This is a genomic window from Streptomyces sp. NPDC104814 (assembly GCF_055583185.1).
Genome location: NZ_JBVJOL010000003.1, coordinates 507,373 through 604,160 on the forward strand (window position 1 = coordinate 507,373; position 96,788 = coordinate 604,160).

The following is a 96,788-nucleotide window of genomic DNA, read 5'->3' on the forward strand; positions in this document are numbered from 1 at the left end:
AGGACCGCGTCGACTTCCGCCCCGAGCGCTACTGGCGGCCCGGCACCAAGGTCACCGTCGACCTGGCGCTGCGGGACGTGGAGGGGGCCCGCGGGGTGTACGGGCTGCAGTCCAAGTCCTTCTCCTTCACCGTCGGCCGCAGCCAGGTGTCGCTGGTGGACGCCGCCGACCACACCATGGAGGTGCGCCGCGACGGCGAGCTGCTGGCCACCGTGCCGATCACCGCGGGGTCGCCGAAGAACACCACCTACAACGGGAAGATGGTGGTGATGGAGATGCTCGAGGTCACCCGCATGAACGGGGCGACGGTCGGCTTCCGGAAAACCGACGGCAAGGGCGAGTACGACATCCCGGACGTGCCGCACGCCATGAGACTGACCGACTCCGGCACCTTCCTGCACGGCAACTACTGGGCGGACGAGGACGTCTTCGGCCAGACCAACGTGAGCCACGGCTGCGTCGGCCTGCGCGACACCAAGGGCGGCGGCTCCGACACCCCGGCGGGCTGGTTCTTCGACCGCAGCCTGATCGGGGACGTCGTCGAGGTGATCAACAGCAAGGACAAGACGGTGGCGCCCGACAACGGCCTCGGCGGCTGGAACCTGGGCTGGAGCGAGTGGAAGGCGGGTGGCGCGGTGCGCTGAGCGAGCCGGCCGGGAGTTGGGACGGAACGGTGACATTCCGAGGCCGCCGGCGCTCCTGACCGGGCAGTTAATATGCGCTTCATGCGCGCGCGGCGCGCGGGGCGTGTGGGCCTGTGACAGGCCCGGGGGAGGGAGAAACACCTTGAACATCCGGCCGATATCGGGGGCATCGGTTGAGGGGCGCGGGCGGGGCCGCGCGGGGCTCGCGCTGGTCGCGGGCGCCGTGCTGTTCGCCGTCACGGCGTGCGGCGGGGGAGGGGGCTCGGACGCGGAGCAGGGCAAGGGGGGTGACGCCTCGGCCGCCGCGAGCAAGCAGTCCGAGGCGGTCGTCACCGTCGCGCCCAAGGACGGCGCCACGGCCGTCGACACCAGCGGGGCGCTGAAGGTCAGCGCGGCCAAGGGCAAGCTGACCGAGGTCGTGGTGAAGGACACCAAGGGGACGAAGGTCGACGGGGCGATATCCGCCGACGGCTCCTCCTGGACGCCCGCCATCCATCTGGCCGCCGCCACCCGCTACCAGGTGCACGCGGTCGCCAAGGACGCCGAGGGCCGTACCGCGGCCGAGGACTCCGCGTTCACCACGCTGACCCCGAAGAACACCTTCACCGGCATCTTCACCCCGGAGGACGGCTCCACCGTGGGTGTCGGCATGCCGTTCTCGCTGCGGTTCTCGCGGGGCATCACGCACCCGCAGGACGTGGAGAAGGCCATCAAGATCAAGACCGAGCCGGCGGTCGACGTGCGGGGCCACTGGTTCGGCAACGACCGCCTCGACTTCCGTCCCGAGCAGTACTGGAAGTCCGGCACCAAGGTCACCGTCACGCTCAACCTGGACGGCGTCGAGGGCCGCCCCGGCGTCTACGGCAAGCAAAAGAAGACGGTGTCCTTCACCATCGGGCGCAACCAGGTGTCCTACGTGGACGCCAAGAAGCACACCATGCAGGTCACCCAGGACGGCAAGGTCGTCAAGACCCTGCCCGTCACCACCGGCAAGCCCGGCTACGACACCTGGAACGGCCAGATGGTCATCAGCGAGAAGCTGACCGTGACCCGGATGAACGGCGAGACGGTCGGCTACGGCGGCGAGTACGACATCAAGGACGTCCCGCACGCCCTGCGCCTGACCACCTCCGGCACCTTCCTGCACGGCAACTACTGGGGTGGCGACGCCTTCGGCAACTACAACGCCAGCCACGGCTGCGTCGGCCTGCGCGACGTGCGCGGCGGCTACGACAGCTCGGTGCCGGCGGCGTGGTTCTTCAACCACTCGCTGATCGGCGACGTGGTGGTCGTGAAGAACTCCCACGACGAGACGGTCGCCCCGGACAACGGGCTCAACGGCTGGAACATGCCGTGGGCTCAGTGGACGAAGTAGGTCCGCGGACCTGACGGGCCCGGTGCTGTGACCTACGGCACCGGGCCCGTTGCCGTTAATCGTGGTTAACCTGCTGGCATGACCGTACATCTCGAAGTCGCCGAAGGCGTCGGCACGCTGCGCCTCGACCGTCCGCCGATGAACGCGCTGGACGTCGCCACGCAGGACAGGCTCAAGGAACTCGCCGAGGAGGCCGGCCGTCGCGACGACGTGCGCGCGGTCGTCGTGTACGGCGGCGAGAAGGTGTTCGCGGCGGGCGCGGACATCAAGGAGATGCAGGCCATGGACCACACCGCGATGGTCCTGCGCGCCCGCGCCCTGCAGGACGCCTTCACCGCCGTGGCCCGCATCCCCAAGCCGGTCGTCGCCGCGGTGACGGGCTACGCGCTCGGCGGCGGCTGCGAGCTGGCCCTGTGCGCCGACTACCGCATCGCCGGCGACAACGCCAAGCTCGGCCAGCCGGAGATCCTGCTCGGCCTGATCCCCGGCGCCGGCGGCACCCAGCGCCTGTCCCGGCTGATCGGCCCGTCCAAGGCCAAGGACCTCATCTTCACCGGCCGCATGGTGAAGGCCGACGAGGCGCTGTCGCTCGGTCTGGTCGACCGGGTGGTGCCGGCCGCCGAGGTGTACACCGAGGCGCACGCCTGGGCGGCGAAGCTGGCCCAGGGCCCGGCGCTCGCGCTGCGCGCGGCGAAGGAGTCCGTCGACACCGGTCTGGAGACGGACATCGACACGGGCCTCGCGGTCGAACGCAACTGGTTCGCGGGCCTGTTCGCCACCGAGGACCGCGAGCGGGGCATGAAGAGCTTCGTGGAGGAGGGCCCGGGCAAGGCCAAGTTCCTCTGAACACAACGGCCGGCGCCCGGCGCCGGCGCAGTGCCGGTGAACACCTGCCGGGCAACGCGTAATTGACGTCGTGTCTGATGCGGGGTCCCTCGATGGGGCGGTTTATGGGAACCTTTGGGCAACCTTAAGCCTGTCTTGTCGAGGGAGCCTGTCGATTGCCTTCGGTCGAGCCGTCGCCGCAGGTCAGCGGGGCCGTCGCGGCCTCCGAAATGCCCGGCGCATATGCCGCTCGCAAGCGGTGGGACGGGAGCGTCAGGGGGGCGTATTCCAGCAGAACGGCCCCCGGCGCCCCCGCGGACGGCCATGATGGGGGCATGGCGGGGCTGGAGGGCATCGAACAGCCGCGGGGACACGGCCGTGCTGTGGCGGCGCGCTGGTCGCCTGCGGTCGAGGACGAACGAGCGCTCAAGGCACTGGAGTTGTTCGGCAACCCGGCGGAACACGATGTGCCGCTGCCCTCCCGCCCGGAGTCCGCGGCCACCGCGCGCCGGCTGACCCAGGTGGTGATCCTGCGCCACTGGGGGCTGACCCCCAAGCTCGCCGAGGACGCCGTCCTGCTCGTCTCCGAACTCGTCGGCAACGCCGTCCGTCACACCGGCGCCCGCGTCTTCGGTCTGCGCATGCGCCGGCCGCGCGGCCGTATCCGCGTCGAGGTCCGCGACCCCTCCCGCGGCCTGCCGTGTCTGATGCCCGTCCGGGAGATGGACGTCAGTGGCCGCGGCCTGTTCCTGGTCGACAAGATCGCCGACCGCTGGGGCGTGGACCTGCTGCCCCGCGGCAAGACGACCTGGTTCGAGATGCGGGTCGCGGACCGCTGACGAGGCCCCGGCCGGTCCGCGCGCTGTCGGCGGGTCGGTCCCTGTGCGGGTAACGCGTCACTCATGAGTGCGTAAAAGGGGGGTGGTCCCCGAGCGAACCCGTCCACGTCATGACATGCCGTTCCTTGCCCGGCGCTGCGGAGCGCGACTCGCGCCTCGCACACCGAGTGGGTGAATCGCCCGATTTTTTACGGTTCACACCCTTTAATGGTGAGGTGACCGCACCCGACCGCCGCACCGCTCTGCGTGCCGGTACCGGCCTTGTCGCCGGTGCCGCCCTCGCCTCCGCCTGCTCCGCGTCCGGCGGTGCGGGCGACTCCGTCGCGGCCCGCCCCGCGCCCAGCTCGCCGCAGCCCCGTTCCTCGCCGCCCGGCCCGGCGCCGGCGCCCCGCGCCTACCCCGGGCAGCCCTCCCAGATCACCCACGGCCCGCGCACCCGCCACCGCGTCGCCCTCACCTTCCACGGCCAGGGTGATCCCGCGATCGCCCGCGCCCTGCTCACCGAGGCCGAGCGGCACGGCGCCCATGTCACCGTCCTCGCCGTCGGCACCTGGCTCGACCAGCACCCCGAGATGGCCCGCCGCATCCTCGACGGCGGCCACGACCTCGGCAACCACACCCAGCGCCACCTGGGCATCAACACGATGCCGGAGGCCGAGGCCCGCGAGGAGATCACCGCCTGCGCCGACCGGCTGAAGAAGCTCACCGGCTCCATCGGCACCTGGTTCCGCCCCTCGCGCGCCCCGCAGGCCTCCCCGCTCGTCGCCCGCCTCGCCGCCGAGGCCGGCTACCCGCACGTCCTGTCCTACGACGTCGACTCCCTCGACTACACCGCGCCCGGCGCCGCCGCCGTCAGCCGCAAGGTCCTCGGCGAGATCCGCGACGGATCCGTGGTGAGCCTGCACTTCGGCTACCGGGACACGGTCGCCGCGCTCCCCGCTGTCCTCGAAGAGCTCGACCGCCGCGGTCTGCGCGCGGTCACCACCACGGAGCTGATCGGCTGATGCACCTGAAGCGAACGACCCGCACCCTGCTCGCCGGCGCCCTCCTCGCCGCCCTCGCCGCCTGCGGCAGCCCGGGTGGCGACCACGGCGGCGAGACCACCAAGGCGGCCCTGCCCGCCCCGGCGAAGAAGCAGCACACCGTGCCCGGCCTGCCCGGCATGCCGCCCGTCCTCGACCCCAAGGACGTCTACGCCGCCGACCGGCCGAACAAGCTCTCCCCGGTCGTCAAGGACTTCCCGTCCCGGGTGTACGTCCCCAACACCGAGTCCAACACGGTCACGGTCATCGACCCGAAGACGTACCAGGTGATCGAGACGATCCCGGTCGGCCGCCAGCCGCAGCACGTCGTGCCGTCCTGGGACCTGAAGACGCTGTGGGTCAACAACGACCGGGGCAACACCCTCACCCCGATCGACCCGCGCACCGGCAAGGCCGGCAAGACGGTCGACGTGCACGACCCGTACAACCTGTACTTCACGCCCGACGGGAAGTACGCGGTCGTCATGGCCTCCCTCGACCGGGAACTGGTCTTCCGAGACCCGCACACCATGAAGCGGATCAAGACGGTTCCCGTCTCCTGCTACGGCGTCAACCACGCCGACTTCTCCCTGGACGGCCGCTACTTCATCGTCTCCTGCGAGTTCAGCGGCGAACTGCTGAAGGTCGACACGGCGTCGATGAAGGTCATCGGCCAGGAGAAGCTGCCCTTCCGCGGCGCGATGCCGCAGGACGTGAAGATCTCGCCCGACGGCAAGCGGTTCTACATCGCCGACATGATGGCCGACGGCATCTGGGTCCTCGACGGCGACAAGTTCACCAAGCCCACCCTGCTGCCCACCGGCAAGGGCGCCCACGGCCTGTACGTGAGCCGCGACTCCCGCGAGATGTACATCTCCAACCGCGGCGAGGGCACCATCTCCGTCTTCGACTTCCCCCAGAACAAGCTCACCAAGAAGTGGCGGCTGCCCCAGGGCGGCAGCCCCGACATGGGCGGCGTCTCCGCCGACGGCAAGGTCCTGTGGCTCTCCGGCCGCTACAACGCCGAGGTGTACGCCATCGACACCCGCACCGGCGAACAGCTCGCCCGTATCAAGGTCGGCAGCGGCCCGCACGGCCTCGCCGTCTACCCGCAGCCCGGCCGCTACTCGCTCGGCCACACGGGCATCTTCCGCTGACCCCCACTCACCGGGCCCGCGGCAGCGCCCCTGCTCACCGGACCCGCGGCAGCGCTCCCGCTCACCGGGGCAGCAGCAGCGCCTCCGCGCCGATCTGCCGGTAGCCCGCCGCCTGGAACGCCCGCGCACTGCGGGCGTTCCCCGGCGAGACCTGCGCCCACAGCGGCTCCCCGGCCAGCTGCCGCGCCGCCGTCACCAGGGCCCGGCCCAGCCCCCGGTGCCGTACGTCCTCGTCGACCTCCACCGACACCTCCAGCCGTCCGGCCACGCCCCGGCCCAGCACCAGCACCCCGCCGTCCGCCGCCCAGGCGCGCACGTCGTCGCGGCGCCGGCGGGCGTAGGCGATGCGGGGGTGGTCGCCCGCCATCTCCTTCAGCGTGACCTCCGGCTCGCCCGGCAGCGGGGCGGCGACCAGCAGCGCGTCGACCGTGTCCATGGTCCGGGCGGTGCGGCCCAGGAACGCGGCGAGGAAGAGCGGGTTCAGGCTCGCCGCCAGCCGGTCGCAGTCCGTCGCCTCCAGCGCGGCGTACACCCAGGCCGGGTCCTCGTCGGTGAAGACCACCGAGTGCGCGGTGAAGGACAGCACCCCGGCGTCCCGCGCGCCCTCCTGCGGCACGACCGTCGTCCCGCCGTCCGGCGGCGGGAAGACCCCCCGCGCCGCCGCGTCGAGAATGCCGCGCAGGTCTCCCATCACCGCTCCTTGAGTCTCCACCCGCTGGAAGGCCCACACTCGCAGACATGATCGAAGACGGCACCGGTCTTTTCACCATCGGCGCACTGGCCCGGGCCACGGGCCTGACCGTGCGCACCATCCGCTACTGGTCCGACGAGGGCGTCCTCACCCCGGTGACCCGGTCGTCCGGCGGCTACCGGCTCTACGACGCCGAGTCCGCCGCCCGTCTGGAGCTGATCCGCACCCTGCGCGAGCTGGGCCTCGGCCTGGACGACGTGCGCACGGTGCTGGCCGGGGAGCGGACGGTCGCTCAGGTGGCGGCGGCGCACGTGGCGGCGCTGGACGCGCAGATCAAATCGCTGAAGGTGACCCGTGCGGTGCTGTCGACCGTGGCCCGGCGGGGCTCGAGCGCGAAGGAGACGACCTTGATGAACAAACTGGCCCGGCTGTCGGCGGCCGAACGCAAGCGCGTCCTCGAGGACTTCACGGCGGAGATCTTCGACGGGCTGGACGCGGCGGACCCCGACATCCGGCGGCGCCTGCGGTTCATGACCGCCGACCTGCCCGACGACCCGACGCCCGAGCAGGTGGACGCCTGGGTCGAGCTGGCCGAGCTGATCCAGGACCCGGACTTCCGGGCGCTGATGCGGCGGATGGTCCAGTTCAACGCCGCCGACCGGGGACCGGACGTCCCGGCGGGCACATCGCTGTGGTTCATGAGCCGTCTGGTGCAGCTCGCGGGCGAGGCACGGGAACGGGGCATCGATCCGCGGGCGCCGGAGGCGGCGGAGGTGCTGCGTTCGCTGCTCGGCGACGCCGACCCCGCGGCGGTGCTCGACCGGCTGACCGCGGCCTCGAACGCGCGGGTGGCGCGCTACCGCGAGCTGTCGGCGATCGTGAACGGCCTGGGACCCCAGCCGTCGCACGAGGAGGACTTCGCCTGGGTGGTCGCCGCACTGCGTGCGCGCGCGGGCCGTTAATCTGACCTGCGGCACTACGCCGGCACGAGTAAGAAACGCGACAAAAAGGGGCGGATCGGTGGCGGACATCGAGGAAGCACGCAAGCAGTTCCAGCGGATCGACGCGGACGGTGACGGTTTCATCACCGCTGCCGAGTTCAAGAGCGCCCTCGCCCAGGAGGGTGACTGGAACGTCACCGAGTCGGTCGCCGAGGCCATCATCAAGTCCCGTGACCTCAACGGCGACAAGGTGCTGTCCTTTGACGAGTTCTGGGCGCACCTCAACAAGTGACGTGCATCACCAGGGGGCGTCCGCCGGTCACCGGCGGGCGCCCCTTCGTCATGCCCGGCGCCGGATCCGCACACTCCAGCGGCCCTCGTGCCGCGCCGGCGCCAACGGCAGGTCGAAGCACTTGCCCAGCTGGTCCGCGGTGAGGACCTCGTCCGCCGGGCCCCGGGCGAGAGCGCGGCCGTCGCGCAGCAGCAGCGCATGCGTGGTGTGCCCCGGCAACTCCTCCAGATGGTGGGTGACCAGGACCGTGGCGAGCCGCGGATGCTCCCGGCGCAGGGCGTCCAGCGCCTCGATGAGCTGCTCGCGGCCCGGCAGATCCAGGCCGGTCGCGGGCTCGTCGAGCAGCAGCAGCCGCGGCTCGGGCATCAGCGCGCGGGCGATCAGGGTCCGGCCGCGCTGCCCCTGCGACAGCGTCGGCCAGCGCGCCTCGCGCAGCTCACCCAGACCGAGGGTGCCGATGAGCCGGTCCGCGCGCACCTCCTGCTCCGGGGTGGGGCGCCACCGGGGGAGCGGCGCGACGGAGTTGGTCAGCCCGGTCAGCACGACGTCCCGCACCCGCAGCGGCTCGGCGAGCGGATGACGCGGGTCGACGTGACCGACGTACGCCCTCAGCTCCCGCAGGTCCACGCGGCCCAGGCGGCGGCCCAGCACCTCGACCCACCCGCGGGTGGGATGGACGCGGGCGCCGAGCAGGCTGAGCAGCGTGGACTTGCCCGCGCCGTTGGCGCCCAGCAGCGCCCAGTGCTCGCCCGCGCGGACGGTGAGGGACACGCCCTCGAGGATCGGCCGGCCCTCACGCACCACGTGGACGTCCTCGGCGCGCAGCACCTCGCTCATCCGGTCACCGCCCGGTTCACCGCGGACAGCACCGCCCGCACCCGGGCTTCGAGGCCCGAGCCGGCCTGCCCGGCGCCCCACACTTCGGTGCCGTTCACCCGGCACTCGGCGTAGGCGGCCGTGCCCGCCCCGGCCGGGTGCTCGGCGACCTCCAGCACCTCGACGGCGTACCCGGCACCGGCCAGCGCGTCGGCGAACGCTGCCAGCGGGCCCGGGCCGGTGCCCTCGAGGTCCCAGGTGCGCTCACCGGTGTGCAGGGTGCACACGAAGCCGTCGTTTCCGAGGGCGGACCAGGCGTCCAGCCGGACCTCGCCGTCGGCGAGGTAGGTGCCGCGGAACAGCCCGTACAACTCGTCCGGCGTCGCCTCGCGGCCGCTGTCGTCCGTGGCCCGCTGCACGACCCGCGAGAAGTCCGGCCGCATGCGCGCGGGCAGGTCCAGTCCGTGGTGTTCACGCAGCAGATACGCCATGCCGCCCTTGCCGGACTGGGAGTTGACCCGGATCACCGCCTCGTAGGAGCGCCCCACGTCGGCCGGGTCGATCGGCAGGTACGGCACCTCCCAGGGGGCGTCCGTCTCCGGCACCCCCCGCTCCTTCGCCCGGCGCGCGTGATGGTCGAAGCCCTTGCTGATGGCGTCCTGATGGGTGCCGGAGAACGCGGTGTACACCAGGTCGCCGGCGTAGGGGTGACGCGGGTGCACGGGCAGCCGGTTGCAGTGCTCGACGGTCTCCCGTACGGCGTCGATGTCGCTGAAGTCGACCATGGGGTCCACGCCTTGCGCGTACAGGTTCATCGCCAGGGTCACCAGGTCGACGTTGCCCGTGCGCTCGCCGTTGCCGAACAGGCAGCCCTCCACGCGCTGCGCCCCGGCCAGCACGGCGAGTTCGGCGCAGGCGACGCCGGTGCCGCGGTCGTTGTGCGGGTGGACGGAGAGGATCACGGCGTCACGGCGGGCCAGGTTGCGGTGGGCGTACTCGATCTGGTCGGCGTAGACGTTCGGGGTGGCGATCTCGACGGTCGCGGGCAGGTTGTGCGTGACGGGGCGGTCCGGGCTCGCGTCCCACAACTCGCTCAGCCCGTCGCACAGTTCGAGGACGAAGTCGGGCTCGGTGAGGTTGTAGGTCTCGGGGGAGAACTGGAAGCGCAGGTGCGGGGCGTCGCCGGCCCGGCGGGCCATGTGCTCGGCGGCCTCCCGCAGGATCCGCCACACCTCGCCGCGGTCGCGGCGCAGGACGACGTCCCGCCACACCGGCGAGGTCGCCACGTACAGATGGACCACCGCCCGCGGCAGCCCCTCGATCGCCTCGAACGTGCGGTCGATCAGCTCCGTCCGCGCCGGGGTGAACACGACGGGCGTGACGTCGTCGGGAACGGCTCCGGCGGTCACCAGGTGCCGGACGAAGCCGAAGTCGGCGCGGCTGGCCGACGGATAGCCGACCTCGATCTCCTTGAACCCCCTGGAGACCAGCAGGTCGTACAGGCGGCGCTTGCGTTCGGTGTCCATCGGCTCGGCCAGCGCCTGGTTGCCGTCGCGCAGGTCGACCGGCACCCACAGCGGGGCCCGCTCCAGCCGGGCGGCGGGCCAGTGCCGGGCGGTGACGGGAACGGGGACGCGCTCGTGGAAGGGACGGTAGCGGTGGTACGGCATCCCGCTGGGACGCTGCGGATTCCAGCGGTACGGCGTCGCGCTGGACGGCTGCGGATCGGGTACGGCCGTGGTGGTCGTCCTCGGCTGCGGATCGGGTACGGCGGTCGTGGTCATCGTCGGCTGCCTTCGGCTCGGTCGGACGGTGACCGGCAGCACGGCGTCCCGCGGCGGGGCGCCGGTCGCGTCAAACCCCGCCGCGGCAGCCGAGAAGAAGGAGACCGCACAGCGTCATGATCGGTACGCTAGCCACTGCTCAGGTCCTCAGACAAGTGGAAACGGCAAACTCCTCAGACAAGTTGGAGACAGTGAACGGTGACCGCACACACGGGAGGGCCCCGGTGACCCCGGACGGCCCCCTGCGCCCCAGCCCCCTGGTCGAACAGGCCACCCAGCGGCTGCGCGCCCGGATCGCCGACGGCACCTGGCCCGTCGGCAGCAAGCTCCCCGGTGAGACCACCCTCGCCAAGGACCTCGGCGTGGGCCGCTCCACGGTGCGCGAGGCGCTGCGCGCGCTGGCCGGCGCCGGACTCGTCCGCCCCCGGCAGGGCGCCGGTGTCTTCGTCACCGCCACCGAACCGGCCGAGGACTGGCCCGCCCAGCTGCGCCGGGCCGCCGTCACCGACGTCTACGAGGTCCGCACCGCCGTCGAGGTGCACGCCGCCCGGCTGGCCGCCCAGCGCCGCACCGACGAGGACGTCGCCGCGATCCGCGCCGCGCTGGAGGGCCGGCGTGCCGCCGCCGGCGCCGGTGACGAGGCCTTCGTCGACGCCGACATCGCCTTCCATGCTGCGGTGGTCGCCGCCGCGCACAACATCGTCCTGTCCGGCCTGTTCGCCCAGTTCACTCCCGTTCTGCGCAAGGGCCTGACCGAACTCCTCGCACTGAGCGGCCTGCGCCGCGACGACCCGAACACCGCGGACGACGCCCACGAGGCGATCGTCCGGGCGATCGCCGAGGGGGACGCGGAGACGGCGGTGGCGGTGGTCGCCCAGGAACTGCAGAACCCCTTCCCGCCGGCCACCTGACCGCCCGCCCGGGACACCGCCCCGGCGGCGCGCCCGCCCAGGAAGCCTGCCCGCAGCGGAAGGTCCTCCGCCCCGCAGGGCGTGCAGCGCGGCGGAGACGGCCGGATCGCGACCCGCGTCACCCGTTCGGCCCGCGGACGGGAATAGCCGGACGGACCACCCGGTTCTCGCCCGGAAACCGGACCATGCGCAGCGAACCTGAAGGGCTGAGCCATGAAGATCGGCATCATCGGCGCGGGCAACATCGGCGGCAACCTGACCCGGCGGCTCACCGCCGTCGGCCATGACGTGTCCGTCGCCAACTCGCGCGGCCCGCACACGCTCACCGAGCTGGCCGAGGAGACCGGGGCGACGGCCGTACCGGTGGAGGAGGCCGCCCGCGACGCCGAGATCGTCATCGTCACGATCCCGCTGAAGGCGATCCCCGACCTGCCCAAGGGGCTCTTCGACGAGGCCGCCGACGGCGTCGTGGTCGTCGACACCGGCAACTACTACCCGCAGCAGCGCGACGGACGGATCGCCGCGATCGAGGACGAGGGCCTCGCCGAGAGCCGCTGGACCGAGCGGCAGCTCGGCCATCCGGTGATCAAGGCCTTCAACGCCACCTTCGCCCAGGACCTGCTGGAACGCCCGCGCCCCGCCGGCGACCCCGACCGCATGGCGCTGTCGGTCGCCGGCGACGACGCGGCGGCCAAGGCGAAGGTGAGGGCCCTGATCGACGAGCTGGGCTTCGACACCGTCGACACCGGCGGCCTGGACGACTCCTGGCGCCAGCAGCCCGGCACCCCGGTCTACGGCCTGCGCGGCGACGTCGAGGCCGTGACGAGCGCCCTCGAGGCGGCGACCCCGGACCGCCCGGCGGACTTCCGCGGCTGAGCCCGCACGACGACGCCGCGCGGCGCTACGGGGTGGCCCAGTCCCGCAGCGCCGCGCGGTCGGCGAAGTTCGCCACGTCCTTGTCGTGCGGGTCGTCGGTGTACTGGTGGAAGCGCCAGGCCGCCTTGATGCGGGGCTTGCCCGCGGTGACGTAGTCGGCGATCCAGAGGCCGTCGCCGGCGTAGGAGGTCGTGTCGACCGTCAACCAGAAACTCCGGTTGCAGTAGAGCACGACCCGGTTGTGCGGGCGCAGCTGCTTCAGGGTGCGCAGGAAGCGGTCCTTGTCCGCGTTGCTCGCGTGGGTGCCCTCGCCCGTCGTCTCCCAGTCGACGGCCAGGATGTCGCCGGGCTTCTCCGGGGTCTTGCTCAGGAAGTACTCCGCCTGGGCCGTGAGGTTGCCCGGCCACAGGAAGTGGTAGAAGCCGACGACCAGCCCGGCGGCACGGCCGTGCGCGGTCTGGGCGGCGAGCCGGGGGTTGACGTACGAACGCCCCTCCGTCGCCTTGATGAAGACGAAGGAGAGGCCGTCCGTGCCGTAGGCGGAGGACTGGTACGCGCTCACGTCGATGCCGCGCAGCATGGGGGCTCCCGACAAGGTGTGGGGGGACGGGAGTTGTTGATGCCCCGGATCGGCCCCCGCTCAACCGCCTGAACGGAAGCGCTCGTTCAGCACTCGATGATGTTCACCGCGAGACCGCCCCGGGCCGTCTCCTTGTACTTCACGCTCATGTCCGCGCCCGTGTCCTTCATGGTCTTGATGACCTTGTCCAGGGACACCTTGTGCGAGCCGTCGCCGCGCAGCGCCATCCGCGCCGCGGTGACCGCCTTGACCGCCGCCATGCCGTTGCGCTCGATGCACGGGATCTGCACCAGGCCGCCGACCGGGTCGCAGGTCAGGCCGAGGTTGTGCTCCATGCCGATCTCCGCGGCGTTCTCCACCTGCTCCGGAGATCCGCCCATGACCTCGGCGAGCGCGCCCGCCGCCATCGAGCAGGCCGAGCCGACCTCGCCCTGGCAGCCGACCTCGGCGCCGGAGATCGAGGCGTTCTCCTTGAAGAGCATGCCGATCGCGCCCGCGGCCAGCAGGAAGCGGACCACGCCGTCCTCGTCGGCGCCCGGTACGAAGTTGATGTAGTAGTGCAGGACCGCCGGGATGATGCCGGCCGCGCCGTTGGTCGGGGCGGTGACGACCCGGCCGCCGGCCGCGTTCTCCTCGTTCACGGCCATCGCGTAGAGCGTGATCCACTCCATGGCGAGGGCCTTCGCGTCGCCCTCGGAGCGCAGCTTGCGCGCGGTGGTCGCCGCCCGGCGGCGCACCTTCAGCCCGCCCGGCAGGATCCCCTCACGGGACATGCCGCGCTCCACGCACTCGCGCATCACCCGCCAGATCTCCAGCAGCCCGGCGCGGATCTCCTCCTCGGTGCGCCAGGCCCGCTCGTTCTCCAGCATGAGGGAGGAGATCGACAGGCCGGTCTCCTTCGCCAGGCGCAGCAGCTCGTCACCCGTGCGGAAGGGGTACTTCAGGACCGTGTCGTCCAGCTTGATCCGGTCCGCGCCGACCGCGTCCTCGTCGACGACGAATCCGCCGCCGACCGAGTAGTACGTCTTCGACAGCAGCTCGGTGCCCGCGGCGTCGTACGCCCAGATGGTCATGCCGTTGGCGTGGTACGGCAGGGCCTTGCGACGGTGCAGGACCAGGTCGTCGTCGAAGGAGAAGGCGATCTCGTGCTCGCCGAGCAGGTTCAGCCGGCCCGCCGACCTGATCGCCTCGACCCGCTCGTCGGCCGTCTCCACGTCCACCGTGCGCGGTGAGTCGCCCTCCAGGCCGAGCAGGACGGCCTTCGGGGTGCCGTGGCCGTGCCCGGTCGCGCCGAGGGAGCCGTAGAGCTCGCAGCGCACGGAGGCGACCGAGCCGAGCACGTCCTCGCCCCGCAGCCGGCGGGCGAACATGCGGGCCGCGCGCATCGGGCCCACCGTGTGGGAGCTGGACGGGCCGATGCCGATCGAGAACAGGTCGAAGACCGAGATGGCCACGGGGAGACTCCTCAAGACGGGGGTGGTGCGGGGCGCGGGCACCGCGCACACCGGTACTGCCAGTGTGCGCGGTACCCCGCGGAGCGTGACTTACTTGTTCAGACCCGGGTAGAGCGGGTGCTTCTCCACCAGGGCCCGGACCCGGCCCTTGAGCGCGTCGGCGTCGTAGGACGGCTTCAGCGCCTCGGCGATCACGTCCGCGACCTCGGCGAAGTCCTCGGCCGTGAAGCCGCGGGTCGCGAGGGCGGGCGTACCGATGCGCAGGCCCGAGGTCACCATCGGCGGGCGCGGGTCGTTCGGGACCGCGTTGCGGTTGACCGTGATGCCCACCTCGTGGAGGCGGTCCTCGGCCTGCTGGCCGTCCAGCTCGCTGTCGCGCAGGTCGACCAGGACCAGGTGCACATCCGTGCCGCCGGTCAGGACGTTCACCCCCGCCTCACGGGCGTCCGGCGAGGTCAGCCGCTCGGCGAGGATGCGGGCGCCCTCCAGGGTACGACGCTGGCGCTCCTTGAAGTCCTCGGAGGCCGCCAGCTTGAAGGAGACCGCCTTGGCCGCGATCACGTGCTCCAGGGGGCCGCCCTGGAAGCCCGGGAAGACGGAGGAGTTCAGCTTCTTCGCGAAGTCCTGCTTGGCGAGGATGATGCCGCCGCGCGGGCCGCCGAGCGTCTTGTGCGTGGTGGAGGTCACGACGTCGGCGAACGGCACCGGGTTCGGGTGCAGCCCGGCCGCGACCAGCCCGGCGAAGTGCGCCATGTCGACCCACAGGTACGCCTCGACCTCGTCGGCGATCCGGCGGAACTCCGCGAAGTCCAGCTCACGCGGGTACGCCGACCAGCCGGCGATGATCACCTTGGGGCGGTGCTCCTTGGCGAGCCGCTCGACCTCGGCCATGTCGACCAGGCCGTTGTCGTCGACGTGATAGGGGACGACGTTGAACTGCTTGCCGGAGAAGTTCAGCCGCATCCCGTGGGTGAGGTGGCCGCCGTGCGCCAGGTTCAGGCCCAGGATGGTGTCGCCGGGCTGGGCCAGCGCGAAGAGCGCGGCCTGGTTGGCGGAGGCGCCGGAGTGGGGCTGGACGTTGGCGTACTCGGCGCCGAACAGCTCCTTGACCCGGTCGATCGCGATCTGCTCGGTGACGTCGACGTGCTCGCAGCCGCCGTAGTAACGACGGCCGGGGTAGCCCTCGGCGTACTTGTTGGTCAGCACCGAGCCCTGGGCCTCGAGGACCGCCACGGGGGCGAAGTTCTCGGAGGCGATCATCTCCAGGGTGGACTGCTGGCGGTCCAGCTCGGCGTCGACCGCGGCGGCCACGTCCGGGTCGAGCTCGTGCAGGGGCGTGTTCAGAAGCGACATGGGATTCCTGCGACCTCTCAGCCGTTGGTGAAGGCGTCGTACTCGGCGGCGGAGAGCAGGTCGTCCGGCTCGCCCGTGACGCGCACCTTGAACAGCCAGCCGCCCTCGAAGGGGGCCGAGTTCACCAGCGACGGGTCGTTGACGACGTCCTCGTTGACCTCGGTGATCTCACCGTTGACGGGGGAGTACAGCTCCGAGACGGACTTGGTCGACTCCAGCTCGCCGCAGGACTCGCCCGCGGTGACCGTGTCGCCGACCTCCGGGAGCTGGACGAACACGACGTCACCGAGCGCGTTGGCCGCGTGCTCCGTGATGCCGACCGTCGAGACGCCGTCCTCGGCGCCCGACAGCCACTCGTGCTCCTTGCTGTAGCGCAGCTGCTGGGGGTTGCTCATGGCCTGAATTCTCCTGTACGCGGGTCTGTGCTGATGAATGGGGGACTGCGAAGACGCGCGTGACCAGGGGCGATGTGCCCCATGTCACGTCGGAGGGCTTACGCCAGTGTCACTTCTGCCGCTTGTAGAACGGCAGCGCCACGACCGTGTACGGCTCATGCGTACCGCGGATGTCGACGCCGACACCCGGCGTGCCCGGCGCCGCGTGCGCCGCGTCCACGTAGGCCATGGCGATCGGCTTGCCCAGCGTGGGAGAGGGGGCGCCCGAGGTCACCTCGCCGATGACCTTGCCGTCCGCGACGACCTGGAACCCGGCGCGCGGGACGCGGCGGCCCTCGGCGACCAGGCCGACCAGGACGCGCGGCGGGCTGGACTCGGCGCGCTCGGCGGCCGCGGCGAGCGCCTCGCGCCCGACGAAGTCGCCCTCCTTGTCGAACTTGACCACCCGGCCGAGCCCGGCGTCGAAGGGGGTCAGCTCGGCGGTCAGCTCGTGCCCGTACAGCGGCATGCCCGCCTCCAGGCGCAGCGTGTCCCGGCAGGACAGACCGCACGGGACCAGGCCCAGGCCCTCGCCGGCCTTGGTCAGCGCCTGCCACAGCTCGACGGCGTGCTCCGGCTTCACGAACAGCTCGAAGCCGTCCTCGCCGGTGTAGCCGGTGCGGGCGATGAGCGCCGGGACGCCGGCGACGGTGCCGGGCAGGCCGGCGTAGTACTTCAGGCCGTCGAGGTCGGCGTCGGTCAGGCTTGCGAGGATGCCGGGGGACTCGGGGCCCTGCACCGCGAGCAGCGCGTACGCGTCGCGGTCGTCGCGCACCTCGGCGTCGAAGCCGGCGGCGCGCTCGGTGAGGGCGTCGAGCACGACCTGGGCGTTGGAGGCGTTGGCGACGACCATGTACTCGGTCTCGGCGAGCCGGTAGACGATCAGGTCGTCCAGGATGCCGCCGTCGGCCTGGCAGATCATGGTGTAGCGGGCGCGGCCGGTCTTGACCGCGCCGATGTTGCCGACCAGGGCGTGGTCGAGGAGGGCGGCGGCCTGCGGGCCGGTGACGGTGATCTCGCCCATGTGGGAGAGGTCGAAGAGCCCGGCCTTCGTGCGTACGGCGTTGTGCTCGTCGCGCTCGGAGCCGTAGCGCAGCGGCATGTCCCAGCCGGCGAAGTCGGTCATGGTTGCGCCGAGCGAGCGATGCACGGCATCGAGCGCGGTGAGACGGAGTTCGGTACTGCTCATCGGTCGGTCGTCTCCCAGGGGAAGGACAGGGCGAGGAAGTTCCTCCCCATCTGTCATCGGAACCTGAGAGGTTCGCCATGACCGCTCACGGTCCTGGCTTGCACCTTGGGTGGGGCCGCCGACGTGGACGGCCCGCTTTTCAGATGTGCCTCGCCCGCGCGGTAACGGGGCCTGAGAGATTCAAGGGAGGGACTTGCTCCTTCGGCGCCCCAGCCTTGGGCTGGGAACTCTCCCGCGCGGATTCAAACGGCCGGTATGCAGTTGGCGGGCTCATCATTGCACGCCTCGCCCGAAGACGGCAGGCCGCATCTGTAACCGGGTTGTGGCGGTACGTACACGAAACCGGGAGGCGATCCGCATTACCTTCTCTTTACCTGCGTTGGGCAGGTCATCACCTGAACGCCAGGGGAGGACGATGACGGTGGACAGGATCACGGCGTACGCGACGACCCCGGGCCTCACGCTGCCCTCGCAGCCGGCGGCGCCCGCCCTGGAGACACGGACCGGCCCGGTGGTGCGGGACCTGCGCGAGCGGGCCGGCCGCAGCCCGCACGCCCTGCTCTTCGGCCCGTGCGACCTGGTCGTCGTCACCGGACTGCCCGGCAGCGGCAAGTCCACCCTGATGCGCCGCGCGGTACCGGGCCTGCGCGTCGACTCCCAGGACACCCGCGACCGCTACGACGCCCGCCTGTCCCGCCTGCTGCCCTACGCGCTCTACCGCCCGCTGGTCCGCCTCGCCCACTACGCCGCCCTGCGCCGCGCCCTGGCGAGCGGCGAGGGCGTCGTCGTGCACGACTGCGGCACACAGTCCTGGGTGCGCGGCTGGCTGGCGCGCACGGCCCGCCGCCGCGGCGGCACCCTGCACCTGCTGCTGCTCGACACCGACCCGGACACCGCCCTGACCGGCCAGCGCGCACGCGGCCGCGGCGTCTCCCGGTACGCCTTCCACCGCCATCGCCGCGCCACGGCCCGTCTGCTGTCCGCCGTCGAGCGCGGCGACCTGCCGGCCGGCTGCGACGCGGCGGTCCTCCTCGACCGGGACGCGGCGAACGCCCTGCGGCGGATCGCCTTCACCGGCTGAACCGCCGTGCGGTTAGCCTTTCAGCCACAGCAGCGGTTCGAAGCAGATGGTGGAGAGATGGACTTCCCTGCCGACCTTCCGGCGGACTTCCCGGCGCAGACGCACCCCCATCCCCACGGCGGATGGCCCGGCAACGAGCTGGAGGAGGTGCTGTCGGCCTCCCTCGGCGTCCCGGGAGCCGGCGGCCGGATCGTGGAGGTGCTCGGCCGCAGCTTCCTGTGGATCCCCCTTCCCCACGGCGGCGGCCCGCACAGCGGCCCCCTCGACCTGCCCACCACCGAGATCGCCGGCCAGGCCTACGTCCCCGTCTTCAGCTCCGAGGAGCAGTTCCGCCAGGTCGCCGGCGCCCACATGTCGTACACCGTCGCGCCCGCAGTGGAGTTCGCGCGCGGGCTGCCGGCGCAGGTCGGCATCGCGGTGAACCCGGGCGGCCTGGTCGGCATACCGCTGCCGCCCCAGGCGGTGGCCGAGGTGTGCCGGGCCGGCCGCACCCCGCTGGACGGCCCCGCGAGCGGCGGCCGGGTCCGCCTGTACGAGCCGGACTGGCAGGACGACCCCGTCGGCTTCCTCGCCACCGCCTCCGCCGAGTTCGAGGCGACCGGCACCGTCCTGACGGCCCGCCGCTGCCTCGCCGTGATCGAGACGGCCGACCCGGTCATGTTCGTCGGCGTCGAACTCTCCCAATGGGAAGGCGACCTGCGCAACGCCCCCCTCGACGCCCTGGGCCGGGCCCTCGGCACCACCCCGGCCCCGTGGCCGGTGAACCTCATCCTGCTGGACCTCGCGGGCGACGACCCGGTGGCGATCTGGCTCAGGGACAAGGTGCGGCCCTTCTACACGAGGGGCGGCTGACCCGCCCGGGGCCACGCACCGTTCTCCCCGGTCCTCCCCAGGCGCCACTTAACCTGGTTTCATAGCTCGGTCGAGGGTGTTGTACGAAAGGGCGATTCGAAGTGAGCGCGAGCGGCACGGCCGCGACCGGCCAGGTCGAGCACATGCTGCGCCAGGTGACGCCCGGGCGGTACGACGCCTACGAGGCGCTGCTGCGCGCACTCGCCACCCCCGCCACCGGCCAGGTCTGGATGCTGCTGTGGCACGGCCAGGCCGGTTCCCCGGACGCCCAGTACGGCACGATGGAGGTCGACGGCCACGGCTACGCGCCCTGCGTCACCTCCGCCCAGGAGCTGAGCGCCAGCGGCTGGAACCGCTCGTACGAGGTGGCCGACGGCCTCGAGGTGGCCCGCGCGCTCTACCCCGACCACCACGGCCTGTGGCTCAATCCGCACGCCCCCGGCGGCGGCCTCGGCATCCCCTGGCTCGACCTGCGCCGCATCGCCACCGGCCTGGACCGCCAGCCGGCCGGCCCGCTGCGGCTGACGGAACCGGCCATCGAGATCCCGCAGTTCTACGCCCTGCTCGCGCAGAACGCGCACCGCACCCCGCCGCTGCGCGCCCTGCGCCGCGCGTGGGTGCAGCCCGCGCTCGGCGCGCCGTACCTCGCCATCGGCCTGGACGTCTACGACACCTCGCCGGCCGCGGTCGACGCCGTACGCGCGATGATGCAGCAGTCCCTCGGCGCGGTGCCGGACGGGCTGCCGGTGTCGACCGTCGCGATGAGCGACGACCACGACCCGGTCGTGCTCTGGATGCGCGCCAACGCGCGCCCGTTCTACGACCGTGAGGCGCACGCGGCCGCCGCGCCCCAGGCGCCGGCGTCCGGTTACGGCTACCCGCCCGCCCCCGGCCGGTACTGATCCCCCGCGCGGTTCACCGCGCCCCGGCACCCTTCTGCGCGCGTAGATCGCGGCAGATGATCCCGGCCTGCCCGAATCGCCCCCACTGGTCCCCGTCCGGCCCGCGCCACCCGCTGTCCGGATAACGGAAGTCCCCAGACCGCATCACGTTTACGCATCCTTTCCTCACCAAGTCTGGCAACTGCTCGCCAATGCGTTGAAGACTCCCGCTCCAAGGGGCCCAGTCGCCCCTGTGTACGACTTCGTACGACGGACTGACCATGCCGCCACAGCGGCAAGTGCGGGCCGGCTACCGCCGGTTGAGAGGGGTCCCTGCCAGATGACGGCACCATTGCACGAGCCGACCGCGGAAGCGGCCCCGAGCGCGGCCGAGGAAGCGGCGGTTGCGACCACCGGCGCCAAGGCCGTCCAGGGCCGGTCCCTGGGACGGATCGCCTGGGAGCGCCTGAAGCGGGACAAGCTCGCCCTCACGGGCGGCGTCGTCGTGCTGCTCCTTATCGTCGTCGCCCTGCTCGCCCCGGTGATCACCGGCGCGGTGGGACAGGACCCGAACGACTATCACGAGAACCTGATCGACCCGCTGTTCGGCACCCCCAGGGGGTCGCTCGGCGGCATGAGCGGGGAGCACTGGCTGGGCGTCGAGCCGGTCAACGGCCGCGACATCTTCGCCCGCATCCTCTACGGCGCGCAGATCTCCCTGCTGGTCGGCTTCCTGTCCGCGGTCGTCGCCGTCGTCCTCGGCACGGTCCTCGGCATCCTGGCCGGCTTCTTCGGCGGCTGGGTCGACTCCCTGGTCAGCCGGGTGATGGACGGCCTGCTCGCCTTCCCGCAGCTGCTGTTCACCATCGCGCTGGTCTCGGTCATGCCGAACAACATGCTGGGCCTGTCCGGCACCGGCGTGCGCGTGTTCATGATGGTCGTGGTCATCGGCTTCTTCGGCTGGCCCTACATCGGACGCGTGGTGCGCGGCCAGACACTCTCGATGCGTGAGCGCGAGTACGTGGAGGCCGCCCGGTCCCTGGGCGCCGGCCGGCTGTACATCCTCTTCAAGGAACTGCTGCCCAATCTCGTGGCGCCGATCATCGTCTACACGACGATGATGATCCCCACCAACATCCTCACCGAGGCGGCACTCAGCTTCCTGGGCGTGGGCGTCAAGCCGCCCACGGCCTCCTGGGGCCAGATGCTCTCGAGCGCGATCGACTACTACGACTCGGACCCCATGTACATGGTGGTGCCCGGCGTGGCGATCTTCATCACCGTTCTTGCCTTCAACCTCTTCGGCGACGGCGTGCGCGACGCGCTCGACCCCAAGGGCTCCCGCTGAAGTGCCGTACCCCAAGCGACCCGTGGCAGCACCTGGCACGGGGTCTCTCATCAAAACCGGAGGATCCGAGATCGTGACTACGCAACGCACCTCAGGGCGGCACAAGCAGGCCATGGCCGCCGCCTTCGTGGTCGCCGGGCTGCTGACCACGGCGGCGTGCGGCGGCGGCAGCGACGACGGGGGCTCGAAGTCCGGTGCCGCCGGCTTCGACGCCGCCAACAACAAGGTCGCCCAGGCCTCGCTGGCCAAGAAGGGCGGCACGCTGAGGTTCGGCGCCGCCCAGGACGCCGACTCGTGGGACACCACGCGCGGCTACTACGGCTTCATGTGGAACTTCTCCCGCTACTACAGCCGCCAGCTCGTCACGAACAAGCCGGCCCCGGGCAAGGAAGGCGCCACCCTCACCCCGGACCTCGCCACCGGTCTCGCCAAGGTCACCGACGGCGGCAAGACCTACACGTACACGCTGCGCGACGGGAGCACCTGGGAGGACGGCAAGCCGATCACCTCCAAGGACCTCAAGTACGGCATCGAGCGCATCTGGGCGCAGGACGTCCTCTCCGGCGGCCCGACCTACCTGAAGGACGTGCTCGACCCGAAGAACGAGTACAAGGGCCCCTACAAGGACACCTCCGCGGACCACCTGGGCCTGAAGGCGATCGACACGCCGGACGACAAGACCATCGTCTTCCACCTGCCGAAGGCCAACTCGGACTTCGAGGAGATGCTGGCCCTCACCTCGGCCTCCCCGGTCCGCCAGGACATGGACACCAAGTCCAAGTACGGTCTGAAGCCGTTCTCCTCGGGCCCGTACAAGTTCCAGTCGTACAACCCGGGCAAGGACCTCACCCTCGTCCGCAACACCAACTGGAAGCAGGCCTCGGACCCGGTCCGCAAGGCGTACCCGGACAAGATCACGGTCACCTTCTTCTCCAACGCCAACGAGCTGGACCAGCGCCTGATCAACGGCGACCTGGACCTCGACATCAACCAGACCGGCATGTCGCCGCAGGGCCGCCAGACCGCCCTGCGGCAGCACAAGGCCAACCTGGACAACCCGACGTCCGGTTACATCCGCTACGCGGTCTTCCCGCAGAGCGTGAAGCCGTTCGACAACATCCACTGCCGCCTCGCCGTCATCTACGGCGCCGACCACGTCTCCCTGCAGACCGCGCGCGGCGGCCCGCTGGCCGGCGGTGACATCGGCACCAACATGCTCCCGCCGTCCGTCGCGGGTGGCGAGGGCCAGAAGTACGACCCGTACCAGCTCGCCGGCGCCAACAAGAGCGGCAACGCCGCCAAGGCCAAGGAAGAGCTGAAGGCCTGCGGCCAGCCCAACGGCTTCAAGACCACCATCGCCGTGCGCAACAACAAGCCGGTCGAGGTGGCCACCGCCCAGTCCCTGCAGGCGTCGCTGAAGAAGGTCGGCATCAACGTCGACATCGACCAGTACGACGGCTCGCAGACCACCGGCATCATCGGCAGCCCCTCGAACGTGCAGAAGAAGGGCTACGGCATCATCATCATGGGCTGGGGCCCGGACTTCCCGTCCGTGCAGGGGTTCGGTCTGCCGCTGTGGGACAGCAAGTACATCCAGCAGAGCGGTAACAACAACTACGCCCTGATCAAGGACAAGACGATCGACGGGCTGTTCGACAGCTACGTGAACACGCTGGACGACGCCGGCAAGACCAAGATCGCCACGGAGATCAACCACAAGGTGATGGAGGGCGGCTACTACCTGCCCTTCGTCTTCGAGAAGTTCATCAACTGGCGCAGCGACAACCTGGCGAACGTCTACACGACCGACGGCTACAGCGGTATGTACGACTTCGTCAACCTCGGTCTGAAGAACTCGAAGTAAACCCGGCACACCCGCCGTACGGCACGAAAGGCAGGTGAAGGCCGGCGCGGCGTGACCGCGGGCCCCCGGACGACCTCCGGGGCCCGCGGTCCCGCGGCGGGCCGTAAGCTGTGCTCGCTTACCTCATCAGGCGGTTCTTCGCCGCCATCGTGATGCTCGTGGTCATCATCCTGGCCGTGTTCTGCATCTTCTTCCTGATCCCGAAGTGGGCGGGCGTCGACATCGCCCTGAGCTTCGTGGGCAAGCAGGCCGACCCGGCGGCCGTGGAGGGCGTGCGGGAGAAGCTCGGTCTCGGTGACCCGGTCTACCTCCAGGTCTGGGAGTTCTTCAAGGGCATCATCGCCGGCCGCACCTACTCGGGCGGCGGCGACGTCGTCCACTGCGCCGCGCCGTGCTTCGGCTACTCGTTCAAGAGCGAGCAGGCCGTCTGGCCGGTGCTGACCGACCGTTTCCCGGTGACCCTGGGACTCGCGCTCGGCGCGGCCGTGCTGTGGCTGATCTTCGGTGTCGCGGCCGGTGTCCTCTCCGCCCTCAAGCGGGGCAGCGTCTGGGACCGCGGCGCGATGGTCGTCGCCCTGTCGGGTGTCTCCCTCCCGATCTACTTCACCGGTCTGCTCAGCATCGCGGTCTTCGACATCGGGCTGCACTGGGTCAACTCGCAGTACGTGCCCCTCGCCGACAACCCGGCCCGCTGGTTCGAGAGCATGATCCTGCCCTGGGCCACCCTCGCCTTCCTGTACGCGGCGATGTACGCCCGCATCACGCGCGCCACCATGCTGGAGATCCTCGGCGAGGACTACATCCGCACGGCACGCGCGAAGGGCCTGAAGGAACAGAAGGTCATCGGCAAGCACGCCATGCGCTCCACGATGACCCCGCTCCTGACCATGCTCGGCATGGACCTCGGCGCCCTCATCGGCGGAGCCATTCTGACCGAGTCCACGTTCAACCTGCCCGGTCTCGGCCGCGCCGTGCTCGACGCCATCAAGAACCAGGATCTCCCCATCATCCTCGGCGTCACCCTGATCACTTCTCTCGCGGTGCTCCTCGCCAACCTCGTGGTGGACGTCCTGTACGCCGTGATCGACCCCCGAGTGAGGCTCGCATGACCGAACTGAGCAAGACCGGGGCGGCCGTGGGCGAGCCCACCCCCGCCTCGGCGCCGCCGTCCGCCTTCCTCGAAGTGCGCGACCTGAAGGTGCACTTCCCGACCGACGACGGCCTGGTCAAGTCCGTCGACGGGCTCACCTTCCAGCTGGAGAAGGGCAAGACCCTCGGCATCGTGGGCGAGTCGGGCTCCGGCAAGTCGGTGACCTCGCTCGGCATCATGGGCCTGCACACCGCCGGCCAGTACGGCAAGCGCAAGGCGCAGATATCCGGCGAGATCTGGCTGGACGGCACCGAACTGCTCTCCGCCGACCCCGACCACGTGCGCAAGCTGCGCGGCCGGCAGATGGCGATGATCTTCCAGGACCCGCTGTCCGCGCTGCACCCGTACTTCACGATCGGTCAGCAGATCGTCGAGGCCTACCGGGTCCACCACGACGTCGACAAGAAGACCGCCCGCAAGCGCGCGGTGGAGATGCTCGACCGGGTCGGCATCCCGCAGCCCGACAAGCGCGTCGACAGCTACCCGCACGAGTTCTCCGGCGGTATGCGCCAGCGCGCGATGATCGCCATGTCGCTGGTCAACAACCCCGAGCTGCTCATCGCGGACGAGCCGACCACCGCACTGGACGTGACGGTCCAGGCGCAGATCCTGGACCTGATCCGCGATCTGCAGAAGGAGTTCGGCTCCGCGGTCATCATCATCACCCACGACCTGGGCGTCGTCGCCGAACTGGCCGACGACATCCTGGTGATGTACGGCGGCCGCTGCGTCGAGCGCGGACCCGCCGAGCAGGTCTTCTACGAGCCCCGCCACCCCTACACCTGGGGTCTGCTCGGCTCGATGCCGCGGCTGGACCGCGAGCAGCAGGAGCGCCTGATCCCGGTGAAGGGCTCCCCGCCCTCCCTCATCAACATCCCGTCCGGCTGCGCCTTCAACCCGCGCTGCCCGTACGCCGACGTCCCCAAGGACAACGTCACCCGCACGGTCCGCCCCGAGCTGGCCGAGGTCGGCAGCCGGCACTGGGCCGCCTGCCACATGAGCGCGGAGCAGCGGGAGCGTATCTGGACCGAAGAGATTGCGCCGAAGCTGTGAGCGAGAACTCCAAGGACACGGCGGCGACCCCGCCGAAGACGCAGTCGGCCGGCGCGGCCACCCTCACCGAGGACGCCGGGCACGGGGACGTCCTGCTGAAGGTGACCGGGCTGCAGAAGCACTTCCCGATCAAGAAGGGCCTCTTCCAGCGGCAGGTCGGCGCGGTCCACGCGGTCGACGGCATCGACTTCGAGGTGCGCCGCGGCGAAACCCTCGGCGTCGTCGGCGAGTCGGGCTGCGGCAAGTCGACCATGGGCCGGCTGATCACCCGGCTGCTCGAACCGACCGGCGGCACGGTCGAGTTCGAGGGCAAGGACATCACGCACCTCGGAGTGTCGGGCATGCGCCCGATGCGCCGCGACGTGCAGATGATCTTCCAGGACCCGTACTCGTCGCTGAACCCGCGCCACACCATCGGCACGATCGTCGGCGCCCCCTTCAAGCTCCAGGGCGTCACGCCCGAGGGCGGCATCAAGAAGGAGGTGCAGCGGCTGCTGTCGGTGGTCGGGCTCAACCCCGAGCACTACAACCGCTACCCGCACGAGTTCTCCGGCGGTCAGCGCCAGCGCATCGGCATCGCCCGCGCGCTCGCGCTCAGCCCCAAGCTCGTGGTCGCCGACGAGCCGGTGTCCGCGCTGGACGTGTCGATCCAGGCCCAGGTGGTGAACCTGCTGGACGACCTCCAGGAGGAGCTCGGCCTGACGTACGTGATCATCGCGCACGACCTGTCGGTCGTCCGGCACGTCTCGGACCGGATCGCGGTGATGTACCTCGGCAAGATCGTGGAGCTGGCCGACCGCGACCAGCTGTACCGGTCGCCGATGCACCCGTACACCAAGGCCCTGATGTCGGCGGTGCCGATCCCGGACCCGCGGCGCAAGAACGCCAAGAGCGAGCGCATCCTGCTCAAGGGCGACGTGCCCTCGCCGATCTCGCCGCCGAGCGGCTGCCGCTTCCACACGCGGTGCTGGAAGGCGACGCAGATCTGTGCGACGACCGAGCCGCCGCTGGCCGAGCTGCGACCGGGACAGCGGGTGGCCTGCCACCACCCGGAGAACTTCGAGGACCAGCAGCCGCAGGACACGGTCCTGCTGACCATCGCCAAGGAGGCGGCGGAGCTGGTGGCCGACGAGGTCCTCGCGGAGTCGGCGGAGACCTCGGCGGCGGTGGCGGCGGAGGTCGCGTCGAACGGCCCCACGCCCCGCGACGAGACCCCTGCCGACGCAGCCACGCCCGCCGCGCCGGACACGGCGGCTGAGGCCGCGCCGGCCGTCGAGTCGGGGGCCGCGCCCGAGGCAGCGCCGGCCGTCGAGCCCGAGGCTGCGCCGGAGGCCGACTCCGGGGCCGCGTCGGACACGGCGGCTGAGGCCGCCTCGGAGGCCGAGCCGGCGCCTGCTCCCGGCACCGCGACCGCCGCCGCGCCGGACGCCGGTGGGTCGGAGGCCGGTGGGTCGGAGGCCGGTGGGTCGGAGACCGCCGCGGGCGGCGACGCCGAAGCCTCGGCCGCCGACGGGCGGGACGACGCGACCGGGAAGTCGGACAAGTAGTCGCTCGGGGGGCGTGGCCTGGCTTTGCCAGGTGCACGCCCCCCGAGACGTCAGAATGTTCGGGTGATCCCCCAGCTCTTCAGCCCCTCCGTCCAGCACACGCTCGACCTGGTCGGCATCTTCGTCTTCGCCATCTCCGGCGCGCTGCTGGCCGTGCGCAAGAACTTCGACGTCTTCGGCATCGCTGTCCTCGCCGAGGTCACCGCGCTGGGCGGCGGGCTGTTCCGGGACCTGATCATCGGGGCGGTACCGCCGGCCGCCTTCACGGACCTCGGCTACTTCCTCACCCCGCTGCTCGCCACCCTGGTGGTCTTCTTCCTGCATCCGCACGTCGAGCGGATCCAGTCGGCGGTGCTCGTCTTCGACGCCGCCGGTCTCGGGCTGTTCTGCGTCGCCGGGACGACGAAGGCGTACGCCTACGGGCTCGGCCTGACCGCGTCGGCCACCCTGGGCCTCGCGACCGCGGTCGGCGGCGGTGTCCTGCGCGACGTCCTCGCCAATGAGGTGCCGTCGCTGCTGCGCTGGGACCGCGACCTGTACGCGGTCCCGGCGATCGTCGGCTCCGCCATGGTCGCCCTGTGCATCCGCTACGACGCCCTCACCCCGCTGGCCAGCGGCCTCGCCGCGCTGACGGCCTTCGTCCTGCGGCTGCTGGCGATGCGGTTCCACTGGCGAGCCCCCCGAGCCTGGAACCGCCGCTCGACGGTACGAGAGGAGTAGACCCGGGGTCCACCGAGCCCACGGCACCTCAACGACCGACGGCGCCGCACCCCACCCAGGGGCGCGGGGAACTGCGCGACCGGCCCCGACGCACCCGCACCCGAAAGACGACCCGGCCCGCCCAAGAAGACATCGGTACCCCTCGGCGAAACGATCCGCTCGACATCAGAACCGCCGGAGCTCAGGCTCAGGTCACTGCTTGCGCCCCGCCGGCGCCCCGCTGGCCAGCTCGGCGCGGGTGGAACCCGCCTTCCGCGTGGCCGGGGGAGCGGTGGCGGTGGGGTCCTTGACCCCGTGCTTGCCCATCTGCACCGACAGCCAGCGGAAGATCGTGTCCACCTGCGGCTTCCACAGGGCCATCGTGTGCCCGCCCGCCGTGCGCGGCAGATAGACCACGTGGACGGTGGTGGGCGCCTTGGCCGCCTGCTTCAGGGCCATCGCGGCCTCGTAACCGTCACGCGGCTGGCCCGACAGGTAGAGCGCGATCTGCGGCGGCACCTTGGCCTTGCGCAGCAGCATGTACGGGTTGTTCGCGGCGCGCAGCGCGGGCGTCTGCGCGGCGAGGGAGTTGCTCTCGCCGATCGGGTCGTTGTACCCGGACAGGCTCACGGCCGCCCGGTAGCGGTCGGGGTGGGCGACGGCGAGCTTGGCCGCGCAGTGCGCCCCGGCGGAGTAGCCGGCGACCGCCCAGCCGCCCGGTGCGGGCTGGGTGCGGAAGTTGTCCATGACCATCTTCGGCACGTCGACGCTCAGCCAGGTGTCGGCGTTGACCGTGCCGGGGATGTTGGCGCAGCCGGTGTCCACGCCGGCCAGCAGGTTGGTGCGCGGCGCGACCAGGATGAACGGCGCGACCTCACCGGACTGCATCAGCGGCAGCAGCTGCTCGTGGGCCTTCATCGACCCGAACCAGGCCTTCGCCGAGCCGGGGTAGCCCGGCAGCACCTCGACGACGGGGAACTTGTAGTGCCGCCAGCCGGGCAGGTGGTACTGCGGCGGCAGCCAGACGTAGACCTCCGCGTCCACGCCGGACACCTGCCCCTTGAGCTGGGTGACCTGCACGCCGCCGGCGGCGCGCATGCCGGGCCCCGTCGCCGGGCTGAACTGCTGCTTGACCTTGGGCAGCTTGTCCAGCGAGATGTTGCCCGTGCCGTTCGCGCCGAGGTCGGCGGCCTGGTGGACGTGGTCGCCGGTGCCGAGCAGGTCGTCCCAGTTGTCGTACAGATTGTTGGAATTGTTGACCAGGACGAACACCAGGGCGACGGCGGTGCCCTGGGCGAACAACAGCATCAGCAGCCGGGCCGCGGCGCGCAGGGCCTTCGGTCCGCGCAGCCGTGACCACAGGACCAGAGGAACGAGCACGGCCACGACGGCCAGCACGATCAAGAGGTAGAGGAACGGAGTCCCGGTGAGGCTCATATCCCTAGAGAGGGCGATAACGCCCACAAGGTTTACGGAGCGATACGGACACTTACCGTTTAATTGCCGAAGCCTCACCTGGGCGGCGGTGCGGGCGGGCTCGCAGAGCAGAAAAGCTACCGCTTAGTAGTTACCTGTTGTACCGTTCATGGCATGCCAGAAGCAGCTTCCGCAGCGGCCCGCCGGGCCGTGATCGGTGACAGCGAGTTCGATCGCGACACCGCCGTCACCCGCCGCGCCCCCGGTGTCCACGACATCGACCTCTCGGCCGGCTGGACGATCATCAACGCCGTCAACGGCGGCTACCTGCTGGCCGTCCTCGGCCGCGCCCTGGCCGACACCCTGCCGCACACGGACCCGTTCACCGTCTCGGCGCACTACCTCACCGCCTCCCAGCCGGGGCCGGCCGTGATCCGCACCGACATCGTCCGCACCGGCCGCACCCTCTCCACCGGCCAGGCGTCGCTCTTCCAGTACGACGACGAGGGCCGCGAGGTCGAGCGGATCCGCGTCCTCGCCTCCTACGGCGACCTCGCACAGCTGCCCGACGACGTGCGCACCACCGCGAAGCCGCCCGCCATCCCGCCGATGGAGCAGTGCTTCGGCCCGCAGGACGGCCCCGCCCCCATCCCCGGCAGCTCCGCCATCACCGACCGGCTGATGATCAAGCTCGACCCGGCCACCCTGGGCTGGGCGCTCGGGCAGCCCTCCGGCAAGGGCGAGATGCGGGCCTGGTTCGGCCTCGCCGACGGACGCGACGCCGACCCGCTCTCCCTGCTCCTCGCCGTGGACGCGCTGCCGCCCACCGCCTTCGAGATGGGGCTGAAGGGCTGGGTGCCCACCGTCGAGCTGACCGTGCACGTCCGCGCCCACCCCGCCGCCGGCCCGCTGCGCGTGGCCATCACCACCCGCAACCTCGCCGGCGGCTTCCTGGAGGAGGACGCCGAGGTCTGGGACAGCGCCGACCGGCTGGTCGCCCAGTCCCGGCAGCTGGCCCGGGTCAGGCTCGGCTGAGGGGTTCCCGGCCCAGCCAGGCGGCGAGCCTGTCGTAGACGCCGGCGTCCTCGGAGGCGGGCCGCACCTCCTCGAACGGCGTGTCGCCGCCGCGGGGCGTCGCGGGCAGCACGCGTTCGGCCGTGGCCAGCGCGAACGCGGCCGGTTCGGCGTCGAGGGGGAGCGGGTGGCCGAGCGCCTCGGACAGGTCCCAGGTGTGGGTGACGATCTCCATCACATAGCCCGAGAGCGCCTGCCACCCCGGCACGTCGCCCCACGGGACCCGCACCGGCGCGGTCAGCCGCTCGTCGGACTCCCACGCCTTCAGCACCCGGGTGCGCACCTCGTCGTACGCCTCGGGCCAGCCGGTGTCCTCCACACCCTGTGCGAACGGCTGCACGGCCATACCGTCGCCGCCCTCGCCGACCACCGCGATCCGCAGGGTGCCGCCGACCATGTGGCTCAGCAGCCGCCGTACGTCGAACGCGGTGCACGGGGTGGGGCCGTCCAGCTGCCCGGGCCGGACGGTCCGGATCAGGGCGGCGGCCTGCTCGGTGGCGCGGACGTAGACGGGGCGCGGGTCGATGACGTTCATCGGGTACCTCTCTCTCGGTCGGTACGCCGAGCTTCGGCCCATAACCTGACAGTTTCCGTCAGCATTTGCTGCGGGCTTTCCGGGGGCGCGATGCTGAGCCCGTGAAGTCCGACCGCCTGCTGTCGATCCTGCTGCTGTTGCAGACCCGCGGCCGTCTGCCCGCGCACGAACTCGCCGAGCGGCTGGAGGTGTCGGTGCGCACCATCTACCGCGACATCGAGGCCCTGTCCGCCTCCGGCGTCCCCGTCTACGCCGAACGCGGCCGGCACGGCGGCATCCGGCTCCTGGCCGGATTCCGCACGGACGTCACGGGTCTGACCGCGGACGAGTCCCGGGCCCTGTTCATCCTGGCCGCCGAGGGCGCGCACGCCGCGCTGGGGCTGGACGCCGCGCTGGGTTCGGCCCTGCGCAAGGTGATGGCGGCGCTGCCCGCCCCGTACCGCCCGGCCGCGGAGGTGACCAGCCGCCGCATCCTGGTCGACGCGACCCGCTGGCGCGGCGGACCCCGGCAGGCCGTCGACCTGGACGTGCTGCAGGACGCCGTCTTCGCCGACCGCCGCCTCAGGCTGCGCTACCGGCACAGCGGCGAGCGCGAGCCACGCACCTACACCGTCGACCCCTACGGCCTGGTCTCCAAGGCGGGCGTCTGGTACCTCGTCGCGGACCGCCGCGGCCGGCCGCGGCTCTTCCGCGCCGACCGGGTGCGCTCGGCGAGGCTGCTCGGCGAAGCGGTGCGGCGCCGGCCCGGTGTCGAACTCGCCGACGCCTGGGAGGTGCTGCGCCGTCAGGTCGAGGAGCGGCCCGGCGCTCTCGAGGTGGTGGTCCGGGTCAGGCGCGACCGGCTCGACATGTTCCAGCGCATGATGGCGTCCACGCTCGTCGGGCTCCCCGAGGACGACGGGCCCGGCGACTGGGTGACGGCCCGCCTGTCGTACGGCGTCGTCGCCGAGGCCCGCCAACTGCTCGCGTTCTCCGACCGCGTCGAGGTGCTCTCCCCGCCCGAGGTGCGCGAGGAGCTGGCCCGCGCGGCCGCGTCCGTCACGGAGCTGTACGCGCCCTGACGAGGCGGCCCGGTCGAGGCGGTGGCGGCGGCCGTACGTGCCCGGGTGAGGCGGCTCAGTCGAGCCAGTGGCGGCGGCCGATGCTGATCAGCCGCATCTGACGGGTCGCCACCTGGGTGACCCGCTCCCGCTCCGCCTGCGGTGCCTCCAGGGACTCCAGGAAGAGCGAGGCGGTGATGAGCATCTGGTCGACGTAGAGCGTGGCGAGCATCAGCAGGTCGTCCTCGCTCCAGCCCGCGGAGACCGGGTCCTTGGCCAGCTCGGCCTTCACCTCGTCGCCGAACCGGGCCAGCTGCTCGCGGATCGCCTCCCGCACCGGCTGCACCCCGCCATGCCGTTCCCGGGCGATGAAACGGACGTGTGCGGGGTACGCGTCCACATGACGGGCGATCAGTTCCACGGCGCGCGTGATGCGTTCCCCGTGGTCGCCCGCCGTGGACACCGTCGTCCTGATCATCGGGTGCAGGCTGCCCAGCGCCTCCTCGACCAGCGCCACGCCCAGATCCTCGATGGAGCGGAAGTGGCGATAGAAGGCGGTCGGGGCGACGCCGACCGCGCGGGTGACCTCGCGCAGGCCCAGGCTGCTCAGGCTCTGCCCCTCCAGCAGGCCGAGCGCCGCGTCCAGGAGGGCTTGGCGGGTCTTGAGTTTCTGGGCCTGCCGGACGCCGAGGGTGTGACTCATGCCATGCAGTTAACAACTGTTCTCCGGAATTGAAAAGCCGTCGAGCGCGCTAGACTGGGTAGTCAGTGAACAAGTGTTACTACAACCGTTCACCGAAACTTCACGAGAGCATCTCGGAGGGGGCTTCATCCCATGCTCTTCCTCGTCGCCGCACTTCTGCTGCTCGGTGTCGTCATGGGCACCGTGGCCCACGCGCCGCTGTCCTTCACGGCGATCGCGGCCGTCGTCATCGCCGTCTGGCTGGCCGTCTTCGCCGTCCGCGAGCGCCACGCCCGCCGGCGCGGCACGCCGGCCCCGTGACCGTCCGCACGTCCCACCACGACCTCGACCGTCGGGAGACGACCCTCATGCAACTGACCGCACCGGCCGACCGCCGCACCGACCGCACGAGCGGCACTCGCCGCACCGGAATCCGCGACACCGACGGCATGGCCGTCGCCTCGTTCATCCTGGGCCTGCTGGGCCTGCTCGTCCTCAACCTCTTCCTCGGCCCGATCTCCATCGCGCTGGCCCTGGTCGCCCTGTGGCGCGGCACGGCCCGCCGCGGCCGCGCGTACCTGGGCCTGGCGCTGGGCGTGGCCGACCTGGTCCTCCTCTTCGCGTTCATGCAGGCGGACCACTCGGTGTCCTGGAGCTTCTGACAGCGGGTGCCGCCCGCGCCCCGCAGCCGGGGACGGATACAAGTACGCCTGCGAGTACGGCCGGTCCTGCCGCCGCGGGCAGGCGTAAGGCACTTCGGCCGCCCTGGAGCCGAGGCCGCCCGCACGTGCCCCGTAGAATCGGCACACCATGGCTTACCTCGACCACGCGGCGACCACGCCGATGCTCCCGGAGGCGGCAGAGGCCCTGACCGCCCAGCTGGGCGTCACCGGCAACGCCTCGTCCCTCCACGCATCCGGCCGCAGGGCACGCCGCACCGTCGAGGAGGCCCGCGAGAGCCTCGCCGAAGCGCTCGGCGCCCGTCCCAGCGAGGTGGTCCTCACCTCCGGCGGCACCGAGGCCGACAACCTCGCGGTCAAGGGCCTGTACTGGTCCCGCCGCGCCGCCGACCCGGCCCGCACCCGGGTCCTCGCCAGCCCCGTCGAGCACCACGCCGTCCTGGACGCCGTCCACTGGCTCGGCGAGCACGAGGGCGCCACCGTCGAGTACCTCCCCGTGGACCGGTACGGCCGGGTCCACCCCGACGCCCTGCGCAAGGCGATCGCCCGCGATCCCGGCGACGTCGCGCTGGCCACCGTCATGTGGGCGAACAACGAGATCGGCACGCTGCAGCCGGTCCGTGAACTCGCCGACGTGGCCGCCGAGTTCGGCGTCCCGCTGCACTCCGACGCGGTCCAGGCCTTCGGTCAGGTGCCCGTCGACTTCGCCGCCTCCGGCCTCGCCGCGATGACCGTCTCCGGCCACAAGATCGGCGGACCCTACGGCATCGGCGCGCTGCTTCTCGGCCGTGAGTACACCCCCGTACCCGTCCTGCACGGCGGCGGCCAGGAACGCCACGTCCGCTCCGGCACCCTCGACGTCCCCGCGATCGCCGCCTTCGCCGTCGCCGGCCGTCTCGCCGCCGAACAGCGCGAGTGGTTCGCCCGTGAGATCGGCGCCCTGCGCGACCAGCTCATCGACGCCGTCCGTGCCGCCGTGCCGGACGCGATCCTCGGCGGCGACCCCGCCCCCGAGGGCCGGCTGCCCGCCAACGCGCACTTCACCTTCCCCGGCTGCGAAGGCGACTCCCTGCTGCTCCTGCTGGACGCCCAGGGCATCGAGTGCTCCACCGGCTCCGCCTGCACCGCGGGCGTCGCCCAGCCCAGCCATGTCCTGCTCGCCACCGGCGCCGACCCGGACCTGGCCCGCGGCACCCTGCGCTTCTCCCTCGGCCACACCTCCACCGAGGCCGACGTCGAGGCACTCGCCAAGGCCATCGGGCCGGCGGTGGAGCGGGCCCGCGCGGCGGGGCTGACGTAGCCGCGGCCTCGGGGCGCACGGGGGCCGCACCCCTGGGCACGACAAGGGACCTACGAAGCGGGTTCCCTTCGCCGGCATGGTCCGGATCAGGTACTGGGGGTCGCCTTCCGGCCGTGAACTGCACCGTCCGGCCTCTCAGCCCGACCGTCGACGTCGGCCTCAGCGGAAGCCGGGGCTTCTCGCTCAAGTCGGCTACTCCGGTCGAACTCCCTCACTCGCCTCGTAGGCCTGTAATCAGGATAGAACGCGCCTACGGTGATGGAAGGGGCCAAACCTTGATTTTTGCCTCACGCCGGTGCCGTCAGGGCCCGCCGCACCAGGTTCAGATAGCGGTCCCAGTCCCAGTGCGGTCCCGGGTCGGTGTGGTCCGTGCCCGGCACCTCGACATGGCCGATGATGTGCTCCCGGTCCACCGGTATGCCGTACCGCCGGCAGATCCCGGCCGTGAGCCGCGCCGAGGCCGCGTACATCGCCGCCGTGAAGTCGCCGGGCCGGTCCACGAACCCCTCGTGCTCGATGCCGACACTGCGCTCGTTGTACTCCCGGTTGCCCGCGTGGAAGGCCACGTCCAGCTCACGGATCATCTGCGTCACACGCCCGTCCCGGCGGACGATGTAGTGCGCCGCCGCCTTGTGACCCGGGTCCTGGAACACCTTCACCGCACTGCGGTAACTGCCCTGCGTGACATGGACGACCACCCGGTCGACCGGGTAGTCGTCGGGCCGGTCGGCCCGGCGGTAGTTCGCCGTCGACGCCGCCACCCACAGCGCGCCCCGGAAGTCGACCGCGCCCGCCACTCGCTCCTTCTCCACGCCGGGCAGCCGCCACCACAGATGCGCCAGCTCGTCCCGGGCCAGCACGGCCGTGCCCGCGGCGGCCGCCGCACCGCCGAGCAGCAGGGCGCGGCGCCCGATCCGCCGGTCCGCATCGCTCTTCGCATCCCCCATGTGGTCGTCAACGCATATCCGGCGGTCCCGGTTCCCGCGTCCCCGTACCCTGGAAGGGCTATGACTGACACCCCGCAGCGCTCCCGCCCCCTCCGCGTCCTCGCCGCCATGTCGGGCGGCGTCGACTCCGCCGTCGCCGCGGCCCGCGCCGCCGAGGCGGGCCACGACGTGACCGGCGTCCATCTCGCGCTCTCCGCGAACCCCCAGTCCTTCCGCACGGGCGCGCGGGGCTGTTGCACCATCGAGGACTCCCGGGACGCCCGCCGCGCCGCGGACGTCATCGGCATCCCGTTCTACGTGTGGGACCTCGCCGACCGCTTCCGCGAGGACGTCGTCGAGGACTTCGTCGCCGAGTACGAGGCCGGCCGCACCCCGAACCCGTGCCTGCGCTGCAACGAGAAGATCAAGTTCGCGGCGCTGCTCGACAAGGCGCTCGCCCTCGGCTTCGACGCGGTCTGCACCGGCCACTACGCCAAGGTGATCGAGCGCGAGGACGGCTCCCGCGAGCTGCACCGCGCCTCCGACATGGCCAAGGACCAGTCCTACGTCCTCGGTGTGCTGGACGAGCAGCAGCTCGCGCACGCCATGTTCCCCCTCGGTGACACGGTCACCACCAAGGAGGAGATCCGTGCGGAGGCCGAGCGGCGCGGGCTCGCCGTCGCCAAGAAGCCCGACTCGCACGACATCTGCTTCATCGCCGACGGCGACACCCAGGGCTTCCTCGCCCGGCGCCTCGGCAAGGCGGAGGGCGACATCGTCGACGAGGCCGGCAACCGCGTCGGCACGCACGAGGGCGCGTACGGCTTCACCATCGGCCAGCGCAAGGGCCTGCGCATCGGCACCCCGGCCCCCGACGGCAAGCCGCGCTACGTCCTCGACATCTCCCCGGTGACCAACACCGTCACCGTCGGCCCGGCCGCCGCCCTGGACGTCACCGCCCTGACCGCGATCAAGCCCCGCTGGTGCGGAACGGCCCCGGCGGGCCCCGGCAGCTACACCGCCCAGCTGCGCGCCCACGGCGACGAGACCGAGGTCACCGCGGAGCTGACCGACGGTGAGCTGCGCGTGACCTTCGCCGAGCCAGTCCGCGGCGTCGCCCCCGGCCAGGCGATCGTCCTGTACGACGGCACCCGCGTGGTGGGCTCGGCGACGATCGCGACGACCGTCCGCGCGACGGCGAGCGTGGCCTGAGCAGAGCGCGCCCGACCGGCGGACGATCCGGGCGCGCCCCACGGGCATGAGGCCCGAGCGCGCCGCGCCCGCACAAGGCCCGAGGGCCCCTGCCCGCGCACGGTCCGAGCGCGCCCGACCGGCTGACGATCCGGGCGGCCGCCCACCGGCAGCGGGCCGGGCCCGCCGCACCGGCCCAAGGTCCCGGTGCGGCTCACCCGCAGAGGGCCTCCGTCAGCACCGGGCCCAGGACGTCCGGTTCCACCATGTGGGTCTGGCCCTCGAGAACGCGGTGGTCGCTGTGCGGCGCCGCCTCGGCGACCGCCCGGTTCGCGTCCAGCATCCACGCCGGGCTCGCCCCGCCGGCCACCACCAGCAGCGGCACGGAGAGCGCGGCGACCCGCTCGCGGGGCAGCAGTCCGTCGCCCATCACCGCCGCGTCGTACGCCAGGCTGGGCGCCACCGCCTCCATGCCGGCCCACATGGGGGACTGGCGCGCGCCCCGGATCACCTCCTCGCCGAGCCCGGTCAGGCGCAGGAACAGCTCCACCGCGTCCCCGCGCCGGTCCTCGGCGAGCGCCGCGGTCAGGTTCTGCACATAGGTCGCGTGCCGCTCGGCGCCGCCCGTCAGGAAGTCCGCGTAGGGCACCTCGTAGACGCCCGCGCGGCGGACCGGCAGCCCGCTCGCCGCCGCCTCGAGCACCAGCGCGCCGCCCGAGGAGACGCCGAACAGGGCCGCCTCGCCGCCCACCGCGTCGATCAGCGCGGCCAGGTCCTCGACCTCCCGCTCCACCGCGTACGGCGCCGTGTCACCGCTCTCGCCGCGGCCCCGGCGGTCGTACACCACGGCCGTGCACTGCCCGGCGAGCCGCTCGGCCAGCGGGGCCAGCGTGCCCCCGGTGGACATCGCGCCGCTCACCAGGATCACCGGCGGACCGTCGCCGTGGCGCGCACCGGCGATGCGGGTGCCGTCCCGCGACACCACCGTCAGCCTGCTGTGACCGTCCTGCTTCTCCTGCTTGTCCATGGCAGAGCAGACTGCCGCAGATGACGCGGCTCAGCGGTCACGACACTTCCACCTCGTAGAAGCAGAGGTGGTTCTTGATCTGCGCCACGTCCGGTTTCGGGTCCGGGTAGGACCACACCAGGTCGGGGGCGCCGGGCCGCGACCAGTAGGACGCCGTGCCCTTGAACGGGCAGTGGGTGTGCGTGTCGGACGGGGTGAGCAGCTCGAGCCGGACGTCCTCGGCGGGCAGGTAGTACCGCGGCGGACAGCCGGTCTCGTGCAGGACGAGCGGACGGTCGCTCTCGGCCAGGACCTGACCGTCGTGCACCACGCGCACGTGCCGGTCGCTCTGCTCGACTGTGATGGTGTGTCCTCGGGTCATGTCGGGAACAGCGTTTTCCGGGCGCCGGTTCTTCCCGCGTACGGTGACTCCATGCGTATCTGTGTCTTCCTCTCCGCCGCCGACCTCGACGACCGCTACACCCGTCCCGCGCGCGAGTTCGCCGAGCTGCTCGGCAAGGGCGGCCACACGCTCGTGTGGGGCGGCTCGGACGTCGGCCTGATGAAGGTCGTCGCGGACGGCGTGCAGGAGGCCGGCGGACGGCTGTGCGGGGTCTCCGTGGACTTCCTGGCGGCCAAGGTGCGGCCGGGCGTCGACGACATGGTGATCGCCAAGGACCTCGCCGAGCGCAAGAGGCTGCTGCTGGAGAAGGCCGACGCCGTGGTGATCATGGTGGGCGGCACGGGCACGCTCGACGAGGCCACCGAGATCCTGGAGCTGAAGAAGCACGGCCACACCGACAAGCCGGTGGTGCTGCTGAACACCGCCGGCTTCTACGACGGCCTCAAGGAGCAGTTCCGCCGCATGGACGACGAGGGCTTCCTGCCCCGCCCGCTCACCGAGCTGGTGTTCTTCGCCGAGGAGCCGGTGGGCGCGCTGGCCTACCTGGAGGAGAGCCAGGGCATCGCCTGAGCCGGCGGTGATGCGAGCATGGCGGGCATGGCTACACATGTGATCACCGGAGCCGGTTCCGGCATCGGCGCCGCCGTCGCCCGCCGTCTGCACGCGCGCGGGGACGACCTCGTGCTGCACGCGCGCGACGCGGGCCGCGCGAAGGAGCTGGCCGCCGCCTTCCCCGGCGCGCGGACCCTGGTCGGCGACCTCGCGGACCCCGACAAGCTCTCCTGGGCGCTGTCCCACCAGTCGCTGCCGGACCGCGTGGACTCGCTGCTGCACATCGCGGGCGTCGTCGACCTCGGCCGGGTCGGCGACCTCACCCCGAAGTCCTGGCGCCACCAGCTCAACGTCAACCTGATCGCGCCCGCCGAGCTGACCCGTCTGCTGCTGCCCCAGCTGCGCGTCGCCCGCGGTCACGTGGTGTTCGTCAACTCCGGCGCCGGCCTGAACGCGCACGCCGAGTGGGGGGCGTACGCCGCTTCCAAGCACGGCCTCAAGGCCCTCGCCGACTCCCTGCGCCAGGAGGAGCACGCGAGCGGTGTCCGCGTCACCTCCGTCTATCCCGGCCGCACGGCCAGCCCCATGCAGGCCAAGGTCCACCAGCAGGAGGGCAAGGAGTACGACCCGTCCCGCTGGATCGACCCCGAGTCGGTCGCCACGGCGATCCTCATGGCCGTCGACCTGCCCGAGGACGCCGAGGTCAACGACCTGACGGTGCGGCCGGGGCGCTGATCCACGCCGGGCCGGCGCGGGGCGGCGGGCCACCGGCGCTCCGGGCGGGGACGGACCCCCGGTGACGCTTACGTAGGCTTCAGGCGTGAGCGAAAACAGCCAGTTCAGGTTCGGGGGCGCCACCGGGGTCGGGTCGATGCCCGGAGGTGACGCCCGGGAGGCCGCAAAGACCGTCACCGGCTCCTTCGAGGACTTCCCGTTTCTGCCGGAGCTGCCCGCCCGCGGCCCCGGCGCGGACATGATCGGCCGCACCGCAGGGATGCTCGTCGAGATGTACGCGCGCGTGGAGCCCAGCGGCTGGCGGCTCGGCGACCGGCCGGGCCGCGACACCAAGCGGGCCCGGTCCTGGCTCGGTGAGGACCTCGACGCGCTGGAAGAGTTCACGCAGGGCTACACCGGACCGCTGAAGGTGCAGGCGGTCGGGCCGTGGACGCTCGCCGCGAGCCTGGAGCTGAGGAACGGCGAGGCCGCTCTGTCCGACCCGGGCGCCTGCCGCGACCTCGCCGCCTCCCTCGCCGAGGGGGTGCGCCTCCACCTCGCCGAGGTCCAGCGGCGCGTCCCCGGCGCGCAGCTCGTCCTCCAGCTCGACGAGCCGTCCCTCACCGCGGTCCTGCGCGGACAGGTGCGAACGGCCAGCGGCTACCGCACCCACCGCGCCGTCGACCGTCAGGTCGTCGAGGCCGCCCTGCGGGACACCGTCGCCGTGCACACCGGCGGCCCCGTCGTCGTCCACTCCTGCGCCCCCGACGTGCCCTTCGCCCTGCTGCGCCGGGCCGGCGCGGCAGCCGTCTCCTTCGACCTCTCCCTGCTCACCGAACGTGACGACGACGTGATCGGCGAGGCCGTCGAAGGCGGCACCCGGCTGTTCGCCGGTGTCGTGCCGGGCACGGACGGCCCGTTGTCAGACCCTGCCGGTAGCGTCATGGGTGTCAGGACGCTGTGGCGCAGGCTGGGCCTGCACCCGGGACTGCTCGCTCAGGCGGTCACGGTGACGCCGGCGTGCGGGCTCGCGGGCGCCTCCCCGGCGTACGCGCGCCAGGCGCTCGCCCACTGCGTCCGGGCGGCGAGATCCCTCGCGGACAACCCAGAGTAACGGGAGGACAACACGGTGGCCGGCGACAAGCAGCAGGCGGAGACGGCAGTGCCCGCCGAGGCACGTGAGAAGCACGCGCAGCTCGCTGAGCAGATCGAGGAGCACCGCTTCCGGTACTACGTGAAGGACGCTCCCGTCATCAGCGACGCCGAGTTCGACACACTCCTGAAGACGCTGGAGGCACTGGAGGAGCAGTACCCGGAGCTGCGGACGCCGGACTCGCCGACCCAGAAGGTCGCGGGTTCGTACGAGACGGAGTTCACCTCCGTCGAGCACCGCTCCCGCATGCTCTCCCTGGACAACACCTTCAACGACGACGAGCTCGCCACCTGGGCCGACCGTATCGCGCGCGAACTGGGCGAGCAGAAGTACCACTTCCTGTGCGAGCTGAAGGTCGACGGCCTCGCCGTGAACCTCACCTACGAGCACGGCCGCCTCGTCCGCGCGGCGACCCGGGGCGACGGCCGCACCGGCGAGGACATCACCCCCAACGTCCGCACCATCACCGACATCCCGGACCGCCTGGGCGGGGACGAGGTCCCCGACCTCGTGGAGATCCGCGGCGAGGTCTACTTCCCGATGGAGAAGTTCCTCGAGCTGAACGAGCGGCTGGTCGCGGCCGGCGACAAGCCCTTCGCCAACCCGCGCAACGCCGCCGCCGGATCGCTGCGCCAGAAGGACCCGCGGGTCACCGCCACCCGGCCTCTGCACATGGTCGTCCACGGGATCGGCGCCCTCGAGGGCTACTCCGGGATGACCCGTCTCTCCCAGGCCTACGAGCTGCTGAAGACCTGGGGCCTGCCGACCTCCGGGCACAACCGCGTGGTCGACGACCTGGACGGCGTGCGGAAGTTCATCGCGTACTACGGCGAGAACCGCCACTCCGTCGAGCACGAGATCGACGGCGTCGTCGTCAAGCTGGACGAGCTCCGCCTCCAGGGGCGCCTCGGCTCCACCGCGCGCGCCCCGCGCTGGGCGATCGCCTACAAGTACGCGCCGGAAGAGGTCAACACCAAACTCATCGACATCAAGGTGGGCGTCGGGCGCACGGGCCGCGTCACGCCGTACGCGCAGGTGCAGCCGGTCACGGTCGCGGGCAGCGAGGTGGAGTTCGCCACCCTGCACAACCAGGAGATCGTCAAGGCCAAGGGCGTGCTCATCGGGGACACCGTCGTGCTGCGCAAGGCAGGGGACGTCATCCCGGAGATCCTCGGTCCGGTGGCGGACCTGCGCGACGGCTCCGAGCGGGAGTTCGTGATGCCCGGCGAGTGCCCCGAGTGCGGCACGGCGCTGCGGCCCATGAAGGAGGGCGACATCGACCTCCGCTGCCCCAACGCCCGCGCCTGCCCGGCACAGCTGCGGGGACGCGTCTCCTACCTGGCGGGGCGTGAGTGCCTGGACATCGAGCACTTCGGTGACGTGGCCGCCGCCGCGCTCACCCAGCCGCTGGAGCCGGCCGACCCGCCGCTGGTGGACGAGGGCGACCTGTTCGACCTGACGGTGGAGAAGCTGCTCCCCATCAAGGCCCATGTCCTCGACCCCGACAGCGGGCTGCCCAAGCGCGATCCGAAGACCGGTGAGGAGAAGGTCGTCACCGTCTTCGCCAACCAGAAGGGCGAGCCGAAGAAGAACACCCTCGCCCTGCTGGCGAACATCGAGGCGGCCAAGACCCGCCCCCTCGCCCGCTTCCTGAACGGCCTGTCCATCCGGCACGTGGGGCCGGTGGCCGCCCAGGCGCTCGCCCGCGAGTTCCGGTCCATCGACCGCATCGAGCAGGCCACCGAGCAGGAGCTGGCGACCACCGACGGAGTCGGGCCGATCATCGCCGCCGCCCTCAAGGAGTGGTTCGCCGAGGACTGGCACCGCGAGATCATCCGCAAGTGGAAGGCCGCGGGCGTTCCGCTGGAGGAGGAGACGGCCGGAGAGGACGAGGGACCCCGCCCGCTGGAAGGGCTTACCGTCGTCGTCACCGGCACCCTGGAGCACTTCACCCGGGACGGGGCCAAGGACGCCCTGCAGAGCCGCGGCGCCAAGGTGACCGGTTCGGTGTCGAAGAAGACCTCGTTCGTCGTGGTGGGTGACAACCCCGGATCGAAATACGACAAGGCGATGCAGCTCAAGGTGCCCGTCCTGAACGAGGAGGGCTTCGACGTCCTGCTCGACCAGGGCCCCGAGGCCGCGGCGGACGTAGCTCTTTCGGCCGACGAGTAGCGGTTGAAGGCCACCCGATCGGCGCATATCAGATGCATAGGGGTGGCCGGGGCGCATTCGGGCAACCGTCGGCGACCGCTGCCCGAGGAAGGCGTCCGCGGCCTACTGTTGAGATGTGCGCCTGCCGTGCCCAGCTGCGGTCGGGGCATCCTCGTGCTCTTGACGGGCAGGGGGAAGGGTTTTCCAACGCGGAGCCGTTGAGGGAAGTCGGGCATCGGGCCGCGAGGCGTGGGCACCGCCGGCTGTGAGAGGGACGGGAATGGAACCGACCGAGAGCACCGCCCCCGGCTCACGGCTGCGCCTGCGCCGTGCGGCGGGCGCGTGGCGGGGGAGCCGGTGGGTGACACGCGCGATCGGGCGCGGCCGGGTACGCGAGCGCGCCGCGCCCGCCCACCCGGGCGGCGACGGCATGGACTCCGCCCGGCTCGGCGCGGGCCTCACCGGCGCCGACGGCCCCGACGCCGGCCGGTTCAAAGCCGGCCCGGCCGGCCCCGAACGGCTCGATCCCTCCCGCCCCGCCGTGGCCCTGCCCGGCGCCGAGCACGAACGCCACCCGTCCTGGCCCCCGCTGCCCGCCGCGGTCGTCGCGGCCGCCGCCCTCGTGCTGGGCGCCGGCTTCTACCGCGCCTTCACCGGCGGCCACGCCCTCTTCCCGTCCGGCGCGGTCGGCTGGTCGCTGGCGCTGCTGACCGGCATCATCGTCGGCCACCTGGTCATGCTCGGCCGCGCCCGCTGGTGGGGCGGCACCGGCTCCGGCGCCGCCCTCACCCTCGCCGTCCTGCTGCTGTACGGCTGGGTGCCGGCCGGCATGGTCAGCCTCACCGTCGTCGTCCTGGTCGGCATAGCCCGCCGCCACCGCTGGCGGCAAGGCGTGCTGCACGGCTCGGTGGACCTGCTCGGCATCGGCGCCGGCGCCCTGGTGCTGGCCGCCTTCGGCGCCGTGCCGAGCGTCGAGGCGCCCTCGGACCCCGGCAGCTGGACCTTCTACACCGCCCCCGAGGTGGTGCTCGTCGCGGTCGCCTATCTCGCCGTGACCCGGATCCTGCTGTGGTACCTGCACGCGCCGCGCTCCGGCGGACTGCCCACGGTCGCGCGCACCGCGCTGGTCAGGCAGGGCCTGGTGGCCGTCGCCCTGCTCGGCATAGCCCCGCTGGTGTGCGTGGTGGCCACCGCCAAGCCGGTGCTGCTGCCGCTGTTCTCCATCCCGCTGATCGCCCTGGACTCCACCCTGTGGATCGCCCGGGCCCGGGCGGAGGAGCAGCTGCGCGACCCGCTCACCGGGCTGCCCAACCGCCAGTGGCTGCTGGAACGCATCTGGACCGCGCTGGACGACGCCGAGCGCATCGGCGCCCGCGCCGCCCTGGTGCTGATCGACCTGGACCGTTTCCGGTCGGTCAACGACACCCTCGGGCATCTCGCCGGGGACCGGCTGCTGCTCCAGATAGCCGACCGGCTGCGGCTCGCCCTGCCGCGCGGCGCGGAGGTGGCGCGGCTGGGCGGTGACGAGTTCGCCGTGTTACTGCCGGTCGCCGACTCCACGACCTCCGCGATGCGCGTCGCCCGGGGCCTGGTCGCCGACCTCAGCTCCCCGCTCGACCTCGACGGGCTCACACTGGTGCTGGAGGCCAGCGCCGGCGTCGCCGTCTTCCCCGACCACGCGCTGGACGCCGAGGGCCTGCTGCGCCGCGCCGACGTGGCGATGTACCAGGCGAAGCGGGACCGCACCGGCGTCGAGGTCTACGAGTCCAAGCGCGACTCCAACACCCCCGACCGGCTCGGGCTCCTCGGCGATCTGCGCCGGGCGCTGGACGCCCACGAGGTCCAGCTGCACTACCAGCCCAAGGTCCGCTTCGACGGCCAGGTGGCCGGCCTGGAGGCGCTGGTGCGCTGGGTGCACCCCGAGCGCGGGAAGGTGCCGCCGGACGAGTTCATAGCGATCGCCGAGTCCTCCGGGCTGATGCCGCACCTCACCGAGTACGTCCTGGACACCGCGCTCGCCCAGGTCGCCCGGTGGCGCTCGCAGGGACTGTTCGTCCCGGTCGCCGTCAACGTCTCCCCGCGCGATGTGCACACCCCCGGCTTCGCCGGCTCCGTCGCCGCCCGGCTGGCCCGGCACGGGGTCCCGGCCGGCTCGCTGCAGCTGGAGATCACGGAACACGTCCTGCTGGAGGACCCGCAGCGGGCCGCCGACACCCTCGCGGGACTCACCGGCCACGGCGTGAAGATGTCCCTGGACGACTTCGGCACCGGCTACTCCTCCCTGGTCCACCTGCGCCGCCTCCCGGTGAGCGAGCTGAAGATCGACCGCTCCTTCGTGGCCCGGCTCGCCGTGGACACCGAGGACGCCGAGATCGTGCGCTGCACCGTCGACCTCGCCCATTCGCTGGGCCTGCTGGTCGTCGCCGAGGGCGTCGAGGACGACGAGACCTGGGAGCGCCTGCGCGACCTGGGCTGCGACGCCGTCCAGGGCTGGCTGGTCGCCGCGGCGATGCCGCCGGAGGAGACGACGGCCTGGCTGCGCGCCCGCGGCTCCCGGGGCTGGCAGCGCCCCGCGGCGGCCCTCCCCGCCGCCACGGTGGACGACCCGGGCCGGGTCAGCTAGCGCGAGTCCCGCACCAGGGGCGCCGTCGCCAGGTGGCCCAGGCGGCTCAGGGCGGCCCGCGCCGCCGGCCTCGCGGGGTTCGCCGCGAAAGCCGTCGCTTCCGGGATCCACCGCGCCGCCACGATCGTTGTACTGATCAGCGCCGGACGGCTCTTCGCGGTCCGAGCGCCCACCGACGAGGGGGATACGTCATGTCGCTGTTCGTACCGAAGTTCGACGAGACCGTACTGGTCCGGGACGCCGAGGCGGAGGTCGTCGGGGGTGACCCCGTCGCCGTGAAGCTGCTCGCCGACAGCAGCGCCAGCGGCGGCGCGCTGTCCACCGTCCGCGTGACCCTCGGCGAGGGCGCCGACGGCGCCAAGCCGCACGTGCACCACCACTCCGCGGAGATGTTCTACCTGCTCGACGGCGCCCTGGACGTCCTGTCCGGCGACGACGTCGTCACCGCCGGGCCCGGCGACCTGATCATCGTCCCGCCGGACCGCCCGCACGCCTTCGCCGCCGTCCCCGGCGCCGCCGCGGACCTGCTCATCGTGATCACCCCGGGCGTCGAGCGCTTCGAGTACTTCCGTCATCTGCAGCGCATCCGGCTCGGCGAGGTCCCGCTCGGAAGCATCCTCGAGGTGCAGGAGACATACGACAACCACTTCCTGCACAGCGAGGCCTGGGAGAAGCGCCGCGGGTGACCCGGGACCGGGCCGCCCCGCGCCGCCCGGCAAACCGTTTAACAGGCACGGGCCCCCGCCCCATAGGATTGGGAAACGGCCCCCGGCCCCCAACCACACACACTCACCCCAGAGGATCGCTGCATGCCTGGCATCACGCGCGAGGAGGTCGCCCACCTCGCCCGGCTGGCGCGTCTGGAGCTGAAGCCCGAAGAGCTCGACCACTTCGCGGGACAGCTGGACGACATCATCGGCGCGGTGGCCCGCGTCAGCGAGGTCGCCGACCAAGACGTACCGCCGACCTCGCACCCGCTGCCGCTGACGAACGTCATGCGGCCGGACGAGGTCCGTCCCTCGCTCACCCCCGAGCAGGCGCTCTCCGGCGCCCCGGCACAGGAGCAGCAGCGTTTCAAGGTGCCGCAGATCCTGGGGGAGGAGTGACCACCATGACGGACAACATCATCAAGCTCACGGCCGCGCAGATCGCCGAGAAGATCGCCTCCGGCGAGCTCACGGCCGTCCAGGTCACCGAGGCCCACCTGGCCCGGATCGAGGCCGTCGACGAGAAGGTGCACGCCTTCCTGCACATCGACCGCGAGGGCGCGCTCGCCCAGGCGCGGGAAGTGGACGCCAAGCGCGAGCGGGGCGAGAAGCTCGGCCCGCTGGCCGGTGTCCCGCTCGCGCTGAAGGACATCTTCACCACCGAGGGCGTGCCCACGACCGTCGGTTCGAAGATCCTCGAGGGCTGGATCCCGCCGTACGACGCGACCGTCACGTGCAAGCTGAAGGCCGCCGACGTCGTCATCCTCGGCAAGACCAACATGGACGAGTTCGCCATGGGGTCCTCCACCGAGAACAGTGCCTACGGCCCGACCGGCAACCCCTGGGACCTCACCAAGATCCCCGGCGGCTCCGGCGGCGGTTCCTCCGCCGCGCTCGCCGCCTTCGAGGCCCCGCTCGCCATCGGCACCGACACCGGCGGTTCCATCCGCCAGCCGGCCGCCGTCACCGGCACGGTCGGCGTGAAGCCGACCTACGGCGCGGTCTCCCGCTACGGCATGGTGGCCTTCTCCTCCTCCCTCGACCAGGGCGGCCCGTGTGCCCGTACGGTCCTGGACGCGGCCCTGCTGCACGAGGTGATCGCCGGCCACGACCCGCTGGACTCCACCTCCATCGACGCCCCGGTCCCGCCGGTCGTCGAGGCCGCCCGCAACGGCAGCGTGGCGGGCATGCGCGTCGGCGTCGTCAAGCAGTTCCGCGGCGAGGGCTACCAGCCGGGCGTGATCCAGCGCTTCGACGAGTCCGTCGCCCTGCTGAAGGACCTGGGCGCCGAGATCGTCGAGCTGGACTGCCCGTCCTTCGACCTCGCGCTGTCGGCGTACTACCTGATCGCGCCGTCCGAGTGCTCCTCCAACCTCGCCCGCTTCGACGGCCTGCGCTACGGCCGGCGCACCGGCGACGACGGCGGCCACTCGGCGGAGGAGGTCACCTCCCTGACCCGCGAGGCCGGCTTCGGCCCCGAGGTCAAGCGCCGCATCATGCTGGGCACGTACGCGCTGAGCTCCGGCTACTACGACGCGTACTACGGCTCCGCGCAGAAGGTCCGCACGCTGATCAAGCAGGACTTCGACAAGGCCTTCGAGCAGGTCGACGTGATCGTCTCCCCGACGACGCCGACCACCGCCTTCGCGATCGGCGAGCGCGCCGACGACCCGATGGCGATGTACCTCGCGGACCTGTGCACCATCCCGACCAACCTGGCGGGCAACGCGGCCATGTCCCTGCCCTGCGGTCTCGCCCCGGAGGACAACCTCCCGGTCGGCCTGCAGATCATCGCCCCGGTGATGAAGGACGAGCGTCTGTACAAGGTGGGTGCCGCGGTCGAGGCCGCCTTCGTGGAAAAGTGGGGGCACCCGCTCCTGGAGGAGGCTCCGTCGCTGTGAGCAAGCTGTCCAAGGCCAAGGACTTCAAGAAGTCCAAGTCCGGTACGTACCTGTCGATGGCCACCACCGCGTTCGGCGCGGTCAGCGTCGTCAAGCAGATCAAAAAGGCGCGGCTGGAGAGCGACACGCTGCGCCTGATCGACGCCACCGTGTCCGCCGCCGCCATCGTCACCGGCCTCGCCATCCTCTACCGCGAGCTGAAGCGGCTGGGCGACGACGACGTCCTGCTGGGCTGAGAGGGAAGTTTCACCGTGACCACCACGACCGACCTGGTGTCGTACGAGGAAGCACTCGCGTCGTACGACCCCGTCATGGGCCTCGAGGTCCATGTCGAACTCGGCACCAAGACCAAGATGTTCTGCGGCTGCTCGACCTCGCTCGGCGCCGACCCGAACAGCCAGACCTGCCCGGTCTGCCTCGGCCTGCCCGGCGCCCTCCCGGTCGTCAACGCGACCGGCGTCGAGTCCGCCATCAAGATCGGTCTCGCGCTGAACTGCGAGATCGCCGAATGGTGCCGCTTCGCCCGGAAGAACTACTTCTATCCGGACATGCCGAAGAACTTCCAGACCTCCCAGTACGACGAGCCGATCGCCTTCAACGGCTACCTCGACGTGCAGCTGGAGGACGGCGAGACCTTCCGCGTGGAGATCGAGCGCGCCCACATGGAGGAGGACACCGGCAAGTCGACGCACGTCGGCGGCGCCACCGGCCGTATCCACGGCGCGTCCCACTCCCTGCTGGACTACAACCGCGCCGGCATCCCGCTCATCGAGATCGTCACCAAGCCGATCGAGGGCGCCGGCGAGCGCGCCCCCGAGGTGGCGAAGGCGTACGTCCGTGAGCTGCGCGAGGTCATCCGTGCCCTCGGCGTGTCCGAGGCCCGCATGGAGATGGGCCAGATGCGCTGCGACGTGAACCTGTCGCTGCGCCCGAACGGCACGCAGAAGTTCGGCACCCGCAGCGAGACCAAGAACGTCAACTCGCTGCGCTCGGTGGAGCGCGCGGCCCGGTTCGAGATCATGCGCCACGCGGCCGTGCTCTCCTCCGGCGGCACGATCGTCCAGGAGACCCGCCACTTCCACGAGGACACCGGGTCCACGACCTCGGGCCGCGTGAAGGAGGAGGCCGAGGACTACCGGTACTTCCCGGAGCCCGACCTGGTGCCGGTCGCGCCTTCGCGCGAGTGGGTCGAGAAGATCCGCGCGGCCCTGCCCGAGATGCCGCTGGCGCGCCGCACCCGGCTGCTCACCGAGTGGGGCATCTCCGCCACCGACATGCAGGCGATCCTCAACGCCGGCGCGCTGGACCTGATCGTCGCCACCATCGACGCCGGTGCCGACGCCGCCTCCGCCCGCAAGTGGTGGATGGGCGAGCTCGCCCGCAGCGCCAACGAGTCCGGCACGGCGCTGGACGAGCTGGCGATCACTCCGCAGCAGGTGGCCCGGGTGACCGAGCTGGTCACCAAGGGCGACCTGAACGACAAGCTGGCCCGTCAGGTCATCGAGGGCGTCCTCGCCGGCGAGGGCACGCCGGACGAGGTCGTCGACAAGCGCGGCCTGAAGGTCGTCTCCGACGAGGGCGCGCTCACCGCCGCCGTCGAGGAGGCCATCGCCGGCAACCCGGGCATCGCGGACAAGATCCGCGGTGGCAAGGTGGCGGCGGCCGGTGCCCTGGTCGGCGCGGTCATGAAGGCCACGCGCGGCCAGGCCGACGCGGCCCGCGTCAAGGAGCTGATCCTCGACAAGCTGGGCGTCAGCGAGGGCTGAGCACCGCATCCGCGCACACGGCAGGCCCCGGGGACGACGTCCCCGGGGCCTGCCGCATGTGAGTGACGCCACAACAGGTGACAGAGTGCCGTCGATTGTCCTGTGACCTCGCTCCCAACACCTGTGAACAAGGCCACGAAAGCCGCAAAGGATCTCTTCCGCCTGTAAGAGTGGCTAGGCATTCCTCATGCGTTCTTTGCGGGCTGTTCGGTTAATGGACCACTGTTCCCGGTCAAAGATCCACAATTCAGTCACTCTGGGAGCAGGTTCGTGGCAGCCCTTGCACGCTGGTGTGTCCGACGGCGCCTGATCGCCGTTCTGCTGTGGCTCCTCGCGTTCGGCGGGGTCACCGCTGCCGCCGCCGTGACCGGCTCCGCCTACTCCAACGACTACGACGTCCCCGGCACCCAGGCCGGTCACGCCGCCGAGCTGCTCACCGAGGGCTTCCCCGGCATGAGCGGCGACAGCGACACCGTCGTCTGGCACACCACGTCCGGCACCGTCCGGGCCGCCGACGTCGAGCAGACCATGACCCGCACGCTCGAGAAGATCGGCGACCTGCCCGGCGTGGTGGCCGTCAGCGGCCCCTACAACGGCCAGGGCGCCGGCCGGATCAGCGCCGACGGGCACACCGCGTACGCCACCGTCACCTTCGCCGACACCGTCGAGCACCTGACCACCGCCGAGGCGCAGGCCGTGGTGCACGCCGCCAAGGCCGCCGAGGGCGACGGCCTCCAGGTCGAGCTGGGCGGCAGCGCCATCGCCCTGACCAAGACCTCCGGCGGCCACCTGGCCGAGGTGGTCGGCGTCCTCGTCGCCGCGGTCGTACTCTTCCTCGCCTTCGGCTCGCTCGCCGCCTCGCTGCTGCCCATCGCCACCGCCCTGGTCGGCGTCGGCACCGCCTACGCGGGGATCGAACTGCTCGGGCACGCCATGACCGTCGCGGACTTCGCGCCCATGCTCGGCATGCTCATCGGGCTCGGCGTCGGCATCGACTACGCGCTGTTCATCGTCACGCGCCACAGACGCGGACTCAAACGCGGGCTCAGCGTCACCGAGGCGGCCACCAACGCCGTCGCCACCACCGGACGCGCCGTCGTCTTCGCGGGGGCGACCGTGTGCATCGCGCTGCTCGGCATGCTGATCCTGCGGCTGAACTTCCTCAACGGCGTCGCCGTCGCCGCCTCGCTGACCGTGGTGCTCACCGTCGCCGCCTCCGTGACCCTGCTGCCCGCCCTGCTGTCGTTCATCGGCATGCGCGCCCTCAGCCGCCGCGAACGGCGCCGGCTGGCCGAGCACGGCCCGCAGCCGGAGCTGCCGACCGGGTTCGCCGCCCGGTGGTCGGCGTTCGTCGAGCGCCACCCCAAGAAGCTCGGCGGCATCGCCGTCGCCGTCATCGCCCTGCTCGCGCTGCCCACGCTCTCCCTCCACCTGGGCAGCTCCGACCAGGGCAACGACCCGCGGACCACGACCACCCGCAAGGCCTACGACCTCCTCGCGGACGGCTTCGGACCGGGCGTCAACGGCCCCCTGACCCTGGTGACGCGCGTAGAGGGCGCCCAGGACAAGCTCGCCCTCGACAACCTCGACACCACCTTGCGCGCCACCCGCGGCGTCGCCTCCGTGACCCCCGCGACCTACGGGCCCGGCGGCGACACCGCGTACCTCACCGTCGTCCCCGAGTCCGCGCCGCAGTCCCAGGCCACCAGCGACCTCGTCGACCGGCTGCGCACCGACGTGCTGCCCCGCGCCGAGGCCGGCACCTCCCTCGACGTGTACGTCGGCGGGGTCACCGCCTCCTACGACGACTTCGCCGGCGTCATCGTCGGCAAACTGCCCCTCTTCGTCGGCGTGGTCATCGGCCTGGGCTGCCTGCTGCTCCTGCTCGCCTTCCGGTCGGTCGGCATCCCGCTCAAGGCCGCCGTGATGAACATCGCCGCCGTCGCCGCCGCGTTCGGCGTCGTCGTCGCGATCTTCCAGTGGGGCTGGGGCAGCGAACTGCTGGGACTCGGCCGCGCGGGCCCCATCGAGCCCTTCCTCCCCGTGATCATGGTGTCGGTCCTCTTCGGGCTCTCCATGGACTACCAGGTCTTCCTGGTCAGCCGGATGTACGAGGAGTGGCTGGAGACCGGCGACAACCGGCGCGCGGTGCGCATAGGACTCGCCGAGACCAGCCGTGTGATCAACTCCGCGGCGGTCATCATGATCTCCGTCTTCCTCGCCTTCGTCCTCAGCGGCGACCGGGTCATCGCCATGTTCGGCATAGCGCTGGCCGCCGCGGTCGCCCTGGACGCCTTCGTCCTGCGCACCCTGCTGGTGCCCGCCCTGATGCACCTGCTCGGCGCCGCCAACTGGTGGCTGCCGCGCGGCCTGGACCGCGTCCTGCCGCGCATCAGCATCGAGCCGCCCGAGTGCCGCGCCGCCCATGAGAGGCTGGCCGCTGCGACGGACGCCGAGGTGGCGGACGTACTGGCGAAGGAGCGGCAGCAGGATGTACGCGATATCCCTGGGTGACGACGGAGCGCAGCTGCGGCCGCTGGAGCCCTGGCACGCCGAGGAGTTCCTGGCGCACCTGGAGCGGGGCCGCGACTTCATCAACCGGTACGTCCCGTTCGGCTCCAAGGCCGTCGACGTCGCCACGGCGCGCGAGACGCTCCAGCGGTACGCCGACATGCGCGCCGCCGGCACCGCCTCGCTGCACGGACTCTGGCTGGACGGCACGCTCGTCGGCGGCGTCCTCACCCTGAACTTCGACGCCGAGAACGGCACCTGCGAGGTCGGCTGCTGGCTGGAGCCGGCGGCGACCGGGCGCGGGCTGATCACCCGGGCGATGCGGGTGCTCATCGACTGGGCCGTGGAGGAGCGCGGTATCCACCGCGTCGAATGGGTCGCCTCCGCCGGCAACGTCCCCAGCATCAACGTCGCCCGCCGCCTCGGCATGACCCGCGACGGGGTGCGGCGCGCGGCCTACCTGCACCACGGCGAACGGCACGACCTGGAGGTCTGGTCGGTGCTCGCCCCCGAATGGCGCGCGGCACGCGCGTGACGCGCCCCGGCGGTCCGGCGCCCCGTGACGATCATTAAGGGACCTCTCAGACTCCGTCCGTACGGTGCGGAGCATGGCTACCAAGACTGAGCACGAGGCCGCGGCGACGCCGGCCGACGAGGCGACCGGATCCGAGGAGGAGACGCAGACCGAGCGGGAGACGCAGACCGGGCAGGACACGCAGACCGAGCAGGACACGCGGCCGGGGCAGCAGGAGACGTCCGAGGCGCAGGCGCATGAAGGCGGGCAGCGGGAAGGCGGCCCCTCCGGGGTCGGCCAGGGCGCCGGCGCCGTCGTCGCGGCCGGGCTGGGCGTCGTCTCGCTCACCGGCAGCTGGACCGGCACGGTGGCCTCCGCGCGCGAGGCGCTGATCGGCCAGCTGCACACGTCGTCGTCCTCCAGCGTCGCGACGATGGTCAAGGAGGGCTACGGCGACGCCTGGCAGGCCACCGCGCTGTGGGCCGGTCTGTTCGCGCTGGCGGCGCTGGTCGTGGGCGTGGTCGTGCTCGCCCGGCCCGCGTTCGGCGCACCCGGCCGGCCGCAGGCGGCGTGGATCAAGTCGGTCGCCTGGGCGGGGGTCTCCCTCGGTGTGATCGGCCTGCTCCTGGCGGTCCTGAAGTACACGGGTGTCCTGCTGGGCCTGCCCGCCACGAGCTGAACCGCCGCCGGCCACGGACCCGGGGCGGGCCGCCCTGGTCCCCCGGGCCGTCCCACGGTCCCGCGGGTCGCCCTCTGAGGCCCCGCGGGTCGTCTTAGGTCCCCGCGCGGTGCCTTACGCCGGACCCGGGGATCCCCGCCCGGCGTCTAAGGCCCCCCACCGCGCGCAAGATGCGGAAGTCTCCCGATGTGGCGGACCCCCCTGGGAGACGAAAGTAGAGGCATCGCAGCAAGCGATACCCGAACTCTCATCCCGCAGGGGGACCTCATGTACGAGTACGACGTCCAGCAGGCCCGCGCCGCCGAACTGATCCGCCGGGCCGACCAGGAGCGCCTGGTCCGCGAGGCCGTCCTGGCCGGCCGCGCCGCCCGCCGTGAAGCCGGCGCACGCACCAGCGAGGCCGAGGCGCATACCGGCCGCCCTCGCCGCCGCTGGTCCACCCGGGCCGCGTGAGCGGCGCGACGCCGGGCGCGGGGAACGGCCGTACGGGGGTCGGCCGCCCGCACCCGGCGCCCTCCACGCCGGCCGACTCGCCCGGCACCACCGACACCGGCCCCACGACGGGGCCGGTGTCCGGCGTTCGGGCCCCGAAGCAAACGGAGTCCACTCGGCTGGCGGGGTCTGCGGAGCGGTCCGTTCCGGCGAGCGGGACGGTCAGACCGGACGGGGCCGCCGCGGTTCTCCGGTCACCCGCTGGAAACACCGCCGGCCCCTCCCACGGCGTGGTCGCCGTCCGGTCGGCCGGCCCCGGCGGCCCGGCGGCCGCTCTGCCCCCGGCGAAAACCGGTGCGCCGTTGTCGGAGCCGCGTGCGATGCTCTCCGGCGTGGAGACCAGGTCCGTCAGTCCGGTGTTCGTCGGTCGCGCCGACGAGTTGGAGGCATTGCACGACGCGCTCGCCCGCGCCGCCACGGGCGAGCCGCAGGCCTTGCTCATCGCCGGGGAGGCCGGCGTCGGCAAGACACGGCTGGTGGAGGAGTTCGCCGGCGCCGCGGGCCGGCAGGGCGCCGTCGTCGCGCTGGGCGGCTGCGTCGAGATCGGCGCCGACGGCCTGCCGTTCGCCCCGTTCTCCGCCGCCCTGCGCGCCCTGCGCCGCGAACTGCCCGCCGACTTCGAGGCAGCGGCGGCCGGCCAGGAGGACGAACTGGCCCGGCTGCTGCCCGAACTGGGCGAGGCCGGCCCCGGCCGGCACGACGAGGAGGGCATGGCCCGCCTCTTCGAACTCACCGCCCGCCTGCTCCAGCAGCTCGCCGCCGAACGGACCGTCGTCGTCGCCCTGGAGGACCTCCACTGGGCCGACGCCTCCACCCGTCACCTCCTCGCCTACCTGCTGCGCACCCTGCGCGCCGGCCGCCTCGTCGTCCTCGCCACCTACCGCTCCGACGACATCCACCGCCGCCACCCCCTGCGCCCCCTCCTCGCCGAACTGGACCGGCTGCGCACCGTCCGCCGCCTGGACATCGCCCGCTTCACCCGCGACGAGGTCTGCCGCCAGGTCGCCGGCATCATCGCCGGCGAACCCGACCCGGACCAGGTCGACGACATCTTCGAACGCTCCGACGGCAACGCCTTCTTCGTCGAGGAACTCGCCGTCGCCGCCCACGCGGGCTGCTGCACCGGCCTCACCGACACCCTGCGCGATCTGCTCCTGGTCCGCGTCGAGGCGCTCTCCGAGAGCGCCCAGCGGGTCGTCCGGGTCGTCGCCGAGGGCGGTTCCACCGTCGAGTACCGGCTGATCGCCGCCGTCGCCTCCCTCGCCGAGGACGACCTCATCGAGGCCCTGCGCGCCGCCGTCAACGCCAGCATCCTCATCCCCACGCCGGCCGCCGACGGCTACCGCTTCCGCCACTCCCTGGTCCGCGAAGCCGTCAGCGACGACCTGCTCCCCGGCGAGCGCTCCCGCCTCAACCGCCGTTACGCCGAGGCCCTGGAGAGCGACCCCACTCTCGTCCCCGCCGACCAGCGCGCCATGCGCCTGGCCAGCTACTGGTACCACGCGCACGACCCCGCCAAGGCGCTGCCCGCCGTCCTGGACGCCTCGGTCACCGCCCGCCGCCGCCACGCCTACAGCGAGCAACTCGGCCTGCTGGAACGCGCGATGGAGCTGTGGGACGCCGTCCCCGAGGACGTACGGGCGCGGCTGCGGCCGCACGACCACGCCGACGCCTACCCGGCATGCGGCTGCGACCCGGCCGCCACGCCCCTGCGCTACCTGGACCTGATGGCCGAGGCCGCCGTCGCCGGCCGGCTGGCGATGGAGCGGGAACGCGCCCTGAAGATCACCAAGCGGGCGCTGCGCCTGCTGGACGCCGATCCCGACCCGCTGCGCGCGGCCTGGTTCTGGCGCGAGCGGTCCCGGCTGGTGCAGGCCCTCGCCCGCGGCGACGGCTGGGCCGAACTGGCCACCGCCCAGGAGCTGGTGCGCGGACTGCCGCCGTCCACCGTGCACGCCGAGGTGCTCGCCGCCGTCGCCGGCTGGTCGATGCTGCACCAGCCGGGAGCCGAGGCGCTCGCCGCCGCCGAGCGAGCGGTGGAGTACGCCCGCATGGTCGGCTCCCGCGCCACCGAGCTGAACGCCCGGCTCACCCTCGGCGGCCTCACGGTGGACTCCGGTGCCGTCGAGGAGGGCCTCGCAGACATGCGCCAGGTCCTGCATCAGGCGATCGCGGACGACGTGCCCACCGTGGCGGGCCGCGCCTACGTCAACCTGCCCTCCGAGCTGGAGTCGGTGGGTCGTTCCCGGGAAGCCGCCGAGCTGCTGCACCAAGGCACCGCCTACGCCCGCAAGTTCGGCCTGCTCGACTTCGAGTCATGGGCGTGGGGCAACCTCTCCGACTCGCTGTACTCGCTGGGGGAGTGGGACGGCGCCGCGCAGGCCGCGGAGAACGCCCTGCGCCGCGGACAGAGCGCCAAGCCGCAGGCCACGGGCGCGCTGTGTCTGGCCCATCTCGCGCTGGCCCGCGGCGAGGTGGACGAAGCCGAACGGCAGCTCAACGCCTCCCGGAGCCATCTCGGCTCCCACGACCCGATGCCTCAGCAGTGGCTGCCCCTCGCCCGTATCGCCGTCGGCGTCGCCGCAGCCCAGGGCCGCCTTGCAAGCGCCCGCACGGAACTCGAGGCCGCCCTGGACGCCGGCACACCGCCCGGCACCCAGCGTTACGCCTGGCCCCTGCTGCTGGCGGCCGCCACCGCCGAGGCGGACGCCCTCACCTCGCCCGCGTCCGAGCCGGGCCGCGAGCAGACCCTCGCCCGCATCCTCCGCGCCGCCAAGGAGCTGACGACGGCCGCCCCGATCTGGCACGCCCACGAGCGCTGGGTGCGCGCCGAGGTGCTGCGGGCCGAGGGCCGGGCCACCCCGGACACCTGGTCACCGGTCGTCGCCGCCTTCGAGGCCCTCGACCGCCCCTACGACCTCGCCCGCGTCCGCCACCGCCTCGCCGAGGCCCTCGTCACCGTCGGCGGCGACGACGAGCGCGCCCGGGCCACCGAACTGCTCCGCCTGTCCCACGCCGTCGCCGGCCACCTCGGCGCCCGCCCGCTGGCCGACGCCACCGCACTGCTCGCCCGCCGCGCCAGACTGCCCCTGACCGGCCCCGCGCAGCCGGATCCGGACTCCTCCGACCCGGCCGAGGCGCTCGGCCTCACCACCCGTGAACGGGACGTACTGCGGCTGGTCTCGGCGGGCCGCACCAACCGCCAGATAGCCGAGGAACTGTTCATCTCCCCGAAGACCGCCAGCGTCCACGTGTCCAACATCCTCGCCAAGCTGGGCGTCTCCGGACGCGGAGAGGCGGCGGCCGTGGCGCACCGGCTGGGCCTGTACGCCGAGGCCCTCCCTGTGCGGGCCGGGCGCTGAGACGTAGGGTGGAGGGAACCGGCAGCGGGGAGGGGCGATGTTCAACGTCTTCGAGGAAGTGTTCGCGCCCGGCCGCAAGCACACCCGCGACGAGCAGAACCGGCTGGAGCTGACCCGGGAGGACGTCGGCGACGGCGACCCCGGGCGCGGCCCGATAGACCTGGCGTCCGGCAAGGTGGTCGTCCGGCCGCCGAGCCCGGACCAGGACCAGTCCCAGGAGGATCGGGCGGAACCGGACGAGGAGTGAGCGGCCTCAGCCGACCCGCACCTCGAGAATCCGGTCGTCGCCGCTCTTCGGCTCGCCGCGGCCGTCGGTGTTGCTCGTGGTGACCCACAGCCTGTCGCCTCCGGCCGCGACCACCGTCCGCAGCCGCCCGTACGCACCCCGCAGGAAGTCCTGCGGCGCGGCGGACGCCTGGGTGCCCTTGAGGGGAATCCGCCACAGCCGCTGCCCCTTGAGCGCGGCCATCCACACACAGCCGTCCGCGTAGGCGATACCGCTGGGCGAGGCGTCGTCGGTGTGCCACTGAGCGATCGGATTCACGAACGCACGGTCGGCGGACCGCCCTTCGGCGTCCGGCCAGCCGTAGTTGCCGCCGGGCTTGATCACGTTCAGCTCGTCCCAGGTGTCCTGCCCGAACTCCGAGGCGAACAGCCGCTGTTTGCCGTCCCAGGCGAGCCCCTGCACATTGCGGTGCCCGTAGGAGTACACGGGGGCGCCCGGGAACGGGTTGCCCGGCGCGGGCTCGCCCTCCGGTGTGAGCCGCAGGATCTTCCCGCCCAGGGACTTCCGGTCCTGCGCGAGACCCCGCTCCCCGGTCTCGCCCGTACCGGCGTACAGCATCCGGTCAGGACCGAAGGCGATCCGGCCCCCGTTGTGCACGACACCCTTGGGAATGCCCTTGAACACCGTGTCGGGCGCCCCCAGCTGCTCTCCCGGCGGCTTCCTGGCGTCGTAGATCATGCGGGCGATGCGGTTGTCCGAGGCGGACGTGAAGTAGGCGTAGATCATGTGGTCCGAGGCGTAGTCCGGGGACAGCGCGATGCCCAGCAGCCCGCCCTCGCCCTCCGCGGCGACCCCGGACACCTCGCCCAGCTCGGTCTTCTTCCCGGTCCTGTCGTCGACCCGGGTGATCGTTCCCTTGTCCCGCGACGCCACCAGCAGACCACCGCCGGGCAGCGGAGCGAGTCCCCACGGCGAGTCCAGCCCGGTCGCGACCGTGCGCACCACCGTGACGGTGCCCTTCGCGGGCGCGGCCGACTCCCCGGGCACGGTCGGCGCCGCCGACGCCGGCGCGCGACTCGGCGAGGCGGCCGTCTCCGGCGATCCCCCACCGGAGGAACAACCGGCAGCGCCCACGATCACGACGGTGGCCGCCAGAGCCGCCCCAACTCGCCTCTGCACGCTCCACTCCCTTCCCCGCCCGTTGCTTCCTACGCCTCCCGCACGCCCAAGGTTCCCGCACCCCGCAAGCCCGACGCACGAGGTCGTCCGCGGGCGCGGTGACCCGTGCGGCGTTCCGTCGTCGTCCGCGGGTGCGTCGTGGCCGGTCGCGCCCACGCGGCGGAGCCGCATGTCGAATACAGCCCCGCGCCCCTTTTCCGCCTGCGGCGGCCCGTTGCCGGCCGGTGGCCGCTTGCTCAGTCCCAGGACCCCCGAGCCGCGGGCAGCGCCCCCAGCTCCACCAGATCGGCGGACGACAACCGCACCCCCGTCGCCCCCGCGTTCTCGGAGACCCAGCGTTCCCGCTTCGCCCCCGGCACCGGCACCACGTGCGGCCCCTGGGCCAGGACCCACGCCAACGCCACCTGCGCCGGTGTCACCGACTCCCCGTGCCGCCGCGCGACCCTCCGCAGCCCCGCGACGATCGGCTGGTTCGCCGCCATCATCTCCGCCGTGAACCGCGGATGCCGCGCCCGCATGTCGTCCGGCTCGAACCCCTCGCCCGGCGTCAGTGTCCCGGTCAGGAACCCGTTCCCCAGCGGCATCGCCGCCAGGAATCCCACCCCGCGCGCCTCGCACCACGGCAGCAGCGTCCGCACCGCCTCCGGCGACCACACCGACAACTCCGCCTCGACCGCGCTCACCGGGAACACCTGCTGCACCCGCTCCAACTGGCGCAGCGTCCCCTCGTACAGCCCGCGCCGGCCCCCGGCCCGCCGCCCTCCGCGCACCCCGACCGCGCACAGGCCGAGCGCCCGCACCTTCCCGGCCCGCACCAGCTCGGCCATCGCCCCCCACGTCTCCTCGACGGGCACCTCGGGGTCGGCGCGGTGAAGCTGGTAGAGGTCGATCACATCCGTCTGCAGCCGCCGCAGGGACGCGTCGCACGCCCGCTTCACATACCCCGGCCGCCCGTTCGCCACGACGTGCTGATCACCCACGAGCAGCCCGACCTTCGTCGACACGAACGCGTCCGCCCGCCGCTCCTTCAGCACCCGCCCCAGCAGCAACTCGTTGGTGAACGGCCCGTACATGTCGGCGGTGTCCAGCAGCGTCGAGCCCAGATCGAGCGCCCGGTGAACCGTCCTGACCGACTCCTCGCCCCGCCGCCGCGACCCGCTGTACCCCCAGCTCATCGGCATGCACCCGAGTCCGACGGCCCCCACGGAGAGTGCCGCCGCGCCGATCGTCCTGCGCTCCACCTGTGCGTGACCCTCCCTCTCCTGGCGTCCCAACCTAACCTCTGCGTCCGCGGGCACCTGACATAGCCTCCACTCATGACTGCTGACGTGACCGCCGACGTGTGGCTGCCCATCCCGGCCGAGGAGATCGAGGGCCTCCCCGAGGGCCCCGCCTACCGTTTCTGGAACGGCGAGCCGGAGTTCCCCGCCGACCCGGCCGACTGCGCCTTCTACGTCGTGCCGTACATGAAGCCGAGCGGCGTCGGCGTACGCCCGCTGCCCGGGATGAGCGGCGTGAGGGTCGTCCAGACGCTGTCCGCCGGCATCGACCACGTCCAGCCCGGTCTGCATCATCTGCGCCCCGGCGTCCGGCTGTGCAACGCCCGCGGGGTGCACGAGGCGAGCACCGCCGAACTGACCCTCACCCTCATCCTGTCCTCGCTGCGCGGCATCCCCGACTTCGTGCGGGCGCAGGAGCGGGGCGAGTGGCTCGGCGGCTTCCGCCCGGCACTCGCCGACAAGACCGTGCTCATCGTCGGCTACGGCTCGATCGGCGCCGCGATAGAGGACCGGCTCGCGCCGTTCGAGCTCGCGCGGGTCGTGCGCGTCGCGCGCTCCGCGCGCACCACGGAGCGCGGCCCCGTGCACCCGCTCACCGATCTGCCCGCCCTGCTGCCCGAGGCGGACGTCGTCGTGCTGTCCACGCCGCTCACCGACGCCACCCTGCACCTTGCCGACGCAGAGTTCCTGGCCCGGATGAAGGACGGCGCCCTGCTCGTCAACGTCGCGCGCGGCCCCGTCGTCGACACCAAGGCGCTGCTCGCCGAACTGGAGAGCGGCCGGATCACCGCCGCCCTGGACGTCACCGACCCCGAGCCGCTGCCGCGCGACCACCCCCTGTGGCGTGCGCCCGGGCTGCTCATCAGCCCGCACGTCGGAGGACCGACGTCCGCCTTCATGCCCCGCGCGAAGCGGCTGCTCGCCGACCAGTTGACCCGCTTCGTGAACCGCGAACCGCTGCGCAACGTGATCCTCACGACGGGGGAGGACGGCGGCGCGTGAGGCACCCCGGGGGCCACATGAGCCCCACCGGCTCCGCTTCGGGTACCCTCCGCATTCTCCCGAACGCGGGCCGTACCCACGTTCCCGCTGGTCGTCACGGAGCGTAGAGGAACTATGTCCCTGAGTGACGAGACTGGTGTATCGTCCCGACAGGGGCTGCGCCGCGCGCCGTTCGGCGCCGGGGATGGACATCTCAGAGTTGTGAGGGGGGCGACGGGCGATGTACGGCCTTTGGACCGACGACCCGACGCTGTCGGACCGCCGACGACGACCCTGGCGCACGGCGGCACGCACGTGGGGTCACCACGCCGACCACACCACGCACACGAGCCGAACCGGCCACGCCGGCCACAACGGCCCGCACCACGGCGGCCCTCCGCACCACGGCGGCGGCCGGCGCAGCCACCGCGGTCACCACGGCCGGCACACCGCGCACTCCCGCAGGCCCGGCGGCCGCAGGAGGAACGCCCACCCACCGCACCGGGACCCCCGGGACCCGGGAACCGCGCGGACCGGGAGGCCACGGTGAGCTCGCCCCCGCCCTCCGTGACCACCCTGGACGGCGCGCTGCGCACGCCGCCCCCCGCCCCCGCGCCGCTGCCGCGCCGGCCGGCCGGTGACGGCGGGCGCAACCTCGCGCACCAGTTGCTCCTGGCCCTCGTCTGCGCGGCGTACGCCGTCGGCTCCTCGTGCGACTGGGGCTCGCGGGAACTCGCGCTGATCATGGGCGACTTCGGGCTCGCCGTCGCCGCGGGCGCCGCGTCGGTCTCCTGCTTCTTCTACGCCCGCATCCGGCGGGTCCGCTTCCGGCCCGCCTGGATGCTGTTCGCCTTCTCCTCCGCCATGGCCGCCCTGGGCAACGGCGTGTGGGGCTGGTACGAGGTCGTGCTGGACCGGCCCGTGCCCAGCCCCTCCATCGCCGACCTGTTCTTCCTGTGTTTCGCGCCGCCCGCCATCGTCGGTCTGCTGGTCCTGGCCAAGCGGCCGGTGTCGAAGGCCGGTTGGGTGTGCCTGGCGCTGGACGCCTGGCTGATCGCCGGCTCGCTGCTCACCCTGGCCTGGAGCCTCGCGCTCGCCCAGGCGGCGAAGTTCGACGGCCCGAGCGTCACCCACGCGGCCCTGTCGCTGGCGTACCCGCTGCTGGACATCGCGCTGGTCAGCATGGTGCTCGTGCTGCACTTCCGGCGTTCGGCGGTGAACCGCACGGCCGTCAACACGGCGATCGGCGCGCTCGCCCTGACGGTGATGTGCGACGCGCTGTTCACCTCGCCGCTGCTGCACAACAACTACCGCTCGGGCCAGCTCCTGGACGCGGGCTGGTTCGCCGGCTCGCTGCTGCTGGCCTACGCCCCCTGGGCCGCGCCCGGGCGCCCCCGCTTGAAGGCCGCCCACGGCCACACCCGCGTGGTCCACGAGCACCTGCCCGGCAGCCGGCGCGGCGAGCACCCGGCGGGCCCACGCGGCGAGGACCCCGGCGGCCACCCGGCGGAGCACCCTCCGGGCGGACAGCGCGGCGGCCACCACCCGGCCCCCGAGCCCCCCGCCCCCGCCGCCACGGCGACGGGCCACGCCGCCGCGGCAGCGGCCCACGCCCCGGCGGGCACGCCGCCCGCGCAGGGACCCGCCCCGGCCGGCGACCACGGCCGGTATCCGGCCACCCGGCCCATCACCGGCTCGCTCGCCGCCCTCACGCCGTACCTGGCCGCCGCGGTGTGCACGCTGGGGATCCTGTACAACGTCCTCAACGGCCACAGCGTCTCGCGCGTGGTGCTGCTGACCGGCGGCACGGTCGTGCTCGCGCTCGTGGTCCGCCAGGGCATCATGCTGCTGGACAACATCACCCTCACCCAGGAGCTGGCGCAGAAGGAGAACCACTTCCGCTCCCTGGTGCAGGGCTCCAGCGACGTCATCATGATCGCCGCGCCCAGCGGCATCCTGCGCTATGTCTCCCCGGCCGCCGCCGGCGTCTACGGGCGCCCCGCCGAGGACCTGGTGGGCACGGAACTGGCCGGCCTGATCCACCCCGAGGACCTGGGGTGCGTGGTGCACGAGGTGCGCCGTTTCCTCGCCGCCAGTCCGCAGGACGAACCCACCACCCGCATCGAGTGCCGCTTCCGCTCCGGCGACGGCGGCTGGCTCAACGTCGAGTCGACCGTCAACCGCCACCAGGGCGGCCTGATCTTCAACAGCCGGGACGTGACCGAGCGCGTGCGTCTGCAGGCGCAGCTCCAGCACAACGCCGAGCACGACCCGCTCACCGACCTGCCCAACCGCTCGCTGTTCACCCGGCGCGTGCAGCAGGCGCTGTCCGGCCGCCGGGCCAGCGACCGGGGGCTCGCGCTGCGCAACACCGCGGTGCTCTTCATCGACCTCGACGGCTTCAAGGCCGTCAACGACACCATCGGCCATCAGGCCGGTGACGAACTGCTCGTGCAGGCCGCCCGCAGACTGCAGGACGCGGTCCGGCAGTCGGACACCGCCGCCCGGCTCGGCGGCGACGAGTTCGCCGCGCTGATCGCCGGCGACAACACCCGCGACCGTACGGAGCGGGAGCGCCACATCCTGGAGCTCGCCGACCGCCTCAGGCTCACGCTCTCGCAGCCGTACGAGATCGACGGCAACGACGTCCGGGTCGCCGCCTCCATCGGCGTCGCCTTCGCCGAGCCGGGACTCGGCGCCGGTGAGCTGCTGCGCAACGCCGATCTCGCGATGTACCGCGCCAAGGCGGGCGGCAAGGGCCGCGTCGAGCTGTACCGGCCGCAGATGCAGCAGGACGTGGTGCGCAAGGCGGAGCTGGCCGGCCGGCTCAGGGCCGCGCTGCACGACGGCGAGTTCTGTCTGCTGCACCAGCCGGTGGTGCGGCTGGAGGACGGCCGGATCACGGCGGTGTCCGCACAGGCGCGCTGGCGTTCCTCGCAGGGCGTGCTGTTCACGCCCGCCGAGTTCCTGCGGGTCGCGGAGGACAGCGACAAGACCGCCGAGCTGGGCCGCTGGATGCTCCAGGAGGCCGTCGAGCAGGCGGCCGAGCGCACCGGGTCCGGCCGGGCCGTGCCGGTCGCCGTGCGGGTCTCGGCGCGGCGGCTGCTGGACCGGTCGATGCCGCTCGGCTCGATCGAGGCCCTGCTGACGCGGCACGGGCTGCCCTCGGGGGCCCTGGTGATCGAACTGGCCGACCTGGACCCGCGGGTGCCGCTGGAGGAGCTGGAGCGCCGTCTGGCGGCCCTCAAGCGGCTCGGCGTACGGATCGCCCTGGACGGCTTCGGCAGCGGCTACGCGGCCATCACGGCCCTGCGGCGGCTGCCGGTGGACGTACTGAAGCTGGACCGCGGTCTGGTCGAGGGGATCGTGGAGTCCGCCCGCCTGCACAAGATCACCGGCGGGCTGCTGCGGATCGCCGCCGACCTCGGGCTGCAGTCCGTCGCCGAGGGTGTGGACCTGCCCGAACAGGTCGTCGCCCTGCGCGCGATGGGCTGCACCCACGGGCAGGGCATGGCCTTCGCCGGACCGCTGGACGAGTACCGGCTGCGCAGAGCGCTCACGTCCGGCCACTGCCCGGTGCCGCACGGACCCGCCGAGCCGGCCTTCGCGGGCGGATACCGCGCGGGTGTTCCGGCCGTTCTGGGAGGCGGGACGGCTCTGCGCTCACATAATGAGACTCCCGTCCCACCCACTTGACACCAGGTGCGTGCCGGGGGGAGGGTCAGTGCCATGCGCACCCGAATTCTCGTACTTGGAAAGCGCGTCGGCTGACGCTGAGCCCTGATCGCTCAGCGACCCCCACCCGGCGCGCTCCCCTCGCTTGCCTTACGGCACGAGGGGTTTTTTGTTGCACAGGCAGCAAACGCACACCGCCCAAACTTCGCAAAAACCCTCAGCATCGAGAAGAGAATGCCGATGACCGAGCAGGCCACCGGGGCCCATCATCCGCAGCCGCGGCCCCGTTCCGGAGGACAGCAGCCCTCGCCCGTCGAGCACGTCACGGGTGCGCAGTCCCTCATCCGCTCCCTCGAGGAGGTCGGCGCGGACACGGTGTTCGGCATTCCGGGCGGTGCGATCCTTCCCGCCTACGACCCGCTGATGGACTCCACCCGGGTGCGCCACGTCCTGGTCCGCCACGAGCAGGGCGCCGGCCACGCGGCCACCGGCTACGCGCAGGCCACCGGCAAGGTCGGCGTCTGCATGGCCACCTCCGGCCCCGGCGCCACCAACCTGGTCACCCCGATCGCCGACGCGCACATGGACTCCGTGCCGATGGTCGCGATCACCGGCCAGGTCGCGTCCACCTCGATCGGCACGGACGCCTTCCAGGAGGCGGACATCGTCGGCATCACCATGCCGATCACCAAGCACAACTTCCTCGTCACCAAGGCCGAGGACATCCCGCGGGTCATCGCGCAGGCGTTCCACATCGCCTCCACCGGCCGCCCGGGCCCGGTCCTGGTCGACATCTCCAAGGACGCCCTCCAGGCGAAGACCACCTTCACCTGGCCGCCCACCATGGACCTGCCCGGCTACCGCCCGGTGACCAAGCCGCACGCCAAGCAGATCCGCGAGGCCGCGAAGCTCATCACCGCCGCCAAGCGCCCCGTTCTCTACGTCGGCGGCGGCGTGCTGAAGGCCAAGGCCACCGCCGAGCTGAAGGTCCTCGCCGAACTGACCGGAGCGCCCGTCACCACCACCCTGATGGCGCTCGGCGCGTTCCCCGACAGCCACCCGCTGCACGTGGGAATGCCGGGCATGCACGGTGCGGTCACCGCCGTCACCGCGCTGCAGAAGGCCGACCTGATCGTCGCCCTCGGTGCCCGCTTCGACGACCGTGTCACCGGCAAGCTGGACAGCTTCGCGCCGTACGCGAAGATCGTCCACGCCGACATCGACCCGGCCGAGATCGGCAAGAACCGCGCCGCGGACGTGCCGATCGTCGGTGACGCCCGCGAGGTCATCGCCGACCTGATCCAGGCCGTGCAGAAGGAGCACAGCGAGGGCAACCAGGGCGACTACAGCGCCTGGTGGAAGGACCTCAGCCGCTGGCGCGACACCTACCCGCTCGGCTACGACCACCCCGAGGACGGTTCGCTGTCCCCGCAGCAGGTCATCGAGCGCATCGGCCAGCTCGCTCCCGAGGGCACGATCTTCGCCGCGGGCGTCGGCCAGCACCAGATGTGGGCCGCGCACTTCGTCAAGTACGAGAAGCCGGCGACCTGGCTGAACTCCGGCGGCGCCGGAACCATGGGCTACGCCGTCCCGGCCGCCATGGGCGCCAAGGCCGGCGCGCCCGACCAGACGGTGTGGGCGATCGACGGCGACGGCTGCTTCCAGATGACCAATCAGGAGCTGACCACCTGCGCCCTGAACGGCATCCCGATCAAGGTCGCCATCATCAACAACGGCGCCCTCGGCATGGTCCGCCAGTGGCAGACGCTGTTCTACAACCAGCGCTACTCCAACACCGTCCTGCACTCCGGCCCGGAGCACGACGGCATCGAGCCCGCCCAGGGCACCCGCGTCCCCGACTTCGTCAAGCTGTCGGAGGCCATGGGCTGCCACGCGATCCGCTGCGAGGACCCCGCGGACCTCGACAAGGCCATCGAAGAGGCGAACTCCATCAACGACCGCCCGGTCGTCATCGACTTCATCGTCCACCAGGACGCCATGGTCTGGCCGATGGTCGCCGCCGGCACCTCCAACGACGAGATCATGGCCGCCCGGGACGTCCGCCCCGACTTCGGCGACAACGAAGACGACTGACGGCAAGGAAGAGCAGAAACCATGTCCAAGCACACGCTCTCCGTCCTGGTGGAGAACACGCCGGGCATCCTCGCCCGCATCGCCGCCCTGTTCTCCCGGCGCGGCTTCAACATCGACTCCCTCGCGGTCGGCGTCACCGAGCACCCCGACATCTCCCGCATCACGATCGTGGTCGGCGTCGAGGACCTGCCGCTGGAGCAGGTGACCAAGCAGCTCAACAAGCTGGTCAACGTGCTGAAGATCGTCGAGCTGGAGCCCGCGCAGGCCGTGCAGCGCGAACTCGTCCTGGTGAAGGTGCGCGCCGACAACGAGACACGCTCCCAGATCGTCGAGATCGTCCAGCTCTTCCGCGCCAAGACCGTCGACGTCTCCCCGGACGCCGTCACGATCGAGGCGACCGGCTCCAGCGACAAGCTGTCCGCGATGCTGAAGATGCTCGAGCCGTACGGCATCAAGGAACTCGTGCAGTCCGGCACGATCGCCATCGGCCGCGGCGCCCGCTCGATCACGGACCGGTCGCTGCGCTCCCTGGACCGGTCGGCGTAACGCCGGATTCGGGCGGCCGGGTGACACCGGCCGCCCGTATACCGAGACCCCGAAACTTCCCCTCCCCCCGCCGTCATACGGTGGGACGCAACACCCGTACACAAGGAGAGAACCCAAAGTGGCCGAGCTGTTCTACGACGCCGACGCCGACCTGTCCATCATCCAGGGCCGCAAGGTCGCGGTCATCGGCTACGGCAGCCAGGGCCACGCCCACGCGCTGTCGCTGCGTGACTCGGGTGTCGACGTGCGTGTCGGTCTGCACGAGGGCTCCAAGTCCAAGGCCAAGGCCGAGGAGCAGGGCCTGCGCGTGGTGACCCCGGCCGAGGCCGCCGCCGAGGCCGACGTCATCATGATCCTGATCCCGGACCCGATCCAGGCCCAGGTCTACGAGGAGTCCATCGCTCCCAACCTGTCGGACGGCAACGCGCTGTTCTTCGCCCACGGCTTCAACATCCGCTTCGGCTTCATCAAGCCCCCGGCCGGCGTGGACGTCGCCCTGGTCGCCCCGAAGGGCCCGGGCCACCTGGTCCGCCGCCAGTACGAGGAGGGCCGCGGCGTCCCCGCGATCGCCGCCGTCGAGCAGGACGCCACCGGCAACGCCTTCGCGCTGGCCCTGTCGTACGCCAAGGCCATCGGCGGCACCCGCGCCGGTGTCATCAAGACGACCTTCACCGAGGAGACCGAGACCGACCTGTTCGGCGAGCAGGCCGTGCTCTGCGGCGGCACCTCCGCCCTGGTCAAGGCCGGCTTCGAGACCCTGGTCGAGGCGGGCTACCAGCCGGAGATCGCCTACTTCGAGTGCCTGCACGAGCTGAAGCTGATCGTGGACCTCATGTACGAGGGCGGCCTGGAGAAGATGCGCTGGTCCGTCTCCGAGACCGCCGAGTGGGGCGACTACGTCACCGGCCCGCGCATCATCACCGAGGCCACGAAGGCCGAGATGAAGCAGGTCCTCACCGAGATCCAGGACGGCACCTTCGCCCGGACCTGGATGGACGAGTACCACGGCGGTCTGAAGAAGTACAACGAGTACAAGAACGCCGACTCCGAGCACCTGCTGGAGACCACCGGCAAGCAGCTGCGCAAGCTGATGAGCTGGGTGAACGAGGAGGCGTAAGCCTCCCCCTCAGGGGCCGGAGCGAGACTGCTCCGGCCCCTTCGGTGAACCTCGGGTAACGTCGGTAGTGCGGCGTTGTCCACCCCGTCCAGCCACGGACGGGTGATCCTTCCGCGGAGGCGCATTACGCCCCCCGCCGCGCCACTAGACTGCTGCACAACACGCGTCAGGCCCACAGCGTCGTGCGTCTTCCGCGGTAGCCCCCCTCCACCGCCTGCGGCCGTCGGGACGGCCGTCCGCATCGCACATGTGAGGACTCACGTGAGCTCGAAACCCGTCGTACTCATCGCTGAAGAGCTGTCGCCTGCCACCGTCGACGCCCTCGGTCCGGACTTCGAGATCCGGCACTGCAACGGCGCGGACCGCGCCGAACTGCTGCCGGCCATCGCCGAGGTGGACGCGATCCTGATCCGCTCGGCCACCAAGGTCGACGCCGAGGCCATCGCCGCCGCGAAGAAGCTCAAGGTCGTCGCCCGCGCCGGCGTCGGCCTGGACAATGTCGACGTCTCCGCCGCCACCAAGGCCGGCGTGATGGTCGTCAACGCCCCCACCTCCAACATCGTGACCGCCGCCGAGCTGGCCTGCGGTCTGATCGTCGCCACCGCCCGCCACATCCCGCAGGCCAACGCCGCGCTGAAGAACGGCGAGTGGAAGCGGAGCAAGTACACGGGCGTGGAGCTGGCCGAGAAGACCCTCGGCGTCGTCGGCCTCGGCCGCATCGGCGCGCTGGTCGCCCAGCGCATGTCCGGCTTCGGCATGAAGGTCGTCGCCTACGACCCCTATGTGCAGCCGGCGCGCGCCGCCCAGATGGGCGTGAAGGTCCTCTCCCTGGACGAGCTGCTCGAGGTCTCCGACTTCATCACCGTCCACCTGCCGAAGACCCCCGAGACGCTGGGTCTGATCGGTGACGAGGCCCTGCGCAAGGTCAAGCCGAGCGTGCGGATCATCAACGCCGCGCGCGGCGGCATCGTCGACGAGCAGGCCCTGTACTCCGCCCTCAAGGAGGGCCGGGTCGCCGGCGCCGGTCTCGACGTGTACGCCAAGGAGCCCTGCACGGACTCGCCGCTGTTCGAGTTCGACCAGGTCGTGTGCACCCCTCACCTCGGCGCGTCCACGGACGAGGCCCAGGAGAAGGCGGGCATCGCCGTCGCCAGGTCCGTGCGCCTCGCGCTCGCCGGTGAGCTGGTCCCGGACGCGGTGAACGTCCAGGGCGGTGTCATCGCCGAGGACGTCAAGCCCGGTCTGCCGCTCGCCGAGCGCCTCGGCCGGATCTTCACCGCGCTCGCGGGCGAGGTCGCGGTCCGCCTCGACGTCGAGGTGTACGGCGAGATCACCCAGCACGACGTGAAGGTGCTGGAGCTGTCCGCGCTCAAGGGTGTCTTCGAGGACGTCGTCGACGAGACGGTCTCCTACGTCAACGCCCCGCTGTTCGCGCAGGAGCGCGGCGTCGAGGTCCGCCTGACCACCAGCTCGGAGTCGGCCGACCACCGCAACGTCGTCACCGTGCGCGGCACGCTCGGCACCGGCGAGGAGGTGTCGGTCTCCGGCACCCTGGCCGGCCCCAAGCACGTCCAGAAGATCGTCGCGGTCGGCGACTACGACGTGGACCTGGCGCTCGCCGAGCACATGGCGGTGCTGAAGTACGAGGACCGTCCCGGTGTCGTCGGCACCGTCGGCCGCATCCTCGGCGAGGCGGGCATCAACATCGCCGGCATGCAGGTCGCCCGTGCGGCGGTCGGCGGCGAGGCCCTCGCCGTCCTGACCGTCGACGACACGGTGCCCGCCGGGGTGCTGAGCGAGGTCGCCGCGGAGATCGGCGCCACGTCGGCCCGTTCGGTCAACCTGGTCTGACCCACCCGCACCACGCCCGCCTGCCAGAACGCCGGGCGGGCCGAGGATTCCTCCTCGGCCCGCCCGGCGTTCGTGCGTTCCGTGCTCAGGCGGCGATGTCGACCTCCGTCTGCGCCCGCACCCGTACGCCCCGCAGGGTGACGGCCGCGGCCACGGCCGCCCCCGCGAGCAGCACCGCACCGGCGATCGCCGCGCCCTGCATCCCGCTGGTGAACGCCTGCCGTGCCGCCTCCGCCAGTCCCGGCACCTTCCCGGCGACGGCCAGCGCGCCGCCCAGCGTCTCGCGGGCCGCGTCCGGCGCCGAGGCCGGGATGTCGTGGCGGTAGATCGCCGTACCGATCGAGCCGAGCACCGCCATCCCCAGCGCCCCGCCGAACTCCGCCCCGGTCTCCAGCAGCGAGGAGGCCGATCCGGCCCGCTCCACCGGCGCGGTGCCCAGCGCCAGGTCGGTCATCTGGGAGATCACCATGACGATCCCGGAGGCCAGCACCCCGCACGCGGCCAGGACCAGCCACATCGAGTCCGTGCCGGCCAGGGCCAGCATCCCGTACCCGGCGGCGCCGATCAGGAAGCCGGCCATCACGACGTACGCCCGCTGGACGCCCTTCTGCACCAGCGTGGTCGCCAGCGGCGCCGCCATGCCGATCGGCACCGACGGCAGCAGCGCCCACAGGGCCGCCTCCATCGCGCTCTTGCCGAGCACCGACTGCAGGTACTGCGTGGTGAAGAAGGCCGAGCCCATCATCCCGAAGGCCGAGACCAGGTTGAGGACGACCGCCGGCGCGAATCCCCGTCCGCGGAACAGCTCCGGCGAGATCATCGGCGAGGCCGCCGTGCGCTGACGGTGGACGAAGAGCGCGGCGAACAGCAGGCCGACGGTGATCGAGACGACGTAGCCCGGGTGCCAGCCCTCGGAGGGGATCTCCTTCAGGCCGTAGATCACGGGCAGCACGGCGGCCATGGACAGCGGCACGGACACCCAGTCGAAGCGGCCGGGCTCCGGGTTCCTCGACTCCGGCAGCAGGACGGGGCCGAGGACCAGCAGCAGTGCCATCGCGGGCAGGTTGACCAGGAAGACCGAGCCCCACCAGAAGTACTGGACGAGGACGCCGCTGAGCACCGAGCCGAGCGCGATGCCCGCCGTCATCACGCCGGACCACATCCCGATCGCCTTCGCGCGCTGCCCCGGGTCGGTGAACATCGTGCGGACGATCGCCATGGTGGACGGCATCAGGGTGGCCCCGCCGATGCCGAGGACGGCGCGGGCGGCGATCAGGGTTGCGGCGCTGTCCGCGTAGGCGGCGACCACCGAGGCGGCGCCGAAGGCGACCGCGCCGATCAGCAGCAGCCGGCGGCGGCCGATGCGGTCGCCCAGCGACCCCATCGTCATCAGCAGGCCGGCCAGCACGAACGCATAGATGTCGAAGATCCACAGCTGCTGCGTGCCGCTCGGCTGCAGGTCGGCGCTGATCGCGGGGATCGCGAAGTACAGCACGGAGACGTCCATCGAGACCAGCAGCAGCGGAAGCATCAGCACGCCGAGGGCGGTCCATTCACGGCGTCCGGCTCGTCCGGCCGCGAGGGGGGTGGTGCTCGTCGGGTTCTTCATGGCAGCGACTGTACGCATGTATTAAACGAGTGTCTAGAACGTTTGTATAATCCACTCGTCTAGGACGCTTGTATGGATCGGGCGGTAGGGTGACAGGCATGGGACACCGTGAGGATCTGCTCGAAGGCGCCAAGCGCTGCCTGCTCGCCAAGGGCTTCCTGCGCACGACGGCGCGCGACATCGTCAAGGAGTCGGGGACCAACCTGGCCTCGATCGGCTACCACTACGGCTCGAAGGACGCCCTGCTCGTCCAGGCGTACGTCGAGCTGATCGAGGGGGTCGGCGACACCTTCGAGCCGGGCTGGGGCGCGGACGCGGGGGCGGCCGCCCCGGCCGGCTCCCTGGAACGCTTCCGGGAGGTGTGGACGGGCATCATCCGGTCCGTGCCGGAGTCGCGGGCGATCTGGCTGCTCAGCTTCGAACTGCTCTTCCAGGGCGACCGGCTCCCCGAGGTGCGCAAGCTGCTGGCCGAGGCACAGGTGGAGGGCCGCAAGGGCATCCTGGCGATGTTCAACGACGTCCCGGAGGACCGGTTGGACGCGGAGGCGGTCGACACCGAGGGCCGCCTCTACCAGACGCTGCTCAACGGCCTGATGGTCCAGTGGCTCTTCGACCCGGACTCGGCCACCACGGCGGACCAGCTCACGGAGGGTCTGCGCCGGGTGATGAACCAGGCGGCGCAGCAGGGCTGACCGCACCCCCCGGCGGCTACAGGCGCGCCGCCTTCAGCGCCATGTGCAGCAGCAGCCGGTCCTCCCCGTCGTCCAGGTCCAGGCCGGTCAACTGCTCGACCCGGGACAGCCGGTAGTACAGGGTCTGCCGGTGGATGCCCAACTGGGCCGCCGTACGCCCCGCCTGGCCCGCGCAGTCGAGGAACACCTCGGCGGTGCGGGCCAGTTCGCGGTGGGCGGCGGTGAGCAGCGGTGCCACCACCGGGTCCGCTGCCGCCACCGGCGGCAGCGAGGTGAGCAGCCGGTACGGTCCGATCCCGGACCACTGGGCGACGGGACCCAGACGCGGGTCGGCGAGGGCCGCGCGCGCCGCCGCCGACGCCTCCTGCCACGCCAGGCCCAGCTCGGCGATCCCGGTACGGGCCGCGGCGATCCCCGCGACGGAACCGGCGCCGGCGGGCCCCACGGCACCGGCACCCGCCCGCTCCCGCAGCCGCGTCGCCACCGACACCGCCGGCGTCACCGTCTGCGTGGAGCGCAGCCGCACCAGCACCGCCAGGGTGTGTTCCGTCGCCCCCCACGGCACCGTGCACAGTGCCTCGGCTCCCGGCAGCGTGCGCACCGACGGGGCCTCGGCCGGGTCGGCCGACGGCCAGGGCGCCACACACGCCACCGTGTGCGGCCCGTCCGCGCGCACTCCCAGCGCGGTGCGCAGCTCCGCCACCGCCGCGTCCCGCTGCCAGCCCGGCTCGGCCGCCAGCACCGCCCGCAGCTCCCGGGTCAGATCGGCGCCGTGCTGCGCCTCGTCCGCGAGCAGCGCGCCGATGCGGGCCGTCACCTCCATGGCGGCGGCCAGCTGGGCGTCGCTCGGCCCGGGCTCGCCGTCCAGCAGCCAGACGTAGCCGAGGACCACCCCCCGGTGGCGCACCGGCAGGCAGATCCGGCCCCGGTAGACCCCGGCGTCCGGGGTGGGCGGGATACGGACCGGGCCGGTCGCGCGGGTGATGCCGAAGCCCTCGAACCAGGCGCGGACGGCGGCCGTGGAGCGCCGGGTGAGGATCGAGCGGGTGCGCACCGGGTCCAGGACCGTCGGATCGAGGTCGCCCTCGTCGTCGTAGGCGCCGAAGGCGATCAGTTCGAAGTCCCGGTTCTCCAGGGTCGCCGGAGCGCCCAGCAGCTCCGAGATCTCGTCCACGAGCTCCTGGTAGTCACCCCTGTGTTCCGCCGTCACCCGGGCATTCTCCCGCATCCCGCCCCGGCCTTCATACATCTGTCTGAGATCCCGGGCACGGATGCGTGACAGCTGTCGATGGCAGACGATCGGAGCAATCCTTAGGTTTCACGGTGGTTCTCCGTGCCGTACCCGGATCGTGGGTCTTCGGCCTGGTTTTGTTCGTAGTGGAGGTGCCCCGTGCTGGGTCCCGTGATTCTCGCCGCGTCGCGCAGCGACCGGATGCGACGCCTGATCTCGGCGGCCCCGGTGACCAAGCAGGTCGTCGACCGCTTCATCCCCGGGGAGACGGTCGACGACATCGTCCCGATCATCGAGGACCTCACCGCCAAGGGTCTGGAGCTGACGATGGACGTCGTCGGCGAGGACATCACCACGCCCGAGCAGGCCGCCCACGCCCGGGACGCCTACCTGGCGCTGATCGACCACCTCAAGGACCTCCGGCTCGGCGAGCGCGTCGAGATGTCCGTCAAGCTGTCCATGTTCGGCCAGGCGCTTCAGGGTGGCCACGAGCTGGCCCTCGCCAACGTCCGCCCGGTCGTCGAGGCGGCCGCCGCGATCGGTACGACCGTGACGCTCGACGCCGAGGACCACACCACCCTCGACTCGATGTTCGCCATCCACGAGGAGCTGCGGAAGGACTTCCCGCAGACCGGCTGCGTCATCCAGGCCTACCTCTTCCGCACCGAGGCCGACGCCCGCCGGCTCGCCGCCGCCGGCAGCCGGGTGCGTCTGGTGAAGGGCGCCTACAAGGAGCCCGCCTCGGTCGCGTACCAGGACAAGCACGAGATCGACAAGGCGTACGTCCGGATCCTGCGGATCCTGATGGAGGGCGAGGGCTACCCGATGATCGGGTCCCACGACCCGCGCCTGATCGCCATCGCCCAGGAACTCGCCCACCGCGCCGGGCGCAAGCTCGACGAGTACGAGTTCCAGATGCTGTACGGCATCCGCGGCGAGGAGCACCTGCGGCTGGCCGCCGAGGGCCACCGCATGCGCGTCTACACCGCCTACGGCACCGACTGGTACGGCTACTTCATGCGGCGCCTCGCGGAGAAGCCGGCGAACCTGCAGTTCTTCCTGCGCTCGATGGTCAGCAAGGGCTGAGCCCGCACCCCCCGCTCAGTGCACACACCCGCTCAGTAAGGAGTTACGGAACCCATGGACGCTGTGACCCAGGTCCCCACCCCCGTCAACGAGCCGGTGCACGGCTACGCCCCCGGCTCGCCCGAGCGTGCCCGCCTCGAGGCCAAGCTCAAGGAGCTGGCCGAGAACCCCATCGACCTGCCCTGCACCATCGGCGGTGAGCGGCGGATGGGCGGTGGCGAGCCGTTCCAGGTCGTGCAGCCGCACAACCACAAGGCCGTCCTGGGCACCTTCCGCCACGCCACCAAGGCGGACGCGCAGGACGCCGTCGACGCCGCCCTCGCCGCCGCCCCGGCCTGGCGCGCACTGTCCTTCGACGACCGCGCGGCGATCTTCCTGCGCGCCGCCGAGCTGCTGTCCGGCCCGTGGCGCGAGACGCTCGCCGCGTCCACCATGCTCGGCCAGTCCAAGACCGCCCAGCAGGCCGAGATCGACACCCCGTGCGAGCTCGTCGACTTCTGGCGCTTCAACGTCCACTACGCCCGCCAGATCCTGGCCGAGCAGCCCCCGGCCAACTCCCCGGGCGTGTGGAACCGTCTGGACCACCGCCCGCTGGAGGGCTTCGTCTACGCGATCACGCCGTTCAACTTCACGGCCATCGCGGGCAACCTGCCCACCGCGCCCGCCCTCATGGGCAACGTCGTGGTGTGGAAGCCGTCCCCGACGCAGACCCACGCCGCCGTGCTGCTGATGCGGCTGCTGGAGGAGGCGGGCCTGCCCAAGGGCGTCATCAACCTGCTCACCGGTGACGGCATCGAGGTCTCCGAGGTCGCCCTCAACCACCGCGACCTGGCCGGCATCCACTTCACCGGCTCGACCAAGACCTTCCAGTACCTGTGGAAGACGGTCGGCGCCAACATCGAGAAGTACCGCTCCTACCCGCGTCTGGTCGGCGAGACCGGCGGCAAGGACTTCGTCGTCGCCCACCCGTCGGCCGACCGCGCGGTGCTCAAGACCGCGCTGACCCGCGGCGCCTTCGAGTACCAGGGCCAGAAGTGCTCGGCGACCTCCCGGGCCTACATCCCGGCGTCGATCTGGAACGACGGCTTCAAGGAGCAGTTCGCGGCCGAGGTCGACGGCATCGCCATGGGTGACGTCACCGACCTGTCGCACTTCATCGGCGCCGTCATCGACGAGCGTTCCTTCGCCAAGAACAAGGCCGCGATCGACCGGGCCGCGGCGGACCCCTCCTGCACGATCGTCGCGGGCGGCTCCTACGACGACTCGGTCGGGTACTTCGTCCGGCCGACCGTCATCGAGTGCACCGACCCGGAGAACGAGGTCTTCACGACCGAGTACTTCGGCCCGATCCTCGCGGTGCACGTCTACGAGGACGAGCGCTACGACGAGATGCTGACGCAGATGGAGTCCGCGTCGGACTACGCGCTGACCGGGTCGGTCATCGCCAACGACCGCGCGGCCGCCGCGTACACGATGGAGAAGCTGCGGTACGCCGCCGGCAACTTCTACATCAACGACAAGTCGACCGGTGCCGTGGTCGGCCAGCAGCCCTTCGGTGGCGGGCGGGCCTCCGGGACCAACGACAAGGCGGGCGCGCCGCAGAACCTGCTGCGGTGGACGCTGACGCGTGCCATCAAGGAGACGCTGGTGCCGCCGACCGAGTACGGCTACCCGCACATGGGCTGACCGCCCCCCGGGGTACGCGAACGGGCCGGTTCTTCCGCACGGGAACCGGCCCGTTCCGCTGTTCCCGGCCGGCTACTCGGCGATCTCGGTGCGCTCCCACCACTCGTACACCGGGAGCCGGCCCTGGTCCGTCTCCTGATGGCGCGGGGTGGACCGGAAGTGCTCGTACCCGCCCCGGTGGGGGACCTTCAGCTCCGTTCCCGGCGGAGTGATCGGGACGATGCGCTCCGCGAGGTCTTCGGGGCCGCCTTCCAGAACTGCTTTGGCCGTGTTGGTCATGTCGACACGGTTCCCGGGGTGGTGTGCGGTGTCCCGGCCGGTGCGGAGGATCAGCCGTCCGGGCGAGCGGTGCCTGCGGCACGGTCCTCGAAAGCGCAGGTCAGAGCCGTGTGACGTAACCCCGCGTCTCAGATAGTAGGAAGTCCGAGTAATTGTGCAGACAGATGCGCGGTCCTGTCCTAGCTTTGTAGGAGCCGAACGTCTCGCTAGACCAAGCGATGGGCGGACGTGAGCCGGGCCCGATGCAGGCAACCCCTGCGGCACCGCTGCTCCCCGCCACCTCCGGCGTCTCGTTACCCCTCTGCATCGCCCGAAGGAGTCGATCCCTCATGGCCGAGACGACCGTCCGCCGCCGCGTCCGCCACTCCTCCCGCACCAGCGAGGCCGACCGCAAGAACGCCGCCGCCGCTCTCCAGCGCGCGCTCGACCGCCGTGACAACGGCGGCGCCACCGGCCACTGACAGACCCCGCAGGCACGCCCGCTCCTTGTCCGGATGGCGGACGGTCCGTGTCATCCCATGGGACGAGGAGTAGGGTGCCCGCATGTCTCGCAGCATCGATCTCGCAGTGATCCCCGGTGACGGCATCGGGCAGGAAGTCGTGGCCGAAGGCCTCAAGGTCCTCTCCGCCGTCCTCCCGCAGGATGTGAAGCTGGAGACCAAGGAGTACGACTTCGGCGCCCGGCGCTACCACTCCACCGGTGAGACCCTCACCGACGACGACCTGGACCGGCTCAAGGGGCACGACGCCATTCTGCTGGGCGCCATCGGCGACCCGAGTGTTCCGTCCGGTGTGCTGGAGCGCGGGTTCCTGCTGAAGCTGCGGTTCGCCTTCGACCACCACGTCAACCTGCGCCCCTCCAAGCTGCTCCCGGGCGTTGCCACTCCGCTCGCCGGTGAGCCGCAGATCGACTTCGTCGTCGTCCGCGAGGGCACCGAGGGGCCGTACACCGGCAACGGCGGCACCATCCGCAAGGGCACCGCGCACGAGGTCGCCACCGAGGTCTCCGTGAACACGGCCTTCGGGGTCGAGCGGGTCGTGCGGGACGCCTTCGCACGTGCCCAGGCCCGGCCGCGCAAGAAGCTCACGCTCGTCCACAAGAACAACGTGCTGACCTTCGCCGGTCACCTGTGGACGAACATCTTCAACAAGGTGGCCGAGGAGTTCCCCGAGGTCACCACCGAGTACATCCACGTCGACGCGGCCACCATCTACCTGGTGACCCAGCCCGAGCGGTTCGACGTCATCGTCACCGACAACCTCTTCGGCGACATCATCACCGACCTCGCCGCGGCCGTCTCCGGCGGCATCGGCGTCGCGGCCTCCGGCAACATCAACCCGAGCGGCGAGTTCCCGTCCATGTTCGAGCCGGTGCACGGCTCGGCCCCGGACATCGCCGGCCAGGGCAAGGCCGACCCCAGCGCCACGGTCCTGTCCGTCGCCCTGCTGCTGCGCCACCTCGGCTACGACGCCGAGGCCGCCCGGATCGAGGACGCGGTCGCCGCCGACCTCGCCGAGCGCGTGGGCAAGCCCGCCCGCTCCACGTCCGAGATCGGCGACGCGCTCGCCGTACGCGTAGCCGGCTGATCCGGTGCGCTCCTGAAGAACCACTTCGAAGCCGCCGGGTCGCCTTGACGCACCCGGCGGCTTTCGCTGTGCGGCGCCGGGTGGAACCATCGACCCCTGGGCCCGCCCCACCCGGATTCCTTCGGCCGCCGTCCCCGCGCGATAATCGAACGCGGAGCCGCGATATGAGGGGAAGCTCGGACGTCCTAGCACTGGCCGGAAAAGGCCCTTGCGGGGCTTGAGGAGCGCGGCCCGTCACGACAACCGGTGAAGGACAAACCACTCATGACGACGCCCACGATCGAGCTCAAGCCCTCCGCCCACCCGCTGCCCGCCGCGGAGCGCGAGGCCATCCTCGCCAGCCCCGGGTTCGGCCGCCACTTCACCGACCACATGGTGACGATCAAGTGGACGGAGGGCCGCGGCTGGCACGACGCGCAGCTCGTTCCGTACGGCCCCATCTCCCTCGACCCCTCCTGCCACGTGCTCCACTACGGGCAGGAGATCTTCGAGGGCCTCAAGGCGTACCGCCAGCCCGACGGCTCGGTCGCGGTCTTCCGCCCCGAGGCCAACGCCCGCCGCTTCCGCAACTCCGCCCGCCGGATGGCGATGGCCGAGCTGCCCGAGGAGCTGTTCATCGCCGCCCTGGACGCGCTGCTCTCCCAGGACGCCGACTGGGTGCCGCCGCACGGCGGTGAGGAGTCGCTCTACCTGCGGCCGTTCATGTTCGCCTCGGAGACCGGCCTCGGCGTGCACCCCGCCAACGAGTACCTGTTCATGCTGATCGCCTCCCCGTCCGGCGCCTACTTCGCCGGCGGCGTCAAGCCGGTCACGATCTGGGTCTCCGAGGACCACGTCCGCGCCGTCCCGGGCGGCACCGGCGACGCCAAGACCGGCGGCAACTACGCCGCTTCCCTGCTGCCCCAGGCCGAGGCCGCCGCCAACGGCTGCGACCAGGTCGTCTACCTCGACGCGGTGACCCGCACCAAGGTCGAGGAGTCCGGCAGCATGAACGTCGCCTTCGTCTACGGCGACCGGATCGTCACCCCGGCCCTGACCGGCTCCATCCTCGAGGGCATCACCCGCGACTCCCTGCTCCAGGTCGCCCGAGACCTCGGCTACACCGCCGAGGAGGGTGTCGTCACCCTGGAGCAGTGGCGTGCGGACGCCGCCTCCGGCGCGCTCACCGAGGTCTTCGCCTGCGGTACCGCCGCCGTCGTCACCCCGATCGGCCACGTCAAGACCAAGTCGGACGCCTGGAGCCACGGCGACGGCACCCCCGGCCCGGTCACCCTCCGGCTGCGCGAGGCCCTGCTCGGCCTCCAGCGCGGCATCACGGAGGACAAGCACGGCTGGATGCACAAGCTCGGCTGATCCTGCGCACGAACACCAGGGCCGCCCCGGACATCTCGTCCGGGGCGGTCCTCGTGCGCAGAAGGCCCGGGCCGGCCGTCCGTCCTCGGCCGGCCCGGGGGTCCGGGGGGTCAGGCGTCGGCGGTCACCGTCTCGGCCGCCGCCGCCACGGGGCCGGCCGGGAGGGCGGGCACGCCCGCGCCCCGGGCCGTCAGCGCCAGGTAGACGACACCGCCGGCCAGGCCCGACAGCAGGAAGCTGCAGTCCACGCCGCCGGTGAACCGCAGCAGCGGCCCCTGGTACTCCGGCAGGGACACCGCGAGCAGGCCGACGAATGCGCCGATCGCCCAGGAGAGGGCGGCCTGGACGTTCCAGCCGGCCCGGTACCAGTAGATGCCGCCGTGCGAGCGCCGGTTGAAGACCTGCAGCGCGTCCGCGTCGTAGCGGCCGCGGCAACGGGCGAAGCCGATCAGGGTGATCACGGCCCACGGCGTGCCGAGCGCGGTCAGCAGCAGCACGAACGACGTCATCGCCGCCTGCGCGTCCCACAGGAAGTGGCCGACGAAGACGCAGGCCGTGGCGACGATCGCGACGGTGGCGGTGGCGCGGGCGCGGGAGGCGCGCGGCAGGATCGCGTCCAGGTCGAGGCCCATCGAGTACAGCATCAGACCGGCGTTGCCGACCGAGCCGGCCGAGGCGGCCAGCAGTAGCGGGATCAGGTACCAGGCGGGGGAGGCGTCGACCAGCGGGCCGGCGTAGTCGAGCGCGGCGCGGGCGCCGTAGGCGGTGAAGGTGCCGAAGAGCTGCGGGACCAGCAGGCCGAGGATCAGTCCGAGCCAGGTGGCGTGCAGGATGCGGCGCGGGGTGTGGCGGGCGGGGGAGATGTAACGGGTGTAGTCGCCGAGCAGGGTGATGAAGGCGATCGGCCCGGACAGGCCCGCGGCCACCGCCGACAGCAGCCAGGTCGGCCAGTAGCCGCCCAGCAGATAGCCGCCGGCCTGGGGGAGGGCGGCGGTGGAGAAGTGCGGGGCGTAGGCGAAGATGCCCAGCGCCAGCAGGGCCGTCATGCCGATGGCCAGCACGCGGGACATGGTCAGCAGCACCTTGTAGCCGTACACGGCGCCCGCGACGGTCGCCCCGGCCAGCAGCGCGTAGATCACGCCGTAGGAGATCCCGTCGGCCGGGAGGCCGAAGAGGCGGCCGAGCACGCTGACCGAGACGTCGCCGCCGACCCACACCGTCAGGGCCGTGTAGCCGAGGGCGAGGAGCAGACCCACGATCGAGCCGATCAGCCGGCCGCGTACGCCGAACTGCGCGCCGGAGGACGTGGACAGGTTGGTGGCGGTGCGCAGCGAGATCAGCGCCAGCGGCGCCGTCAGCGCCGTTCCGACGACCGTGCCCGCGAGGATCGAGGTGATCGAGGACCAGAAGTCGAGGCCGAAGGAGGCCGGCAGCCAGCCGAAGACGATCACGCCCAGGCAGAGGTTGGAGCCGAGGAGGATCGAGACGAGGTCACGCGGTCCGCTGGTGCGTTCCTCGTCGGGGATCGTGTCGACTCCGCGCTGTTCGATGGGCATGGTGTGGGTCTCCTTCGACGGCCACCTAAGGTTTAGAGCGACGTTCAATGTGACGTGTGCAAAGGTGGTCCGTCAATATTTCCGTTGCGTGAATCTGGTGTTTAGAGTGGTGCTCTAAAGCGAGGAAGGCAAGGAGGTGCCGCGAGGTGAGACTGACTCCCACGGAACGTGACCGGCTGCTGCTCTTCGGAGCGGCCGAGCTGGCCCGGGCCCGCCGGGCCCGCGGGCTCAGGCTGAACGTCCCGGAGGCGACCGCGCTGATCGCGGACACCGTCTGCGAGGCCGCCCGCGACGGCAGGCGGCTCGCCGAGGCCATCGAGGCGGCCCGCTCGGTGCTCGGCCCGGACGACGTCCTGCCGGGCGTCGCCGACGTCGTCACCGAGGTGATGGTCGAGGCCGTCTTCGACGACGGCTCCCGGCTCGCCGTCGTCTCCGACCCGATCGGCGGGGGGCTCGGGGAGAAGGGGCCGGGCGCGCTGCTGCCGGGCCCGATGCACTCCGACCCCGAACCGGTGGTGACGCTGGCGGTCACCAACACCGCGACCGTGCCGGTGTCGGTCACCTCCCACTTCCACTTCTTCGAGGCCAACCCCCGCCTGGACTTCGACCGCGAGCGGTCCTACGGCATGCGGCTCGCCGTGCCCGCCGGATCCTCGGTGCGCTTCGGGCCGGGCGAGACGCACGAGGTCGGCCTGGTGCCGATCGGCGGCGAGCGGATCGCGATCGGCTTCGCCGGTCTGGTCGACGGACCGCTGGACGCGCCGGGCGCGAAGGACGAGGCCCTGCGCCGGGCCGCCGCCTGCGGCTACCTCGGCGTTTCGGACACCACGGACAAGGAGGCGAAGCGATGAGCCGCCCCGGAGGTCACCCCGCCGAAGCCCGCCGGCTCACGCCGTACGAGTACGCGGCCACCCACGGCCCCCGCGCCGGTGACCGCGTCCGCCTCGGCGACAGCGGGCTGACGATCAAGATCGAGTCCGACGCGCAGAAGTACGGCGACGAGTTCCTCGCCGGCTTCGGCAAGACGGCCCGTGACGGACTGCACCTGAAGGCCGCCGCCGTCCGCGAGACCTGTGACGTCGTGATCAGCAACGTCGTCGTGATCGACGCCGTGCAGGGCATCCGCAAGGTGTCCATCGGCATCCGCGAGGGCCGTATCTGCGGCATCGGCCGGGCCGGCAACCCCGACACCCTCGACGGCGTCGACGTCGTCGTCGGCACGGGCACGTCGATCGTCTCCGGCGAGGGCCTGATCGCCACCGCCGGCGCCGTCGACACCCACGTCCATCTGCTGTCGCCGCGCATCATGGAGGCCTCGCTCGCCTCCGGCGTGACCACGATCATCGGCCAGGAGTTCGGCCCGGTCTGGGGCGTCGGCGTCAACTCGCCGTGGGCCCTGCGCCACGCCTTCAACGCCTTCGACGCCTGGCCGGTCAACATCGGCTTCCTCGGCCGCGGTTCGTCCTCGCACAGCGCCCCCCTGATCGAGGCGCTGGCCGAGGGCGGCGCGTCCGGCTTCAAGGTGCACGAGGACATGGGCGCCCACACCCGTGCCCTGGACACCGCGCTGCGGGTCGCCGAGGAGCACGACGTGCAGGTCGCCCTGCACAGCGACGGCCTCAACGAGTGCCTGTCGGTGGAGGGCACCCTGAGGGTGCTGGAAGGCCGCACCATCCACGCCTTCCACATCGAGGGCTGCGGCGGCGGGCACGTCCCCAACGTGCTGAAGATGGCGGGCGTGCCGAACGTCATCGGCTCGTCCACCAATCCCACGCTGCCCTTCGGGCGGGACGCCGTCGCCGAGCACTACGGCATGATCGTCTCCGTCCACGACCTCAAGCCCGACCTGCCCGGTGACGCCGCCATGGCCCGCGACCGCATCCGCGCCGGGACGATGGGCGCCGAGGACGTGCTGCACGACCTGGGCGCGATCGGCATCACCTCCTCCGACGCCCAGGGCATGGGCCGGGCCGGCGAGACCGTGCGTCGCACCTTCGCCATGGCCGGCAAGATGAAGGCCGAGCTGGGCGGCCCGGACACCGACCACGACAACGAGCGCGTCCTGCGCTACATGGCCAAGCTGACCATCAACCCGGCCATCGCGCACGGTCTCGCCCACGAGGTCGGCTCGCTGGAGACCGGCAAGCTCGCCGACATCGTCCTGTGGCGGCCGGAGTACTTCGGCGCCAAGCCGCAGCTCGTGCTGAAGTCCGGCTTCCCGGCCTACGGCGTGGTCGGCGACCCCAACGCGGCCACCGACACCTGTGAACCCCTGGTGCTGGGGCCGCAGTTCGGCGCCTTCGGGGCCACCGCCGCCGACATCTCCGTCGCGTTCGTCGCGCAGGCCGCCGTCGACCAGGGCAACGACACGATGCCCACCCGCCGCAGAAGGGTCGCCGTGCGCGGCACCCGCGGCATCGGCCCGGCCGACCTGCGCCTGAACTCCCGTACCGGACAGGTCGACGTGGACCAGCGCACCGGCCTGGTCACCCTCGACGGCGAGCCGCTCAGCTCGGAGCCCGCCGACTCCGTCTCCCTCAACCGCCTCTACTTCCTCTAAGGACGCCCTGGATGAGCACCCCCGTTGCCGACGGCTTCTCGATGCCCGCCGAGTGGACCCCGCACGAGCGGACCTGGATGGCGTGGCCCAGCCCCAACCCCACCTTCGACGACCCCGAGGACCTCGCCGCCTCCCGCATCGCCTGGGCGTCGGTCGCCCGCGCGATCCGCCGCTTCGAGCCGGTCACCGTGGTCTGCGGCCCCGGCCAGTCCGCCGAGGCCGCCACCCTGCTCGGCGAGGGCATCGACGTCGTCGAGCGTGAACTCGACGACGCCTGGATGCGCGACATCGGCCCCACCTTCCTCACCAACGGCCGTGGCGAACTCGCCGCCGTGGACTGGACGTTCAACGGCTGGGGCGCCCAGGACTGGGCCCGCTGGGAGCACGACTCCAAGATCGGCGCCTATGTCTCCGACCTCGCCGGCGCCAGGACGTACGCCTCGCGGCTGGTCAACGAGGGCGGCGCGATCCACGTCGACGGCGAGGGCACCGTGCTGCTCACCGAGACCGTGCAGCTCGGCCCCGAGCGCAACCCGCACTGGACCAAGGAGCAGGTCGAGGCGGAGATCCACGCCCACCTCGGCACGACCAAGGCGATCTGGCTGCCGCGCGGCCTGACCGGCGACTACCCGCCCTACGGCTTCGGCACCCTCGGCCACGTCGACATCGTCGCCGCCTTCGCCCGCCCCGGTGTCGTCGTCGCCCACCACCAGCCCGACCCCGCCCACCCGGACTTCGAGGTCAGCAAGGAGGTCATCTCCCTCCTGCGTTCCCAGACCGACGCCCGGGGCCGCGCGCTGGAGGTCGTCGAGGTGCCCGCCCCGACCGTGCTGGAGGCCGACGGCCACTGGGCCGACTACTCCTACATCAACCACTACCTGTGCAACGGCGGCGTCGTGCTGTGCGGCTTCGACGACCCGCGCGACGAGATCGCGGCCGGCATCTTCCGCAAGCTGTTCCCCGAGCGGACGGTCACCCTGGTGGACGCGCGTACGATCTTCGCGGGTGGCGGCGGCATCCACTGCATCACCCAGCAGCAGCCGAAGGTCTGATCCCCGGCACCTCTTCGAGACACAGGAGCAGCAGATGGCCGGTGCGGCCCGTGCGCGCAGAAACGCGCCGCCGCGCGAGGAGGTCCTCGCCTCCGCCATGGACATGATCGCCGAGCGCGGTCTGGAGAAGCTCACCATGGCGGGGCTGGGCCGCGAGGTCGGCATGAGCAGCGGCCATCTGCTCTACTACTTCCGCTCCAAGGACGAACTGCTGCTGCAGACCCTGGAGTGGAGCGAGGGGCGCCTCGGCGCCGAACGCGCCCGGCTGCTGGCGAACGGCGGCACCGCCCGGGACCGGCTGGCGGCCTACGTCGACCTGTACGTCCCCGACGGCCACCGCGACCCGCACTGGACGCTGTGGCTGGAGGTGTGGAACCGCTCGCAGAACGCCGACGACGAGGCCCGGGTCCGGCAGGCCGCCATCGAGGGCGCCTGGCACCGCGACCTGGTCGCCCTGATCGCCGAGGGCATCTCGCACGGCGAGTTCCGTGCCGTGGACCCCGACCGCTTCGCCTCCCGGCTGCGGGCCCTGCTGGACGGCTTCTCCATCCATGTGGCGATCGGCCTGCGCGGCACCGACCGGGCGCAGACCCTCGGCCATGTACGGGAGTTCATCGACGACGCACTCCTCGCGGACGCCTGAGCGCACCCGGAAAGCGGCCGGAGTGCCGTCGGTGTGCGCCTGCGCCGGACGCGCTGCGCTCGCATCCTGAGACGGGCGGTGAGCGAGCGGGCGGATTGTGCCAGACTGCCGCCGTGCTCTCGTTCGCCACGATTATTGGCAGCAGGCGCGCCGGTCCGCAGTGACCGCCACGTACGACCAGGTACGGGCGGCCACCGTCGTCCTCGACCCGCGCGCAGACCTCTCGCACCCGCGAGGGGTTTTTCTGTTTCCTGGCCCACCTTCAGCCGGGAGTCAGGCGTGAGGGACCATTGGGGGGACGGTGGAGCCGGTCATTCCGGTAAGACCGAAGATCCACAACAGGAGCCTTGAGACCATGACCGAGACGGCAACCAGCGAGCTCGACGACTCGTTCCACGTCTTCGACACCACCCTGCGGGACGGCGCGCAGCGCGAGGGCATCAACCTCACCGTCGCCGACAAGCTCGCGATCGCACGGCACCTGGACGACTTCGGCGTGGGCTTCATCGAGGGCGGCTGGCCCGGCGCCAACCCGCGCGACACCGAGTTCTTCGCCCGCGCACAGGCGGAGATCACCTTCCGCCACGCCCAGCTGGTCGCCTTCGGCTCCACCCGCCGCGCCGGTACGACCGCCGCCGAGGACCCCCAGGTCAAGGCGCTCGTGGAGTCCGGCGCCCCGGTCGTCACCCTGGTCGCCAAGTCCCACGACCGGCATGTGGAGCTGGCGCTGCGCACCACGCTCGACGAGAACCTGGAGATGGTCCGCGACACGGTGTCCTACCTGCGCTCGCAGGGCCGCCGGGTCTTCGTCGACTGCGAGCACTTCTTCGACGGCTACCGCGCCAACCCCGAGTACGCCAAGGCCGTCGTACGGGCCGCCTCCGAGGCCGGCGCCGACGTCGTCGTGCTGTGCGACACCAACGGCGGCATGCTGCCCGCGCAGGTCAACGCGGTCGTCTCCACCGTGATCGCCGACACCGGCGCCCGGCTCGGCATCCACGCCCAGGACGACACCGGGTGCGCCGTCGCCAACACGCTCGCCGCCGTCGACGGCGGCGCGACCCACGTGCAGTGCACCGCGAACGGCTACGGCGAGCGGGTCGGCAACGCCAACCTGTTCCCGGTGGTCGCCGCGCTGGAGCTGAAGTACGGCAAGAAGGTGCTGCCCGAGGGCCGGCTGCGGGAGATGACCCGGATCTCGCACGCCATCGCCGAGGTCGTGAACCTCACCCCCTCCACGCACCAGCCGTACGTGGGCGTGTCCGCCTTTGCGCACAAGGCCGGACTGCACGCCTCCGCGATCAAGGTCGACCCGGACCTGTACCAGCACATCGACCCCGAGCAGGTCGGCAACACCATGCGGATGCTGGTCTCCGACATGGCCGGCCGCGCCTCGATCGAGCTGAAGGGCAAGGAGCTCGGCATCGACCTCGGCGGCGACCGCGAACTGGTCGGGCGGGTCGTCGAGCGGGTCAAGGAGCGCGAGCTCAAGGGCTACACCTACGAAGCCGCCGACGCCTCCTTCGAGCTGCTGCTGCGCACCGAGGTCCAGGGCAGGCCGCTGCGCTACTTCGAGGTCGAGTCCTGGCGCGCGATCGTCGAGGACCGGCCCGACGGCACCCACGCCAACGAGGCCACGGTGAAGCTGTGGGCCAAGGGCGAGCGGATCGTCTCCACCGCGGAGGGCAACGGCCCGGTCAACGCCCTCGACCGCGCGCTGCGCGTGGGCCTGGAGAAGATCTACCCGCAGCTCGCCAAGCTCGACCTCGTCGACTACAAGGTCCGCATCCTCGAAGGGGTGCACGGCACCCAGTCCACGACCCGCGTGCTGATCTCCACCTCCGACGGTGCCGGCGAGTGGTCCACGGTGGGCGTCGCCGACAACGTCATCGCCGCGTCCTGGCAGGCGCTGGAGGACGCGTACACCTACGGGCTGCTGCGGGCGGGCGTGCACCCGGCCGAGTAGGCCACAGTGGAGGCATGACCTCTTCGGACGGTGACCTTCTGGGCCGGGCGCGCGTGGCGACCCGGCTGCCCGCCCGGGACCTGGAGCGGGCCCGGCGGTTCTACGCGGACAAGCTGGGCCTCAGCCCCGTGGACGAACGGCCCGGCGGGCTGCTGTACAGGTGCGGCGGGGTGGACTTCGTCGTGTTCCGCTCGACGGGGTCCGCGCCCGGCACGTTCACGCAGATGGCGTTCGAGGTGGACGACATCGAGGCGGTCGTCGCCGCGCTGCGACGGCGCGGGGTCGTCTTCGAGGACGTCGACGCGCCCGGGCTGCGCACCCACGACGGGATCGCCGAGGTCGAGGGGAACTACCCGAGCAAGGGGGCGCGCGGCGAGCGCGGTGCGTGGTTCCGGGACAGCGAGGGCAACCTGCTGGCCGTGGGCCAGCCGGTCCCCTAGGCCCACCGCCCGCCCCGCCTCAGGCGCCGCGCCAGATGTTCGCGTAGGCGTCGTCCTCGATCCCGCGGCGCTGCCGTACGGCCGCCAGCTCCGTCAGGGCGTTGCGGACGGCGGCGACGACGGTCACGACGGCGTCGTCCAGCTCCGTGGTGTCCTCCTCGCCCGGGGCCTCCTCGCCGATGCCGAGGGCCGCGCCGAAGGCCACCAGGACGGGTTCGCGGAAGGCCCACCGGTCGGCGGCGCGGCGCCGCTCCGGAGCGTCGGGCGCGGGGCCCGGCCGGCTCCGCGAGCGCAGCCAGCGGTGGCCGCCGCGCTCGCCCTGCGCGTCGGCGGCGTAGACGGCGGCCAGGCCGCGCCCACGCCGCCACAGCCAGTCCTCGACGGACTCGTACGGCGTGTCACGGCTCAGGGCCGCGGCCGCCTCGTCCAGCAGCCGGTCGCCCGTGGTCCGCTGCAGGCCGGGCAGGATCCGGTCGTCGTCCAGGTGGACGGCCTCGTCGGCGATCAGGTCGGCCAGCTCGGCCCCGGCCAGCGCGAGCGACAGATCGCCCTGCCCGAGCGGCCGGGCGGCGGGGACGTCCAGGGCGGTGAGCAGCAGATCGCGGGCGGTACTCATACGACCTCCAGGTCGGCGCCGTCGGCTGCCTCCATCATCCCCCCGGCGGCGGATGTCTGCCGTGGCGCTACCGCAGGCGCCACTTCTGGTTGGCGGCGCCCGTGCAGGACCAGATCTGGAGCCGGGTGCCGTTCGCCGACGCGTTGTCCGTGACGTCCAGGCACTTGTCCGCGGCCGGGTTCACCACGTCGCCGGTCGAGGCGTTGTACGACCACTGCTGGGCGCCCGTGCCGTTGCAGCCGTACAGCTGGACCTTGGCGCCGTCGGTGGTCGAACCGGACGTCACGTCCAGGCACTTGCCGAGGGCCCGGACCGTGCCGTCGGACGTCACCGTCCACTGCTGGGCCGCCGTGCCGTTGCAGTCGTAGAGCTGGACGGCGGTGCCGTCGGCGGCCGAACCCCCGGCGACGTCCAGGCACTTGTCCCCGAGGCCGACGAACGCGCCCGTGCGGTCGGAACCCCCGGACGGTGTGCCGGACCAGGTGAAGGTCGCCGACGTCTTGCCGGGCAGGGAGTAAGTGGCGTGCTGCGAGCCCCAGTTGACGGTCATCGTGCGGGAGGACGCCGAGTCGTTGTAGGCGATGAGGGCCTTCGAGCCGTCGGGGTTGCGCCAGGCCACGTTCGGCAGGGCCGAGGAGGACGTGGAGGCGATGCGCTGGGCGCCGGGGCGGACGAACTTCGTCAGATGGCCCATGTCGTAGTACTCGACCGTGTAGTCCACCTGGCCGCTGCGCGCGTCGCCGTTGTGGACCGTGACCAGACCGGTGCAGGTGCCGCATCCGCCGTTGTGCGGCCCCATGTTCTGGTCCACGGCCAGGGACCACTTCGTCACCGACTTCGCCCAGTTGCGGGTGTAGTCGATGATGTTGAGCAGGTCCTCGCGCTGCTGGTTCGCGATCCAGGTGCCGCCCGAGTGCTCGGTGCCGAAGGCGTCCAGCTGCGGGTACCGGTTGTGCACGGCTGTCTGCTTCGCGATGTCGCCGCCGTAACCGTGCCAGGCGATCCCACCGAAGTTCGGGTGCGTGCGGACCGCCGCGTCGTCGACCGTCTGGGCCGCGTAGGTGTCGTAGGTGTCCCAGTTCCAGTCGTGGGCCAGGACCTTCGTCGGCAGGCCGGCCGACTGGAGTCGCGGCAGCAGTTCGTTCTTGGTGAAGTACGCCAGCCCGCTCGCGTTCCAGCTCATCGACGGGTAGCCCGAGCAGCAGGTCGGCTCGTTCTGCGCCGTCACATAGGAGACCGGTACGCCCTGGTCGCGGTAGGCCTGGAGGTACTTCACGAAGTAGGAGGCGTAGGCGCCGTAGTCCTCCGCCTTCAGCCAGCCGCCGTTGAGCTGTCCGCTGTCCTTCATCCAGGCCGGGGCCGTCCAGGGCGAGGCCATCACCGTGAGCGACGGGTTGAGCTGGAGGGCCTGTCTGGTCAGCGGGACGACGTCGGCGAGATCGTGCGCGATCGAGAAGCGGGTGAGGGACGGGTCCGTCTGGCCGGCCGGGACGTCGTCGTAGGTGTAGCCGTAGCGCGCCAGGTCCGAGGCGCCCATCGGGTTGCGCAGGAAGGACAGGCCGATGCCGTCGGTGGGGGAGAACAGCTTGCGCAGGGTGGTGTCCCGGGTGGCCGGGGAGAGTGCGCCGCTGCTGTTCATCAGCCACGCCGCGGTGTCGGTGAAGGACGCGCCGCCGCCGGTGAAGGTCTGGTAGCGGGTGTTCTCGTCGACGGTGATGTTCTCGCCGCTGCCGCCGGTGCCGGCCTGGAAGGCGAACGGCGTCTGCGGTTCCAGGCCGCGTACGACGTGCCGGCCGCCGGAGTCGTCGGTGGTGGTCAGCCAGGCCGTCACCGGCTCGCCGGCCGCCCGCGCGGGCACGGTGGCCGCCGTGACGCCGGCCGCGGTGAGCAGTCCGGCGAGCAGCAGGCGCAAAGCCGTGGGGGCACTCCTCATGTGCGCCGCCCTTCTGAAGTGGTGGGGGATGGGGGCGTGCGAGCCGTGAGTAAATGACGGCGGACAGCGGGCGTCAAGGGGTTGTGCGTTCAGCTTTCGAAGCTTCAACGCCACGGAACGCGCCATGAGGTGGCTGCGTATCAGTTGTGGTGTGAAGTCTTGACGGCGCGGCGCCGGACCCGTTAACTCACGCCCTGAACTAAGCCTTGAGAGGTACCTCCAGAGCCGAGGGAAGGTCCATGCGAAGAACCGCCCTGCTCGCCTCCACCGCCGTCCTGGCGGCCCTGCTCCCCTGGGCGTCGGCCCGGGCCGCCGAGGCACCCGAGCCCGCCCCGGTCCCGATCGACCGCTTCGAGGGAGAGGTGCCCTTCGCCCAGCAGCCCGCCGAGTCCATCTTCACCTGGGGCGGCGACGCCGACGACCCGCCCGCCCTGAGCCTCGCCGAGCGCTCCGACGCCCCCGAGGGACACAAGGTCCTCACCGGCGGCTACGACATCAGCGGCTACGGCGGTTTCACCCACGACTTCGCCGCGAACGAACCGCCGCACGACTGGTCCGCCCACCGGGGCATCCGGCTGTGGTGGGAGGGACACGGCACCGGGAGGAAGACGTCCTTCGAGATCAAGGACGGCGGGGCGAACGGTGAGGCCTCCGAGCTGTGGACCACGTCCTTCACCGACGACTTCACCGGCTGGAAGCGCATCGAGCTGCCCTTCACCGACTTCACCTACCGCACCGACTACCAGCCCGTCGGCGGCATCGACCACGTCCTCGGCCTCACACAGATGTGGGGCTACGCCGTCACCCTGCCCACCGGCGTGCGCGGCACCTTCGCCCTGGACGGCGTGGAGCTGTACGGCGCGATCGACCAGTCCCTGCGCGCCTTTGTCACCACGGACGCCGCCGTCCACCCGGTACGGGAGGGCGGCACCGCGACCGTGAAGCTCACCGTCGCCACGACCGGCGAGCAGCCCCTCACCGACCCCGTGACGGTCACGTACGCGACCCGGGGCGGCACCGCCACCGCCGGTCAGGACTACACCCCGGTCTCCGGCACCCTCACCTTCCCGCCCGGCACCGCCTCGGGCACCACGCGGACCATCGAGGTGCCGACGGCCGAGGACCGGGACGCCGAACCCGCCGAGACCGTCCCGCTCACCCTCGCGGTCACCGGTGCCAAGGCCCCCGCCGAGACCCCGCAGATCGTGATCGACGCCCACGGACTGCCGTATCTCGACGCGAAGCTCCCCATCCGCAAGCGCGTCGCCGACCTGCTGTCCCGGATGTCCCTGGCGGAGAAGGCCGGCCAGATGACCCAGGCCGAGCGGGGCGCGATGAGCGCTCCGGGCGACATCGCCGGCTACGGTCTCGGCTCGCTGCTCTCCGGCGGCGGCTCCACCCCGACCCCCAACACGCCGGCGGCCTGGGCGCGGATGATCGACGGCTTCCAGCTGCGGGCTCAGGCCACCCGCTTCCAGATCCCGCTGATCTACGGCGTCGACGCCGTCCACGGCCACAACAACCTGACCGGCGCCACGATCACGCCGCACAACATCGGGATCGGCGCCACCCGTGACCCCGCGCTCGCCCGGCGGACGGGCGCGGTGACCGCCGCCGAGGTCCGCGCCACCGGCGTCCCCTGGGACTTCGCGCCCTGTCTGTGCGTCAGCCGCGACGAACGCTGGGGCCGCTCCTACGAGTCCTTCGGCGAGGACCCGGCGCTCGTGCAGTCCATGGAGACCGTCATCCAGGGTCTGCAGGGCCGCGCCGACGGCCGCGACCTGAGTCGCGGCGACAAGGTGCTCGCCACCGCCAAACACTTCGTCGGCGACGGCGGCACCGCCTACGGCTCCTCGACCACCGGCACGTACACGACCGACCAGGGCGTCACCACCGTCACCCGGCAGCAGCTGGAGGACATCCATCTCGCGCCGTTCGAGACGGCCGTCCGGCGGGGCGTCGGCACGGTCATGCCGTCGTACTCCTCCCTCGACATCACCGGCGACGGCAAGGGCGCGGTGAAGATGCACGCCCGCGGCGACATGATCAACGGGGTGCTCAAGGGCCGCATGGGCTTCGACGGCTTCGTCATCAGCGACTGGAACGCCTTCGACCAGCTCCCCGGCGACTACGCGGCACGAGTGCGCACCTCGGTGAACGCCGGTGTCGACATGATGATGGTGCCGTACGGCTACAAGGACTTCACCGGCGCACTCGCCGCGGAGGTGACGGCGGGCCGGATCAGTGAGCGGCGGATCGACGACGCTGTCTCCCGCATCCTGACCGAGAAGTTCCGGCTCGGGCTCTTCGAGCACCCCTACGCGGACACCAGCGGGGCGTCCGGCATCGGCTCGGACGCGCACCGGGCGGTGGCCCGCGAGGCGGCCGCGAAGTCACAGGTGCTGCTGAAGAACGACGGCGGACTGCTGCCCCTCAGACCCACGCAGAAGGTCTACGTCGCGGGCTCGAACGCCGACGACCTCGGCAACCAGAGCGGTGGCTGGACCATCACCTGGCAGGGCTCCTCCGGGAACATCACCTCCGGCACCACCATCCTCGAGGGCATGCGGAACACCGGCGCACAGATCACCTGGTCCAAGGACGCCTCCGCCCCGACGGCCGGCCACGACGTGGGTGTGGTCGTCCTCGGCGAGACCCCCTACGCCGAGGGCGTCGGCGACGTCGGCAACGGACACGACCTCCAGTTGAGCGCCGCCGACCGGGCGGCCGTGGACCGGGTGTGCGCGGCGATGAAGTGCGCGGTGCTGATCGTCTCCGGCCGTCCGCAGCTGATCGGCGACCGGCTCGGCGAGATCGACGCCCTGGTCGCCTCCTGGCTGCCGGGCACCGAGGGCGACGGCGTGGCCGATGTGCTCTACGGCAGGCGGCCGTTCACCGGGCAGCTGCCGGTCACCTGGCCGCGCTCGCAGGCACAGCTGCCGATCAACGTCGGCGACAGCTCCTACGACCCGCAGTATCCCTACGGCTGGGGGCTGACGACGCTGACCAGGACCCCGCCGGGCGGCGCGGGCACGCTCAGGGCCCTCGGGCTCGCCGCCCGGGCGGCCGAACGGGCGGGCACGGACTCCGCCGGCCGTGCGCTGGTCGCCAGGGCCCGGCTGATCGTCCAGGAGAGGGCGGGGCAGCACCTCACCCCGGCCGTCTCCCGCCCGTTCGCCGAGGCGGACCACCTGCTGCTCACCGGGCGCTACGCACAGGCGGTGGAGAAACTGGCGGAGGCCTACCGGGCCGCCTGATTCCGCTCGGCGCGCAGGAACGTTCCGGGTCGCTTCGGGTACGTTCGACCTATGAAGGCCGTCGTACGGACCCGAAGCCTCCCGGCCCTGCTGGCGGCCGCCCTGCTCGCCGCGTGCGCGGTGCTGTGGGCGCCGGCCCCGCAGGCCGTCGCCGACTCCGATCTGTCCACCATCGGGCGGGCGTTGCGCGAGAACCCCGTCTACGTGGACCCGGCCGCGTCCGCGCAGTTGTCGGCCGCGGACGCCGGCACCCTGGCGAAACGGATCAAGGCAGCCGACAAGCCGCTCTTCGTGGTCGTGCTCCCCGCCGGCTATCCGACCAAGAGCCTGTTCACCGACCTGCGGACCGCCACCGGCATCACCGGGCTGTACGCCGTCCGGCTCGGCGACCGCTTCGACGCCCGGGCGGACTCCAAGGTGCTGCCCCGCTCGGCCGTGCAGAACCTCGTGACCAGCGTGCGGGGCGACCGTGACGCCCGTACGCAGCTGACCGACTTCAGCGACCGGGCCGTGGCCAACATGGGCGGTTCGGCGCCGTCGGGCTGGGGGTCCTCCGGGAACGGCGGCGGGGTGTCGGCCACCGCGCTGGTCGCCACGGCCGCCGTGGTCGTCGCCGGCGGCGCGGGCGCCTTCGCCCTGGTGCGGCGCGGCCGGCGCCGGCGCGAGGAGGAACAGCGGGCCGCGCTGGAGCAGCTGCGGGTGGTCGTCGACGAGGACATCACCGCGTTCGGCGAGGAACTGGACCGACTGGAGTTCCACCCGGCCGAACCGGGCGCCGACGACGCGATGCGCGCGGACTACGAGCGGGCCCTGGACGCCTACGAACAGGCGAAGTCGCTGATGGCCGCGGCCCGGCGGCCCGAGGACGTGCGCGCTGTCACCCAGGCGCTGGAGGAAGGCCGGTTCTCCCTGGCACAGCTCGCCGCCCGCCGCGAGGGCCGGCCGCTGCCGCAGCGCCGGCCGCCGTGCTTCTTCGACCCGCGCCACGGCCCCTCGGTCGCCGACGCCGTGTGGACCCCGCCCGGCGGCGCCGCGCGCGAGGTCCCGGTGTGCGCGGCCGACCAGGCGCGGCTCGCGGACGGCCGCGAGCCCATGGTCCGCGAGGTCGACACCGACTACGGCCGTCGCCCCTACTGGGACGCGGGCCCGGCCTACGGCCCCTGGGCGGGCGGCTACTTCGGCGGCGGCCTGCTGCCCGGGCTCCTCGTCGGCACGCTGCTCGGCGGCATGATGGCCACCCCGTCGTACGCCGCGGACTACGGCACCGGGTACGGCGACTTCGGCTCCGGCGGTTACGACGGCGGAGACGTCTCGGGCGCCGACTTCGACTCCGGTGACTTCGGTGACTTCGGCGGCGGGGGCGGGGACTTCGGCGGCGGCGGAGACTTCGGCGGCGGAGGGGACTTCGGCGGCGGCGGGGACTTCTGAGCCGTCGGCCCCCACAACGCGGCACGGGCCCCCGGTTTTCCGCCGGGAGGCGGAAGCCGGGTGGCCCGTGCTGTGCCGGTGTTCGGGTCAGGCGTTGCGGATCGCGGAGATGTCGAAGACGAGCTTGATCTTGTCGGAGACCAGGACGCCACCGGTCTCCAGTGCCGCGTTCCAGGTCAGGCCCCACTCCGAGCGCAGGATCTCGGCCTTGCCCTCGAAGCCGACGCGCTCGTTGCCGAACGGGTCCTTCGCGGCGCCGTGGAACTCCAGGTCGATGGTGAGCGGCTTGGTGACACCGAGGATCGACAGGTCGCCGGTGATGCGGTAGTCGTCGCCGCCCAGGGCCTCCGCCTTGGTGGACCGGAAGGTCATCGTCGGGAACTCGTCGGTCTTGAAGAAGTCCGAGGACTTCAGGTGACCGTCACGGTCGGCGTTGCCGGTGTCGATGCTGTCCATCTTGATGTCGAGGGAGGCCGTCGAGCGGGACGGGTCGGTGCCGTCCAGCTGGAGCGAGCCGGAGAAGTCGAGGAAGGAACCCTTGACGTTGGTGACCATGGCGTGCCGGGCGACGAAGCCGATCGTGGTGTGGCTGGGGTCGATCGTGTACTCGCCGGTCAGCGCCGCGAGGTCCGGGCTGACGGGGGCGGTGGCGCCGGCGGGGGCGGCGGCGGTGGTCTCGGGGGTGTTCTTGCGGCCGAAGATGCCCATGGTGTGCTCCTTGGGGACAGAATGTTGAATGTTCAACGATGCCAACGACTTCGACGGTAGACCTATTCCGTTCAAAGTTCAACAGTCTCGTCGGGGGTAGTCTCTCCGTGTCGCGATCCGGGTCCCGGATTCACTCCAGGGATGGCATGTGAGCCCCCCGATGTGAGGCGTCTTACGCCCGGTCCGTTTGTACGACCCCCACAACCCCGACGCCCTCTGAGCAGTCGGAACGCCTGCATGCCCGTCGGGTTCTGTTCAGGGGTACCAGGAAAACGGGTCGGAGACTGTACGGAGTCGACGGCTCGCTTTCCTTGGCGGTCTTCGTAAGGTCGCTACATGACCGTTTTGGAAGAGACGACGGGTGAGCCCACCGGCGAGCCGACGGACGCGCGCGGGCGGGTCGCCGAACTGCACGAGATTCGTGCCCAGGCGCTGGCCGGTCCGAGCGAGAAGGCGACCGCGGCGCAGCATGCGAAGGGCAAGCTGACGGCTCGGGAGCGGATCGAGCTGCTCCTGGATCCGGGGTCCTTCCGGGAGGTCGAGCAGCTGCGCCGGCATCGGGCGTCGGGTTTCGGTCTGGAGGCGAAGAAGCCGTACACCGATGGTGTGATCACCGGGTGGGGGACGGTGGAGGGCCGGACGGTCTTCGTCTACGCCCATGACTTCCGGATCTTCGGTGGTGCGCTGGGTGAGGCGCATGCGACGAAGATCCACAAGATCATGGACATGGCCATCGCGGCGGGTGCGCCGCTGGTGTCGCTGAACGACGGCGCCGGCGCCCGGATCCAGGAGGGTGTCTCCGCGCTCGCCGGGTACGGCGGGATCTTCCAGCGCAACACCCGGGCGTCGGGGGTGATCCCGCAGATCTCGGTGATGCTGGGTCCGTGTGCGGGCGGCGCGGCCTACAGTCCGGCGCTGACGGACTTCGTGTTCATGGTGCGTGAGACCTCGCAGATGTTCATCACCGGCCCGGACGTGGTCAAGGCCGTCACCGGTGAGGAGATCACCCAGAACGGGCTGGGTGGGGCGGATGTGCACGCGGAGACCTCGGGTGTGTGTCACTTCGCCTACGACGACGAGGAGACGTGCATCGCGGAGGTGCGCTACCTGCTGTCGCTGCT

At 71.8% G+C, this 96,788-nt stretch carries 85 protein-coding genes and 2 riboswitches (1 of these 87 running past the window's edge); of the genes, 62 read left to right on the plus strand and 23 right to left on the minus strand.

Annotated features, from left to right (window positions below; all coding sequences use genetic code 11):
• The 6 genes from ACZ64A_RS15395 to ACZ64A_RS15420 all read left to right on the plus strand — a co-directional run.
• Positions 1-644, plus strand: the 3' portion of a protein-coding gene (locus tag ACZ64A_RS15395) for a L,D-transpeptidase (protein WP_469810714.1). It extends 601 nt beyond the left edge of the window; the window shows 644 of its 1,245 coding nt (coding positions 602-1,245); its start codon lies beyond the left edge, outside the window; it ends in the stop codon at positions 642-644.
• A gap of 142 nt (positions 645-786) precedes the next feature.
• Positions 787-2,019 (plus strand): L,D-transpeptidase, encoded by a 1,233-nt coding sequence (locus ACZ64A_RS15400; RefSeq protein ID WP_469810715.1) that lies wholly within the window; start codon positions 787-789, stop codon positions 2,017-2,019.
• 78 nt (positions 2,020-2,097) lie between these two features.
• On the plus strand, positions 2,098-2,865 hold the full coding sequence (locus ACZ64A_RS15405) for an enoyl-CoA hydratase/isomerase family protein (RefSeq protein ID WP_469810716.1): 768 nt from the start codon (positions 2,098-2,100) through the stop codon (positions 2,863-2,865).
• A 314-nt stretch (positions 2,866-3,179) separates the two neighbouring features.
• Positions 3,180-3,683, plus strand: coding sequence for an ATP-binding protein (locus tag ACZ64A_RS15410; protein WP_469810717.1), 504 nt, complete (start codon positions 3,180-3,182; stop codon positions 3,681-3,683).
• A 215-nt stretch (positions 3,684-3,898) separates the two neighbouring features.
• Positions 3,899-4,687 (plus strand): polysaccharide deacetylase family protein, encoded by a 789-nt coding sequence (locus ACZ64A_RS15415; RefSeq protein ID WP_469810718.1) that lies wholly within the window; start codon positions 3,899-3,901, stop codon positions 4,685-4,687.
• Positions 4,687-5,862 carry a YncE family protein gene (locus ACZ64A_RS15420; protein ID WP_469810719.1) on the plus strand — a complete coding sequence of 392 codons (1,176 nt, stop codon included), beginning with the start codon at positions 4,687-4,689 and terminating at the stop codon, positions 5,860-5,862. The genes ACZ64A_RS15415 and ACZ64A_RS15420 overlap by 1 nt, the downstream gene beginning before the upstream one ends.
• Positions 5,863-5,923: 61 nt before the next feature.
• On the opposite strand, the gene ACZ64A_RS15425 is transcribed toward ACZ64A_RS15420, so the two are convergent.
• Positions 5,924-6,553 (minus strand): GNAT family N-acetyltransferase, encoded by a 630-nt coding sequence (locus tag ACZ64A_RS15425; RefSeq protein ID WP_469810720.1) that lies wholly within the window; start codon positions 6,551-6,553, stop codon positions 5,924-5,926.
• Positions 6,554-6,600: 47 nt separating this feature from the next.
• Here ACZ64A_RS15425 and ACZ64A_RS15430 point away from each other — a divergent pair, with 47 nt between their 5' ends.
• Positions 6,601-7,515: a MerR family transcriptional regulator gene (locus ACZ64A_RS15430; RefSeq protein ID WP_469810721.1), complete on the plus strand. Its 915-nt coding sequence runs from the start codon at positions 6,601-6,603 to the stop codon at positions 7,513-7,515.
• A gap of 58 nt (positions 7,516-7,573) precedes the next feature.
• Positions 7,574-7,786: an EF-hand domain-containing protein gene (locus ACZ64A_RS15435; RefSeq protein WP_361627979.1), complete on the plus strand. Its 213-nt coding sequence runs from the start codon at positions 7,574-7,576 to the stop codon at positions 7,784-7,786.
• A gap of 48 nt (positions 7,787-7,834) precedes the next feature.
• On the opposite strand, the gene ACZ64A_RS15440 is transcribed toward ACZ64A_RS15435, so the two are convergent.
• Together ACZ64A_RS15440 and ACZ64A_RS15445 are read right to left on the minus strand one after the other, a co-directional pair.
• Positions 7,835-8,623, minus strand: a complete 789-nt coding sequence (locus ACZ64A_RS15440; protein WP_469810723.1) for an ABC transporter ATP-binding protein — start codon at positions 8,621-8,623, stop codon at positions 7,835-7,837.
• Entirely contained in the window at positions 8,620-10,386 is a 1,767-nt protein-coding gene (locus tag ACZ64A_RS15445; RefSeq protein WP_469810724.1) for a 2-isopropylmalate synthase, read from the minus strand. Before ACZ64A_RS15445 ends, ACZ64A_RS15440 begins: the two co-directional genes overlap by 4 nt.
• 224 nt (positions 10,387-10,610) lie before the next feature.
• On the opposite strand from ACZ64A_RS15445, the gene ACZ64A_RS15450 reads away from it, so the two are divergent.
• Both ACZ64A_RS15450 and ACZ64A_RS15455 read left to right on the plus strand, forming a co-directional pair.
• Positions 10,611-11,297, plus strand: coding sequence for a FadR/GntR family transcriptional regulator (locus tag ACZ64A_RS15450; RefSeq protein WP_469810725.1), 687 nt, complete (start codon positions 10,611-10,613; stop codon positions 11,295-11,297).
• A gap of 213 nt (positions 11,298-11,510) precedes the next feature.
• Positions 11,511-12,173 carry an NADPH-dependent F420 reductase gene (locus ACZ64A_RS15455; RefSeq protein ID WP_469810726.1) on the plus strand — a complete coding sequence of 221 codons (663 nt, stop codon included), beginning with the start codon at positions 11,511-11,513 and terminating at the stop codon, positions 12,171-12,173.
• 25 nt (positions 12,174-12,198) lie between these two features.
• Here ACZ64A_RS15455 and ACZ64A_RS15460 read toward each other — a convergent pair whose 3' ends face one another.
• From ACZ64A_RS15460 to gcvT, 5 genes are all read right to left on the minus strand, one after another.
• Positions 12,199-12,753, minus strand: coding sequence for a glycoside hydrolase family 25 protein (locus ACZ64A_RS15460; protein ID WP_469810727.1), 555 nt, complete (start codon positions 12,751-12,753; stop codon positions 12,199-12,201).
• Positions 12,754-12,839: 86 nt separating this feature from the next.
• Entirely contained in the window at positions 12,840-14,207 is a 1,368-nt protein-coding gene (locus ACZ64A_RS15465) for an L-serine ammonia-lyase (RefSeq protein WP_469810728.1), read from the minus strand.
• Positions 14,208-14,297: 90 nt separating this feature from the next.
• Positions 14,298-15,560, minus strand: coding sequence for a serine hydroxymethyltransferase (locus tag ACZ64A_RS15470; RefSeq protein ID WP_469810729.1), 1,263 nt, complete (start codon positions 15,558-15,560; stop codon positions 14,298-14,300).
• 17 nt (positions 15,561-15,577) lie between these two features.
• On the minus strand, positions 15,578-15,955 hold the full coding sequence (gene gcvH, locus ACZ64A_RS15475; RefSeq protein ID WP_469810730.1) for a glycine cleavage system protein GcvH: 378 nt from the start codon (positions 15,953-15,955) through the stop codon (positions 15,578-15,580).
• Positions 15,956-16,064: 109 nt separating this feature from the next.
• The gene (gene gcvT / locus ACZ64A_RS15480; RefSeq protein WP_469810731.1) at positions 16,065-17,183 is read right to left on the minus strand and encodes a glycine cleavage system aminomethyltransferase GcvT; all 1,119 of its coding nucleotides are present in this window, start codon (positions 17,181-17,183) and stop codon (positions 16,065-16,067) included.
• 40 nt (positions 17,184-17,223) lie between these two features.
• Positions 17,224-17,332: riboswitch (glycine riboswitch) on the minus strand.
• Positions 17,333-17,428, minus strand: a riboswitch (glycine riboswitch).
• Positions 17,429-17,598: 170 nt separating this feature from the next.
• Between gcvT and ACZ64A_RS15485 the strand changes: the two genes are divergently transcribed.
• From ACZ64A_RS15485 to ACZ64A_RS15525, 9 genes are all read left to right on the plus strand, one after another.
• Positions 17,599-18,264 (plus strand): AAA family ATPase, encoded by a 666-nt coding sequence (locus tag ACZ64A_RS15485; RefSeq protein ID WP_469810733.1) that lies wholly within the window; start codon positions 17,599-17,601, stop codon positions 18,262-18,264.
• A gap of 57 nt (positions 18,265-18,321) precedes the next feature.
• Positions 18,322-19,116, plus strand: coding sequence for an enhanced serine sensitivity protein SseB (locus ACZ64A_RS15490; RefSeq protein ID WP_469810734.1), 795 nt, complete (start codon positions 18,322-18,324; stop codon positions 19,114-19,116).
• A 101-nt stretch (positions 19,117-19,217) separates the two neighbouring features.
• Complete coding sequence (locus tag ACZ64A_RS15495; protein ID WP_469810735.1) at positions 19,218-20,018, plus strand: enhanced serine sensitivity protein SseB C-terminal domain-containing protein; 801 nt, start codon at positions 19,218-19,220, stop codon at positions 20,016-20,018.
• 319 nt (positions 20,019-20,337) lie between these two features.
• The gene (locus ACZ64A_RS15500) at positions 20,338-21,345 is read left to right on the plus strand and encodes an ABC transporter permease (RefSeq protein WP_469810736.1); all 1,008 of its coding nucleotides are present in this window, start codon (positions 20,338-20,340) and stop codon (positions 21,343-21,345) included.
• A 73-nt stretch (positions 21,346-21,418) separates the two neighbouring features.
• Positions 21,419-23,209 carry an ABC transporter substrate-binding protein gene (locus ACZ64A_RS15505; protein ID WP_469810737.1) on the plus strand — a complete coding sequence of 597 codons (1,791 nt, stop codon included), beginning with the start codon at positions 21,419-21,421 and terminating at the stop codon, positions 23,207-23,209.
• A gap of 110 nt (positions 23,210-23,319) precedes the next feature.
• A complete protein-coding gene (locus tag ACZ64A_RS15510; RefSeq protein WP_469810738.1) occupies positions 23,320-24,318 on the plus strand; it encodes an ABC transporter permease in 999 nt (332 codons plus the stop codon).
• The gene (locus tag ACZ64A_RS15515; protein WP_469810739.1) at positions 24,315-25,412 is read left to right on the plus strand and encodes an ABC transporter ATP-binding protein; all 1,098 of its coding nucleotides are present in this window, start codon (positions 24,315-24,317) and stop codon (positions 25,410-25,412) included. Before ACZ64A_RS15510 ends, ACZ64A_RS15515 begins: the two co-directional genes overlap by 4 nt.
• Entirely contained in the window at positions 25,409-26,959 is a 1,551-nt protein-coding gene (locus ACZ64A_RS15520) for an ABC transporter ATP-binding protein (protein ID WP_469810741.1), read from the plus strand. The genes ACZ64A_RS15515 and ACZ64A_RS15520 overlap by 4 nt, the downstream gene beginning before the upstream one ends.
• 63 nt (positions 26,960-27,022) lie before the next feature.
• Positions 27,023-27,679, plus strand: coding sequence for a trimeric intracellular cation channel family protein (locus ACZ64A_RS15525; RefSeq protein ID WP_469810742.1), 657 nt, complete (start codon positions 27,023-27,025; stop codon positions 27,677-27,679).
• A 192-nt stretch (positions 27,680-27,871) separates the two neighbouring features.
• Here the strand turns inward: ACZ64A_RS15525 and ACZ64A_RS15530 are convergent, their stop codons facing one another.
• Complete coding sequence (locus tag ACZ64A_RS15530) at positions 27,872-29,095, minus strand: alpha/beta hydrolase (protein ID WP_469810743.1); 1,224 nt, start codon at positions 29,093-29,095, stop codon at positions 27,872-27,874.
• Positions 29,096-29,248: 153 nt separating this feature from the next.
• On the opposite strand from ACZ64A_RS15530, the gene ACZ64A_RS15535 reads away from it, so the two are divergent.
• Positions 29,249-30,109, plus strand: a complete 861-nt coding sequence (locus ACZ64A_RS15535) for a thioesterase family protein (protein WP_469810745.1) — start codon at positions 29,249-29,251, stop codon at positions 30,107-30,109.
• On the opposite strand, the gene ACZ64A_RS15540 is transcribed toward ACZ64A_RS15535, so the two are convergent.
• The gene (locus tag ACZ64A_RS15540) at positions 30,096-30,683 is read right to left on the minus strand and encodes a TIGR03086 family metal-binding protein (RefSeq protein WP_469810746.1); all 588 of its coding nucleotides are present in this window, start codon (positions 30,681-30,683) and stop codon (positions 30,096-30,098) included. The two genes, ACZ64A_RS15535 and ACZ64A_RS15540, sit on opposite strands and share 14 nt — an antisense overlap.
• A gap of 101 nt (positions 30,684-30,784) precedes the next feature.
• Here ACZ64A_RS15540 and ACZ64A_RS15545 point away from each other — a divergent pair, with 101 nt between their 5' ends.
• The gene (locus ACZ64A_RS15545; RefSeq protein WP_469810747.1) at positions 30,785-31,744 is read left to right on the plus strand and encodes a helix-turn-helix transcriptional regulator; all 960 of its coding nucleotides are present in this window, start codon (positions 30,785-30,787) and stop codon (positions 31,742-31,744) included.
• A gap of 55 nt (positions 31,745-31,799) precedes the next feature.
• Here ACZ64A_RS15545 and ACZ64A_RS15550 read toward each other — a convergent pair whose 3' ends face one another.
• On the minus strand, positions 31,800-32,426 hold the full coding sequence (locus ACZ64A_RS15550; RefSeq protein WP_469810749.1) for a TetR family transcriptional regulator: 627 nt from the start codon (positions 32,424-32,426) through the stop codon (positions 31,800-31,802).
• Positions 32,427-32,558: 132 nt separating this feature from the next.
• On the opposite strand from ACZ64A_RS15550, the gene ACZ64A_RS15555 reads away from it, so the two are divergent.
• The 3 genes from ACZ64A_RS15555 (at position 32,559) to ACZ64A_RS15565 (ending at position 34,385) form a co-directional block, all read left to right on the plus strand.
• A complete protein-coding gene (locus ACZ64A_RS15555; protein ID WP_469810750.1) occupies positions 32,559-32,726 on the plus strand; it encodes a hypothetical protein in 168 nt (55 codons plus the stop codon).
• A 47-nt stretch (positions 32,727-32,773) separates the two neighbouring features.
• The gene (locus tag ACZ64A_RS15560) at positions 32,774-33,067 is read left to right on the plus strand and encodes a DUF4190 domain-containing protein (RefSeq protein ID WP_469810841.1); all 294 of its coding nucleotides are present in this window, start codon (positions 32,774-32,776) and stop codon (positions 33,065-33,067) included.
• A gap of 148 nt (positions 33,068-33,215) precedes the next feature.
• The gene (locus ACZ64A_RS15565; RefSeq protein ID WP_469810751.1) at positions 33,216-34,385 is read left to right on the plus strand and encodes a cysteine desulfurase family protein; all 1,170 of its coding nucleotides are present in this window, start codon (positions 33,216-33,218) and stop codon (positions 34,383-34,385) included.
• A 287-nt stretch (positions 34,386-34,672) separates the two neighbouring features.
• On the opposite strand, the gene ACZ64A_RS15570 is transcribed toward ACZ64A_RS15565, so the two are convergent.
• Positions 34,673-35,332, minus strand: a complete 660-nt coding sequence (locus tag ACZ64A_RS15570; protein ID WP_469810752.1) for an N-acetylmuramoyl-L-alanine amidase — start codon at positions 35,330-35,332, stop codon at positions 34,673-34,675.
• Between the two features lie 60 nt (positions 35,333-35,392).
• Between ACZ64A_RS15570 and mnmA the strand changes: the two genes are divergently transcribed.
• Positions 35,393-36,523, plus strand: a complete 1,131-nt coding sequence (gene mnmA, locus ACZ64A_RS15575; RefSeq protein ID WP_469810753.1) for a tRNA 2-thiouridine(34) synthase MnmA — start codon at positions 35,393-35,395, stop codon at positions 36,521-36,523.
• 193 nt (positions 36,524-36,716) lie between these two features.
• Here mnmA and ACZ64A_RS15580 read toward each other — a convergent pair whose 3' ends face one another.
• Positions 36,717-37,529 carry an alpha/beta fold hydrolase gene (locus tag ACZ64A_RS15580; RefSeq protein WP_469810754.1) on the minus strand — a complete coding sequence of 271 codons (813 nt, stop codon included), beginning with the start codon at positions 37,527-37,529 and terminating at the stop codon, positions 36,717-36,719.
• A 37-nt stretch (positions 37,530-37,566) separates the two neighbouring features.
• The gene (locus ACZ64A_RS15585; protein WP_469810755.1) at positions 37,567-37,890 is read right to left on the minus strand and encodes a DUF427 domain-containing protein; all 324 of its coding nucleotides are present in this window, start codon (positions 37,888-37,890) and stop codon (positions 37,567-37,569) included.
• Positions 37,891-37,941: 51 nt separating this feature from the next.
• On the opposite strand from ACZ64A_RS15585, the gene ACZ64A_RS15590 reads away from it, so the two are divergent.
• The 16 genes from ACZ64A_RS15590 (at position 37,942) to ACZ64A_RS15665 (ending at position 57,283) form a co-directional block, all read left to right on the plus strand.
• Complete coding sequence (locus ACZ64A_RS15590; protein WP_469810756.1) at positions 37,942-38,481, plus strand: LOG family protein; 540 nt, start codon at positions 37,942-37,944, stop codon at positions 38,479-38,481.
• 18 nt (positions 38,482-38,499) lie between these two features.
• Positions 38,500-39,198, plus strand: a complete 699-nt coding sequence (locus ACZ64A_RS15595) for an SDR family oxidoreductase (protein ID WP_469810757.1) — start codon at positions 38,500-38,502, stop codon at positions 39,196-39,198.
• An 85-nt stretch (positions 39,199-39,283) separates the two neighbouring features.
• Complete coding sequence (locus tag ACZ64A_RS15600) at positions 39,284-40,291, plus strand: methionine synthase (RefSeq protein ID WP_469810758.1); 1,008 nt, start codon at positions 39,284-39,286, stop codon at positions 40,289-40,291.
• Between the two features lie 15 nt (positions 40,292-40,306).
• Positions 40,307-42,502 carry an NAD-dependent DNA ligase LigA gene (ligA, locus tag ACZ64A_RS15605; RefSeq protein ID WP_469810759.1) on the plus strand — a complete coding sequence of 732 codons (2,196 nt, stop codon included), beginning with the start codon at positions 40,307-40,309 and terminating at the stop codon, positions 42,500-42,502.
• A gap of 259 nt (positions 42,503-42,761) precedes the next feature.
• Positions 42,762-45,104: a putative bifunctional diguanylate cyclase/phosphodiesterase gene (locus ACZ64A_RS15610; protein WP_469810760.1), complete on the plus strand. Its 2,343-nt coding sequence runs from the start codon at positions 42,762-42,764 to the stop codon at positions 45,102-45,104.
• Between the two features lie 191 nt (positions 45,105-45,295).
• Positions 45,296-45,790: a cupin domain-containing protein gene (locus tag ACZ64A_RS15615; protein ID WP_469810762.1), complete on the plus strand. Its 495-nt coding sequence runs from the start codon at positions 45,296-45,298 to the stop codon at positions 45,788-45,790.
• A 123-nt stretch (positions 45,791-45,913) separates the two neighbouring features.
• The gene (gatC, locus tag ACZ64A_RS15620; RefSeq protein ID WP_004925108.1) at positions 45,914-46,210 is read left to right on the plus strand and encodes an Asp-tRNA(Asn)/Glu-tRNA(Gln) amidotransferase subunit GatC; all 297 of its coding nucleotides are present in this window, start codon (positions 45,914-45,916) and stop codon (positions 46,208-46,210) included.
• 5 nt (positions 46,211-46,215) lie between these two features.
• The gene (gene gatA, locus ACZ64A_RS15625) at positions 46,216-47,712 is read left to right on the plus strand and encodes an Asp-tRNA(Asn)/Glu-tRNA(Gln) amidotransferase subunit GatA (RefSeq protein ID WP_469810763.1); all 1,497 of its coding nucleotides are present in this window, start codon (positions 46,216-46,218) and stop codon (positions 47,710-47,712) included.
• Positions 47,709-47,948, plus strand: a complete 240-nt coding sequence (locus ACZ64A_RS15630) for a hypothetical protein (protein ID WP_469810765.1) — start codon at positions 47,709-47,711, stop codon at positions 47,946-47,948. The genes gatA and ACZ64A_RS15630 overlap by 4 nt, the downstream gene beginning before the upstream one ends.
• A 15-nt stretch (positions 47,949-47,963) precedes the next feature.
• Complete coding sequence (gene gatB / locus ACZ64A_RS15635; RefSeq protein WP_469810766.1) at positions 47,964-49,478, plus strand: Asp-tRNA(Asn)/Glu-tRNA(Gln) amidotransferase subunit GatB; 1,515 nt, start codon at positions 47,964-47,966, stop codon at positions 49,476-49,478.
• A gap of 270 nt (positions 49,479-49,748) precedes the next feature.
• The gene (locus ACZ64A_RS15640) at positions 49,749-51,992 is read left to right on the plus strand and encodes an MMPL family transporter (RefSeq protein ID WP_469810767.1); all 2,244 of its coding nucleotides are present in this window, start codon (positions 49,749-49,751) and stop codon (positions 51,990-51,992) included.
• Complete coding sequence (locus ACZ64A_RS15645) at positions 51,970-52,524, plus strand: GNAT family N-acetyltransferase (RefSeq protein WP_469810768.1); 555 nt, start codon at positions 51,970-51,972, stop codon at positions 52,522-52,524. Before ACZ64A_RS15640 ends, ACZ64A_RS15645 begins: the two co-directional genes overlap by 23 nt.
• Before the next feature lie 73 nt (positions 52,525-52,597).
• Complete coding sequence (locus ACZ64A_RS15650; RefSeq protein WP_469810770.1) at positions 52,598-53,182, plus strand: hypothetical protein; 585 nt, start codon at positions 52,598-52,600, stop codon at positions 53,180-53,182.
• Between the two features lie 267 nt (positions 53,183-53,449).
• Entirely contained in the window at positions 53,450-53,635 is a 186-nt protein-coding gene (locus tag ACZ64A_RS15655; RefSeq protein ID WP_469810771.1) for a hypothetical protein, read from the plus strand.
• A 359-nt stretch (positions 53,636-53,994) separates the two neighbouring features.
• The gene (locus ACZ64A_RS15660) at positions 53,995-57,036 is read left to right on the plus strand and encodes a helix-turn-helix transcriptional regulator (RefSeq protein WP_469810842.1); all 3,042 of its coding nucleotides are present in this window, start codon (positions 53,995-53,997) and stop codon (positions 57,034-57,036) included.
• A 37-nt stretch (positions 57,037-57,073) separates the two neighbouring features.
• The gene (locus ACZ64A_RS15665; protein ID WP_469810772.1) at positions 57,074-57,283 is read left to right on the plus strand and encodes a DUF6191 domain-containing protein; all 210 of its coding nucleotides are present in this window, start codon (positions 57,074-57,076) and stop codon (positions 57,281-57,283) included.
• A 6-nt stretch (positions 57,284-57,289) separates the two neighbouring features.
• Here ACZ64A_RS15665 and ACZ64A_RS15670 read toward each other — a convergent pair whose 3' ends face one another.
• Positions 57,290-58,441, minus strand: a complete 1,152-nt coding sequence (locus ACZ64A_RS15670) for a PQQ-dependent sugar dehydrogenase (protein ID WP_469810773.1) — start codon at positions 58,439-58,441, stop codon at positions 57,290-57,292.
• Between the two features lie 236 nt (positions 58,442-58,677).
• Positions 58,678-59,682: an aldo/keto reductase gene (locus ACZ64A_RS15675; RefSeq protein ID WP_469810774.1), complete on the minus strand. Its 1,005-nt coding sequence runs from the start codon at positions 59,680-59,682 to the stop codon at positions 58,678-58,680.
• Positions 59,683-59,757: 75 nt separating this feature from the next.
• Here ACZ64A_RS15675 and ACZ64A_RS15680 point away from each other — a divergent pair, with 75 nt between their 5' ends.
• The 6 genes from ACZ64A_RS15680 to serA all read left to right on the plus strand — a co-directional run bounded on the left by ACZ64A_RS15680 (position 59,758) and on the right by serA (position 69,985).
• Positions 59,758-60,723 carry a 2-hydroxyacid dehydrogenase gene (locus tag ACZ64A_RS15680; RefSeq protein WP_469810775.1) on the plus strand — a complete coding sequence of 322 codons (966 nt, stop codon included), beginning with the start codon at positions 59,758-59,760 and terminating at the stop codon, positions 60,721-60,723.
• 525 nt (positions 60,724-61,248) lie between these two features.
• Positions 61,249-64,398, plus strand: a complete 3,150-nt coding sequence (locus tag ACZ64A_RS15685) for a putative bifunctional diguanylate cyclase/phosphodiesterase (protein ID WP_469810777.1) — start codon at positions 61,249-61,251, stop codon at positions 64,396-64,398.
• 213 nt (positions 64,399-64,611) lie between these two features.
• Positions 64,612-66,471 carry an acetolactate synthase large subunit gene (locus ACZ64A_RS15690; RefSeq protein ID WP_469810778.1) on the plus strand — a complete coding sequence of 620 codons (1,860 nt, stop codon included), beginning with the start codon at positions 64,612-64,614 and terminating at the stop codon, positions 66,469-66,471.
• 21 nt (positions 66,472-66,492) lie between these two features.
• Positions 66,493-67,017 (plus strand): acetolactate synthase small subunit, encoded by a 525-nt coding sequence (gene ilvN / locus ACZ64A_RS15695; protein WP_469810779.1) that lies wholly within the window; start codon positions 66,493-66,495, stop codon positions 67,015-67,017.
• A 118-nt stretch (positions 67,018-67,135) separates the two neighbouring features.
• A complete protein-coding gene (gene ilvC, locus ACZ64A_RS15700) occupies positions 67,136-68,134 on the plus strand; it encodes a ketol-acid reductoisomerase (RefSeq protein ID WP_469810781.1) in 999 nt (332 codons plus the stop codon).
• A gap of 261 nt (positions 68,135-68,395) precedes the next feature.
• The gene (serA, locus tag ACZ64A_RS15705) at positions 68,396-69,985 is read left to right on the plus strand and encodes a phosphoglycerate dehydrogenase (RefSeq protein ID WP_469810782.1); all 1,590 of its coding nucleotides are present in this window, start codon (positions 68,396-68,398) and stop codon (positions 69,983-69,985) included.
• An 85-nt stretch (positions 69,986-70,070) separates the two neighbouring features.
• Here the strand turns inward: serA and ACZ64A_RS15710 are convergent, their stop codons facing one another.
• Positions 70,071-71,594 carry an MFS transporter gene (locus tag ACZ64A_RS15710; protein WP_469810783.1) on the minus strand — a complete coding sequence of 508 codons (1,524 nt, stop codon included), beginning with the start codon at positions 71,592-71,594 and terminating at the stop codon, positions 70,071-70,073.
• 98 nt (positions 71,595-71,692) lie between these two features.
• On the opposite strand from ACZ64A_RS15710, the gene ACZ64A_RS15715 reads away from it, so the two are divergent.
• Positions 71,693-72,286, plus strand: a complete 594-nt coding sequence (locus tag ACZ64A_RS15715; RefSeq protein WP_469810785.1) for a TetR/AcrR family transcriptional regulator — start codon at positions 71,693-71,695, stop codon at positions 72,284-72,286.
• 16 nt (positions 72,287-72,302) lie between these two features.
• Here ACZ64A_RS15715 and ACZ64A_RS15720 read toward each other — a convergent pair whose 3' ends face one another.
• Positions 72,303-73,514 (minus strand): PucR family transcriptional regulator, encoded by a 1,212-nt coding sequence (locus ACZ64A_RS15720; protein ID WP_469810786.1) that lies wholly within the window; start codon positions 73,512-73,514, stop codon positions 72,303-72,305.
• A gap of 162 nt (positions 73,515-73,676) precedes the next feature.
• Between ACZ64A_RS15720 and ACZ64A_RS15725 the strand changes: the two genes are divergently transcribed.
• Positions 73,677-74,603: a proline dehydrogenase family protein gene (locus ACZ64A_RS15725; RefSeq protein WP_469810787.1), complete on the plus strand. Its 927-nt coding sequence runs from the start codon at positions 73,677-73,679 to the stop codon at positions 74,601-74,603.
• Positions 74,604-74,657: 54 nt separating this feature from the next.
• Positions 74,658-76,289: an L-glutamate gamma-semialdehyde dehydrogenase gene (gene pruA / locus ACZ64A_RS15730; RefSeq protein ID WP_469810788.1), complete on the plus strand. Its 1,632-nt coding sequence runs from the start codon at positions 74,658-74,660 to the stop codon at positions 76,287-76,289.
• Between the two features lie 72 nt (positions 76,290-76,361).
• Here the strand turns inward: pruA and ACZ64A_RS15735 are convergent, their stop codons facing one another.
• Complete coding sequence (locus ACZ64A_RS15735) at positions 76,362-76,568, minus strand: DUF5988 family protein (RefSeq protein ID WP_469810789.1); 207 nt, start codon at positions 76,566-76,568, stop codon at positions 76,362-76,364.
• A gap of 329 nt (positions 76,569-76,897) precedes the next feature.
• Here ACZ64A_RS15735 and ACZ64A_RS15740 point away from each other — a divergent pair, with 329 nt between their 5' ends.
• The 3 genes from ACZ64A_RS15740 (at position 76,898) to ACZ64A_RS15750 (ending at position 79,508) form a co-directional block, all read left to right on the plus strand.
• Positions 76,898-77,029 carry a hypothetical protein gene (locus ACZ64A_RS15740; protein ID WP_361627802.1) on the plus strand — a complete coding sequence of 44 codons (132 nt, stop codon included), beginning with the start codon at positions 76,898-76,900 and terminating at the stop codon, positions 77,027-77,029.
• A gap of 82 nt (positions 77,030-77,111) precedes the next feature.
• The gene (locus ACZ64A_RS15745; RefSeq protein ID WP_469810791.1) at positions 77,112-78,155 is read left to right on the plus strand and encodes a 3-isopropylmalate dehydrogenase; all 1,044 of its coding nucleotides are present in this window, start codon (positions 77,112-77,114) and stop codon (positions 78,153-78,155) included.
• A 264-nt stretch (positions 78,156-78,419) separates the two neighbouring features.
• Complete coding sequence (locus ACZ64A_RS15750; protein WP_469810792.1) at positions 78,420-79,508, plus strand: branched-chain amino acid aminotransferase; 1,089 nt, start codon at positions 78,420-78,422, stop codon at positions 79,506-79,508.
• A 110-nt stretch (positions 79,509-79,618) separates the two neighbouring features.
• On the opposite strand, the gene ACZ64A_RS15755 is transcribed toward ACZ64A_RS15750, so the two are convergent.
• Positions 79,619-81,064: a cytosine permease gene (locus ACZ64A_RS15755; RefSeq protein ID WP_469810793.1), complete on the minus strand. Its 1,446-nt coding sequence runs from the start codon at positions 81,062-81,064 to the stop codon at positions 79,619-79,621.
• A gap of 146 nt (positions 81,065-81,210) precedes the next feature.
• Here ACZ64A_RS15755 and ureA point away from each other — a divergent pair, with 146 nt between their 5' ends.
• From ureA to ACZ64A_RS15785, 6 genes are all read left to right on the plus strand, one after another.
• Positions 81,211-81,915 (plus strand): urease subunit gamma, encoded by a 705-nt coding sequence (ureA, locus tag ACZ64A_RS15760; protein WP_469810794.1) that lies wholly within the window; start codon positions 81,211-81,213, stop codon positions 81,913-81,915.
• Positions 81,912-83,624, plus strand: coding sequence for an urease subunit alpha (locus ACZ64A_RS15765; protein ID WP_469810795.1), 1,713 nt, complete (start codon positions 81,912-81,914; stop codon positions 83,622-83,624). The genes ureA and ACZ64A_RS15765 overlap by 4 nt, the downstream gene beginning before the upstream one ends.
• Before the next feature lie 11 nt (positions 83,625-83,635).
• The gene (locus tag ACZ64A_RS15770) at positions 83,636-84,676 is read left to right on the plus strand and encodes an agmatine deiminase family protein (protein WP_469810796.1); all 1,041 of its coding nucleotides are present in this window, start codon (positions 83,636-83,638) and stop codon (positions 84,674-84,676) included.
• 34 nt (positions 84,677-84,710) lie between these two features.
• Positions 84,711-85,319, plus strand: coding sequence for a TetR/AcrR family transcriptional regulator (locus ACZ64A_RS15775; RefSeq protein WP_469810797.1), 609 nt, complete (start codon positions 84,711-84,713; stop codon positions 85,317-85,319).
• A gap of 355 nt (positions 85,320-85,674) precedes the next feature.
• Complete coding sequence (gene cimA / locus ACZ64A_RS15780; protein ID WP_469810798.1) at positions 85,675-87,285, plus strand: citramalate synthase; 1,611 nt, start codon at positions 85,675-85,677, stop codon at positions 87,283-87,285.
• Between the two features lie 14 nt (positions 87,286-87,299).
• Positions 87,300-87,725: a VOC family protein gene (locus tag ACZ64A_RS15785; RefSeq protein ID WP_469810799.1), complete on the plus strand. Its 426-nt coding sequence runs from the start codon at positions 87,300-87,302 to the stop codon at positions 87,723-87,725.
• 19 nt (positions 87,726-87,744) lie between these two features.
• On the opposite strand, the gene ACZ64A_RS15790 is transcribed toward ACZ64A_RS15785, so the two are convergent.
• Both ACZ64A_RS15790 and ACZ64A_RS15795 read right to left on the minus strand, forming a co-directional pair.
• The gene (locus ACZ64A_RS15790; protein WP_469810800.1) at positions 87,745-88,341 is read right to left on the minus strand and encodes a GPP34 family phosphoprotein; all 597 of its coding nucleotides are present in this window, start codon (positions 88,339-88,341) and stop codon (positions 87,745-87,747) included.
• Between the two features lie 67 nt (positions 88,342-88,408).
• Complete coding sequence (locus ACZ64A_RS15795; RefSeq protein WP_469810802.1) at positions 88,409-90,274, minus strand: lectin; 1,866 nt, start codon at positions 90,272-90,274, stop codon at positions 88,409-88,411.
• Positions 90,275-90,513: 239 nt separating this feature from the next.
• Between ACZ64A_RS15795 and ACZ64A_RS15800 the strand changes: the two genes are divergently transcribed.
• Together ACZ64A_RS15800 and ACZ64A_RS15805 are read left to right on the plus strand one after the other, a co-directional pair.
• Entirely contained in the window at positions 90,514-93,531 is a 3,018-nt protein-coding gene (locus ACZ64A_RS15800) for a glycoside hydrolase family 3 protein (RefSeq protein WP_469810803.1), read from the plus strand.
• 51 nt (positions 93,532-93,582) lie between these two features.
• Entirely contained in the window at positions 93,583-94,959 is a 1,377-nt protein-coding gene (locus ACZ64A_RS15805) for a hypothetical protein (RefSeq protein WP_469810804.1), read from the plus strand.
• Between the two features lie 87 nt (positions 94,960-95,046).
• On the opposite strand, the gene ACZ64A_RS15810 is transcribed toward ACZ64A_RS15805, so the two are convergent.
• Positions 95,047-95,667 (minus strand): YceI family protein, encoded by a 621-nt coding sequence (locus ACZ64A_RS15810; protein ID WP_469810805.1) that lies wholly within the window; start codon positions 95,665-95,667, stop codon positions 95,047-95,049.
• 336 nt (positions 95,668-96,003) lie between these two features.
• On the opposite strand from ACZ64A_RS15810, the gene ACZ64A_RS15815 reads away from it, so the two are divergent.
• On the plus strand, positions 96,004-96,788 hold a 785-nt coding region (locus tag ACZ64A_RS15815), incomplete at its 3' end, for an acyl-CoA carboxylase subunit beta (RefSeq protein WP_469810806.1).

What these genes read in the sequence shown, in the direction of transcription:
- ACZ64A_RS15560 (WP_469810841.1), top strand. Translation starts at nt 32,774, where the DNA reads ATGCAACTGACCGCACCGGCCGACCGCCGCACCGACCGCACGAGCGGC.
- gatC (WP_004925108.1), top strand. Translation starts at nt 45,914, where the DNA reads ATGCCTGGCATCACGCGCGAGGAGGTCGCCCACCTCGCCCGGCTGGCG.
- ACZ64A_RS15750 (WP_469810792.1), top strand. Translation starts at nt 78,420, where the DNA reads ATGACGACGCCCACGATCGAGCTCAAGCCCTCCGCCCACCCGCTGCCC.
- ACZ64A_RS15735 (WP_469810789.1), bottom strand. Translation starts at nt 76,568, where the DNA reads ATGACCAACACGGCCAAAGCAGTTCTGGAAGGCGGCCCCGAAGACCTC.
- ACZ64A_RS15610 (WP_469810760.1), top strand. Translation starts at nt 42,762, where the DNA reads ATGGAACCGACCGAGAGCACCGCCCCCGGCTCACGGCTGCGCCTGCGC.
- ACZ64A_RS15710 (WP_469810783.1), bottom strand. Translation starts at nt 71,594, where the DNA reads ATGAAGAACCCGACGAGCACCACCCCCCTCGCGGCCGGACGAGCCGGA.
- ACZ64A_RS15770 (WP_469810796.1), top strand. Translation starts at nt 83,636, where the DNA reads ATGAGCACCCCCGTTGCCGACGGCTTCTCGATGCCCGCCGAGTGGACC.
- ACZ64A_RS15570 (WP_469810752.1), bottom strand. Translation starts at nt 35,332, where the DNA reads ATGGGGGATGCGAAGAGCGATGCGGACCGGCGGATCGGGCGCCGCGCC.
- ACZ64A_RS15805 (WP_469810804.1), top strand. Translation starts at nt 93,583, where the DNA reads ATGAAGGCCGTCGTACGGACCCGAAGCCTCCCGGCCCTGCTGGCGGCC.
- ACZ64A_RS15795 (WP_469810802.1), bottom strand. Translation starts at nt 90,274, where the DNA reads ATGAGGAGTGCCCCCACGGCTTTGCGCCTGCTGCTCGCCGGACTGCTC.
- ACZ64A_RS15785 (WP_469810799.1), top strand. Translation starts at nt 87,300, where the DNA reads ATGACCTCTTCGGACGGTGACCTTCTGGGCCGGGCGCGCGTGGCGACC.
- ACZ64A_RS15740 (WP_361627802.1), top strand. Translation starts at nt 76,898, where the DNA reads ATGGCCGAGACGACCGTCCGCCGCCGCGTCCGCCACTCCTCCCGCACC.
- ACZ64A_RS15745 (WP_469810791.1), top strand. Translation starts at nt 77,112, where the DNA reads ATGTCTCGCAGCATCGATCTCGCAGTGATCCCCGGTGACGGCATCGGG.
- ilvN (WP_469810779.1), top strand. Translation starts at nt 66,493, where the DNA reads ATGTCCAAGCACACGCTCTCCGTCCTGGTGGAGAACACGCCGGGCATC.
- ACZ64A_RS15790 (WP_469810800.1), bottom strand. Translation starts at nt 88,341, where the DNA reads ATGAGTACCGCCCGCGATCTGCTGCTCACCGCCCTGGACGTCCCCGCC.
- ACZ64A_RS15515 (WP_469810739.1), top strand. Translation starts at nt 24,315, where the DNA reads ATGACCGAACTGAGCAAGACCGGGGCGGCCGTGGGCGAGCCCACCCCC.
- ACZ64A_RS15430 (WP_469810721.1), top strand. Translation starts at nt 6,601, where the DNA reads ATGATCGAAGACGGCACCGGTCTTTTCACCATCGGCGCACTGGCCCGG.
- ACZ64A_RS15715 (WP_469810785.1), top strand. Translation starts at nt 71,693, where the DNA reads ATGGGACACCGTGAGGATCTGCTCGAAGGCGCCAAGCGCTGCCTGCTC.
- ACZ64A_RS15615 (WP_469810762.1), top strand. Translation starts at nt 45,296, where the DNA reads ATGTCGCTGTTCGTACCGAAGTTCGACGAGACCGTACTGGTCCGGGAC.
- ACZ64A_RS15540 (WP_469810746.1), bottom strand. Translation starts at nt 30,683, where the DNA reads ATGAACGTCATCGACCCGCGCCCCGTCTACGTCCGCGCCACCGAGCAG.
- ACZ64A_RS15765 (WP_469810795.1), top strand. Translation starts at nt 81,912, where the DNA reads ATGAGCCGCCCCGGAGGTCACCCCGCCGAAGCCCGCCGGCTCACGCCG.
- ACZ64A_RS15535 (WP_469810745.1), top strand. Translation starts at nt 29,249, where the DNA reads ATGCCAGAAGCAGCTTCCGCAGCGGCCCGCCGGGCCGTGATCGGTGAC.
- gatA (WP_469810763.1), top strand. Translation starts at nt 46,216, where the DNA reads ATGACGGACAACATCATCAAGCTCACGGCCGCGCAGATCGCCGAGAAG.
- ACZ64A_RS15680 (WP_469810775.1), top strand. Translation starts at nt 59,758, where the DNA reads ATGACTGCTGACGTGACCGCCGACGTGTGGCTGCCCATCCCGGCCGAG.
- cimA (WP_469810798.1), top strand. Translation starts at nt 85,675, where the DNA reads ATGACCGAGACGGCAACCAGCGAGCTCGACGACTCGTTCCACGTCTTC.
- ACZ64A_RS15595 (WP_469810757.1), top strand. Translation starts at nt 38,500, where the DNA reads ATGGCGGGCATGGCTACACATGTGATCACCGGAGCCGGTTCCGGCATC.
- ACZ64A_RS15490 (WP_469810734.1), top strand. Translation starts at nt 18,322, where the DNA reads ATGGACTTCCCTGCCGACCTTCCGGCGGACTTCCCGGCGCAGACGCAC.
- ACZ64A_RS15455 (WP_469810726.1), top strand. Translation starts at nt 11,511, where the DNA reads ATGAAGATCGGCATCATCGGCGCGGGCAACATCGGCGGCAACCTGACC.
- ACZ64A_RS15590 (WP_469810756.1), top strand. Translation starts at nt 37,942, where the DNA reads ATGCGTATCTGTGTCTTCCTCTCCGCCGCCGACCTCGACGACCGCTAC.
- mnmA (WP_469810753.1), top strand. Translation starts at nt 35,393, where the DNA reads ATGACTGACACCCCGCAGCGCTCCCGCCCCCTCCGCGTCCTCGCCGCC.
- ACZ64A_RS15585 (WP_469810755.1), bottom strand. Translation starts at nt 37,890, where the DNA reads ATGACCCGAGGACACACCATCACAGTCGAGCAGAGCGACCGGCACGTG.
- ACZ64A_RS15720 (WP_469810786.1), bottom strand. Translation starts at nt 73,514, where the DNA reads ATGCGGGAGAATGCCCGGGTGACGGCGGAACACAGGGGTGACTACCAG.
- ACZ64A_RS15565 (WP_469810751.1), top strand. Translation starts at nt 33,216, where the DNA reads ATGGCTTACCTCGACCACGCGGCGACCACGCCGATGCTCCCGGAGGCG.
- ACZ64A_RS15445 (WP_469810724.1), bottom strand. Translation starts at nt 10,386, where the DNA reads ATGACCACGACCGCCGTACCCGATCCGCAGCCGAGGACGACCACCACG.
- ACZ64A_RS15425 (WP_469810720.1), bottom strand. Translation starts at nt 6,553, where the DNA reads ATGGGAGACCTGCGCGGCATTCTCGACGCGGCGGCGCGGGGGGTCTTC.
- ACZ64A_RS15810 (WP_469810805.1), bottom strand. Translation starts at nt 95,667, where the DNA reads ATGGGCATCTTCGGCCGCAAGAACACCCCCGAGACCACCGCCGCCGCC.
- ACZ64A_RS15665 (WP_469810772.1), top strand. Translation starts at nt 57,074, where the DNA reads ATGTTCAACGTCTTCGAGGAAGTGTTCGCGCCCGGCCGCAAGCACACC.
- ACZ64A_RS15470 (WP_469810729.1), bottom strand. Translation starts at nt 15,560, where the DNA reads ATGTCGCTTCTGAACACGCCCCTGCACGAGCTCGACCCGGACGTGGCC.
- ACZ64A_RS15555 (WP_469810750.1), top strand. Translation starts at nt 32,559, where the DNA reads ATGCTCTTCCTCGTCGCCGCACTTCTGCTGCTCGGTGTCGTCATGGGC.
- ACZ64A_RS15650 (WP_469810770.1), top strand. Translation starts at nt 52,598, where the DNA reads ATGGCTACCAAGACTGAGCACGAGGCCGCGGCGACGCCGGCCGACGAG.
- ACZ64A_RS15440 (WP_469810723.1), bottom strand. Translation starts at nt 8,623, where the DNA reads ATGAGCGAGGTGCTGCGCGCCGAGGACGTCCACGTGGTGCGTGAGGGC.
- ACZ64A_RS15485 (WP_469810733.1), top strand. Translation starts at nt 17,599, where the DNA reads ATGACGGTGGACAGGATCACGGCGTACGCGACGACCCCGGGCCTCACG.
- ACZ64A_RS15660 (WP_469810842.1), top strand. Translation starts at nt 53,995, where the DNA reads ATGCTCTCCGGCGTGGAGACCAGGTCCGTCAGTCCGGTGTTCGTCGGT.
- ACZ64A_RS15460 (WP_469810727.1), bottom strand. Translation starts at nt 12,753, where the DNA reads ATGCTGCGCGGCATCGACGTGAGCGCGTACCAGTCCTCCGCCTACGGC.
- ACZ64A_RS15500 (WP_469810736.1), top strand. Translation starts at nt 20,338, where the DNA reads ATGACGGCACCATTGCACGAGCCGACCGCGGAAGCGGCCCCGAGCGCG.
- ACZ64A_RS15645 (WP_469810768.1), top strand. Translation starts at nt 51,970, where the DNA reads ATGTACGCGATATCCCTGGGTGACGACGGAGCGCAGCTGCGGCCGCTG.
- ACZ64A_RS15800 (WP_469810803.1), top strand. Translation starts at nt 90,514, where the DNA reads ATGCGAAGAACCGCCCTGCTCGCCTCCACCGCCGTCCTGGCGGCCCTG.
- ACZ64A_RS15410 (WP_469810717.1), top strand. Translation starts at nt 3,180, where the DNA reads ATGGCGGGGCTGGAGGGCATCGAACAGCCGCGGGGACACGGCCGTGCT.
- ACZ64A_RS15580 (WP_469810754.1), bottom strand. Translation starts at nt 37,529, where the DNA reads ATGGACAAGCAGGAGAAGCAGGACGGTCACAGCAGGCTGACGGTGGTG.
- ACZ64A_RS15755 (WP_469810793.1), bottom strand. Translation starts at nt 81,064, where the DNA reads ATGCCCATCGAACAGCGCGGAGTCGACACGATCCCCGACGAGGAACGC.
- gcvH (WP_469810730.1), bottom strand. Translation starts at nt 15,955, where the DNA reads ATGAGCAACCCCCAGCAGCTGCGCTACAGCAAGGAGCACGAGTGGCTG.
- ACZ64A_RS15775 (WP_469810797.1), top strand. Translation starts at nt 84,711, where the DNA reads ATGGCCGGTGCGGCCCGTGCGCGCAGAAACGCGCCGCCGCGCGAGGAG.
- gcvT (WP_469810731.1), bottom strand. Translation starts at nt 17,183, where the DNA reads ATGAGCAGTACCGAACTCCGTCTCACCGCGCTCGATGCCGTGCATCGC.
- ACZ64A_RS15530 (WP_469810743.1), bottom strand. Translation starts at nt 29,095, where the DNA reads ATGAGCCTCACCGGGACTCCGTTCCTCTACCTCTTGATCGTGCTGGCC.
- ACZ64A_RS15550 (WP_469810749.1), bottom strand. Translation starts at nt 32,426, where the DNA reads ATGAGTCACACCCTCGGCGTCCGGCAGGCCCAGAAACTCAAGACCCGC.
- ACZ64A_RS15420 (WP_469810719.1), top strand. Translation starts at nt 4,687, where the DNA reads ATGCACCTGAAGCGAACGACCCGCACCCTGCTCGCCGGCGCCCTCCTC.
- ACZ64A_RS15655 (WP_469810771.1), top strand. Translation starts at nt 53,450, where the DNA reads ATGTACGAGTACGACGTCCAGCAGGCCCGCGCCGCCGAACTGATCCGC.
- ACZ64A_RS15690 (WP_469810778.1), top strand. Translation starts at nt 64,612, where the DNA reads ATGCCGATGACCGAGCAGGCCACCGGGGCCCATCATCCGCAGCCGCGG.
- pruA (WP_469810788.1), top strand. Translation starts at nt 74,658, where the DNA reads ATGGACGCTGTGACCCAGGTCCCCACCCCCGTCAACGAGCCGGTGCAC.
- ACZ64A_RS15405 (WP_469810716.1), top strand. Translation starts at nt 2,098, where the DNA reads ATGACCGTACATCTCGAAGTCGCCGAAGGCGTCGGCACGCTGCGCCTC.